Genomic DNA, 113,947 nt, shown 5'->3' with positions numbered 1-113,947 from the left:
GCCGCGCGACCCACGGCTCCGGCGTTGTCCCCGCATCCCTGATCCCCTTCGCGTGCCCGGTGGGTGCGCGCATTCACGCGTCCGACTCCTCGGACCGACAGTACGTCACCCACCGGACGCCGCCGCACGATAGCTTTTCCCCGTCGAACCAGCGGCATCACGGCCACCGCGGTTCCGGTAAATTACAACACGTCACATACTGTCCCATTTCAGGAGATTCGCTCCCGATGCTGTTTACTGTTGGCAACCTCGGGAGCCGGCCCGGTTGTGGCCTGTGGGGCAGAATGTCTGGTGCTGTCCTCACCGCGACCGGTACGGACGCGAGGCCGCTGGGGAAGGCGAACCTCGTCCCACACTGGAGGTCCCGGTGACGACACGTGGCGTTCTGTACGTTCACTCCGCGCCGCGCGCGCTGTGCCCGCATGTCGAATGGGCAGTGGCGGGCGTACTCGGTGTGCGAGTCAATCTCGACTGGATCAGGCAACCGGCCTCGCCCGGTACCTGGCGAGCCGAATTCTCCTGGCAGGCTCAGCCCGGCACCGCCTCCCAGCTCGCCTCCGCGCTGCGCGGCTGGCACCTGCTGCGCTTCGAGGTGACGGCGGAGCCGTGCCCCACGGCGGAGGGCGAGCGCTACAGTGCCACGCCCGAACTGGGCATCTTCCACGCCGTCACCGGAATCCACGGCGACATCCTGATCCCCGAGGACCGGCTGCGGGCCGCGCTCGCGAGATCGGTACAGGGCGAGACGGACCTGGAGGTGGAGATCGCCAAGCTCCTTGGCAAGCCCTGGGACGACGAGCTGGAACCTTTCCGCTACGCGGGAGAGGGCGCACCCGTCCGCTGGCTCCACCAGGTGGTGTGAGGCCCGGGCCCGCCCGCGACGCCGCGGAAAAAGCTGAGGCCCGCCTCCCCAGGTACAGGGAGGCGGGCCTCAGGGCTTCGGGTCAGACGGACCGCAGTGCGAGCACCACGTTGTGTCCACCGAATCCGAACGAGTTGTTGATCGCGGAGATCGACCCCTCGGGCAGCGCACGAGGCTCGGCCCGCACGATGTCCGCGTCGACCTCTTCGTCGAGGTTGTCGACATTGATGGTCGGCGGAGCCATCCGGTGGTGCAGCGCCAGCACCGTCGCGACGGTCTCGATGCCGCCGGCGCCACCCAGCAGGTGCCCGGTCATCGACTTCGTACCGGATACCGCGATGTGGTCGAGGTCCTCGCCCAGCACCCGGCGCAGCGCCTTGATCTCGGCGATGTCGCCCTGCGGCGTCGAGGTGGCGTGCGCGTTGAGGTGCACGATCTCGGACGGCTTGAGGTCGGTGTTGTCGAGCAGGTTCTGCATCGCCGTGGCGATGCCGCGCCCACTCGGTTCGGGCTGGGCGATGTGGTGGCTGTCCGCGGACAGCCCCTGGCCCAGCACCTCGCAGTACACCCGGGCACCCCGCGCCGCCGCGTGCTCGGCGGACTCCAGGATGACGACGCCCGCGCCCTCGCCCAGGACGAAGCCGTCCCGGGCCTTGTCGTACGGGCGCGAAGCCTTCTGGGGTTCGTCGTTGTTCTTGGACATCGCCATCATGTTGGCGAACGCCGCGATCGGCAGCGGATGGATCGCCGCTTCCGTGCCACCGGCGACGACCACATCGGCGCGGCCGGTGCGGATCATCTCGACGGCGTAGCCAATGGCCTCGGCACCGGACGCGCACGCGCTGACCGGGGTGTGCACGCCCGCCTGGGCGTTCACCTCCAGGCCGACATTGGCGGCAGGACCGTTCGGCATGAGCATCGGCACGGTGTGCGGCGAGACGCGACGCACACCCTTTTCCTTGAGTACGTCGTACTGGTCGAGCAGGGTGATCACGCCGCCGATGCCGGAGGCGATGACCGATCCGAGCCGCTCGGGGCGGACCTTCTCGTCGTCACCCGCCTTGCCGGTGAAACCGGCGTCGGCCCACGCCTCACGGGCCGCGACCAGCGCGAACTGCGCCGAGCGGTCCAGCTTGCGGGCCAGCGGCCGGGGCAGCACCTCGGAGGGATCGACGGCCGCGAGGGCCGCGATCCGGACGGGCAGTTCGGCGAAGCGCTCGCCCTCGAGGGGCTTGATGCCGGAGCGTCCCGCCATCAGGCCTTCCCAGGTCGATGCGGCGTCGCCACCCAGCGGTGTTGTTGCGCCGATACCGGTGACGACCACGGTGCGATTGGTCGGGCTCACAGGAATTCTTTCTCCACGTGTAGAGGGTGCTGAATTTTTACGGCGCCACCGCCGGGTGGCGACACACGAACAGCCTGGTCAGGCCTGGTTCTTCAGGATGTAGCCGGCAGCGTCGCCGACCGTCTTGAGGTTCTTGACGTCCTCGTCGGGGATCTTGACGTCGAAGCGCTCTTCGGCGGCGACGACAACCTCGACCATGGACAGCGAGTCGACGTCCAGGTCGTCGGTGAAGGACTTGTCCAGCTGGACGTCCTCGGTGGGGATCCCGGCGATCTCGTTGACGATCTCGGCGAGACCGACGACGATCTCTTCCTGAGTGGCGGCCATGTTGGCGCTCCTTCGGTGTTGAACACAGGGGTGTGGTGGCGACAAGCCCGGATGTTCCGGACGTGCCTAGGGGAGGGTAACGACCGTCGCGGCGTAGACGAGACCCGCCCCGAAGCCAATGACGAGAGCTGTGTCGCCGCTCTTCGCCTGCCCGGTCGCCAGAAGCCGCTCCATCGCGAGCGGAATCGAGGCTGCCGAGGTGTTGCCGGTGGTTTCGATGTCACGGGCGACCGTGACATGTTCCGGCAGTTTCAGAGTCTTCACCATCGAATCGATGATCCGCATATTTGCCTGGTGCGGAATGAAGACGTCCAGGTCGTCCGCGCTGATCCCGGCCGCGTCCAGTGCCTGCTGGGCGACCTTCGCCATCTCGAAGACGGCCCAGCGGAAAACCGCCTGGCCCTCCTGCGTGATGGCCGGGAACTTCGCGACCACACCACCGTTGCGGTAGTCCGACCACGGCACGGTCTGCTTGATGGTGTCGGACTTGTCGCCCTCGGAACCCCACACGGTCGGGCCCATGGCCGGTTCCGTGGCGGGTCCGACGACGACGGCGCCCGCGCCGTCACCGAACAGGAAGGCCGTCGCGCGGTCCTCCAGGTCGGTCAGGTCCGAGAGCCGCTCCACGCCGATGACGAGAACGTACTCGGCACTGCCTTCGACGACCATCCCCTTGGCGAGGGTCAGGCCGTAGCCGAAGCCGGCGCATCCGGCGGAAATGTCGAAGGCGGCGGGCTTGATCGCGCCGATCTTGAACGCGATTTCGGTCGCGACGGCCGGGGTCTGCTTGAAGTGCGAGACGGTGGAGACGATGACGCCGCCCACCTGCTCGGGGGTGATCCCGGCGTCGGCGATCGCCTTGCCCGCGGCCTCAATGGACATCGCCGCCACGGTCTCCTCGTCGGAGGCCCAGTGGCGGGTCGCGATGCCGGAGCGGGAGCGGATCCACTCGTCGGACGAGTCGATCGTCTCGAGGATCACCTCGTTGGGCACCACACGGGTCGGACGGTAGCCGCCGACGCCCATGATGCGCGCGTACGGGGCGCCCTTGCTGGGCTTGATCTTCGACATGCTCTCTCGGGCTCCTATCGGGCCGCGTGCTCGGCGATGAGCGCCCGGGCCGCGTCGAGGTCGTCGGGGGTCTTGAGCGCGACGGTCTTCACACCGGGCATGGCGCGCTTGGCGAGGCCGGTCAGCGTGCCGCCCGGGCAGAGCTCGATGAGCGTGGTGGCGCCCAGCTCGTTGAAGGTCTCCATGCACAGGTCCCAGCGGACCGGGTTGGAGACCTGGCTGACCAGGCGGGCGACGACCTCGGCGCCGGTGGCGACGGTCCTGCCGTCGGCGTTCGAGACATAGGTCACGCTCGGGTCGGAGACCACGAGGTCCTGTGCGGCCTTGCCGAGTTCGGCGACCGCGGGAGCCATGTGCCGGGTGTGGAAGGCTCCGGCGACCTTGAGCGGTACGACGCGGCGTACGCCCTCGGGCTTGTCCTCGGCGAGCGCGGCGAGCTGCTCCGCCGTGCCCGCGGCCACGACCTGGCCCGCGCCGTTCACATTGGCCGGGGTCAGACCCAGCCTTTCCAGATGCGCGAAGACGGTCTCGGCGTCACCGCCGAGGAGCGCGGCCATGCCGGTCTCGGTGACCGCGGCGGCCTGGGCCATGCCCAGACCACGGGTGCGTACGAAACCGAGCGCGGCCTCTTCGGTGAGCACTCCGGCGTACGCGGCGGCGGTGATCTCACCGACGCTGTGACCGGCGACCACGGACACGTCAGCGCGCACATCCAGCGCGGCGGCGGTCAGCAGCCCGGCGGCGACCAGCAGGGGCTGGGCGACCGCGGTGTCGCGGATCGCGTCCGCGTCGGCCTGGGTGCCGAAGTGGACAAGGTCGAGCCCGATGGCGTCGGACCAGTCGGCGAGCCGGTCGGCGGCGCCGGGGAGGTCGAGCCAGGGAGTCAGGAAGCCGGGCGTCTGAGCGCCTTGGCCGGGAGCGACGAGTACGAGCACCCTCACACTCTCTCTTGTGGACGGCCCCCTGTGCCCGTGGGGACAGGGACGAAGAACCGTCGGGGGAATTGTTGATGTCCGACAAAAGTCTAGGACTGCGGATCCCCTGCGGCCAGACGTCCCAGGATCAGGGCGATGCGCAATGTGAACGCGGAACGCACGTCGGAGGGAGACCAGCCGGTGACGTCCGTCACACGTCGGAGCCGGTAGCGCACGGTGTTGGGGTGCACGAAGAGCATCCGGGCCGCGCCTTCGAGGCTGCTCGCCTGCTCCAGATAGACACTCAGAGTCTCCAGGAGCGCCGAGCCCGCCTCCTCCAGCGGTCTGTAGATCTCCTCCACCAACTGATCCCTGGCGGCCGGGTCCGACGCGATGGCCCGCTCCGGCAGCAGATCGTCCGCGAGGACCGGCCGCGGGGCGTCCTGCCACGCCAGGCACGCCTTGAGTCCGGCGGCGGCGGCCTGCGCGGACCGGGTGGCGGCGAGCAGGGTGGGCACCACGGGCCCGGCGACCACGGGCCCGGCGGCGTACGGCCCGATCAGCGCCTTCGCGACCTGGAGCGGATTGTCGCTGCCGCCCGCGATGACGACGAGCCGGTTGCCGAGCACCCCGGTCAGCACCTGGAGCTTGGCGTGCCGGGCGGCCCGGCGGATCGCCTCGACCGTCAGCTCGCTGTCGCCCTCGGGGGCGGTCCCGAGGACGACACAAACGTGCTCGGGGGAGTTCCAGCCGAGGGCGGCGGCCCGGGACACGGCGCCCTCGTCGGCCTCGCCGGACAGCACGGCGTTGACCACGAGGGATTCCAGGCGGGCGTCCCAGGCGCCACGGGCCTCGGCGGCCTGGGCGTACACCTGGGCGGTCGCGAAGGCGATCTCACGGGCGTACACCAGCAGGGCTTCGCGCAGCACGCCCTGGTCGCCGGGGGCGGCGATGTCGTCGATCGCCGTCTCCATGACCTCGATGGTGGTGCGCACCATCTCGACTGTCTGGCGCAGGGTGATCGCCCGGGTCAGTTCGCGCGGCGCGGTGCCGAAGACATCGGTGGAGATGGCCTGCGGGGCCTCCGGATGCCGGAACCACTCGGTGAACGCGGCGATACCGGCCTGGGCGACCAGGCCGATCCAGGACCGGTTCTCCGGTGGCATGGCCCGGTACCAGGGCAGGGACTCGTCCATGCGGGCGATCGCGTTCGCCGCGAGCCGGCCGGCGGACTTCTCCAGCCGGCGCAGGGTCACGGCATGCAGATGGGCGGCGTTCGAGGCGGACTGCTCAGCATCGGATCGGGGCACGCGACAAGACTGCCTTATCGGGACGGCTGCGCGACGGGCCGGGCTACCGTGGGCTTCGTGATTTCCGCACGCCGCTCGGCCGACCGCTTCCGTGGCGGCGAAACTTCCTCGGGCATCGAGTCCCTCCATGCCTTTTCCTTCGGGCGCTTCTACGACCCCGACAATCTCCGCTTCGGCGCGATGCTGGCCTGCAACGAGGAGCTGCTCGACCCCCGCGCGAGCTTCGACGAGCACCCCCACAGCCACACCGAGATCATCACCTGGGTGATCGAGGGCGAGCTGACGCACCGCGACTCGGCGGGCCACGCCACGGTCGTGCGCCCCGGGGACGTGCAGCGGCTCAGCGCGGGCGCCGGAGTGCGCCACGTGGAGCGCAACGACGGCGACGCGCCGCTGCGCTTCGTCCAGATGTGGCTGGCGCCCGTGGAGCCGGGTGGAGAGCCGTCGTACGAGATCGTGCGCGGCATCGCCGACTCCACGCCGTACGCCGTCCCGGCGGCCGGCGCGATGCTGCACGTGCGCCGCCTGGCCCCGGACGAGCGCACGGCGCTGCCGGACGCGGAACGGGTCTACGTCCATGTCGTACGCGGTCGAGTGCGGTGCGGCGGCGAGGAGTTGGGCCCCGGTGACTCCCTGCGCGTGACGGACGCGAAGGACTTGGAGCTGGTCGCCACGAGCGCGGCCGAACTGCTCCTGTGGGAGCTGGCCGGCTGAGTCCTAGGCGGCGCGCAGCTCCGCGAGCACCGCGTCCGTGAAGGGCGGCCAGACCTCGGCGGCCCACGGGCCGAAGGCGCGGTCGCTCAGCGCCACGCAGGCCGCGCCGGCGTCCGGGTCGACCCACAGGAACGTGCCGGACTGGCCGAAGTGCCCGAAGGTGCGCGGTGAGGACGAACTGCCCGTCCAGTGCGGGGACTTGCCGTCGCGGATCTCGAAGCCCAGGCCCCAGTCGTTCGGGTTCTGGTGGCCGTAGCCGGGGAGTACGCCCTTGAGGCCGGGGTGGACGACCGCCGTCGCCTCGGCGACCGTACGGACGTCGAGCAGGCGGGGCGCCTGGAGTTCGGCGGCGAAGCGCGCCAGGTCGTCGACGGTCGAGACGCCGTCCTTGGCGGGGGAGCCGTCGAGTGTGGTGCCGCCCATGCCGAGCGGCTCCAGCACGGCCTGGCGCAGATACTCGGCGAAGGGGATGTCGGTGGCCTTCGCGATGTGGTCGCCGAGGACCTCGAAGCCCGCGTTGGAGTAGAGCCTGCGCTCGCCGGGCGGCGCCATCACCCGGTGCTCGTCGAAGGCGAGGCCGCTGGTGTGCGCCAGCAGATGCCGGACCGTGGAGCCCTCGGGCCCGGCCGGCTCGTCGAGCTCGACGGCGCCTTCCTCGTACGCGACGAGAGCGGCGTACGCGGCGAGCGGCTTGGTGACGGACGCGAGCGGAAAGCGGTGCGCGGTGGGTCCGTGCGCACCGGCGATGGTGCCGTCCGCGCGTACGACGGCGGTCGCCGCGGTGGGTACCGGCCAGTTCTCGATCATCCGCACGCTGTCCATGCGTACGAGCGTAAAGGCTCTAGAGGTTCAGCCGCATCGAGGGGTCGGGCTTCCTGACGAAGCCGAGCGAGGCGTACAGCGGCTCGGCCTCCGCGGAGGCGTTGAGGTCCACGCTCACCGCGCCACGCTCACGGAACCAGTCGAGCAGCGCCGCCATGCACGTACGGGCGTGGCCGCGGCGGCGCTGGTCCGGGTCGGTGGCGACGCTGAAGACGTAGCCGTTGGCGCCGTGCGGGTTGCCCGCGCGCCCGATGCGGTATTCGATCGTGCCGACGGCCAGGGCGGCCAAGCCGCCGGGCCGGTCCGGCCGGTCGACGACGAATACAGCGAAATTCCCTGCCGGGTCAGTCAGCTTCTCGCGTACGGTCGCCGTCGACTCGGCGTGCCATTCCGTGGACGTACTGGAGGCGAAAACCGAGTCGATCATGACTTGACGCAGTCGGATCACTTCGCCGGCGTCATCGGGGGTCGCGCGTCGTACGAGGCTCATGGGACGGAGGCTAACCGGCCCATCGGCAAAACTCCGCAGGTTTTTGCTTGCTTCGAGTGCACTCCAAGGTCTTAGCGTGGTGGTCATGACCGTGATGGAGACCGCCCCAGCGACCGCCGTCGCCTGCGACGCGGAACCCCCCGCGCACCCGCGCCCCGAAGGCCACGACCACTACACGATCAGCGAAGTCGCGACGCACACCGGGCTCACCGCGCACACCCTGCGCTGGTACGAGCGGATCGGCCTGGTGTCGCACGTGGACCGCTCGCACACCGGCCAGCGCCGTTTCACCAACGGGGACCTGGACTGGCTGGGCCTCGTCGGCAAGCTGCGGCTGACCGGAATGTCCGTCGCGGACATGGTGCGGTACGCCGAGATGGTGCGGGAGGGCGAGCACACGATGGCGGCGCGGCACGAGCTCCTCGAAGCGACACGGAGGGACGTGCGGGTGCGGATCGCCGAGCTTCAGGACACGCTCGCAGTACTCGACTACAAGATCGACTATTACGCGGACGCCCGGCGGGCGTCGGAGAGGGTCTGACCACCCATGAGTGACAGCAAGATCGAAAAAGTACGGCTCGGAACCGGTGGACCGCAGGTCGGCGTGCAGGGCCTCGGCTGCATGGGCATGAGTTTCGCGTACGGACCCACGGACGCCGACGAGGCGCGGGCCACCCTGGAGCGCGCCCTGGACCTCGGTGTCACCTTCTACGACACGGCGGACGCGTACGCCGCCGGCGAGAACGAGAAGTTCCTCGCGCCGTTCGTGAAGGCGCACCGCGACGAGATCGTCATCGCCACCAAGTTCGCCCTGGCGATGGACCCGAACGACCCGACGAAGCGGATCATCCGCAATGACGCGGGCTACATCCGTGAGTGCGTCGAGGGAAGCCTCCAGCGCCTCGGCGTGGACGAGATCGACCTCTACTACATGCACCGGCGCGATGTGAACGTCCCCATCGAGGAGACCGTCGGCGTGATGGCCGAGCTGGTCCGCGAGGGCAAGGTCAAGCACCTCGGCCTCAGCGAGGTCACCGGCGGCGAGCTGCGCGCCGCGCAGGCCGTGCACCCGATCGCGGCCGTCCAGTCGGAGTGGTCGCTGTTCAGCCGCGACATCGAGGCCGGGGTGGTACCCACCGCCGCCGAGCTCGGCGTCGCGCTCGTGCCGTACTCGCCGCTCGGCCGCGGCTTCCTCACCGGCGCGTTCGTCAGCGCAGACAAGGACCTCAGCGAGGCGGACTTCCGCCGCCAGCAGCCCCGCTTCACCGGCGACAACGCCACCGCCAACGCCGAACTGCTCGCCCCCGTACGCGAGCTCGCCGAGGCGCGCGGCGCGACACTCGGGCAGATCGCACTGGCCTGGGTGCAGCAGCAGGCTCAGCTGCACGACCTCGCCGTCGTCCCGATCCCCGGAACGCGCAAGCGCACCCGGGTGGAGGAGAACGCCGCCGCGACCCGGCTGACGCTCTCCGCCGAAGAGCTGGCGCTGCTCGAACCGATCGCGGGCCAGGTCGCCGGCGGCCGGTACGCGGACATGTCCTTCACGTCCGCGGGCCGCGAGTAAGGGCTCACGCCAGCCCCAGGGCGAACACCGCGAAGCCCGCCGCGAGGAGGCCCGCCGCCGCACGGCGGGCCTCCGTCCCGGACTTCCAGGGCGCGTCGAAGCGCCGTGCGTATCGCCCGATCGCGACCAGCAGCGCAGCGAACACCGGCAGCCACAGCACCCTCGCCAGGATCCAGCCGAGCGAGTCGGGGGCGCCGGTCAGCCCCGGGACCGTACCGAGGAAGGAACCGGGAACCGCGGCGGTGAGCATCGCCGTCTGATGCCAGCACAAAATGGTCATCGCGGACAGATTGACGACAACAACCGGCGCCCACACCGCGGGACGGCGCAGCAGCTTCCCGATCCGGTCGCGCAGCAGGATCGCGGCGCCGCACTGGGTGGCTGCCAGTGCGACGACGAGCAGCGACGGCGGATGCGAGTTGGTACGCGCCTCACCCGGCACACCGACCATCGAAGCCGGATAGTGAAAGACGACCAACAACACGGCGAACAGAACGGCGCCCGCCACCATCAACAGCGCACCCCCACGCCTGCCGACGCGCTTCTCGCCCCAGGAGACGCCGAGTTGGTACGCGAAGAGCCACCCGGGCAGCAGATTCAGCAGACTGATCCAGGACGGCACGGAGTCGGCGAACGGCCCGTACCGCAGAAAGTCCACCACGGCGACAGCGGCCACCAGAGGCAGCGCGGCCCACCCGCCCATGGCCCGACTCGCACGCATGCATACCGGCGTCAGGGCAGTGACCCCCACATACACCCCCACGAACCACAGCGGCTGAATGACGAGCGTCGCCCCGGTCCGCAGGGTCGCTTCGGGCACGCCCAGCGCGTACAGCACGGGAATCATCGCCGCCCAGACGGCGCTCACCCCGAGGACGGGCCGCCCCAGCCGGGTCACGCGCCCCTTGAGCCACTCACGGGTGGACTGGCCGCGCCCGGTGGAGCGCCGGTAGGAGAGCGCCGAGGCGTAGCCGCCAACCAGGAAGAAGATGCCCAGCATCTGGAGCACCCAGCTCAGCGGCGCGAAGAACTCGAACGACGCGAGCGGACTGGCGTTGCGCAGGGCGCCGTCGTCCAGCGTGAAGCCGCCGAGCATCCAGTGCCCCGTGGGCACGGCCAGCAGGGCGAGCGCCCGCAGCCCGTCGATGGCACGGTCACGGTGAGCGGGGGTCCCGGCATCAATCTTCGACGCGACGACGCGCAGTCGCTCGGCGGTCCTCACAGCTCCCCCTCGGCAATGGCGGCGAAGGTACGAAGAGACTCGGTGCCGGGCGCGAAATACCCGGTGTGGCCCTGCGCGTCCTCAGCCGGTACGCGGCGGGCGCCGAAGGAGGGCTCGGCCGGATCGGCGCCGTGCCCGAGCCCGGCGAACTCCACATGCGGGACCTTCGAGATCCAGTCGTCGGGATCCTTCGCCGCCCACACCCGAGCACGGGTGTCCAGCTCATCCACGCTGCTCACGCGCATGCCGGGGGAGCCCAGCACAACCACGTCGGAGGCGTCGAGCCGGGGAGCGGCGAGCCCGCAGACGACGGACCCGTAGCTGTGGCAGAAGACGACCGGATCCGGCGAACCGGTCGCGTCGAGCCCGTCGGCGAGCCGCCCGAGCCGCACGGCACCCGCCTCGGCGAGGGCCCCGCTCGCGGCATCGACGCCGACGCCGACGGGAGTGGTGTACCCGGCCCAGGCGATCACGGCGGCGCGGCGCCCGGTGGCCCGGTGCAACGCCCCGGCCATCCCCGCCGGAGTGCCGTACACATCGCTCTTACGGTCGAAGGTCCCCGCGTCGATGTCGGACCCCGGAACGACGACGGCCACATGCTCCGCAGCACCCAAGTCTCCGTAAACTTCGGCGATTTGACCGCGACCACGCGGATCGAAGGCAAGGATCTGTCGCCCCGGCGCGGCGAGGGCGAGCCGCCCGTCGGCCTTCAGGGAACGGGAGTTGGCCGCGTACCGCAATGCGACGGGAGCGCCGTCAAGGTTACCGACGACCGCCGGGTGCCGCCGGGCCAGGTCCGTCCGCCGCGCCTCGCTCAACCCCGCGAAGAACCTGGCCACTTGACCAGGACCGCTGGTGACCGGATCGGGCAACCCCTCGGCCCGCCAGGCGGCGGCCCCGGGCGGCGCCCCGGTGACGGCCACCTGAGCATTCCCGGTCACCCACCCGGCGGTACCCGAAACAACGGTGACTGCGACCGCGACTGCGACCAGGGTCCTCTTGAAGCGGCGCATGCTGCCCTTCTCTCTTCCTCATCCGGCGGCTGACGCAGAGGAAGGTAGAAAGACGACGCATACGGAGGCGTCACACCGGGGAGCCAGGTCGAAAGTGCTACTGGGGTACGGGGGGTAGGGGTAACCACACGCACCACGGGGCCGCACGCATCGATGGTGGGCCAGGGGTCGGGTCGGTGAGCCGCACGCATCGACGGCGGGTCGGGGACCGGCGAGGGGGTCGGGATCGGGACATGCATCGACGGCGGGAGGGGGCGGGGTCGTAGGGAGTGGTGTTCGGGACGTAAAGCGTGATTTGTGGGCCTCTTCCCCGGCCCACGACCCAACGCCCCGCAGTGCGCCTAAATCATGCAGTCCCGGACGCCGCTCCCGGAGGCCCCGGCCCCCGGCCCCAGACGCACCCCCGCACCGCACCCCCGCACCGCCCCCCCCCCGGATACTCACCGACCCCGCAACCCACCACCCCGTTCACGCCCCCGGCGTCACCACCCCCGCCTCGTAAGCGAAGATCACCACCTGCGCCCGGTCCCGCAGCCCCAGCTTCGCCAGAACCCGCCCGATATGCGTCTTCACCGTCTGCTCCGCCAGCACCAGCCGCCCCGCGATCTCCTGGTTCGACAGCCCCCGCGCGATCAGCTCCACCACTTCCGTCTCCCGCGGCGTCAGCCCGTTCAGCCGCAGCGAAGGGTCCTTCCGCGGCGCCGGCCGCTGCCGCGCGAAGTCCGCGATCAGCCGCCGCGTCACCGAAGGGGCGAGCAGCGCCTCGCCCGCAGCCACCACCCGCACCGCCGAGATCAGGTCGGCCGGCGGCGCGTCCTTCAGCAGAAACCCGGACGCCCCCGCCCGCAACGCCTCGTACACATAGTCGTCCACGTCGAAAGTGGTCAGCATCAGCACCTTCGGCCGGTGCACCACCCCCACCGGCGGATCCAACAGCTCCCGCGCCGCGGCCAGTCCGTCCATCTCCGGCATCCGCACATCCATCAGCACCACATCCGGATGGGTCGCGCGGCTGACCTCGACCCCCCGCCGCCCGTCCGGCGCCTCGCCCACCACATCGATGTCGCTCTGCGCCGAGAGCAGCGCGGCGAAGCCCGCCCGCACCATGGCCTGGTCGTCGACGATGATCACGCGGATGGTCATGAGGAGGGGGAGCCCTTCGCGGCTATGGGGATCCGGGCGGCGACCCGGAAGCCGCCGTCGGGCAGCGGCCCGGTGTCGAGAGTGCCGCCGGTCAACCGTACGCGTTCACGCATCCCGACCAGCCCGTGCCCACCCGCCCCGCCGGCCTCCACCGGAGACGCGCGGCCCGAAGTGGATTCCGCCGCAGGACCGTTGACGACCAGCACCGTCAGATCCGTACCGTCCGAGCGGACCGACACCCGTGTCGTCGCGCCGGGAGCGTGCCGCACCACATTCGCCAGCGCCTCCTGCACGATGCGGTACGCCGACAGGTCGATGGTCTGCGGCAGCGGCCCCACATCCGCGGCGAGCGACAGCTCGGCCGGCACCCCGGCCCGTACCGTCGCCTCGACGAGCTGCTGGAGGCGGTGCAGCCCGGGTTGCGGGGCCCGCTCACCTCCCGCCGAGTCCTCGCTGCGCAGCACGGACAGCAGCCGCCGCATCTCGGTCAGCGACTCCCGCGCGCTCGCCGCGATGGAGGCGAACTCCTCTTGTGCGGCGGGCGACAGATCGCCGACCCGGTACGGCGCGGAGTCGGCCTGCACCGTGATCACCGACATGTGGTGGGCGACGATGTCGTGCAGTTCACGGGCGATACGGGTCCGCTCCTCCAGAAGCGTGCTCCGCGAGCGCTCCGCCTCGCTGATGGTCTCCTGCTCGATGAGCCGCCGCTGGGCGTCGCCGCGCTCACGCACCGCGCCCCCGACCACCAGGACCACCGCGCTCAGCACGATCATCAGCAGATTCGTGCCGTCGCTCTCCGCCGGGTAGAGCTGCCCGAGCACCAGACCGGTCAGGCAGGTCACGAGCCAGACCCCGATCAGGGTCCGACGCGTCTCGCGCAGCGCGAGCGCGACCATCAGGAAGAGGTAGCCGACGATGACGGGCGGTGGCCACGGCCAGTTGCTGTGCGTGTCGGGCCCGTCGAGCAGGAACAGCGCACCGACGACACTGGCGGGGAGGATGATCCACCAGGCCTGGAGCGGCCGGTGCCCGATCAGCAGCAGGGGCACGGCCTGGGCGGTGGCGATGGCCCCGGCCAGCCCGCCCGGGACACCGTAGTCATTGTTCAGGACGGTGATCGTCACGGGCAGCAGGGTGCAGACGAGCACGAGCACGGCACCGTACGGCAGCAGCCGCTGCCAGCGTTTCGGCGCGTCGGCGAAGAGGGGGGTCGGTGAGTGGGAGGGGTGGCTGACGGCGTGGGCGAGGGTGCGCAGATGGCGGAGCCCGGCGCTGATCAGGCCGTCGGCGGGGGACGCGGGAGCGGGGGGCTGAGTCATGACCGGATCAGCGTAGGCAGCGAACCGCACTCGGGGCGTCATACCAAGGAGTGGCAAGCGGGGTCATACCCAGGTACGGGCCCGCGCTCCAGGCGAGGCACCGCACCGGGCCCGCACCTCACCGGGGCCGCACCTCACCGGGCCCGCACCGCACCCCGGCCCGCACCCCAACCAACGCACCCCACCCGGCCCGCACCTCAACCGCCAACCCACTCCGCCCAGGGCCGCCCCCCACCCCCGGACGCAGCCCGCCAAGAGGGCCCCCGCCCGCGCCCCCTCAAAGCTCCGCCAGCAACTCCGCCTTCTTCGCGCTGAACTCCTCGTCCGTAACGAGCCCCGCCTCCAGCAGATCCCCAAGGTGCCGTATCCGCTCCACGATGTCCGCGGGATCGCGCCGCCCGCCGGTGGTGACGCGGGCGAGGGAGGCGACGGGTGCCCCCGGGGCCTCGACCGGCGTCGCGGTCACCGGGTCCGACGGCACCCCGACCCCGCTGCGCGCCGCGCCGAGCACCGCCGCCGCGAACGGCAGCGACTCGTGCACCGGCCCGTAGCCGAGCCCGAAGACGACGGCCGCCGGGTCCTGATCGGCCTGGGCGGGCTGCCGCGGACCCGTGCCCCCGCCGGCAGCCGGCCCCGCCGCGGCGGGGCCGCCGAGGTCCCCACGGAGGAGCAGCCGCAGATAGCCGTCGAAGACGTCGGGCGAGCGCCACTCGACCCCGTTCAGGTCCTGGATGTGGAAGGTCTGGTCGCCCGCCTTCCACTTCGCGGAGGAGGCGCCCGTCCAGAACCATCGGAACGCCACCTGCGACCCGTCGAAGGACGCCTTGCCGTCGTAGGCCTTGAATTGCAGGGGGGCCTGGGGCGCGGCCACCAGGAATCGCTCGGTGGGGACCTTCGCCTCCGGCAGGAGCATGGCGCGCAGCTCGTCGGCGTAGTACTCGGCGAGCACCTCGCGCTCCGCGGGCAGCACCAGCCGGTAGGGGTCGCAGCCGTCCTTCAACTGCCCGGCGGCGGCCTCCATCAGCGGGTCCGCACCGGGTCTTGGCGTCGCATGCAGAACGACTGTCCCGCGCTTCCCCGGCGTCAGGGTCACCGACGCCAACGCCTCGTGGGGTATACGTCGTTCGCCGAGCGCCTGGAAGAGCTTCGGCGTGCGGATCCCCCGTTCGAAGCGGATGAGCACGGAGTCGCTTTCGAACTCCCAGGTGGCATGAATTCCGGCCAGCACATCACCCATGTGGCTCATCGTATGCGGCGTGCGCCCCCGCGTCGCCCCTGGGCGTCGGGGGCAATTTTCCCGCCGCGGCGCACATCTACGCGCGTCAGACCTCGTCCGCGCCGGAAATTCCACTCCGACAGGCCCCGTCGCCGCTCGAACAGTTCACCGTGCGGTACGAACCGACGCCTATTTCGGCGAAGTTGCTGAGGCTCTCCGTGCCGGGCGCGAAATAGCCGGTGTGCCCGACCGCGCCGGCCGCGGAGACGACCCGCGCACCGAACTCCGGCGACACCGGGTCCGCGCCGTGCCCGAGCCCTCCGACCTCCAGGTACGGCACGTCCTGGATCCAGTCGTCACCGTCCCTGGTGGCCCAGACGCGCGCCCCGGTCTTCAGCTGCTTCGCGTTCTCGACCCGCATGCCGGGGCTCCCGAAGGCCACGATGTCGGCGACCCGCGGCGGCAGCGAGGGGGCGGCGACGCCGCACACCACGGAGCCGTAGCTGTGGCAGAAGAGCGACACCTTTGAGCCACCGGGCAGCCCCGCGACGAGCGCGTTGAGCCGCTGCGAGCCGTCCATGGCGGGCTTGCCGATGGCCGCGTCCATGCCGAGTCCGGAGGGCGCGGTGTAGTCCGCCCAGGCGATGACGGCGGTACGGGCCCCGGGCGACGCGGCGCGCTCGGCGGCGTACAGCGAGGTCGCCATGCCGACGGGGGCGCTGTACTTGCGGTGGGTCCGCTCGAAGTTCACCGCAGTGGTGTCGACGCCCGGGACGACGACCGAGACCCGCCTCGCGCCTCCGAGATCACCGAAGACCTCGGCGACCCGTCCGGAGCCAGCCGGGTCGAAGGCGAGGATCTGCCGACCGTGGTCCATCAGCGACCCGAAGCGGTGCCACCGTCGCTCGGCCGTCTGACGGCCGGCCGCGGAGAGCTTCGCGTCGTGCGTCCGCGATCGCTCCACGGTGCGCGCCTGGGCCAGCGCCCGATGGTTGGCGCGGTAGCGCAGGGTGAGCGGGGCGCCGTTCATGTTGCCGACGACCAACGGGTAGCGGTCGACGAGGTGCTCGCGCTGGGACGCGCTGAGGGTGGCGAAGAAGCGGGCGAGCCGGGCCGGTGCCAAGCCGGCGTCCGGCAGCTCGCGACCGTCGACGCCTCCACGGGTCCAGGAGGCGAGGGAGGCCGCACGGGGGTCCGAATCGCTCTTGTGGTGGCGCATCGCGGTCCAGCCCGTGGTGGCCAGCATGACGAACACCACGGCGAGAGCGAGCAGCGCGCGCCATGCGTTGAGGGAGGGGGAGGAGTCGAAGGAAGTCACTGCGCGCCACCCTAGAAGATGGGTGCCGTTCTCCGCGAAACCAGTGAGGCAGCTCACGTTTCGAGCGGACGCAGTGCCTGTACCGTCACGCTGTGTGTCTGCCCCGAGTGCGCGCCGGGGCGCGCCAGTTGGTGGCGAGCGCCGGTCCGAGCTGGTCCAGGTAGAGCTCGGTCAGCGCCCTGATGGCTTCCACGCTCGCGTCCTGGCCCTGCCCCCACAGCCGGCCGGAGACGCGCATGACGCCGGTGAACGTGGCGACGGCGATGCGGGGCCGCGGGTCGGCGTCCACGTCGAGGCCCTCGCGATCGGCGATGATCCGGGCGATCCGCTCCTCCAGCTCCGTGGAGCGGCGCAGATGGGCGGCGAGCAGCACGGGCGTCGACTCGATCATCTGGTACGTACGCATGTGCAGCTCGACGGATACGACGGCCTGGATGGCCTCGCCGATGGAGTCCCAGGACGTGAACACGGCCCGGCGCATGGCTTCGAACGGGTTCTCCGCGGCGGGCCGCTCGCGCAGCTCGGCGACGAAGCGCGACTCCACGATCTCCTGGAGGGCGAAGGTCGCTTCCTCCTTGTTGGCGAAGTAGCGGAAGAAGGTGCGCTGGGAGACCTCGACGGCCTCGGTGATCTCGTCGACGGTCGTGTGCTCGTACCCCTGCGTGGTGAACAGTTCGAGCGCGACGCGCAACAAGGCGTCGCGGGTGCGCTGCTTCTTCCGCTCGCGCAGCCCGGTCGGCTCCGTGGCCGCTCGCTGCTCGGTCATTGCCGCTGGTTCCTCTTTCTGCCTTTTGTCCAGCTCAGCTTACCTGTGAGCTACATGACAATTACTGACTTGTGAATTTATTTGTCAACTGTCAGCGACTGACATTAGCCTCGACCGTATGACTAGTCAGACCACCATCGACAAGGCGCCGCCGCCGCAGGATCCTGCGTCCGCGCCCGCCAAGGGGCTTCGCGGCCATCCCTGGCTGACGCTCTTCTCCGTGGCGATCGGCGTGATGATGGTCGCGCTCGACGGCACGATCGTCGCGATCGCCAACCCCGCCATCCAGAAGGACCTCGGTGCCTCGCTGGCCGACGTCCAGTGGATCACCAACGGCTACCTTCTCGCGCTCGCCGTCGCACTGATCACGGCGGGCAAGCTCGGTGACCGCTTCGGCCACCGCCAGACCTTCCTCATAGGCATCGCGGGCTTCGCTCTCGCCTCCGGTGCGATCGGCCTCTCCAGCAGCGTCACGCTGGTGATCGTCTTCCGCGTGCTCCAGGGCGTCTTCGGCGCCCTGCTGATGCCCGCCGCGCTCGGCCTGCTGCGCGCCACCTTCCCCGCCGAGAAGCTGAACATGGCCATCGGCATCTGGGGCATGGTCATCGGCGCCTCCACGGCGGCCGGCCCGATCGTCGGCGGTCTGCTCGTCGAGCACGTCAGCTGGCAGTCGGTGTTCTTCATCAACGTGCCGGTCGGCGTCATCGCGCTGATCCTCGGCCTGGTCATCCTCAAGGACCACCGCGCGGCGAACGCGCCGAAGTCCTTCGACATCCTGGGCATCCTGCTGCTCTCCGGCGCGATGTTCTCGCTCATCTGGGGGATCATCAAGGCCGGTGAGTGGACCTGGGGCGACGGCAGGACCTGGGCCTGGCTCGGCGCCGCCGTACTGCTCTTCTTGTTCTTCGCCATCTGGGAGACCAAGGTCAAGGAGCCGCTGGTCCCCCTCGCGATGTTCCGCTCGGTGGCGCTCAGCGCGGGCGTCGTCCTCATGGTGCTCATGGCCTTCGCCTTCATGGGCGGCCTGTTCTTCGTGACGTTCTACCTCCAGGGCGTCCACGGGATGAGCCCCGTCGAAAGCGGTCTGCATCTGCTGCCCCTGACGGCCATGATGATCGTCTCCTCGCCGGTCGCGGGCCTGCTCATTACCAAGTTCGGACCGCGGGTGCCGCTCGTCGGCGGCATGGTGGCCACCGCCGTCGCCTGCTTCGGCATGTCGACCCTGTCGTCCGGTACGGGCACGCTGACGATGTCGGTCTGGTTCGCCCTGCTCGGCCTGGGCCTCGCCCCCGTCATGGTGGGCGCGACCGAAGTCATCGTCGGCAACGCGCCGTTGGAGCTCTCCGGTGTGGCCGGTGGTCTTCAGCAGGCCGCGATGCAGGTCGGCGGAGCCCTCGGTACCGCGGTGCTGGGCGCCGTGATGTCCTCCAGGGTCAGCGCCGAGTTCGCGGGCAACTGGAAGGACGCCGGCATCCCGATGCCGCCCGACCCGAAGCTGGAGGAGGCCGCCGAGTTCGCCGCGGTCCCGCCCCAGCTGGCGGACGCGCCGGGCATGACGCCGGACATGTTCGACAAGATCACGGGTGTCATCCATGACACTTTCGTGTCGGGCATGGGCTTCGCCTTCACCGTCGCCGGTGGCGTCGCGGTGGTCGCGGCGCTGGTCGCCACCCAGACCAAGCGCGGGGAGAACGCGGAGGCGGGTGCGGGCACGGCCCACATCTGACGCCCACTGACGTCAACTTGGCACGTACGACAGCCCCGCCGGACGGTTCCGGCGGGGCTGTCGCCTATCAGGGTGGACCATGTCCCGGCCCCTTGAGGCTTCGCGTCGCAGCAGGTCAGGGTGAAGCAACTGATCACTACGACACGGGGGCCGATCCAGATGCGTACGAACACGAGCCATGCCATGCGTACGACCGCACTCGCGGCCGGAGTCCTGGCCGTTGCCGCGCTGCTGCCGCAGAGCGCCCACGCCGCGCCGCCCCGCCGAGGGGAGTGCGCGGCGGGCGAGCTCTGCCTCTGGGAGAAGCCGGACTTCAAGGGCGCCCGCCAGACCCATGAGCTGGCCGGCACCGATATCGAGAGCTGCGTCCCGCTGCCGGCCGGCACCGATGCCCAGGCCCTGGCCAACCGCACGGGGCGACCGGTCACGACGTACCAGTCCCAGGAGTGCGCGGAGACCGGGGAGTTCGAGACCTACCCGGGTGGCGGCACCTGGGTGCCCAGGACGACGTACCGGGTGCGGGCCTTCAAGATGTGGGAGAGCTGAGGCCGGTGGCTGCCGGGGCGGTCAGCGGACGGAGGACCGGTCGGTGACCGCGGGGCCGCTCTGGGCGGGCACTTCGGGGAGGGGCGGTACGTCGGAAGCGGCGGGTACTTCGGGTGCGGGCGGTACTCCAGCCACCGCCCGCTCCCCGGAACCGGCCCGCTCCCCGGAAGCCCCCGCTTCCCCGGCGGGCCGCACCGGTGAGGAGAGCCGGCCGATCTCCAGCCGCAGCTCCTTGACCTCGTGGGTCAGCGCCGCCAGGAGCGCGGTGCGGTGCCGCTCCTCGGCGTCGTCCCGCTCGAAGCGGGAGATGAACCAGGCCGCGATGTTCGCGGTGACGACACCGAGCAGCGCGATGCCCGACAGCATCAGGCCCACCGCGAGCACCCGGCCGAGACCGGTCGTGGGGGAGTGGTCGCCGTATCCGACGGTCGTCATCGTCGTGAACGACCACCACACCGCGTCACCCAGCGTCTTGATGTTCCCACCGGGTGCGGACCGTTCGACTTCGAGCACGGCCAGCGAGCCGAACATCAGCAGGCCCACCACCGCGCCCCCGACGGACGCCGTCAGCTGGATCTGGGGTGCCATACTGGCCCGCCGCCCGACCAGCAGCAGGGTGGAGACGACCCGCAGCAGTTGCAGGGGGCGCAGCAGCGGCACGAGCACCGCGATCAGGTCCAGTGGGTGGCTGCGGACGAACAGCCACTTGCCGGGCGACAGGCACAGCCGGACGAGGTAGTCCACCGCGAAGGCGCCCCACACCACCCACTCGGTGACCGTGCACACCAGGCGCACCGTGCCGCTCGCGTCGTGCACGACGATCGGCAACGCGTAGGCGACGGCGAACGCCGCCGCCAGCCCCAGCAGGGGTCCCTGTGTGCGCCGCTCCCACCGGAGCTGCGCGGTCTGCACCTTCATGCCCGCATCGTAGAGCCGCGTTTTGCGGGGGACGCCCCCCGGGCGGCCCGCACAGCGTGAAGGGCGGCGGGGCCGAAGCCCCACCGCCCTTCCTGCCGAGCGCACGTGTCACACGCTCGAAGGGGTTACGAGTCGCCGCCCGCCGCACCCGGGTCGGCCGCGGTCACGTCGAGCAGCTGGTAGCGGTCGAGCGCCTGCTTCAGCGCGGACCGGTCGATGCGGCCCTCCTTGGCGAGCTCGGTGAGCACCGCCAGGACGATCGACTGCGGGTCGATGTGGAAGAAGCGCCGGGCCGCGCCGCGGGTGTCGGCGAAGCCGAAGCCGTCCGCACCCAGCGACTGGTACGCACCGGGCACCCAGCGCGCGATCTGGTCCGGAACCGAGCGCATCCAGTCGGAGACGGCCACGAACGGACCCTGAGCCCCGGAGAGCTTCTGCGTCACATACGGAACCTGCTGCTCCTCCTCCGGGTGGAGCAGGTTGTACCGCTCCACGTCGACGGCCTCGCGGCGCAGCTCGTTCCAGGAGGTGGCGGACCAGACGTCGGCCTTGACGTTCCACTCCTCGGCGAGGATCCGCTGAGCCTCGACCGCCCACGGGACCGCGACACCGGAGGCCATGATCTGGGCCGGAATCTCGCCCTTCTCGCCCTCCTGGAAGCGGTGAATGCCCTTGAGGATGCCATCGACGTCGACGTTCTCGGGCTCGGCCGGGTGCTGGATCGGCTCGTTGTAGACGGTCAGGTAGTAGAAGACGTCCTCGCCATGGGGGAATTCGGCAGACTCGCCGTACATCCGGCGCAGGCCGTCCCGCACGATGTGCGCGATCTCGAAGCCGTAGGCCGGGTCGTAGGAGACACAGCCCGGGTTCGTCGAGGCGAGCAGCTGTGAGTGGCCGTCCGCGTGCTGGAGACCCTCACCGGTCAGCGTCGTACGACCGGCGGTCGCGCCCAGCACGAAGCCGCGCGCGAGCTGGTCGGCCATCTGCCAGAACTGGTCGCCGGTGCGCTGGAAACCGAACATCGAGTAGAAGACGTACACCGGGATCAGCGGCTCGCCATGGGTGGCGTACGCCGAGCCCGCGGCGATCAGCGAGGCGGTGCAGCCGGCCTCGGAGATGCCGTCGTGCAGCATCTGCCCGGTCGGCGACTCCTTGTACGCGAGCAGCAGATCGCGGTCAACGGCCTCGTACTGCTGACCCAGCGGGTTATAGATCTTCGCACTCGGGAAGAACGCGTCCATGCCGAAGGTGCGGTACTCGTCGGGCGCGATCAGCACGAACCGCTTGCCGATCTCCTTGTCCCGCATGAGGTCCTTCAGCACACGGACGAACGCCATGGTGGTGGCGATCGACTGCGTGCCGGAGCCCTTCTTCGCTGCCGCGTACGTCTTGTCGCCCGGCAGCGGCAGCGGCTTCGCGCGCACGACACGGGTCGGCACGTAACCGCCCAGCGCGTCGCGGCGGTCGTGCATGTACTGGATCTCGTCCGAGTCGCGGCCCGGGTGGTAGTACGGCGGGGCGCCGGACTCCAGCTCCTTGTCCGCGATCGGGATGTGCAGCCGGTCGCGGAAGCGCTTGAGGTCGTCCGCCGTCAGCTTCTTCATCTGGTGGGTCGCGTTGCGGCCCTCGAAGTTCGGGCCGAGGGTCCAGCCCTTGACCGTCTGCGCGAGGATCACGGTCGGCTGGCCCTTGTGGGCCTTGGCCGCCGCGTAGGCCGCGTAGACCTTCTTGTGGTCGTGACCGCCGCGACCGAGGTGCAGGATCTGCTCGTCGCTCATGCCGTCGACCATCGCGCGCAGGCGGTGGTCGTCACCGAAGAAGTGGTCCCGGATGTACTCGCCGGTCTCCGTCGCGTACGTCTGGAACTGGCCGTCCGGCGTGGTGTTCAGCCGGTTCACTAGGACGCCGTCGCGGTCCTGCGCGAGCAGCGGGTCCCAGGAGCGGTCCCAGACCAGCTTGATGACGTTCCAGCCGGCGCCGCGGAACTGCGACTCCAGCTCCTGGATGATCTTGCCGTTGCCGCGCACCGGGCCGTCGAGGCGCTGCAGGTTGCAGTTGACGACGAAGGTCAGGTTGTCCAGGCCCTCACGGGCGGCGATCGACAGCTGGCCCAGCGACTCGGGCTCGTCCATCTCGCCGTCGCCGAGGTACGCCCAGACATGCGACTTGGAGGTGTCGGCGATGCCGCGCGCCTCCATGTAGCGGTTCATCCGGGCCTGGTAGATCGCGCCGAGGGGGCCGAGGCCCATCGAGACGGTCGGGAACTCCCAGAAGTCCGGCATCAGCCGCGGGTGCGGGTAGCTGGACAGACCGTTCGGGAACTTCGACTTCTCCTGGCGGAAGCCGTCGAGCTGGGCCTCGCTCAGACGGTCCAGCAGGAAGGCGCGGGCGTAGATACCGGGGGAGGCGTGGCCCTGGAAGAAGATCTGGTCGCCGCCGTCACCCTCGTCCTTGCCGCGGAAGAAGTGGTTGAAGCCCACGTCGTACAGCGAGGCGGAAGAGGCGAAGGTGGCGATGTGGCCGCCGACTCCGATGCCGGGGCGCTGCGCACGGGACACCATCACGGCCGCGTTCCAGCGGGTCGCGTTGAGGACCTTGCGCTCGATCTCCTCGTTGCCGGGGAAGAACGGCTCGTCCTTGGTGGCGATGGTGTTGACGTAGTCCGTGCTGCGCATCTCGGGCACGGCCACGCGCTTCTCGCGGGCACGCTCGATCAGGCGGAGCATCAGGTAGCGGGCGCGCTCACGGCCCCGCTCGTCGACGGCGGCGTCGAGGGAGTCGAGCCATTCCTGGGTTTCTTCGGGATCGAAGTCCGGGACCTGGCTCGGAAGGCCGCCAATGATGATCGGGTTGCGATCGGATCCGGAAGCCACGCTGTTCCTTCGCTGGTTGGGTTCTGAGGGGGTGTCGCGCCGCCTCCATCGTGTACCCCGGGAACGCAAACGTCATCTCTACTGAGGGGTAACCACCGCTCGGCGAGAGGGCTCGTCGTCGGTCCGCACGCGGGGTCGAGGATGGGTCCGGCCAAATCGCAACCTTACGCCCAACGCGTTTATCTGTTCCGTAAGGCTGTTCGGACCCCGATTGGCGTACTGATGCCGCGGAACCCGTCAAACCAGGTCGAATGGTGTGGGATGAATCACGGCGGGGGGTCCGGGGGTGCCCGTATACCCATCCTTTGGGCGGGATCGGGGGCGGGGTACTTGCGAGATTCGTCCTGCACGTGTGGACTACCGCCAATGCCCCGCGCACGCGCGGGTCCCAAGCATTTTCCAAAACATGATCAGGAGGCAACCCGTGAGCGCGACCGCGGACCACGCGGAGGAGCGGACCAACCTTGCCGCGAGGCTGGGTTTCCAGCCCGAGCAGGTGGTCCAGGAGATCGGCTTCGACGACGATGTCGATCAGGAGCTCCGCGAGGCCATCGAGGAACTCATTGGCAGCGATCTCGTTGACGAGGACTACGACGATGTGGCAGATGCCGTCGTGCTGTGGTTCCGCGACGAGGACGGTGACCTGACGGACGCGCTGGTCGATGCCACGCAGCTGATCGACGAAGGCGCACCCGTCTGGCTGATGACGCCGAAGACCGGCCGCGACAACTACGTCGAGCCGAGCGACATCAACGAAGCCGCGACGACGGCGGGTCTCTCGCACACCAAGAGCGTCAATGCGGGCAAGGACTGGACCGGCAGCAGGCTGGTTACCCCGAAGGCGGCTAAGCCAACCAAGCGCTGACCAGCACGGACACAGAAACCGGCCACCTTCACCGATGCAATACGGGCCCCCGCCGACCTCGTCGGCGGGGGCCCTCTGCGCAGGGTTGGCGCCGGCGGGTCCCTCGGTGCCTCCGACGGCATCGACGACCTGATGACACCGAGGAAGGGATGACGCTCCATGGCGGTTTCCACGACGATCGAGGTCGGCGCCCTCGCCCCGGACTTCGAGCTGAAGGACAACCACGGGCGGACCGTACGGCTCTCCGACTTCCGGACCCAGCGCGCCTCCGGCGGGGCCGAGGGCGCCGACGACAACGCCAGGAACGTCGTGCTGCTCTTCTACCCCTTCGCCTTCACCGGCGTTTGTACCGGTGAGCTGCACGCGCTGCGCGACCAGGCGGAGAAGTTCGTCAACGACGACGTGCAGCTGCTCGCCGTCTCCAACGACTCCATCCACACCCTGCGGGTGTTCGGCGAGCAGGAGGGCCTTGAATACCCCCTGCTCTCGGACTTCTGGCCGCACGGCGAGGTCTCGCGGGCGTACGGCGTCTTCGCCGAGGACAAGGGCTGCGCCGTGCGCGGCACCTTCGTCATCGACAAGGAGGGCGTGGTGCGGTGGTCCGTGGTGAACGCCCTGCCCGACGCGCGGGACCTCAACGACTACCTGAAGGCCCTCGGTGACCTTTCCGATGAGTGACCTTTCGGGTCGATAAATTTCGGGACTTCAGTCCTGCTGTGACCGGGAACCGGTCACTAGGATCGGATGGTTGATCCGATACAGCTCGACATCATTGGAGGACTCGTGGGAGTCAGCCTCAGCAAGGGCGGCAACGTCTCGCTGACCAAGGCCGCCCCCAATCTGACCGCGGTCATCGTCGGTCTGGGCTGGGACGCGCGTACCACCACCGGGGGTGACTTCGACCTCGACGCCAGCGCCCTGCTGACCAACGGCCAGGGCAAGGTCACCAACGACTCGAACTTCGTCTTCTTCAACAACCTCAAGAGCCCCGACGGCTCGGTCGAGCACACCGGTGACAACACCACGGGTGAGGGCGAGGGCGACGACGAGGTCATCAAGGTGAACCTGGCCGGTGTACCGGCCGATGTCGCCAAGATCGTGTTCCCGGTCTCGATCTACGAGGCCGAGGCCCGTCAGCAGAGCTTCGGGCAGGTGCGCAACGCGTACATCCGCGTGGTGAACCAGGCCGACAACGCGGAGCTGGCGCGCTACGACCTCAGCGAGGACGCCTCGACGGAGACCGCCATGGTCTTCGGCGAGCTCTACCGCAATGGTGCGGAGTGGAAGTTCCGGGCCATTGGCCAGGGTTACGCCTCGGGCCTGCGCGGTATCGCGCAGGACTTCGGCGTCAACGTCTGAGCGAGGCCCGCTTTTCCGTCCGGCGCCGCACTGAAGTGCGGCGCCGGACGCGCCTGGTCACTGATGCACTTCACTGCGGGGAGGAAGCAACAACATGGGTGTCACACTCGCCAAGGGAGGCAACGTCTCCCTCTCCAAGGCCGCACCGAACCTCACTCAGGTACTGGTCGGACTCGGCTGGGACGCGCGTTCCAGCACAGGGGCCCCCTTTGACCTCGATGCCAGCGCGCTGCTCTGCCAGAACGGCCGCGTGCTCGGCGACGAGTACTTCATCTTCTACAACAACTTGAAGAGCCCCGAGGGCTCCGTCGAGCACACCGGCGACAACCTCACCGGTGAGGGTGAGGGCGACGACGAGTCACTGGTGATCGACCTGTCCGCGGTGCCCGAGCACTGCGACAAGATCGTTTTCCCGGTCTCGATCCATGACGCGGACAACCGCGGGCAGACCTTCGGTCAGGTGAGCAATGCCTTCATCCGAGTGGCAAATCAGGCTGACGGACAGGAACTTGCTCGCTACGACCTCTCCGAGGACGCCTCCACCGAGACGGCGATGATCTTCGGTGAGGTGTACCGGTACGGGGGCGAATGGAAATTCCGTGCCGTTGGGCAGGGGTACGCGTCGGGACTGCGGGGCATCGCTCTAGACTTCGGGGTCAACGTTTCGTAAAGCCGCGCACGGCGCGGGGGAGACCCGTACTCATACGATGGGGTAACCAGTGGTTCTGAAAACCTTCGGCTGGTCGTTTGCCATCACGGCAATCGGACTGGCCTTCGCCGCCTGGCAGTGGGGGTGGGAGGCATTCGGGATCGTACTGATCCTGTCGATCCTCGAAATCTCGCTGTCCTTCGACAACGCGGTGGTCAACGCCGGAATCCTGAAGAAGATGAATGCCTTCTGGCAGAAGATCTTCCTCACCGTCGGCATCCTGATCGCCGTGTTCGGTATGCGGTTGGTCTTTCCTGTCGCCATCGTCGCGATCAGCGCCAAGGTCGGCCCGATCGAGGCCGTCCAGCTCGCGATGGACGAGCCGCAGCGGTACGAGGCCCTGGTCACGGACGCCCACCCGGCCATCGCGGCCTTCGGCGGCATGTTCCTGATGATGATTTTCCTGGACTTCATTTTCACCGACCGGGACATCAAGTGGCTCGGCTGGATCGAGCGCCCGCTGGCCAAGATCGGCAAGGTCGACATGCTGTCGGTCTGCGTCGCGCTGATCATGCTGCTCGGCACCGCCATGACGTTCGCGACCCACGCCCACACCAGCACGGGCCACGCGGACAAGACGGCCACGGTGCTGCTCGCCGGCGTCGCCGGTCTGATCACGTACCTCGTCGTCGGCGGTCTCTCCGGACACTTCGAGAACAAGATCGAAGAGGAAGAGGAGCGCGAGCACGAAGAGGAGGAGAAGGCCAAGGCCGAAGGCAAGGAGCCCACGGTCATCGGCCTCGCGGGCAAGGCCGCGTTCTTCCTCTTCCTCTACCTGGAAGTCCTGGACGCGTCCTTCTCGTTCGACGGTGTCATCGGCGCCTTCGCCATCACGAACCACATCTTCTGGATGTCGCTCGGCCTCGGCATCGGCGCGATGTACGTCCGTTCGTTGACGGTCTACCTGGTCCGCCAGGGAACGCTGGACGACTACGTCTACCTGGAGCACGGCGCGCACTACGCGATCGGCGCACTCGCGGCCATCCTGCTCGTCACCATCCAGCACGAGATCAACGAGATCATCACCGGTCTTGTCGGTGTCATCCTGATCGCCGCCTCCTTCTGGTCCTCGGTCCGCCGCAACAAGCGGGTCGCGGCCGAGGGCGGCGAGAGCTCCGCCGAGAAGTCGGAGGTCCCATCCGGGGTGTGACCCGGCTGGTATTGAGGAACGCTCTCTGCGGGGCGGTCTCGAGGCTTCGGCTCTCGGGGCCGCCCCGCGGCTTTCCGGACGACTGAGGGGTGGGGCGCGATGGCCATCTGGGACAGCCTGCGGCGGGACAGGTCGGCGCAGTACGCGTCGGGCAGCGCGGCGACCAACGCGATCGAACTGACCAAGCGACGCCCTTCGGTGTCGCTCACCAAGCAGGGCGCGGACACCGGCAACCTGCGGGTGAACCTCTCCTGGCGGATGAGGACTTCCGACATCGGCGGCAGGGCGCGACAGGGCGGCGGACTCCTGCGGCACCCCTTCAGGTTCTTCCAGCCGGACGTGGTCCAGGCGCACACCCAGGGCGTGGTCAACGTCGACCTCGACCTGGGCTGCCTCTACGAACTGGAGGACGGCAGCAAGGGCGTCGTGCAGCCACTGGGCAGCTTCTTCGGGAGCCTCAATGAGGCGCCGTACATCAAGCTGAGCGGCGACGACCGGTTCGGCGCCCCGTCGGGCGAGACGATCTATGTGAACCTCGACCACCGTGAGTCGATCAAGCGGCTGCTGGTGTTCGTCTACATCTACGACCAGACGCCGGCCTTCGACCGTACGCACGCCATCGTGACGCTCTTCCCGAGCAACGGCCCGCGAATAGAGATCGAGCTGGACGAGCGCGCCCCGCAGGCCCGTTCGTGCGCGGTCTTCACCGTGGAGAACGTCAAGGGCGACCTGGTCGTGCACCGCGAAGTGAAGTTCGTGTACGGATTTCAGGCCGAGCTCGACCGGCTGTACGGCTGGGGCCTGCAGTGGGGGCGCGGCTACAAGACCAAGACCTGACGGCCTCGGACCTCGGGCGGGTGCGTCCGGGGCCCCGGACGCACCCGGAGTCCCTTGTGCGTCAGCTGCGGAGGAACTGGGGGCCCTGCGGCGGCAGCCTGAAGTTCGGGTCCGGTGCGGGCGCGGCGGCCGCGGCGGGCTGCGGATAGCCGTAGGCGGGCTGCGTCGACGCCGACTGCGGGTAGCCGTACGCGGGCTGGGACGGGCCGGGCTGCGGGTAGCCGTACGCGGGCTGCGGCGGCTGGGCCGAAGGCCGGGGCGGGGCGGGGGGCGCAGAGGGCTCCGCGGCCCCTCCGGGCTCCGCGGCGGCCTCGCTCTCGTCCACCGAGATGCCGTGGTCGGTGGCCAGACCGATCAGCCCGTTGGAGTAGCCCTCGCCGAGCGCCCGGAACTTCCAGGCGTCCCCGCGCCGGTACAGCTCGCCGCAGATCAGCGCGGTCTCCGCCCCGGTTTCCGGCTTGACCTCGAAGTACACGAGGGGCTCGCTGCTCCCCGTCGCGGTGGCGTCGTACACCTCGATGCGCAGGTCCCGCACCTGCTCGAACGGAATGTGGTCCGTCGAGGCCACGATCAGCACCCGGTCCACGGCGGATTCGAGCGAGGAGAGATCCGTCTGCACCGAATCGGTGACACGGTCGGGGAAACGCTTCTTTCCCAGGCTCCGCACCAGCCCCGAGGGGTGGCGGGGCTGGTTGTAGAAGACGAAGTCCTCGTCGGAGCGCACGCGCCGGTCGACACCGAGCAGCAGAGCCGAGGCGTCCACCTCGGGAACGTCCGGGCCCGGGGTCCAGCGCAGTACCGCCCGTACGGCCATGGCATCGAGCGGAACGTTCGAGCCCTTCAGCATCGCGTGCGTCATGCCCGTCATCCTGCCTCCCCGGTGCCTCCCTGGACAACGCGGGGCCGGTTTCCCTACCGCCGGGACGGGTGGGCGCCGCTGCGCGTCACCTGAAGTTCATACACAGGGGAACTCTGGGCACCCATCCCTACGTACTATTACCGGCCACACATCGCCAGGCCTTTACGGCAGTACGGGAGACCCTCATGCGTCATTTCGGGCATATCCCGCCCTCTGTCCGGGAGAGTCTGTTCCATCAGGAGCCCGGTGAGTTCACGTCCGAATCGCCGATCCGGACGCTTTCCGCCGCCCTCGGAGCCACGCTCTACAGCCCGGCCACGCGGCCACGGCTCGCCGACGACGTGGTCAAGCAGGCCGGCCACGGCATCATCTCCATGGTGCTCTGCCTGGAGGACTCCATCGACGACGCGGAAGTCGCCGATGCCGAGGAGAATCTGGTCCGGCAGTTCGCCGAGCTCGACGCGCGGGGCGGGGAGCCGCCGTTGCTGTTCGTCCGGGTCCGCGAGCCCGAGCAGATCCCCGACCTGGTGGACCGCCTCGGACCGGCCGCGCGGCTGCTGTCCGGATTCGTACTGCCGAAGTTCACCCAGGAGCGCGGGCTTCCGTTCCTGGAGGCGCTCACGGCGGCGGAGGCCGCGAGCGGGCAGCGGCTCTTCGCGATGCCGGTGCTCGAATCGCCCCAGCTCCTGCACCTGGAAACGCGCGCCGAGACCCTCGGCGGTATCGCCCGCACCGTCGACAAATACCGGGAGCGGGTACTCGCGCTGCGGCTGGGCGTCACCGACTTCTGCTCCGCGTACGGGCTGCGCAGAGCGCCCGACATGACGGCGTACGACGTGCAGATCGTCGCTGGGGTCATCGCCGACGTGGTGAATGTGCTGGGACGCTCCGACGGCACGGGCTTCACGATCACCGGCCCGGTGTGGGAGTACTTCAGGGTCCAGGAGCGGATGTTCAAGCCGCAGCTGCGCCGGAGCCCGTTCGTGGGGCAGGCGCAGGCGCTGCGGACCGCGCTCATCGAGCACGACATGGACGGGCTGCTGCGGGAGATCGGTCTCGACCGCGCCAACGGGTTGCTCGGCAAGACCTGCATCCACCCCTCGCACGTTCCGCCCGTGCACGCGCTGTCGGTGGTGAGCCACGAGGAGTTCACCGACGCGCAGGACATCCTGTGCCCCGAGCGCGGCGGCGGCGGTGTGCTGCGGTCCGCCTACACGAACAAGATGAACGAGGTGAAGCCCCACCGCGCGTGGGCCGAGCGCACGCTGCAGCGGGCCGAGGTCTTCGGCGTGGCGCGGGAGGACATCGGCTTCGTGGAGCTGCTGACCGCCGGAATCCCCGGCTGAGATGGCACACCGGAGCAGTGACCGAGCCGGTCACGCGGGCCCCACCGGTTCCGCCGAGCGCATGGACCAGACGGGTCACACAGGTCACACAGGGCGCACCGGGCACATCGGTGACACGGGCGACACTGGCTACAACAGACGGTCCGACGAACGTAAGGCAGCGGAAAACAACGTGGTGTGGTCGGGAACATGGGTCGCTGAGCGGCTGGGCGTCGAACTGGTCGACGAGGGAGCCGGTGAGCGCGGCGCGCTGACCGACCTGCTGGGTCTGGCTCTGCGCCGCAACCCGAAGCGGGCGCATCTGCTCGTGTCGAACGTGCTCGGCAAGCACGTGCCGCAGCGGCCCTCCCGGGTGTACGGAGCCGGGTTCGCCCTCGGCCAGGAGGTGCGCGGGCTACTGGGCGACGAGACGGCCGCGCGGGCGGTGGTCCTCGGGTACGCGGAGACGGCGACCGGGCTCGGCCACTCCGTCGCGGACGGCGTGGCGCTCGCCCCGTACCTCCACTCGACGCGTCGACCGGTCGACGGCGTGGCGACGGCGGGCGGCTTCGAGGAGTCGCACTCGCACGCCACCTCGCACCTGCTGCTGCCGCAGGACCCCGGGCTGCTGGCCGGCTCGGGGCCACTGGTCCTCGTCGACGACGAGTTCTCCACGGGCAATACGGTGCTGAACACGATCCGCGACCTGCACGCGCGCTACCCGCGCGGCTGGTACGTGATTGTCGCCCTGGTCGACATGCGCTCCGCCGAGGACCGGGGCCGGCTGGAGGAGTTCGCGCGGGAGATCGGCGCCAGGGTCGACCTGATCGCGATGGCCTCGGGGACGGTCAGGCTGCCGGAGGGCGTACTGCGCAAGGGCATGGAGCTGGTGGCCCGGTACGAGGGGGAGGAGGCGTCGGTTTCCGCAGGGGCGCCGGTGGCCGTGCCGGTCGCCGCAGCCTCGTCGGCCGGGGCCCCGCCCGCGCGTGAACCGGCCACCGCGCCCGACAGCTGTGTCCGCGTGGAGCTGGGCTGGCCCGCGGGCGTGCCCGACGGCGGGCGGCACGGCTTTCAGCCCGCGCACCGGGTGGCCCTGGAGAGCGCGCTGCCGGGCATGGCGGCCCGTACGGCCGAGGCGCTGCCCGCCGGGGCCCGCCGTGTGCTGGTCCTCGGCTTCGAGGAGCTGATGTACGCCCCGCTCCGGCTGGCCGAAGCACTCGACGCGCTCGTCGATGCCGAGGTGCGGTCCTCGACCACCACCCGCTCGCCGGTGCTCGCCGTCGACGACCCGGGCTACGCGATCCGCACCCGCATCACCTTCCCCGCGCACGACAGCCCGGCCGACGGACCTGGCCCGCGCTACGCGTACAACGTCGCGGGTGCCGGCTTCGACGCCGTGGTCGTGGTCGTCGACTCCACCGCCGACACCGCCGAACTGCACGCCCCCGACGGCCTGTTGGCGGAGCTCGCCCCGCACACCGACCGCGTGGTACTCGCGGTCGTCCCCTCCCGGGTGCCCGAGCCGTCCACGCGGCCCGCACACCCCCCACGCGCCTCCGAACGGCAGGAACCGCCCATGCCCGAGCCCCTCCGCGGCCCCGCCTTCTCCTCGTACGCGCCGGAGGACTGCGGCTGGCTGCTCCAGGACCTGTCGGACGTCGAGCTCGAAGCCCCCACCGAGGAGCGCGAGGAGGCGATCCAGAGCGGCGGCGCGCACTACGCGGAGTCGCTGCCCGTGGAATACCAGCCGAACGCCCACTACCAGGAGCTGTTCAAGTCGGCCCTGGACACGTCGGCCGCCCGGATCGCCAGGGCCGTCGGCACCGTGACCGAGACCGTCCTCGCCGAACGCTCCCCGCGCCCCGTGCTGGTCTCGCTCGCCCGCGCGGGAACGCCCGTCGGCGTCCTGATGCGCCGCTGGGCCCAGCACCGGCACGGCCTCGACCTGCCGCACTACGCCGTCTCCATCGTCCGTGGCCGCGGCATCGACGAGACCGCCCTGCGCTGGCTGGCCGCCCACCACGACCCGGCCGACGTCGTCTTCGTCGACGGCTGGACGGGCAAGGGCGCGATCACCCGCGAGCTGGCGCAGGCCCTGGAGGCCTTTGATGGCTTCAACGCGGAGATCGCGGTCCTCGCCGACCCCGGCGGCTGCGTCCGGACGTACGGCACCCGCGAGGACTTCCTCATCCCTTCCGCCTGCCTCAACTCGACGGTTTCCGGGCTGATTTCGCGTACGGTGCTGCGAGCCGACCTGGTCGGCCCCGACGACTTCCACGGCGCGAAGTTCTACCGGGAACTCGCCGGGGACGATGTGTCCGGTCACTTCCTCGACACGGTCGCCGCGCGCTTCGACGAGGTCGTGGACGAGGTGGACGCCGAGGTCAAGGAACTGCTGGCGGCCGACCGGGCCCCCACCTGGGAGGGCTGGGCGGCCGTCGAGCGGATCAGCGAGGAGTACGGCATCCACGACGTGAACCTGGTCAAGCCGGGCGTCGGCGAGACCACCCGCGTCCTGCTGCGCCGCGTCCCCTGGAAGATCCTCGCCAAGCGCGGCGCCGGACCGGACCTCGACCACGTACGGCTGCTCGCCGAGCAGCGCGGCGTACCGGTCGAGGAGGTCGACGGGCTCCCGTACACCTGCGTCGGACTGATCCACCCCCAGTACACGCGCGGCGCTACGGGCGCCAACGGCACGGCGGTATCGGCGAAGTGACCACCTCTCCCGCGTCTGCTGTTCTGGTCGCGAGCGATCTCGACCGCACCCTGATCTACTCGTCGGCCGCGCTCGGCCTGCGCATGCCCGACGCCGAGGCGCCGCGCCTGCTCTGCGTCGAGGTGTACGAGAGCAAGCCGCTCTCGTACCTGACGGAGACCGCCGCCGGGCTGATGGCCCAACTCGCGGCCGAGACCTGCTTCGTACCGACGACCACCCGTACCCGCGAGCAGTACCACCGCATCAAACTGCCCTGCCCCACACCGCGGTTCGCGATCTGCGCCAACGGCGGTCACCTCCTCGTCGACGGGGTGTCCGACCCGGACTGGCAGGCCCAGGTCGCCAGGACCCTCGCCGACGAATGCGCCTCCCTGGCCGAGGTACGCGCCCACCTGCTCGACGCGGCCGACCCCGCCTGGCTGCTCAAGGAGCGGGTCGCCGAGGACCTCTTCGCCTACCTCGTGGTGGAGCGCGCGCTGCTGCCCGGCGAGTGGGTCAAGGAACTCGGCGAATGGGCGGAGGGCAGGGGCTGGACGGTCTCGCTCCAGGGCCGGAAGATCTACGCCGTACCCAAGCCGCTCACCAAGAGCGCGGCCATGCGCGAGGTCGCGCGCCGCACCGGCGCCACCCTCACACTCGCGGCCGGCGACTCGATCCTCGACGCGGACCTGCTGCTGGCCGCGGACCAGGGCTGGCGGCCGGGCCACGGGGAGCTGGCGGACACCGGCTGGACCGGCCCACAGGTCACCGTCCTCCCCGAGGCGGGCGTCGCCGCGGGCGAGGAGATCCTGCGGTCCTTCATCCGCGCTGCCGGTCGGCACGGGGCCGCTTGAGCACCCGTACGCCCGCGAAGAGCAGCACGGCAAGCACGGCGGCCACCAGCACGACCTTGGAGTACGTGGAGACGTAGCCCGTCACGTCCGCCCAGTTCTCGCCGAGCGTGTAGCCGGCGAGAACGAAGAGGGTGTTCCAGAGCGCGCTGCCGAGTGTGGTGAGGCCGAGGAAGACGGGCAGCGGCATGCGCTCGATGCCCGCCGGGATCGAGATCAGGCTGCGGAACACGGGGATCATCCGCCCGAAGAACACCGCCTTGGTGCCGTGCCGTTGGAACCAGGCCTCCGTCCGCTCGATGTCGGAGACCTTCACGAGCGGCAGCTTCACGGCGATGGCGACGGTACGGTCGCGCCCGAGCAGTGCCCCCACCCCGTACAGCGCGAGCGCGCCGACCACGGAGCCCGCGGTGGTCCACAGCAGGGCGGCGATCAGGCTCATCTGCCCGGCGCCGGCGGCGAACCCCGCCAGCGGCAGGATCACCTCACTGGGCAGCGGCGGGAAGAGATTCTCCAGCGCGATGGCGATGCCCGCGCCCGGCGCCCCCAGGGTGTCCATGAGGGAGGTGATCCACTGTGGTGCGCTGCTTTCGACCATGCCGCCCAGCCTAGGAAAGCGCAGCTGAAGCCGAGCTGAAGAAGGTCGACGGGCGGGCCGGGATGCCCGGGGCGGCTCTCCCGGGGCGAGGGGGCGCGGCTCCGATATGGTGCGGATCCGGGGATCTGACGGCCTGACAGGGAGCGCGATGAGCAAGGGAAACAGCACCAGGATCACCGATGAGCTGCACGACTACATCCTGGCGCACAACGCGCCGCTGGACGCCGTACAGCGTGAGCTCGTCGAGACCACCTACGCCCGGCTGCCCGACCAGGCGGTCATGCAGTCCGCCGAGGAGCAGGGACCGCTGCTCGCCTTCCTGGTCAGGCTGATCGGCGCGCGGCACATCGTCGAAGTCGGCACTTTCACCGGATTCTCCGCGCTGGCGATGGCCCAGGCGCTGCCCGAGGACGGCCGGCTGATCGCGTGCGACGTGTCGGAGGAGTGGACGGCGTACGGGCGCGAGGCATGGGCGAAGGCGGGCGTCGCCGACCGTGTCGAGCTGCGCATCGGCCCCGCCCTGGACACGCTGCGCGCCATGCCCGCGGAGCCGCACATCGACTTCGCCTACCTCGACGCGGACAAGGTCAACTACGTGCCCTACTGGGAGGAGCTGGTCCCCAGGATGCGGCAGGGCGGGGTGATCGCGGCCGACAACGTGCTCTACGGCGGTGGCGTCGTCGACCCGGACGCGACGGGCGGGGCGGCGGCGATCCGGAAGTTCAACGACCGGGTGACGGCCGACGAGCGGATGGAGAGCGTGATGCTCCCCGTCGCGGACGGCCTGACGCTGTCGCGCAGGCGCTGAGGCGCCGCCGCGTCGGTTGTGCGCGAGCCGAGCTGTCGGACGACCGGGCCGAAGGGCGCCGGCCGTCCGGCGGGGGCCAGTAGGGGGCCGGGAACTAGCCGCAGCACCCGCCGCCGCAGCAGCCTCCACCCCCGCCGGAGGGCGCGGGACCGCCGGACTGGGCCGTTCCGCCCACCGCGACGGCGGACAGCAGCTTGACGGTGTCGTCGTGCCCGTCGGGGCAGGCGGCGGGCGCGGAGGATTCGGCCATCGGCCGGTTCAGCTCAAAGGTGGTGCCGCAGGAGCGGCAGCGGTACTCGTAGCGAGGCATGCGCACAGGCTACTGAGTCGGCGCCGCGGGTAGGAGCCGGCCGGCCACCTGGGTTCCGGGGGCGGGCGCCACCCGGGTCCTGGGGGCGGCTGCCGGTGGCGTGGGCTCGTGCCGGGCCGGGCGTTGACCGGAGGTGTGCCCGGCGCGGGCCTCGGCGGACGTGCGCCCGTGCCGGGTGGGCGCGGGCAGGCGTGCTTGGGCCGGGTCGGGGGCGGGCCGATCTGGGCCTGGCCGCGTCGGGAGCGGACGGATCCGCCCGTGCTGCGTCAGGGGCCGGGTCGGCGCATCCGTGCGAGTAAGGGGCCCTCCGCGGGTCAGGCGCCCGGGTGGGCGCCCAGCTCCTCTCGGATCAGCTCGACCACCCGCGCCACCGTGCGGCGCACCGCCTCCGTCTCGGTGAGGAAGTGCCAGTAGTCGGGGTGGCGGCCCTCCAGGCCTGCGACGGCGCGGTCCAGCCGGGCCACCGAGTCGTCCAGTGGGCGGGCGTGCCGGGGGTCGGGCGTATTGCGCCCGGCCATGGCCAGCCGCTGGGCGTCCCTGATCGCGAACCGGGTCCGCTCGATCTCCTGCTGCGGGTCCTTCGACACGGCATTGAGCCGCTGCAGGCGGTCACCGGCGGCGGACACGGCCTCGTCGGTGGTGTTCAGCAGGGCCCTGACCGTGCTGAGCAGCGCGGTGGCATCCGGCCAGCGCTGCTCCTCGCGCGCCCTCGCCGCCTCTTTGATCTTCTCCTCGGCCTGCCGGACCGTGGACTCCGTCTGGGCGGGAACGGCCTGCAGATCCTGCCAGCAGGCCGCCGTGAACCGGCGCCGCAGCTCGCTCAGGATCGGCTCGACCTTGCCCGCCCGGGTCGTCAGCGCCTGCGCCCGGGTCCGCAGCGACACCAGTCGCCGGTCGATGTCGGCGGCCCGCTCGGGCAGCCGCTCGGCCTCGGCGCGCACGGTCTCCGCGTCGCGCAGCACTTGGTCGGCGCGTTGCAGAGTCTCCGCGACGCCGTGCCGGCCGGCCCCCTGGTTCAGCTTGGTCAGCTCGGGTGCGAGGGCCGCGAGCCGCGAGGCGAGATCGTCGGCCTTGAGCCCGGACGTACGTACCGCGTCGAGCGCGTTACTGGCGGCCAGCAGTGTCTGCCGGGCCCGCTCGACGGCAGGTGCGAGGCGGGCGAGTTGCGTCTCCGCGGTGTCGAGCAGCGGCCCGAGCCCCTGCCCGAACCGGTCGAGCTCGCCCTTGACCCGTACGAGCTCGTCCTTGGCCTTGCTCAGCTCGCCGCGCGCCTTGGCGGCGGTCGATGCGTCCAAGTCGTCCCGGTCGAGGTCGTGTGCGTCGACCGCGGTGATGTAGACGTGGCTGGCCTCGTCGATACGCCGTCCGAGCGCGGCGAAGTCCTCCGCGGCCTTGCGGGCGGCGGGTGAACTGTCCACCGCGGTGATGGTCTCGATGGAGATCCGCAGATCGCGCTGGGCCGTATCCAGCTCGTAGAAGGCCGCGGCTGCCGCGTCCTTCGCGGCCTGCGCATCGGCCCGCACGCTCTCACCGCGCCCGCCGAACCAACGTCTCGTACCGCCGCCCGCGAAGGCGAGGGGAAGTACGGCGATCAGCGGTACGGGCAGGAGCACGAGCATGAGAACGTCCCCGACGGCACCCGCTTTCGTACGGCGGCGTACTCGCTGCGGGTACGGCTGCGCGTGTGTCGCCGTCACATCCCTCTCCCGTGCTGTGTCCGCCCTGCCCAGTTACAGTCTCCCACCAGGTAAGGACGAACACACGGGCCCGTTAGTTCGCACTTCGCACGGTGACTTCCCCATTGTCGCTGCGGGCCTTCACCACATGCGTGCTGTTGTCGTCCCGCGGGACGTCCACATGGACGTCCCCGTTGTCGCTGCGAGTCGTCACGTCGTACTCCGTCCTGGGCAGGTCGATGACGATCTCGCCGTTGTTGCTGAGGGTCTCCACCAGGTCCGGCACGGCGCTGAAACTCAGCCGCACCGCCCCGTTCTCGGAGTCCGCGGTCACCTTCTTGGCCGCGATCCCGTTCCCGATGACCCGGCCGTTGTCGCTGTCCAGGTCGAGTGCGCCACTGGAGTCCTCGACCCGTACTTCGCCATTGGCGGACCGCACCTTCAACGGGGTGTCGAACCCGGTCGCCTCGACGCTCCCGTTGTCGCTCAGGACGGTCACGGCGACCCCGCGCGGCACCTTGATCCGATGCCAGGCGTCGCAGTCGCTGGCGAGCGCGTCGCACTTCTGCCGCAGGACGAGCTTCCCGTCCTTCAGCTCCCAGCTGTTCTTGGGCCCCGTCCCGAGAAACACCCATCCGTCGGCGCGCCGGGTGACCTCCACGTCCTTCACGTCGGCGGGCACCAGCTCCAAGGCGGAGTTGTCGGCGTCGACGGTCAGGGTGTCCCCGCTGAAGGAGAACGACCGGTTCTCGGCGGGCGCGTCCTTGGCGCTGTCCCCACCGCAGCCGCTGAGGGCGACCAGGGCAACGACGACTCCGCCGACGGCGGTGAGAGTGCGAGTACGAAGTGCCACGGTGACTGATCCCCCAGGTAGTTCCTGCTGACTGGACTCCACGGTACGAAGCCGGAGCCCCGGGGACGATGCGGGGTGCCACCGGATCGGGGGTGGGGTTATCCCCCGGACGACCCGCCACCGGCCGGCTCGGGCGGGCTGGGGCCGGCTCGGGCGGCCAACAGGTTTGCGATGTCGCCCCGTGAGCCATGTAATCTGTTCACTCGTCCACGGGTGCGTAGCTCAGGGGTAGAGCGTCGCTCTTACAAAGCGAATGTCGGCGGTTCGAAACCGTCCGCGCCCACCGAGGATAAAGCGCAGGTCGCGACAGGCATTTGGCCCCTCAGCCGTATTCGGCTGAGGGGCCTTCTGCGTCACAACGTAAACCGCCCCCATGCGGGTAAGGGGCGGGACTTGACTACGTCGTGGCGTCCAACGGCGCAAGTAGGTGGACGCGCGTATACCTGGCGCCGCTTCTTTGCCGCGGTTGCCCTGCGCGGCGCTTTGGGGTGGCGAAGTGTGTGCCCTGCCCACCCAACACGATCATCTGGGAATGTACGGTTCCGTGTACGGTTGATCTTGGCGGCAGCAGCGCGGGCGGGTGCTCTCCGAACCGTCGTCGCCCGCCTGGGTACTCACCCGCCGCCGCGCCGTCGTAGACCATATTCGTGAGGCGCGGACGTGCGCGAAGCTCACGCAGGAGCAGCTCGGCGAAGCCTCCGGTAATCGACCGGCAGGCCATCAACCGCATCGAGCAAGGTCATGCACCGCCGCGGCTCGACTCCCTCATCCGCATCGCCGCAGCGCTCAACGTCCCAGTCGCGGACTTCGTCCGGCAGTGAAACCCCGGCCGTCCGCCTCGGGGGAAGCGGCCGGCCGGGGCGGTTTCAGCGGCCGAGCGTGTACGAGGTCCGGTTCGCCGGGTGCACGAACACCACGAACGGATCGCCGTAGTACGTCCTGGCCCAGCCTCGGTTTCGCTGTGGCTGCGGCCCTGCCGTCGCCTTCGACGCCCGGTACTTGTCCACCACTTCCGCGTAACGCGGATCAATCCACTCGCGCATATCGACCTTCTTTCCCTCTCCGATCCTCACCGACGCTACGGCCGCTGCGGATTGGAGACGAGAGCTTCGGTCAGTTCCCACCCGTATTGGAGCAGTCACCGCTACACGACCCCTCCGGGCCAGGCGGGGAGTGCTCACACGACGCCGCCACGGGGATGCTGGTGTCGGTGGGCCCGCCCCACATCGTGGGCTCGGGGGCGTACCCGGCGGCCGTGATCGCTGCCTGGCTGCGGGCCAGTGCATCCGGGTCGTGGCGTCCGGTGTCCGGGGCCTCGGGGACGTGGTGCACGAATAGGCCGAGCCGACCGGCGAGGCTCGCTTTGACGCGCGTGTGCAGGATCAGCGCGTGCCATCCCTCGTCCACCACGCGGGAGGGCTTGAGGCGGGCATCAGGGTGCGCGGCGCAGGCCGCTTCGAACTTGATCGCTTCGAGCGTGATCAGCTCGGCGAGCGCGATGTCCATGCCGAGGTTGTTCCGCTGGACGGTCGCGGTCACCGCGGCAAGGTCCTCGGGGTGGATGAGGTCGCGGACGTCCCGTGTCACAGCTGACTCGATGGTGGTAGTCATGGTGGTGTTCTCCCGTTCTCAGGATGGGATGGACATCCGCCTCGGCCGGGGTTTCCTGCCCGGATGCATCGGCCGAGGCGGGGTTCAGTGGGGCAGGCGCCTGTGGCAGTCGCACGCGCAGCGCAGCTTGAGTGCGATGGAGCCGCCGACCTTGATGTCCTAGTTGCCGTGGCACTCGCCGCACTCGCCGATGCGACACACCCCGGTGACGCCGTCCCAGACCTCCGGCGGTGTGGCGGCCGGGCTCACTGCGTGCCACCTGCGGTCTGGGGCCAGGACGCACTGGAGTACTCGTGATAGTGGTAACCGCGGTGCCCCGGCTTGAGGGTGCAGCAGCGGTTGGGGGCGCCCGGTTTCGCTGCCCAGCAGATTCGGAGTCCCGTCGGCCGCAGTGCGGCCGTGGCTCCGGGGCTGCTCATGACCCGCCCTCGGCGCGCGAACGAGTGCTGGTCACCGATTTAGCTGTGCGTCCCGTGGTCATGTGGCGATGATGGGCGGGCACGGTATCGGGGTAATAGGCCATGGCGTGGCCGCGCGTGGCCACGTAGCGGCCACGGCCGGGAGCGCCGGTGATGACACCGCAGACTGAAGCCATGGGTCGCAACGACGCGCTGCGAGCCGCCCGCCTCCGTCGCGGGTGGCGCACCATCGAGGCCGCCGCAGCGGGGCTCCAAGCGCAGGGGCAACACCTGCTCGACGACCCGCACTTCACGGTGTCCGCCAGGACGTGGCGCCGGTGGGAAGGCGGGCGCCCAGGGTGGCCGTCGGAAGAGACCGCGATCGTCATTCACGACGCGCTCGGACGATGGCCCGAAGATCTCGGATTCAGCTCGCCGCCGGGGTGGATTCGGCCCGAGCATCATGACGCGGCCGATGTGAACCGCAGGGCATTCGTGTCCGTCACTGCCGCTGCGCTCGTCGCCGGCCCCATCGCGACGCAGCACGTGGACCCCGCGCTGATCGGGTATTTCCAGCAGCAGTTGGAGGGGCACTACCGGGCGGACATGTTCCTCGGTCCGCACGATCTGATCGGCACGGTCTCCGCGCAGTACCAGCTGATCGACAAACTGATCCGCAGCGCGCAAGGAGAAACCCGCTGCGGCCTGCTCTGTGTCGGCGCGGCCTACGCCGCCCTGGTGGGGTGGCTCTACCAGGACGCGGGCGACGTGGACGGCGCGAGCTTCTGGCGCGGGGTGACGCAGGAGATAGCGATGCGGTCGCGCGACCCGCACCTCATCGGATACTCCCTCGTCAATCAGGCGCAGGTCCGGACTGATCTCGGTGACGGGCACGCGGTCATCGACCTGTGCGAGGCCGCGCTCGACGACGCGCGCCGACTGCTGCCGAAGGTGCAGATCATGGCCATGCAGCAGCAGGCCCACGGTGCGAGTCTCACCGGAGACCGGAGCGCCGTAGATCAGCTGATCGACCAGGCCGATGGGCTGCTCGCCCGCGTCGATGACGACCTGCCGTGGGGCAACGCGTGCCGCAGGACACCCGGTTACCTGGAGGTCCAGCGCGCCACCTGCTACGGACGTCCTGGCCTCGGCGCGGAGGCGGGCGCACTGTGGGATCAGGTGCTCCAGACCGTGCCAGAGACCGCGCGCCGTGACCGCGGGGTGTACCTCGCACGCCACGCGACCGCAGCAGCGACGGCGCGCGAACCCGACCAGGCAGTAGAGATCGTGCGACAGGTCGCACAGATCGCGGTCGAGACCCGGTCCGCGCGGATGCGCAGGGAGCTGGTCACTCTGGAGCGGGCCATGCGCCCGTGGCAGGATGCCCCGATCGGCCTGGAGCTCGGCGAGCTGCTGGCCCCATTGACCGGGAGGGGATGACGTGGCGCAGGGACTGGTACCGCTGACTGACCAGGAGATCGCGGAGCGCCTGGAGCAGCTGCCCAACTGGCAGCAGGTCGGGAACGAGATCACGCGGACGGTCGACATGCGGTACCACGGTGGTGTCGCACTGATCGTGCACGTCGCCGACGTGGAGCGGCTGATCGGCCATCACGCGGACATGGATCTGCGGTGGGATCACGTGCGCTTCGCCATCACGACGCACGACGCGGGCCACGTGCTGACGGCGGCGGACTTCGACCTCGCGGCTCGGATCGACACGCTCGCCGGTCTCCACCAGGCGACACCGATTGGCTGAAGGCTGGACGCACGAAAGCACCCCCTGACCTCCCCGAAGGGAGAACAAGGGTCGTCGTGCTGCGTGGAGAGAACGCGCGCTGCACATGCCGACGCCCCGCCCGGTCGCTGTACGGGGCAGGGCGCTGGCAGCAGCAACCCTCTGGTAAGGGGGAGTTGGTCCCGCCGGCGCAACGGCGGGGGCTGGCAGCAGCCGCGAGGCGCGGCCCCAAGACGGCCGGGGCGGCCCGCGCATGCGCGCCGTAGGGTTCAGGCCTCACAGCCGGGAGGATCTCCGGGATGTCGCCTCTCGCGATGACGCGGGCGTTGCGGTATCACGGCTGAGCGTGTCTGAAAGTGGCCGACGCTCAGGGGGAGTCGACGGTCATCGCCTCGTACGTCACCGACGTCCCCGAGCAGTTCTTGTACGCGATCGGCCGACTGGTCGGGGGCGACCGGGACACCCGGGCCGAGCTTGAGGGGGAACCTCAGGTCTTCCGATGGTTCTTCCACCGGGACGGAGCCGACGTGGACATCCGTCTCCTGGAGGCCGGGAACCGCCGGGTGCCCGACAGTTCCGCGGCCCCATTGTGGTCCGGGCGCCACACGGTCACGGCACTGGCGCGGTCCGCGATGCGCGCTTTCGGCCAGGGCGCCCACGATCTGGGGGACGAGGGCGCCAGGGCGCCCACGATCTGGAGGACGAGGGCTACGCGGCCCAGTGGGGCCGTCCGTTCCCCCGGCTCGAACTCGAAGCTCTGCGGGCCGCCATGCGGGCGCACGTCAAGGATGCGCGGAAGCCTGAAGTCTGTTACTGATAACGGCAGTTGGGGACCGTGCGTGGGTTTTCTCGGAGCGTGCCAGGTCTGCGCCTGCCCGCAGTGCCCCCGCCGCCTCCCCGTCGAGATCGACTGCGAGGTTATTGCGCTCAGAGTCAATAGCGCGGGCGCAAGTTACTTCGAGGTATGTAGTGACTTCACAGGCAAGCGACAGTAGAACCTGTTCTCATTCCTTCGAGAGTGAGGAACATCACATGAGTGATCCTACCAGGCGCGGTAATGGTTTCAAGAGTGTCTCACGCCGCAGATTCATCGCTGGAACAGGTTCTATTCTGGGGGCCGCAGCCCTCGCCGGGCAAGTAGGCGCCAATCAGGCCATGGCGGACCCCGCCGCCGCCCCGATCGACAACGGGGCCCAAGTCCCCGTCCTGGTGATCGGTACCGGATACGGCGGCTCCGTCGCCGCTCTGCGGCTCGCTCAGGCCGGGGTCGACGTGCACATGATCGAGATGGGCATGGCCTGGGACACCCCGGGCGCCGACGGCAAGATCTTCTCGCACACGACCAACGCGGACCAGCGGTCCTACTGGCTCCGCACCAAGACCAAGCAGCCCCTCAGCGACTTCCTCGGCTTCCCGATCGACAAGGCCATCCCGCGCTACACCGGAATCCTGGACGCCGAGGAATTCAGCGGCATCACCGTCTATCAGGGGCGCGGCGTCGGCGGCGGCTCGCTCGTCAATGGCGGCATGGCCGTCACCCCCGGACGGGAGAGGTTCAGCGCCGTCCTCCCGTCCGTGAACGTCGACGAGATGTACGGCGTCTACTACCCCCGCGCCAACACCGGGCTCGGCGTCAACCACATCGACCCGGCCTGGTTCGACACCGTCCCGTGCTACCAGTACGCCAGGGTCGGCCGTAAGCAGGCCCAGCGCTCCGGCTTCCCGTTCGTCTTCGTGCCCAATGTGTACGACTTCGAGTACATGAAGCAGGAGGCCGTCGGGGCCGTGCCCAAGTCGGCGGTCGACGGCGAGATCCTCTACGGCAACAACTACGGCAAGAAGTCGCTGCAGAAGACATACATCGCCCAGGCCAAGGCCACCGGCAAGGTCAGCATCTCGCCGCTGCACAAGGTCACTTCGGTCGCCCCGGCGTCCGGCGGCGGCTACACCGTCACCATCGAGCAGATCAACACCAACGGCGACACCACGGCCACCAAGACCGTGACCGCGGTCAAGGTGTTCTTCGCGGCGGGCAGCGTCGGCACCAGCAAGCTGCTGACCAAGCTGAAGGCCACCGGTGTGCTGCCCAACCTGAACAACGAGATCGGCAAGGGCTGGGGCGACAACGGCAACGTCATGTGCGGGCGTGCCAACCATCTGTGGGACCCGACCGGCAAGGTCCAGTGCTCCATGCCGTCGGCGGGCATCGACAACTGGGACGCCGGCGGCGCCTTCGCCGAAGTGGCGCCGCTGCCCACCGGGATCGAGACGTACGCCTCGTTCTATCTGTCGATCACCAAGAACCCGAACCGCGCCCAGTTCAGCTGGAACGCCGCCACCGGCAAGGTGGACCTGAACTGGCAGACCGCGTGGAAGCAGCCGTCCATCGACGCGGCCAAGACGATCTTCGACAAGATCAATGCGAAGGAGGGGACGATCTACCGGACCGACCTCTTCGGCACGTACAAGATCTGGGGCGACCACCTCACGTACCACCCCCTCGGCGGTGCGGTCCTGAACAAGGCCACCGACAACTACGGTCGCCTGCACGGCTATACCGGCCTGTACGTCATCGACGGCGCGCTGATCCCCGGCAACACCAGCGTCAATCCGTTCGTCACCATCACCGCTCTCGCCGAGCGGAACATCGAGAAGATCATCGCTACGGATCTGTAGCGTCCGAAGAAGCGTCCGAAAAAGCCTCCGAAGCACTGTCCGAAGCCGGGGCCGGCCGGTTCGCCGAGCGGTCCCGGGCCTGGCCTCAGTGGCCGGGCAGTACGCACACGGCGTCGAGGCCCAGCACATGGTTGAGCCGGCCGAACGCCAGCCAGGAACCGATGCTCATGCTCAGCTCCACGATCTCGACCTGGCTGTAGTGCGCGGTCATCCGGGTCCAGAACTCCTCGCCGATGGCGTGGTGATCCAGCGCGTACCGCTCGGCGTACTCGACGGCCAGCCGGGTGCGGTCGTCGAACGCGTCCGTGGCGCGCCACTGGGTCACCGCCTCGGGGAAGTCGTCCTCGACCTTCTCGCCATCCCGGTCGGTCCGCCAATCGAGGCAGAAGAGGCACCCGTTGATCTGCGCGATCCGCAGCCGCGCCGCCTCGAACTCGCGCAGCCCCAGGGTCGTATGGGCGTACACCGACAGGGAGAAGTTCGCGGCAGCCATACCGATGCCGGGGACCATGTCGCCCCATACGTATCCGATCGGCTCCTGGCCCTCGGGGATGTCGATCCTCATCGTTTGCTCCTTCCGAGCTTGCCCACTGCGGGGCGCAGCGGCACGTCGAGCGCGTCGTAGAGTCCGGGTTCCGCGTCCACGAGCCAGTCGACCGCGCTCACCAACCGGCCCACGGCGGTGGCGTTTCCGCCCGCCGACCGGTTGTCGCCCTCGTCGGTGGCCTCGATGGTGACCTCGATGCGCGGGCGGCCCTCGATGACCACGCGGTGTGCTCCCGCGCCGTCGGGCGGCGTCGGCCAGTCCGGTGCGCAGGACGGGTGGATGCGGGTGACGTGCTCGATGACGATGCGTGGCTCGCCCTCGACGATGCCCTGTACTTCGAACCGCACGGCGCCCTGGGTGCCCGCTTCGAACTCGCCCATCGTCCTTGTGCGCACGGTGGTTTCGAGGGCGCGGCGGTCCAAGGTCTCGCGTATGTCGTCGAGTTCGACGCCGAGCGCTCTGGCCATCAGGCGTATCTGTCCGCCCCACACCATGGTCGGGACGGTCGGTGCGAGCATCAGCGGCTCGTAGTCCATCGGTTGGCCCATGCCGACCAGGTAGCGGACGGAGTCGGGCTGGTCGTAGGTGGAGTAGTCGAAGATCTCCTGGCAGCGGATCACGTCGACGGTGGTGCCGAGTCCGCTGATGAGCAGCGGCAGTACGTCGTTTCCCCAGCCGGGGTCGACGCCGGAGACGAACAGCGTGCCGCCACCGTCCGCGATGGCCGCCCGTATCGGATCGCGCAGCTCCGGCGGGGCGTTGCGCTGGTCGTAGAGCGCGTACAGCGCGGGAGTGACGACGACCGCTCCGGTCCGGATCGCCCGGACGATGTCGGCCAGCGCGTCGTCGGGGCGGATGTCGCCGGACGCGGCGTACACCACGGCTTGGGGACCGGCGGCGAGGACCGCCCCGATGTCGTTGGTCGCGGCGACCCCCAGTTCATGTCCGAGCCCACCGAGGTCGCCCGCGTCGCGGCCGACCTTCTCCGGGTTGTTGACGAGTACGTTCGCGAGTTTCAGGGCCGGATGGGCCTCGACGGCACGGATGGCCGCACGGCCGACATTTCCGGTTCCCCAGACAACCGTGGAAATCATGCGGCGGAGGGTAGCGCGCAGGTCCAACGGTTCCCAGGCATGCGACCGGAGCAATCGGCGGGTTGGCCGGCCCCCGCTCCAGCGGCTGAGCCCGGTACGGGTCAAAGCTTCGGGGCTCGCGGTCATGGCCCTGCACCCGGCCCGCCGGTCGTGGCACCGGCCCGGCGCGGAGTTGGTGTGTACCTGACGCTAGAGTGCGGTCTTTGTGCCGGGTGGCGGAGGGGGATTCGCATGAGCGGGCAACTGAGGGAAAAAGCGGATGAGTTGGGCGGGATGCTGTGGCGTGAGCACACGGTGTACCGGGATCGCTCCGGGGGTGTGGTCATACGGGGCGAGCACGTCCAGCGCTGGATCAGCCTGGCCCCCGCGGGTGGCCGGGGGGAGATTCTGGTGCGGGCGGGCCGCATCCTCGACGGCGGCACCACCGCGCCGGCCCGCTCCGAGGCGATCGTGCCCCTCGCGGCCGGGACGGGCGAACTGGCCGCGGCCTGTCGCCGTCTGCTCGCCGAGACCGCTGCCGCCGACACGGCGCGCGAGCCGGGGCGGGCGCGTTCCGGCGGAGCCGGTGGGTCGGACGACGCCCGCCGCTCCCGCCGCTTCGGCCGGTCCCGGCGCCCCCGTAAGGCCCGCCGCAGTGGACGCCACACGAGCTTCGGCTCCTGGGTGGCGCTCGTGTGTGTGGTCGGGGTCATCGCCCTGTACGTCTACAGCACGCCTGGGGTCTACCGGTAGCCGCCGTGGGGTCGCCGCCTGCCCCGCCCCGCGTCCGCTCCGGGGGCCGGACCGCGTCGCGACCGCTCCGGGACCGGTCGGCGTACCGTCGGAGTATGTGCCGCAGCATCAAAACACTCCGACCGCCCGTTCTGCCGGAGGAGGCCACCGACGAGGAGATCGCCGCGGCCGCCCTGCAGTACGTACGTAAAGTCTCCGGATTCCGGGCCCCGGCGGCCCACAATCGTGAGGTCTTCGAGCAGGCCGTCGCCGAAGTGACCGAGGCGACCAGGAAGCTGCTCGCCGGGATCGAAGTGCGTGGGGCCGCCGCCCGCAAGGCGTAGCGCGGAATTCAGGGACTGTTAGGGCGCCGCCGGAGCCGCGGCGTGTGCCGGGCGGCGTACCACCAGGGCCGCCAGCGCGCCCGCCCCGAACAGGGCGAGTACCGAGACCGCCACACCGAGCCAGGTCGCGCCCAGCCACTGCGCGCCGAAATAGCCCAGGCCCACGCCGTAGCCCGCCCAGGCCAGGGCCGCCAGCACCGACCAGGGCAGGAACTCCTTCACCTTGCGGTGCGCCGCTCCCGCGCCCAGCGAGACGACCGAGCGGCCGGCCGGGGCGAAGCGGGCAACCACGACCAGGGCGCCACCGCCGCGGGACAGCGCCGTGCCGAGACGTTCCTGCGCGGTGGTCAGGCGGCGTGAGCGGGCGATCGCCCGGTCCAGGCGCGCGCCCCCGCGCCACGCCAGCCGGTACGCGGCGTAGTCGCCGAGCACCGAGGCCGTGGTCGCGCACGCCATCAGGATCAGGATGTCGGGTACCTGCGTGGCCACCTGGCCCGTGGCGCTCGCGACGGACGCCGTGGTGGACCCCGCCGCCGCCGCGGTGGCGGCCGTGATCACCAGTACCCCGCTGGGAAGCACAGGCACGAAGACGTCCAGGACGACGGAGAGCGCCACGACCGCGTAGATCCATGGGCTGCCGGTCAGCGCCCCCACACTTTCGAACAACGTGACTCCCCGATTCGTCAGCAACGCCGCGACGTCGCAGGGGAGCGGCAGGGGCGGCTTTACAGCCCTTCAGCGTACGCCTGTGCTCTCAGTGGTCGACGGCCAGGTCATGTTCACCCGGCTGCCCTCCTGGACGCGACGTCGGCCGCGCGACGCGCGGAAGCTGGGTCCCAGACGGGCTGGGGGGCGAGCGCGAGGAGCGGGCGGATGGTGGCAGGAATAGTGGCAGGTGCGGCTATAGCGGCGCTGGTGGCGAGCAGTGGGGGCGTCGGCGGCGGCGCCGGTGAGTGCGTCCGGCTGCGGGCCGAAGGGCGGTTCGCGCCGCCGAGCGCGCTGATCCCTTCCGACGCCGTGACGTACGACATGGATCTTGTACCGGCCGCCGCGTTCATCGAGGTCGAACAGAAGTTGGACGCGAACGGCACGCGCGTGCGCATGCGAGGCGTCCGGCCCGGCCACGCCTACGGCGCGCATGTGCACACCGCTCCGTGCGGTACTCGCCCCGACGACGCGGGGCCGCACTACCAGCACGTTCTCGACCCGGACCGGGTCGACCCGGCGAACGAGGTGTGGCTCGACTTCACGGCCGACGCGCGCGGTGAAGGCACGGCGAGCGCCCGGCACGGCTGGGGATTCCGGCCCGGCGAGGCGCGTTCGGTGGTCGTCCACCGGGCGCCGGGCGGGGCGGGCGAGCGCGTGGCCTGCTTCAGTGTGCCGTTCGGTCCACAGCCGCGGGGCTGACGGCGCCAACGGGGTTGACGGAGCTGAGGAGCGCCCTGGTGCGCACCGTAGTGGCCGCCCGCAGCGCGGCCCGCGCCACCGCGTCCGCGTCCGCCAGCGTCACCGAGTCCACCCCGGGCCTGGCGCCCGCCGCCGTCACCCAGTGCACGCCCTCCGTGGGCACTCCGAACGCGAACCGCGCGGGGTGCGCCTGACCCTGGCCGTTGATCAGGCGGTACGGGCGGCGGGTCACGTCGAGGCCGCCCGTCTCGTATCCGTCGACGGTGTGGGGGCGGCACTGGCCGGTCTTGAGCAGCCGCGCCAGCAGCGCGTCGGCGGTGGAGCGCAGGTCCGGTTCCGGCAGCCGCGCCTCGACGAGTACCGAGGCCCGGATCTCGGATCCCGGCACATCGGGGGAGGACGCGACGAAGGCCCCGTCCCGCGTCCGCACGGTCGTCCGCGGGCCGATCACATCGAGTACGCCCGCCTCGATCAGGGCCGTCATCTCCTCGATCCTGCGGCGCGGCGGCCCGATGGAGAGGAAGGCGTTGAGCGGCGTGTACCAGCGGTCGAGGTGATCGCGCCGGGAGGCGCCGGGCAGTCCGGCGTGGTCGACGATCTGGCGCAGCTCGTTGCGCAGATCGCGCAGGACGTCCAGGGCCGCCTTGCGGGGGCCCGCCACATTGCCGAGCGCCGCGTGTGCCGCGTCCCGCCGCAGGTGGTGCAGGAGCCAGTCGCGGTGGTCGGCCGGGTCGTGGAAGGTGCGGCCGGTGTACGGGCGCGCGATCAGGTCCCAGCACCACCGCTCGTGTGCCGGTATCCCGAACTCGCCCAGCACGGCGGCCTCCTGAGCGCTGCGGTGCGGCGCGGCCAGGAAACGTGCCCGGAAGCCCGAGGTCCCGGCGGCGCCCCCGTCGCGCGACGGCCCCGTGTCCCCGAGCAGCGTCTCGTAGTAGACCGTCTCCACCTCCTTGGCGACCAACGGCCATATCTCGCCGAGGAAGTCCGGCGGATCGCCCGCGTCCGCCCGGACCCGGAGGGCGGCTGTCACCTCGGGGGTGAGGAGCAGCGGCTCGTGCCGGCCGTACGGGCCCTTCGCGTTGTCGCCGCGCGCCTGGTGCGGCACGCCGCGCCGGGACCCGGCGTACAGGCGTGGTTCTCGGCCGCTGGGGCGGTAGTCGAGGCTGCCGTCGGCGCACCGGGTGAAGGTGCCGCCCCGGCCGGCCGTCAACAGCGCCATGTGGTCGAAGAAGTTGAGACCCAGGCCGCGCAGCAGGACCGGTTCGCCCGGTGCGACGACCGACAGGTCGAGGTCGGCGGGGTTGGCGGGCGGCAGATGACGCAGACCGTGCCGGGCGGCGTACGCGGTGAGGGCGGCCTGGGAGGTGTCCGGGAACACCGGCAGGTGCCCTTGGGCGAGGACCACCGCGCTGAGGCCGGTGAGCGTGACACCGTTGTCGAGGGTGAGGGTCTGGGTGGCGTCGGAGGCGTCCTGGAGGCCGACGGCCCGCGCCGGGTGCACCCGTACCGTCACCGTCCCGGGTGCGGCGCGCACCACCCGGCCGAAGACCCACTCCAGGTAGCGGCCGTAGCAGGCACGCGTCGGATAGTCGTCGGGGCCGAGCGCCTCGTCGCCGCGGTCGGCGGCCCACTCGTACAGGCTCGGCCCCGTACGGACCGGGCCCGCGCAGATGACGCTCTCGTCGGTGAACAGGGTGACCTGCGAGGCGACGGTGTTCATCAGCAGATCGGCCGGCTGGCCGGTCCGCCAGACCCTGCCGGGGCCGGGCGGCGCGGGGTCCACGACATGGACCGTCAGCCGTGCGTCCGGCGCGAGCGCGGGCACGGAGGCGCAGAGCCGTTCGAGGACGCTGGTGCCCCGGGGGCCGGCGCCGACGACAGCGAGGGCGTGATGCGCTGCGGACAAACCGGTGACTCCCGGGGCGTTGAGGCATGAGGACTACTGGAAGCTGAGGGTCCGGTTCATCATGCCGGGGGAGCACCGGAAGTCGTAGTCATCCTGTCGAGGATCCCCCTCCGCTGTGGGAAGGATCACGGCAGTAGATCAACACTTCGCCGTACTTCTCAATACTTCATTCTGATTCGGTCAAATTCCTCTCCAGTACGGTCGCGAGACGGACACCGCCACCTCGTTTGGCGCGTGCCTGATCCAGGCTCAGCGTCGACGCCCGCCCGCGCAGCGTCAGCGTCATCAGCTGGTTGCCGAACCACGGCCCGGACGTCTTGCGCCACTTGACCTGCGGCTCGGCCACCCGCCCGTGCCGCGCCAGGAAGCGGCCCAGGCTCCGGCCGGCCCTGCTCCAGCCGAAGCGGAAGCCCACCCGCATGGATCGGGGAATGCCGTTGTGCACGGGGGAGCAGGTCAGTTGCAGCACATGTGCGTCGGGACCGTCCGTGCGCCATCGCGGCTCCGCGATGTACGCGTGGTGCACGTCGCCGGACAGCACGCACACCGTCGCCGGGGCGTCGGGCCCCGAGCCCGCCTCCGCGATCAGCGTCGCGAGCCGCTCGAAGGAGTCCGGGAAGGCCGCCCAGTGCTCCAGATCCGCCCGTCTGCGCAGACTCTCGCCGAAGCGCGCCCAGCGCTCGCCCCGCTCGCCCCGGCACAGCGCGGCGTTCCAGCTCTCCGCGTCATGGACCAGCGGCGGCAGCAGCCAGGGCAGCGAGGTCCCGATCAGGAGGTGGTCGTACGAACTCGGGTCCTCCAACGCCTGGTCACGAACCCACCGCTCCTCCCCGGCGTCGAGCATCGCGCGCCGCTGCTCCTCCAGGACACGGGCCGCCCTGGTGTCCACCATCAGCAGCCGCACCCGGCCGAAGTCGCGCCGGTAGCTCCAGCGCACGGACGCCGGCTCGGCGTCCGCCCGCGTCGCGAACTCCCGCAGCAGGTCCGTCCCGTCGGGCGTCCGGCGTACCGCGGCGAACAGCTCGTCCGCGGCGAGCTCCGCGGGTGAGAGATTGCCCAGGTGCTGGTAGACCCAGTACGACATCAGGCCGCTGACCACCCGCTCCTGCCACCAGGGGGTGTCGCGCATCTCGGCCAGCCAGGGCGCGCTGGTGTTCCAGTCGTCGATCACGTCGTGGTCGTCGAAGATCATGCAGCTGGGGACGGTGGAGAGCAGCCAGCGCACCTCGGGGTCCAGCCAGGACTCGTAGTAGAGCCGGGTGTACTCCTCGTAGTCCGCGACCTCCGCCCCGGGCGGCTCGCGCAGATCGCGCCGCGCGGCCAGCCAGCGCCGCGTCGCCTTCGACGTCTCGTCCGCGTACACCTGGTCGCCCAGGAGCAGCAGTACGTCGGGGCGCGCGGCCTTCGGGTCGGCGGCCAGGCTCGCGGCGAGCGTGTCCAGGGCGTCGGGACCCACCGGGTCCTTCTCGCCCCCGGGCGCCGAGGCCCACCGGCAGGAGCCGAAGGCGATCCGCACCGGCTGGTCGGACCGGCCCGGTGCCGTGTGCGGCGTGCGGATGATGCTCGGGGGGAAGCGGGAGCCCGCCAGTGGCCAGACGAGGCGCTCGTCGAGCAGCACCTCGTACGCCGTCTCCGCGCCCGGCGGCAGCCCGGTCACGGTCACCAGCGCGTAGTGGTGCCCGGCGACCTGGAACGTACGCGCCGAGCCGCCCGCCCCGGCGTCACCGACGCACCGCACCCGCGCCGTGCAGGGGCGGTCCGTCTCGACCCAGACGGTCGCGGCATCGCCGGTCTCCTGGTCGATGTGCCGCAGCAGTGGTCCCAGGCGCAGCCCGGCCATGTGTGCCCTCCTCCGTCGTGCCCCGAGCGGGACACGCCCCGTACGGTACGGAACGACGGAGGAGGGCGGGGAGGTTCCGTCCGGGAGGTTCTACGAGGTTCCGGGATATTTCACTCGGATGTTCCCGGAGGTCCCAGCCGTTCCCGGTGGGTCTCAGCAGTTGTTGAGGACGCCCTGGAGGGCGGTCTTCTCCGCGGCGTTCACCGTCAGCTTCCAGTAATGCTTCACGTCCACCCACATCCGGGCGTACACGCAGCGGTAGGCGGTGCGCGGCGGCAGCCACTCCGCCGGGTCCTGGTCGCTCTTGCTCTGATTGACGTTGTCGGTGACGGCGATGAGCTGCGGGCGGGTCAGGTCGTTGGCGAAGGACTGCCGCTGGGCGGTCGTCCAGCCGCTGGCCCCCGAGCGCCAGGCCTCGGCGAGCGGGACCATGTGATCGATGTCCACGTCGGAGGCGGCGCTCCAGGTGGCCCCGTCGTACTCGGAGTACCACTTTCCGCTGACCGCGGCGCACGCGGCATCCTGCTGGACGTTCGTGCCGTCGCGCTTGAGCACGACCTCGCGGGTGTTGCAGGCCCCGGACTGGGTGCTCCAGTGCGGGAACTGCTCCCGGCTGTAGCCGGTGGACGAGCCCTCGGCCTGCTCCGTCAGCTGGCCGAGGTAGGTACGGGCGGTGGCGGCGCTGACGGGGGTCGGCGGGGCCGCCTGGGCGGTGGGGGCGGTGAGCAGGACGCTCGTACCGGCGAGTGCGGCGGACGCGGTGAGGACGGCTATTCGACGCGCGTAGACACCTGACATGCGAACTCCCTTGATGTGGGGGGAACTTGGCCGTGCCGCCCATGGGGGCCCGGTCATCGTGTCGGCGCCAGGTTGCCTGGGGGCGGGCGCCAGGTAACAGGGTGACGACATGTGCACGTCACGACAAGTGTTCTGACGACCCGGCACCTTTCCTCCACGGCGCCGGTGTTGTCCGCGCGTTGCCCCCGGGCCGACCGCGCGTCGCCCCGGACCGACCGCGCATTGCCCCGGACCGGCCGCGCATTGCCCCGGACCGGCCGCGCGTCCACCCGGCCCCGGCCGTCACCGGCCTAAGGTTGCGCCGTGCCCGTACCGGCTGATCCCGCACCCCGTCCGCCCGATTGGGCGGTGGCCCAGACGCTGCTGCCCGCCAACGCCACGCTCGGGGCCGTCCTCGCCGTGCTGCTCGCCGTCGCGGTGACCGTCGTCTCCTGCGCGCGCCTCTCCGGGGACGGCGGGAGGGGCCAGGGCCGCGCGGTCGCCGCCGCCGGGGTGCGTGCCGCGCTCCAACTCGCCGCGGTGGCACTCCTCATCGGCTGGGTCGCGCGCTCCGGCTGGCTGCTGCTCGCCTTCCTCACGCTGATGTACGCGGTGGCCGTGCGCACCGCCGGCCGTCGCATCACCGGCAACGGGTCCTGGTGGTGGGCGGCCCTGCCGATCGGCGCGGGCGTCGCCCCCGTCGTCGCGGCGCTCCTGCTCACCGGGCTGGTCCCGGCGGTCGGCATCACGCTGGTCCCGGTCACCGGAATCCTGATCGGCGGCGCGCTCACCGCCTCGGTGCTGGGCGGCCGGCGCGCCCTCGACGAGCTGACGGTGCGGCGCGGGGAGGTGGAGGCGGGCATGGCGCTCGGGCTGCTGGACCGCGAGGCCCGGCTGGAGGTGGCCCGCCCGGTCGCGTCCGACGCGCTGCTGCCGGGGCTCGACCAGACCAGGACGGTGGGTCTGGTCACGCTGCCGGGGGCGTTCGTCGGCATGCTGCTCGGCGGCGCCTCACCGCTGCTGGCGGGGGTGGTGCAGCTCTTCGTGCTGGTGGCGTTGCTCGCGGTGCAGGCGGTGGCGGTCGCGGTGGTGCTGGAGCTGGTGGCCTGCGGACGGCTCCACCGGGACGTGGCGCCCTGACGGTCGGGCGGGGCGTCGCGCGTCGGGACCTCGGGCCCCGCCTCCGGGCAGGGGGCCGCGCGCCGGGACCTCCGGCCCTGACGGGCGGGTGCGGGAGTCGCGTATCGTGTACCGAGCAGAAGGGGAGTAGCTCTTCGCCGGACCGTCGACATACTGCTGAGCTCGCTCAGCCGGCGCCCGGAGGGGGACTGTTTTCACGGTCCTCCAGCGAGACCTTCGGCCACAGTGTTGTTCCATGAACGCTGTCGTGCCGAAGTGACCCCTGAACCACCCAGGTCCTCTCGGTACGGGCAGCCCGACCGATTGAGGAACCCCTCCCGTGATCAGCTTCACCATCATGGCGATCGTCTTCGGCACCGTCTTCCTCGCCGAACTCCCCGACAAGACCGCCCTCGCCGGCCTGATGCTCGGCACCCGCTACCGCGCCAGTTACGTGTTCGTGGGCGTCGCCGCCGCCTTCGCCGTCCACGTGGGCCTCGCCATCGCCGCGGGCAGTGTGCTGACCCTGCTGCCGCACCGGCTCGTACAGGGCGTCGTCGGTGTCCTGTTCCTCGCGGGCGCGGCCGTACTGCTGCTGAAGAAGGACGACGGCGAGGAAGACGTCAAAGCCCCCGCGGACCAGTCCTTCTGGAAGGTGTCGGGCGCGGGCTTCATGCTCATCCTGGTCGCGGAGTTCGGCGACCTCACCCAGATCATGACGGCGACCCTGGCGGCGCGGTACGACGACCCGGTCTCCGTGGGTCTCGGCGCGGTGCTCGCGCTGTGGGCGGTCGCGGGCATCGGCATCCTGGGCGGCCGCACGCTGATGAAGTACGTACCGCTGAGCCTGATCACGAAGGTGGCGGCGGCGCTGATGCTGGCGCTCGCGGCCTTCAGTCTGTTCGAGGCGATCGCGGGCTGATCCCGGGCCGGCGTCGACGGATGGCCGCGCGGCCACCCTCCGACGCCGGCCCGCGTCGGAAATCAGCCCGTGATGGTCAGCTGAACAGTGCCGTCCGCCGAGGAGGAGACCCGCACCTGAGTGAGGTCGGCCACCGCCACGGTCGGGGCGTGCGCACCCGCACGCGGGCCCACGCCCACCACGCGCATGCCGGCGGCCCGGCCTGCCGTGATGCCCGCCTCCGAGTCCTCGAAGACAATGCAGTCGGCCGGCGCGAAGCCCAGTTCGGCCGCGCCCTTGAGGAAGCCCTCCGGGTCCGGCTTGCTGGCTCCGACGAGCTCCGCGGTGACCCGGATGCCGGGCATGGGCAGGGCGGCGGCGGCCATCCGGGCCTGCGCCAGCGCCTCGTCGGCCGAGGTGACCAGGGCGTGCGGGAGGGCGGCCAGCGCGGCCAGGAACGCGGGGGCGCCGGGGATCGCGACGACGCCGTCGATGTCGGCGGTCTCCTGGGCGAGCAGCGTGCGGTTGTCGGCGTAGTTCTGCTCGACGGGGCGCTCCGGCAGTAGGACTGCCATCGTCGCGTAGCCCTGGCGGCCGTGCACGACCTTGAGCGCCTCGTCGGGGACCAGGCCGTGTTCCTCGGCCCAGCGGCGCCAGACGCGCTCGACCACGGCGTCGGAATTGACGAGCGTGCCGTCCATGTCGAGCAGGAGGGCGCGGGCGGTCAGGACGGTGGTGGCCGGCATCGGCGTACTCCAGGGCGGGGGAGAAAGAGACAAGCGGCCTCCGCCCGCCGGTCAGGGAGAACGAGCGGAAGCCACTTTGTTCCTACAGGATACAAAATAGGTCGGCGTCGCGCCACCCCGCCCCCTCAGGGCGTTGCCAGAGCCTCCGCGACAGCCGACGGGCAGGGCTTCGGGCACTGCGGCTCCCGCGTCCCCGCGGACGGCGGGCCGCCCGGCCCGGACCCGCCCGCCGTACGGCGGGCGGGGTAGCCGGAGGAGCAGCAACAGCGCAATCACCTGGGGCAGGGCCAGAAACAGCTCTTCGTCCTACGCCCACGGGCTCCGCGGGCTCCCCGCGCATCCATGGCCCGTCGGGCCGGTCCTGGCCCGCGCTCAGGACCGGCCGGGCTCCTCGGTCGACGCCTCCAGGACGCGGCGCGTGTGCGGGCCGTAGGAGCCTTCGGGGTCGCCCTCGATGGACATGTACGACTGGTACGTCCGCACAGCCTGCTCCACGTCCGCGCTGTACGAGCCGTCGTCCGGCCCGTAATACAGCCAGACCTGCCCCAGCCTGTCCTGCAGCTCCACCACCTCGGGCCCGCTGTCGCCCATGTTCAGCGCGTCGGCGGCGGGCTCCGGGGACATCTCGACCGTGCCCGTCGCCCGCGCGGTGGAAGGCGCCGGCGGCGACGGCGCAGGGAGGGCCTTCGACGCGCTCGGCGCGGGAGTCGCCGAGGAAGCGGCGAAACGGGACGGGGGCGCCGACGGCGACGCGGAGGCCGGGGCGGACGGGGGCCTGGACACGCGATCCGCCGTCGCCGACGCCGAGGCGGGCGCCACGGGGGCTTCGCTCGGGCCCGGCGCGCTCGTCACCGTGGCCGGCAGTGCGCGGTCCCGCTCGCTGTCCGTGGAGTACAGCGCACTGGCAACAGCCAGCGTCCCCACCGTCGCCGCGGCCACCGCGCCCGCCATCACCGCCCACAGCGCCGGACGCCCCGGACGGCGTACGGGCGGCTCCTCGCCTGGACCCGGAGGCCGGGGCAGGGCGGGGCACGGGGCAGGCGCGGGGCCCGCAGCGCCTGAGCCGGTCCCGGAGTCACCCGGCGGCCCCATCGGCAGCGTGGGCCCCGCGGCCGGGGCGGACCCCGCACCCGCGTCCCTGCCCCGGCCCGCATCCGGATCCGCACCCAGGTGCCCGTCCCCGGGCCGTGCCTCGTCGTCCGGCGCCTCGGGCCCGGGAAGTGTCACGTACGGCCTGATCCGCAGCGGGTCGAAGTCCTCCGCCGCCGCGACCTCGGCCGCCCGCGCGGCCCGGGTCGCCTCCACCGCACGCTCCGCGCACCCGCAGCCGGGTCTGTCACCGCCGGATGCGGCGCCCCGCTCCGTACCGCATCCGGGACATATATGTCCGCTCATCGTGGGTCCCCTCCCTCGAACTGCCAGCGATTATGCAGACCCGCCGCGGGGATGCCCAGCGCGCCCGCCCGCACTCGGCAGGCCATATCGGGCCACACCGACCAGGATGGAAGGTGCAGCCGATCCAAGGAACCCGAGGAGTGGTCATCCATGGCTCAGCAAGCGAGCGGCGCCGCGGCCGTGCTCCCCGCCGCGGAACCGGTCAACAGCCGACGGACGATCCTCGTCGCCATCGGGGCGCTTCTTCTCGGCATGCTGCTCGCGGCGCTCGACCAGACGATCGTGTCGACCGCGCTGCCGACCATCGTCAGCGAACTCGGCGGCATGGACCATCTGTCCTGGGTCGTCACGGCGTACCTGCTCGCGGCGACGGCGGCCACCCCGCTCTGGGGGAAGCTCGGCGACCAGTACGGCCGCAAGAAGCTCTTCCAGGCCGCCATCGTCATCTTCCTGATCGGCTCGGCGCTGTGCGGCATGGCGCAGAACATGCCGCAGCTCATCGGCTTCCGCGCCCTCCAGGGCCTGGGCGGCGGTGGCCTGATGGTGCTGTCGATGGCGATCGTCGGAGACCTCGTACCGCCGCGCGAACGAGGCAAGTACCAGGGCCTGTTCGGCGCGGTCTTCGGTGCGACCAGCGTCCTCGGTCCACTGCTCGGCGGGCTCTTCACCGAGCACCTGAGCTGGCGCTGGGTCTTCTACATCAACCTCCCGATCGGCGTCGTGGCGCTGCTGGTGATCGCGGCCGTGCTGCACATCCCGGTCCGTACCACCCGGCACACCATCGACTACCTCGGCACGCTCCTCATCGCCTCGGTCGCCACCTGCCTGATCCTGGTGGCCTCCCTCGGCGGCACCACCTGGGCCTGGGGTTCGGCGCAGATCATCGCTCTCGCGGTTCTCGGCGCGGTGCTGCTCGTCGCGTTCGTGGCCGTGGAGCGCAAGGCCGTCGAGCCCGTGCTGCCGCTCAAGCTCTTCGGGATCAGGACCTTCTCGCTCGTCGCGGTAATCAGCTTCATCGTCGGCTTCGCGATGTTCGGCGCGATGACGTACCTGCCGACGTTCCTCCAGGTCGTGCAGGGCGTCACGCCCACCATGTCGGGCGTCCACATGCTGCCGATGGTCCTCGGCCTGCTGATCACCTCCACCGTGTCCGGCCAGATCGTCAGCCGCACGGGCCGCTGGAAGGTGTTCCCCATCGCCGGCACGGCGATCACCGCCATCGGCCTGCTGCTGCTGCACCGGCTGACCGCGACCAGCGGGACCTGGGAAATGAGCGCCTACTTCTTCGTCTTCGGCGCCGGACTCGGCCTGGTGATGCAGGTGCTCGTGCTGGTCGTCCAGAACGCCGTCAGCTACGCGGACCTGGGTGTCGCCACCTCGGGTGCGACCTTCTTCCGCTCCATCGGCGCCTCCTTCGGCGTCGCCATCTTCGGCACGATCTTCACCAACCGCCTGGTCGACAAGCTGGACGCCACCCTGACCGGGCAGCAACTGCCGCCCGGTGTCGGCCCGGACCAGATCGCGGCGGACCCCCGCGACATCACCCAGCTCCCCGCCGCGCTGCGCCCGCGGGTGCTGGACGCGTACGCGACATCGATCACCGACGTCTTCCTGTACGCCGCCCCCGTCGTCGCGCTCGCCTTCCTCGTCGCCTGGCTCCTCAAGGAGGACAAGCTGCGCGGAGCCGTGACCGCGCCGGACGCCGGCCAGACGCTGGCGTCCAACCCCGTCGAGCGTTCCTCGTACGACGAGTGCGCCCGCGCCCTCTCGGTGCTGGCCACCCGCGAGGGGCGGCGCGACATCTACGTGAAGATCACCGCCAAGGCGGGCTACGACCTCCTTCCCGCCGCGAGTTGGCTGCTGCTGCGCATCAAGCGCGAGGGCGCGGTCGAACCGGCGGCGCTCGCCGAAGTCACCCCCGTGCCGCTCAGGTCCATCACCGACGCGTCCCGGCAGGTCGAGGGGCGCGGGCTCGCCCGGCGCGAGGGGATGTGGCTGGTGCTGTCGGAGTCGGGCGAGGAAGCCGCGGGCAGGCTCTGCCGGGCTCGCGAGGAGTCCCTCGCCGAGCTGCTCGGCGACTGGTGGGGCCCGGACCGGCCGAGGGACCTGGTCAAACTGGTCGAGGACCTGAGCGCCGAGGTGAGCGGCTCCGACAGCGACCGGCCGTACACCCCGGCGCCGCGGTGGGACCACGCGGCAGGGTCGCCCCGGCACGTCCGGCCCCCGCACCGGGACTCCTGACCGGAGGCCCCGCTCCGTCCCCAGCTACAGCTCCTTGGCGAACCAGTGCTCGGCGTACGGCCCGTTGTTGAACGCCGGGACCTCCAGGAAGCCGTGCCTGGCATACAGCGCACGCGCCTCCACGAGGTCGTTGCGGGTGTCGAGACGGATCCGCGCGACCCCGAAGTCGCGGGCCGCGGCCTCGGCGGCGTCCATCAGGAGGCCCGCGCCGCCACCGCCGCGGAACGCGGGGCGTACGTACACCCGCGTCAGCTCGGCCGTGTCCGCGTCCACCACGCGCACTCCGACACAGCCGGCCGCCACCCCGTCGGCGCGGCCGACGAGGAACCGACCGGTGGGCGGCGTGAGCAGCTCGACCCCGTCGTCGGCCAGGCCGTCATCGATCTCCTGGTCGGTCGCGAGACGCTCCCAGTACCGGCCGGCGACCTCGCCGTAGTAGTCGCGGCGCAGCGCGGTCGCCTCAGGGGTGTCGAAGCGCTCGGGGGACACGATCCAGTTCATGGTCATGTCTGTACCTGAACCACGGCTTGTTTGGCGACCGGTTTCCTGGCAACTCGAACGGTCGTAAGCCTTTGAAAAACCGACAACCGGGAAGGCAGCCATGTCCACAGTCTGGATCATCGCCCTGATCGCGGTGGTCGTCCTTGTCGTAGTCGCCGCCGTCGTCATGGTCGGACGAGGCAAGGCCGGTGCCGGTGGTGGGCGCGGGCTGAAGCGCCGGTTCGGTCCCGAGTACGACAGGGTCGTGGCCCGCCACGACGGTGACGCCAAGGCGGCGGAGCGCGAACTCGGTGAGCGCGTGAAGCGCCACGGCTCGCTCGAACTCCGGCCGCTGACCGCCGAGACGCGTGAGCAGTACGTCGCCCAGTGGGCCGGCACGCAGGAGCAGTTCGTCGACTCCCCGCAGCGCGCCGTGGCCGAGGCCGACAAGCTGCTGGCCCGGCTGGCGGCCGACCGGGGCTTCCCGGACGGCACGCAGTACGACGAGCAGTTCTCCGCGCTCTCCGTGCACCACGCGGCGCAGGTGAACGGCTACCGCAAGGTCCACCGGGCGGCGCACGGCGAGAACAGCACGGAACAGATGCGCGAAGCCATGATCGAGGCGCGTGAACTCTTCGAGGTCCTGGTCACCGCCAAGCCGGCCGACAGCGGCGCGCATCGCCCGCAGCACACCGAAGACGGCAAGGACCACAAGGGAGACACCGGTCGCAGTGGTGCCCCGTTGGCCCCCGGCCGGAGCCATCACGCGAAGGGTAGTGGTGCCTGATGAGGTACGAAGGGGAACGAGAGAACGACCCGAAGTCGCAGCCCCAGTCGCCGCCGAGGCCGGACGGGCAGGGCGCAGTGCCGCGGCCTTCCGGCCGGGGCGCCGGGACCGGACAGGAGGGCCAGGGCGCCGAGCTCAGGCCCGACGAGCCGCAGGGCGCCGGGGCGCGCGGCGACGGTCTGCGGACCGAAGGCCCGGGACGGGACGCCGGGTTGAGGCCCAAGGTCCCGGTGCCGGACGTCGGACGCGGACCGCAGGGCCAGGACGGCACGGCCTCCGCCGCGTCGGGCCGCCCGGCGGGTGAGCCCGACCGGCCGCAGCACCAGCCGTCCGAGTCCCACGAGTCGGACCGGTCGCCCGCCGCGGGCACCGAGTCCTCGACCGGCCGCCTGCTCCCGCAGGGCGAGCGCGAGAAGATCACCCTGCGCCTGCAGCAGACCGTCAACACCTTCGTGGACGGCCCGCGCCGCTCGGTCGAAGAGGCCGACAGCCTGCTGGAGGAGACCGCCCGCCAGCTCACCGACACGCTCGCCGAGCGGCGCCGCACCCTGCGCACGACCTGGGCGGACGAGGGCCGCCAGGCCGAGACGGAGGAGCTGCGCGTCGCGCTGCGCACGTACCGGGAGTTGACGGATCGACTGCTGCAGCTGTGAGTGAAGAGCTGCCGTGGTGAGGGGATGTACGGGCCTGAGCCCTCAGACATCCTTCTTCGGGGCGGCCTGCTGGACCACCTCGAAAGACCACAGCGTGGACCCGGAGGCGGCGGGCTTGGGACGCTCGCCGCCTTCTCCGCTGCCCTGACCGCCCTGGTGGGCGGTCTTCATCGAGCCCTCCGTCCACGCCTGGAAGGACGCCTCGTCCGCCCACCGGGTGTAGACGAGGTACTGCTCGGTCCCCTCGACGGGGCGCAACAGCTCGAACCACTCGAAGCCGTCGGAGTTCTCCACGGACCCGGCGCGCGAGGAGAAGCGCTTCTCCAGGATCTCGCGCTGCTCGGCGGGGACGGTCAGTACGTTGATCTTTACGACGCTCATGTCCCCATCCTGCCGTACGCACCGCGAACGAGCGTCAGGCCAGGGGCGGCGGCACGTACACCGGCGGCGGGGGAACGACCGGGCGGCGCGCGCGGGCCCGTACGAACAGCAGCGCGCCCACCGCGAGCATCAGCGGCGGACCGCCGACAGTCAGCAGCCACACCGGTACGCCACCCACCGTCCAGAGCACCGGGTCGTACACGACCCGCCGGAACGGGGTGTCGGCGGCGGCCGGGCGGAACCGGTGGTCGCCGGTGATGCGTTCGGGCCGAGGGAAGCTCTGGTCGACGGCCGTCAGGAAGGCGCCGCCGTCTCCCGTCAGGTCACCGACCGGGCCCTCGCCCTCGACCCTGCCCGCGAACACCACCTCGGGCTTGAGGCCGCCGATCGCGGTACGCGGCTCCATGCGGTGCGCGGCCAGCACGTACAGGCCCAGCGACTGCGGGGTGTTCGCGAGGCGCGACAGGCGCATCGGGTAGACGAGCTCGGCGCTGGCGAACCGCATCCGCAACGGGTCCAGGGTGCCGCGCAGGGCGGTGTCCTTGTCCTCGGGTGCGAGGCGTACGGCGACGTACTCCCACTTCTGCTCGACGTACGGCCGCAGTTCGGTCGCCAGCGCGTCCGGTAGCTCGAAGCCGTTCTTTCCCAGCCAACCGCGCAGGGCCTCCGGGTCGGTGGCGGTCAGCCGCGCCACGTCGAACGGGCCGAGGCGCTCGCGGCCGACGACACCGACACCGCCCGCATCCGCCCGTGGGGCGCCCGAGCTGTCGCTCTCACCGCCGGCGAACGGCCAGTCTTCGTCACGCGGCCACAAATAGGGGCGGTCCCGGTGCTCGGGCGCGGTGAGAGTGTCCAACTCGTCGAAGAGGGCGCGATCACCCAGGTCGACCGTGGCCCGGCCGGGCACCGGCATGATCCAGGCGGCCTCGGGGGCGTTCCCGTCGACCGTCAGGCTCATGATGATCTGCTCGGTGCGGCCGTCCCAGTGCACCACCGACCGCTCCTGGTCCACCCGCATGCTGGAGTCCCTGGACGGCACCATCGCGCCGCAGCCGCAGGCGTACGCGGGACTTACGAGCGAGCCGAGCTGCAGGGCCATGAGCAGCAGGGCGACCAGCAGCGCCCGGTGGCGCGGACTCTCCCACGTCCGTGTTCTCTTCACTGTTCCCGTCATTCCTGTCGCCCCCGTCATCGCGTGTCCTCCGCCGTGCCGCGGCGTTGTGCCGTCGGCAAGACCTCGGACGGTGTGGCCGGCTGTGCGGTTCCGGCACCCTCGCGGGGCCGGCCGGGCGCCCCCTTTGTGATCCATCTCGCGAGGCTGTGGCGGAACGGATCGCGATGCACCATCGTCCTTCGGACAAAACTGGATGACAGTCAGGCGAAGTGGGGGTTGCCTGCGTCTTATGCACAGGGCAGTGCGAGGCTCTACGCACCATTGAGTTGGTGCAGGCAAGGGTGGGAGGGGCAGCGCGACGTGGCGAATGCGGAGCAGGGTGGACCGGGCGGAATGCTCGGCATGGGGAGCAGGCTCGGGGCGGCAAGGGTCGCACTGTGGGCGGTTGTGGCGATCCTGGCGGTACGGCAGATCGCGACAGTGCTGCGGACCCCGCCCGGCGAGCGCCTCACCGACCTGGAGACCTGGATCGGGGAGCGGGGCGTGCTGCATGTGGCGGGCTCGCTCTACGACTCCGACCGCTTCACCGGTACCCCCTTCGCGGGTCTCGTCCTGAAGCCACTGGCCCGCTCCGCCGAGCAGAGCCTGGGCGTCGCCTGGACCTTCGGGACGCTGCTGCTCGTCGCCGTGCTCGGCGTCGTGGCCGCCCGCGCGCTGCCGGGGACCGTGTCGCGGCGTACGGCGCTGCTGGCGGCGCCCGTCACGATCAGCCTGCTGATGCTGTCGCTGCCCGTGCGCAACACGCTCCACCTCGGCCAGACCAGCATCATCCCGGTGCTGTTCGTCCTCCTGGGCTGTTTCCAGGCGCGCGGCGAACGCAGCTCGGGCATCCTCATCGGCATCGCCGCCGCCCTCCAGCCCACCATGCTGCTGTTCGCGCCCCTGCTGTGGCTGACCGGACGCAGACGCGCGTCCCTCACCTCGGGCCTGACGTTCGCCGCGTGCTCGGCACTGACCTGGGCCGCGCTGCCGCAGGACTCGTGGACGTACTGGGTGCACCACGTCGCTGGCGCCGGACTCGGCGCACGCCCGGACAGCCTCGCCAACCAGTCGCTGCACGGCGCGCTGCTGCGCCTCGGGCTGGAAGGGCCCCTGGAGATCGGTCTGTTCGTCCTGCTCGGCGCGGGCGTCGTCGTACTCGGCCTGCGGCGCGCCGTGCGCTACGCGAAGGACGGGCAGCTGCTGCTCGCCGTCGCGATCACCGGCTGCGTGGCGGTCGCCGTCTCGCCGACCGCCTGGCAGCACCAACTGCTGTGGGTACTGCTCGCGGTCGTCGGCCGGGTGGGCAGGCGGGCCTCGGACCGGATGGTGTGGCCCGCGGCGGTCGCCCTGGTGATGACTCTGCCGGGCGAGATGCTGCTGCCCAATATGACGGTGCTCGACCCGGTCCGGGAGAACGTCCTGCTGGTCGTGGCACTCGTGGCCGCGTGCGCGGTGCCCTTCGCGTCGCGGACCTCGCCGCACTGGCTCCAGCCCATGGCCACCGACTACGCGAAGCCGGTGGCGTCCCGCTGGAACTGGGTGCCACTGGTGCCGGCCTGGCGCCGCCTGCTCTCCCGGCCGAACCTGCTCCTCGAACTGCTGCTGATCCGCGTGGGCTACTCCGCGTACTCGCATGTGCGCCTCGCCGCGACGGCCGGGCGCCCCACCGCCGAGGAGAACGCCCGGCACATCCTGTCGGTGGAGCGGTTCCTGCACATCGACATCGAGCACTGGTTCAACCAACTGGTTGTGCGCAACGGCTGGTTGGAGAGCTTCTTCAACTTCTACTACACGTCGTTCCACTTCGTACTGCCGCTGCTCGTCCTCGGCGCGCTCTACGTCCGGCGCCCCGCGGACTACCGCTGGGCCCGCAGCTCGCTCGGCTTCGCGACGGTACTCGCGCTGGTCGGCTTCTGGTTCTACCCGCTCGCCCCGCCGCGCCTGATGGAGGGCCTCGGCTTCGTCGACACGGTGCACGGGCCGCAGGACTTCGCCAAGCCCGACTACGGGCTGATGACGGAACTCACCAACCAGTACGCCGCGATGCCCTCGCTGCACTTCGGCTGGTCCCTGTGGTGCGGCCTGACCGTACTCATGGTCGCGCCCAAGCTGTGGATGAAACTCCTGGGCCTGCTGCACCCGCTGTTCACCATCGGCGCGATCGTCGGCACGGCCAACCACTGGGTACTGGACGCGGTGGGCGGCGCGGCGGTGGTCGGAGCGGGCTTCGGCCTGACGTACGTGCTGTGCGGTCCGCGGAAGCTGATGAAGGCGCGGAAGGCGACGGATGCCCCGGGAGAGGGGACGGCGGTGGTGTCGTCCAGTGGAACCGTGCCGGCGGTGCCGGCGGTGCCGGCGGTGCCGGCGGTGCCGGCGGTGCCGGCGAGCAGGGCGGAGGCGGACGCGGGCGCGTCGGCCTCGTCGGCCGGGGGCGTGGAAAGCGTGGAAGCGGAATCCGACGCGGGCGTCAGTACGTCGAAGTAGCGGGGCCGGACGCGCCCTTGCCCGAACTCGCACCCGACTGAGGTGTGCCCGCGCCCCGAGGCGCCGGACCCGGCGACGGCGGTACGCGGTACCTGTGTCGAAGGATGAATTGGGTCGGATCACTCGTGGGCGTGGCTCCGTCCAAGGGCCGAGCGTCACTGATCTCACTGAAAGTTACGTACCGCCCGTCGCGCGTTCAGTCAGTTTTAATGTTTGCACTCGCGACAATATGAAACGTGACTGTGCGCAGGTGTGTGCGGGCCGTAGTGGCCGGTGCCTCACTCAACGGAGCTTCTGGCCAGCATGGTTGCCAGCTCAGGAGGCATCGGAGGGCCGGAAGGGAAATCGGGACTCCGGTAGGCAGTCTGGCTGCCATCGCCCTGATCCCGTTTGCAACCACCTCGCCGGTGTGTTGTGTATCACTCTTGACTGGTCTAAACCGCACCCCCATATTTGGCGAACTTGTGTAGATGTCATGTGCAGCCTGGGGTGGGGAAATGAGCGGTTGTTCAAGGCGTCGCGCACGCCACAGAGTTGGCGTGGTCGTCTTGGCGGCCGTGCTGGCAGGAGTGCTTCCCCCCGTGGCGGCCGTCCAGGCTGCGAACCCTGCTTCAGCGCGCACGGACAAGGCTCCTGCCGAGAACCGGACTGCGCTGGAGAAGGCAGCCGCCTCGGGTGAGTCGGTGGAGGTTGTCGCCGATCGCACCGCGTACTCGCAGACGCTGGCGAATCCGGACGGGACGTTCACGCTGACCCAGTCCACATCGCCGCAGCGGGTCAAGGGTGCTGACGGCGCCTGGCGTGCAGTGGACGCCACCCTTGAGCGACGTGCCGACGGCAGCGTCGGCCCGAAGGCCGCCGTGGTCGATCTGGGGTTCTCCGGAGGCGGCAGTGGCGCGGACATGATCCGGTTGGGGAGTCGCCGCGGCTCCATGACGCTGGGCTGGCCCGGACCTCTGCCGGAGCCGAAGTTGCAGGGAGCCACGGCCACCTATCCCGAGGTCCTTGCGGGGGTGGACCTCCAACTGACGGCCACCGTTGAGGGATATCGCGAAGTGCTGGTCGTCAAGACGGCCGAGGCGGCGGCGAATCCCCGGTTGGAGCAGATCCGCCTTGCTGCGGGGGGACAAGGCCTGAATCTGGTGGAGGGGGCCGGCGGCGGGCTGCGGGCGCTGGATGAGGACGGCAACGCTGTCTTCGTCGGGCCGGCCGGGCAGATGTGGGACTCCGCCGGTGGCGAGGGCCCGCAGCCGCAGCTTTCACGCTCGAGTGCTCTGGACACACCGCAGTTGGTTGACACCGCGGCTGCTGGGGGCGACTCCGCAGAGCCGGGCAAGGGGGATGCGAGCGCTGACCTCCCGGTTGCCGTGGCACCGGACGCGCTCACCATCGCGCCGGATCTGGCACTGTTGCGTGGCCAGAAGACGGTCTATCCGGTCTTCATCGACCCACCGGTCGGTTTGGGCGCCTCGGAGCGCACGGTCCTGTCTTCGGACGGCGATCGATTCTACGACTTCGACGGTGATTACGGCGTCGGCAACTGCAGTCGTAATGGTCCCTACTACTGCGGTTCCGACTACACGAACCGGATGCTCTTCGAGTTCGCGCCCACCAAGCTGTCGGGCAAGCATGTCCTGGATGCGACCTTCCGTGCCCACGAGACGTGGTCGTTCTCGTGCACCCCACAGTGGGTGAACCTCGTGCGTACCAACAACTTCTCCGAGGGGACTCGCTGGCCGGGGCCCAAGGAGCTGGATCTGTTGGGTGACCGCCATGTCTCCGCGGGCCGGGGCGACCAGTGCAGCCCTGATCAGCCCGATTCCTGGGTGGAGTTCAACGACAACCCGGCCGAGCCGGACGAGAACCTGAGATCGTCGGTGCGCTCCTTCGCGGATGGCAAGATCACGCGCTTGACCTTCATGCTCAAGGCCAAGTACGAGAATGACCCGGATGGGTGGAAGCGATTCGACGACAACGCCGAACTGCAGGTCACGTACGTGGCAAAACCCGGCGTGCCGACGAACGTGACGTTGATCCCCGGGGACGGAACCACGGGGTATTGCAAAGCGTCCTCGTCAGACCCGTTGATTGCTACTGAACTTGATTGGGTGATGTCGGGGCCATTCGCCTGACAGCGACCCGGCGGCTTCGGTAGTCCTGGGTTGTGAGGTACGCGCAGGGCGGCGGGTTGACCGACGCTGAGAGGGCCGTGCGGGAGCGGATCCGGCTGTTGGCCGTGGAACGCTTCGAGGGCGGGGAGAAGAACCGGGAGATCGCGGGCGCGCTACGGGTGTCCGAGCGGTCGGTGGAACGCTGGCGCCGGCTGTGGCGTGAGGGCGGTGGGTCCGGGGTCCTGTCGAAGGGCTCGCCGGGACGGCCGAGGCTGAGTGACAGGCAAATCGCCAGGCTGGAGGGCGAGTTGGAGCGCGGGCCGCTGGCGCATGGCTGGGATGACCAGCGATGGACACTGGCTCGGGTGAAAACGCTGATCGGCCGCCTGTTCCACGTCACCTACACCGTGGAGGGGACATGGCGGCTGCTCAAACGCCACGGCTGGTCCTGGCAGCAGCCGGCCCGCCGGGCGATCGAGCGTGACGACGCGGCCGTCGAGTTGTGGAAGAAGGAGGTCTGGCCGCGGGTAAAAGCGCCGCGGCGGCTCGCGGGGCCTGGATCGTCTTCGAGGACGAGGCCGGGCAATCGATGAGACCGTCGCGCGCCAGGACATGGGGCCGGGTGGGCCAGACCCCCGAGGTCCGCGTCCGTGGCCGGGGCTCCGGCCGAGTCTCCATGGCCGGTATGACCTGCTACAGGCAGGGCAAGCGGTCCCGGATGTTCTACAGCTTCCACGTCTACCGCGGCCGCAAGAACGAGAAGAAGGGCTTCGCCTGGGAGGACTTCCGCGACCTGATAGTCCGGGCACACATCCAGCTCGGCGGGCCGATCGTCCTGGTCTGGGACAACCTGCGCGCTCACCTCATGCCGCAGATGAGGGCGTTCATCGAAGCGAACGAGGACTGGCTGACCGTCTTCCAGCTCCCCTCATACGCTCCCGACCTCAACCCCCAGGAGGGCGTCTGGTCGCTGGTCAAACGGACCATCGGCAACCTCGCCGCCGCGAACCTCGACCAACTGGCCCGAGCCGTGAAGCGAAGCCTCAAGCAGATCCAGTACCGACCGCACCTGGTCGACGGATGCCTCGCCGGCACCGGCCTGATCATGGAAAACTGATGCCGATCAGGCCGACATCACGAGTTCAAGTTCAGTACCCGCACCGACCCGAGAGTGCTGGGGCGGGTGCAGACTCAGGTGCAGCCCAAGCCCGATGAGGAGAAGGGGTCGCTCCAGGCCGAGTTCCTGGTCGAACGCCAGCAGCCGGACAAGGCGTGGGACCACGTGTGGAGCGACTACCGGCCCCGGCCAGGATGGGACCCGGACGGCACGCTGGAAGGCACACGGATGACGGCCCGCGCCGACGGCGGGTTGTACCGGTACAAAGCCCGAACGCAGTCGCACTGGGCCTACGCCGGCAAATCGGGCAACCTGTTCTCCGCCTACTCGAAGTGGTGCTACTTCAAGATCGACTCAACGGCACCCAAAGCTCCCACCGTCACTTCAGTGCACACGTACACCGAGTGCGCCGCGGTCTGTGAGGGCCGAGGCGGCCCCGGCTCCGAGGGGAAGTTCGCCTTCAAGCCGAACCCTGCGGACAAGGACATCACTGGCTATCGGTGGTGGCTGACCTCATCGCGGACAGGGGCGAAGGAAGTTGCCGGGGAAAACGCGACGGCCTCTGTCACCCCCTCTCTCGCGGGTACGCAGGTGCTGTCCGTGGAAGCGAAAGACGTGCGCAGGCGGTGGGGCACACCGGCCGAGTTCATTTTCAAAGTGAATCCGGCTGAGGCATCTGTAGGCCGCTGGAGCTTTGATGACTACCCCGCCGGCTCGGCGGACAAGCTGGCGAAGGACTCAGCCACGGTGGGGGCACGCCACAACGCAATCATGCACACGGACGGGACGGGCTTTTCTTCGCTCGCCCGTCGTGGGGAAGACGACCAGTCGTTGTGGTTGAACAGCGCGGACCCTGCCAAGCAGCAGGGATACGCGACCCTCGCCGCACCAGGCGTGCGGACCGAGGAGTCATTCACCGTGTCCACCTGGGCATTTCTCACCGACGCCTCGGTGAACCGAGTGGTGCTCTCCCAACCCGGCACGAAATCTTCGGCCTTCGCGCTCTACTATTCCAGCGCATCCAAGAGGTGGGCATTCAATCGCGCGGACAAGGACCAGCAAACCCCGGTCCTCATCCGCTCGCAGGCTGATCAGGAGAGTCCGCCTCTGAGGGTGTGGACGCACCTCGCAGGCGTTTTCGATACGAAAGCGACGGCAAGCAAGGCGGATGACACCATTCAGCTGTTCGTCAATGGACGCCCGCAGGGTGCCCCAGTTGTCCTGTCCCAGGCTGCTGCCAGTTACGAGCCATGGATCGCTTCCGGCGGTATGCAATTCGCCCGTTCGGTGAAGAGCAATGTGGGGGGAGAGCACTTCCGTGGTCTGCTGGACGAGACCGCATTGTGGCAGCGCCCCTTGGGAGAGGGAGAGCTCGCGCTGGAAGCCGAGGCCGTCCAGGACGGTGTCGCGGCCAATGAGCTGGTGGCCGCCTGGGACGCCTCGACATCCGTCGGCACCGAGGTCAAGGAGACAACGCCATACAGCATCGGGGGCCTGAAACTTTCGGCCTCGGGCTCCGCCCTGGACGAGGTGGAAAATACTCTGACTCTGGACGGTCTATCGGGGTACGCCGCGACGACGGGCCCGTTGGCAGGGCGGCTTCAAGTTCCCGGTAGGAGCGGGCTGTCGGTGATGCCCCAGATCCAGACGGCGTGTTCGGGTGCGTCCCGGATCGCTCGGGTGGTCTTGGCGATGTTGTCCGCTCCCAGCAGTCGCAGCCTGCCGATGGCCAGGTTCCGCAGAGCGGCCATCGCCCGCGGCGCGCTGCCGGTGTGGACGGTGGAGGCGTCCTCGGCGAACACCACATCTCTGACATGGTGGCTGAAATTTTCGATTCCCCAGTGCCCGCGTACGTATCCGCCCAGGTCAGCGGGGCTGGCCTGGTGGGTATCGAGGCTGGTGACGGCGTAGACCGTCTCCCGGGTCTGCCGCTTGCCGCTCTCCTGGCGGCGCCGGTGGATGCGCAAGGCCAGCCGCGCTTCCGGGAAGGCGATCCCGCCCAGGTTCTCAGCGATGGCCATGGCCTTGACCGAGCGGGACTCCCGCCGCCCGTGCCCGGTCCCGGAGACCGTGTGCGCCACGGGCACCTGCTCCCACGGCAGAGCTTTGACCTGGGCCGACGCGGTCGGCTGGTTTCCCTTGATCACCGCGATGTAGTGGGCCTTCTTCTCCTGCACCAGCCAGCGCACCTGATCCTTGACGCTGTGCAGGGCGTCGAAGGTGACCACGGCGCCGGCCAGATCGAGTGGTTCCAGCAGCGGGCGGAAGGCGGCCGTCTCGTTGGTCTTGGCCCCCACCTCCCGCTGGGCCAGGGTGACGGTGGGGGCGTGGGTGACGGCGGACAGCAGGTGCCGGTGGCGCTGCTGCCGGTGCGCGGATCCGGACAGCGCCTTGCCGTCCACCGCGATCGCCGGCCGCGGCGACGAGACGGTGCGGCCGACATCGGTGTGGTCGCGTTCGGTCAGGTAGGCACCGATCGCAGTGTCCAGGGCATCGCCGTCGAGGGCGGCCAGGAGCCGGGTGAGGGTGGCATGGGACGGGGCTCGCCGACGTCCGGGCAGGTGGCGGCGGATGCCGAACTGTTCCAGCACCGTGGTGGTGGCGCGCTGTCCCCACTCGGTGATCTCGGTGATCGTCCGGGCGCCGGAGACGACTGCGCAGGCGCAGATCAGCAGCAAGCCGACCAGGGGATACCACCGACCGCGACGCGAACGCGGATCGGGTACGCGCCCGAAGTGGGCGCACAGGCGACCGGTGTCGTGCTCGTGGAGGGGACCCAGTTTCGCCAGAACAGCAGGCATCGGGAAGGATGGAGCGGCAGGCACGGGACCTCAAAGTGATCAGCTGGCGTAGACACCCTGATGATCACCGGTCTCGTGCCTGTGCTGTTGCCGCGTCAACTCCCGCTGGGCGCGGACGATCTACGCGATCCCGGAACTTGCAACCGCCCTGGCCCGTTGGTCGACGAGTCGGGATCGTTCACCGTGTCCGCCCAAGTCCAGTTGGACAAGGCCGAACTTGCCACGAAACCTGTCGGTTACCAGGCGCAGGTAGCCGGCCAACGTGCGGGCCACGAGTCGTCATGGGCTCTGTGGGTGACCAAACGGGGAGAAGACGCCTACCAGTGGAAGTTCACCCGCACTGCCGTTGATGCCACGGGCAAGGTTTCGCAGAGTGCGGAGGTAGCACCGCTCGGTGAACTCGCCGCAGTCGACACGTGGGTCGATGTCACAGGGGTCTTCGACGCCCAGGAAGCATGGGACTGGACCGACCCGGCGGATGAAACCAGGACCGAGACCCGCTTCGGCAAGCTACGCCTTTACACCAGCTCCAGTCCGGTCACGGACGAGGCGGGCAAGGCAGGCTTCACCGCCGGCCAACAAGGCAATGGCGAACTGTCGGTCGGCCGGGGGACTGCTGCGGGGAGCACCGCGCATTACCTGCCCGGCAGCCTGCAGAAGTTGAGGATCTGGGCAGGCGCCATGTCCGACGAACAGGTCAGTTCTCAAGTCGTGGACGCCGACGCACTCTCGAGCACTCCGTAGTAGCTGGGCTCCGGGAGCGCTGAGCGCCCGGAGCCCATCGCCCAATGCGCACACACCAACCGATACGCCCCTGCCATGAGACCGGGGCAGTGGCCGGGCGCGCCCTCACGGGGCGCGACCCACAGTAGGGGCGGGAATGATGTTGTTCGGATCGGCTCAAGCCAGGAGACCCAGTGCACGTCCGCGACGACCCTGGACACGCCGCATCGCGACGACGCTCGGTTTTGCGCTGATACCGGGGCTGCTGACACCAGTGGCCTTCGCAGTCGATCCGGACCCGTTGGGCCGCCCCAAGCTGCCCGGGCACAGCTCGGACAAGGTCGTGCCGTTCGTAGCCAAGGGTGACAAGGCGGCAGCCGCCGCCTTGAAGAGGGCCGCTGCCGCAGATCAAACCGCCGCCGAACGGGCCAAGAAAGATCAAGGCAGGCAGGTCACCTGGCCGAAGTCGGGGAAGAGCACGCTGACGTCGGCCGGCCACGGCACGGACAGCGCCGAGCCAGGCAACCTCCCGGTATCGCTGGCACCCCCGTCGGTCGGCAAGGGCGCCAAGAGGGTGCCGACTGCCGCCTCCGTCACGGTGCGGGTCCTCGATCAACGGGCTGCGCAGAAGCTCGGGGTCAAGGGCCTTGTGCTGACCGCGACGGGCCCCAAGGGCGGTGGAAGCGCCCAACTCGGCATCAAATACGCTGCGTTCGCCTCCGCCTACGGTGGCGACTGGGCCGGGCGCCTACAGGTCCTGCGCCTGCCCGACTGCGCCCTGAGCGACCCGACAAAGGCCAAGTGCCGCACCCGTGCCCCGCTTGACTTCACCAACAAACGCAGCGACCAGGAATTGCAGGCCAGACTGGCCTTCGGCTCGGCTCCACAGGCTCGGACAACCGGCCAGACGATGGTTCTTGCCCTGGCAGCAGGTGCCAAGTCTGCCGCCGGCGACTACAAGGCCACCCCGCTCGCGGCGTCCTCGACGTGGGAGGCAGGAGGGTCTTCGGGCACCTTCAACTGGTCCTATCCGTTGCGGACCCCGCCCGCCGCAGCCGGTCCGCGGCCGGATCTCTCCCTCTCCTACAACTCCGGGAGCGTGGACGGGCGCACGGCGTCGACCAACAACCAGGGCACCGCGATCGGTGAAGGCTTCGACCTCACCTCCTCGTACATCGAGCGCAAGTACGGCTCCTGTGACGACGACGGGCATGACGAGAAGAACGACCTGTGCTGGAAGTACGACAATGCTTCCCTCGTCCTGAACGGCAAGGCCACAGAGTTGGTCAAGGACGACACCAGCGGTGCGTGGCGGCTGGGGAGTGACGATGCGTCCACCGTCACCCACTCCACGAGTTCGACCAACGACAACGGTGACGACGACGGCGAGTACTGGACTGTCATCACCGGCGACGGCACCAAGTATGTGTTCGGCCAGCACAAACTTGAAGGTGCCGCGGCGAGTGACCGCACCGACTCGGTTTGGACTGTGCCGGTCTTCGGTGACGATGAGGGTGAGCCCGGCTACGAAGACGGCACTACCCTCGCCGACCGGGCCAAGACGCAGGGCTGGAGGTGGAACCTCGATTACGTCGAGGACACTCACAAGAACGCCATGTCCTACTGGTACAAAGCCGAGTCCAACTACTACGACAAGCTGAGCGACGACAACAACGGAACGGCCTACACCCGTGGCGGCTATCTGGAAGAAATCAGATACGGCCAGAACGCCGATGCCTTGTTCTCCGCAACTCCAGCAGCATCGAACAAAGTCACCTTCTACTACGACGAGCGCTGCCTGGCGTCCGGCACCGGCTGCGACGCATTGACCGAAGACACGCGCGACAACTGGCCCGATGTGCCTTACGACGCCGCGTGCAAAGCCGACGAGAAGTGCACCGGAAACGGCGGCCCCACCTTCTTCACCCGCAAGCGCATGACCAGTATCACGACCTCCGCGTGGGACGCTGCAGCAGCCACCCCGGGCTTCGCCGCCGTGGATGGGTGGTCGCTCAAGCAGAAGTACCTCGACCCCGGCGACACGGGAGACTCCAGCGATCAGTCCCTGTGGCTGGACGAGATCCGCCACACCGGAATGCGCGGCACCGACATCACCCTGGACCCGGTCAAGTTCGACCATGAATTCCGCCCCAACCGAGTCGACAGTGCCTCGGACGACATTCTTCCGTTGGAAAAGCCTCGACTGAAGGCAGTCACGTCCGAGGCGGGCGCGGCCACCATTGTCGACTACATGCCGGCCGATTGTGTCGCGGGCCAGGCCATGCCCAAGGTCGACGCCAACACTCGGCGCTGCTACCCCGTCTATTGGTCCCCCAACGGGGAGAAGGAACCGATTCTCGACTGGTTCCACAAGTACCCGGTGACGGGCGTACGTACTACGGACCCCCGCGGTGGTTCCGACACCGTGACGCACACCTACCAGTACGCGGGCGGCGGGGCCTGGCACTACAGCAACGACCCCTTGACCAAGAAGAAGGAACGCACCTGGTCGATCTGGCGTGGCTATGGCAAGGTCACCAGCCTCACAGGTGTCGCAGGAGACGCGAACAAGCCCCAGGGCAAGACCGTCACCGTCTACTTGCGCGGAATGAACGGGGATCGGGTCCTGGGCGAAGACGGCAGGACGCCTGACAAGGAAAAACGCCAGGCCGCCGCAGTCGCCGGGATCAAGGCTCCGTCCATCACCGATTCGGATCAGTACGCCGGTTTCACTCGTGAAAGCGTCACCTACAACGGTGCCTCCGAGGTGAGCGGAACCGTCAACGACCCGTGGTCCAAGCGCACCGCAACCCAACACAAGTCCTACGCGGACACCGAGGCGTACTACGTGCGCGTCGGAGCCACTCACGAGCGCACCAACATCACCAGTGGTGTCACACCGCGTGACCGGGTGCGTACCACCGACTCAAGCTATGACGACCACGGAATGGTCTCCTCTGTCGAGGACCAGGGTGACACCGCGGTGACTGGTGACGAGACTTGCACTCGCACGTGGTACGCCCGCAACAGCAAGCTCGGAATCAACAGCCTTGTTTCACGCATGCGTACGGTCGCCCGGAAGTGCTCCGTGGACGACTCGGACCTGAACCTGCCGGTCGATTCGACCCGTCCCGGCGACGTTCTCTCTGATGTCGCGAGTACGTACGACGCAACCACCTGGTCAGAGGTGCAGGAGCCGACCAAGGGTGACGTCAAGTGGGCCGGCCGCGCAAAGGGATACGACTCGGCCAATGCCCCGGTCTGGCAAAGGGTAGCCACCACTACGTACGACACGTTGGGCCGCCCGCTGGTGGTGAAGGACACCAACGATGCGGTGGGCTCCACCAATACCTACACACCGGCGTCGAGTGGTCCTCTGACTGCCACCTCGATCACGAATACGGAGGGGCACAAGTCCTCGAACAGTCTGGACTTCGCAACCGGCGTGGTGGAGAAGGGTGTAGACCCCAACGGCAAGACGACCGAGTCCGAGCATGATGCGCTCGGCCGAGTCACCAAAGTCTGGTTGCCCAACCGGCTCAAGATTCTGGGCGCGCCTCCGAACCGGGTCTTCGACTACAGCATCTCTGCTTCCGGCCTGCCGTGGGTGTCCACGGCCATCGCCAAGGGCGATGGCAATGGCTACAACACCACCTTCGAGATCTATGACTCCCTCCTGCGGTCTCGTCAGATTCAGACCCCTTCGCCGTCCGGCGGCACCGTCATCGCGCAGACCCTCTACGACGACCGAGGCCAGGCGTACTCCGCTCAGTCCGACATTTGGGATGCGGCAGCTACCCCGTCCGGCAAGATCGTTGAGACCGATGGTGGACAGGCCCCTGTCCAGACCGACACCGCCTACGACGGTGCCGGCCGCGCCGTCACGGCCGTCACGAAGACCCGCGGTACGCCTCGCTGGACGGTCGACACCAGATACACGGGCGACACCGTCGCGTCCACGGCTCCCGCCGGCGGGCAGGCCACGGCTGTCGTTACCAATGCCCTAGGCCAAACCACGGAGCGGCGTGAGTACGGCGGATCGCAGCCGACCGGAACCGACTTCACCACGACCAACTTCACGTACAACCTGGATGGCCGGCAAGCCACCGTTACAGGCCCTGATCAAACCAAGTGGTCTTACTCCTATGACTTGTTCGGACGCCAGGTCAGCTCAACCGATCCTGACAAGGGCAAGTCCGACACGGGCTACAACGCTCTGGACCAGACGATCAGCACAACCGACTCTCGTGGCCAGACGCTCCACTCCGCCTACGACCCGCTCGGCCGTAAGACCGGCCTATGGGAAGGCACGAAGAGCGACGCCACGAAGATCGCTGCGTGGACTTTCGACACCCTGGCCAAGGGGCAGCAGGACACTGCGGTGCGTTACGACGGTGGCATCACCGGCAAGGCGTACACGCAGAAGGTCACGAGCTACGACAACCTCTATCAGCCCACTGGCCACCAGCTGATCCTGCCGGACAAGACCAAGGAGCCGCTGGTCGCTGCAGGAGTACCCCAGACGCTGTCCTTCACCGCCAGCTACAACCTCGACGGAACTGTCAACTCGGCCCGCCAACCGGCTGTCGCGGTACTTCCCGCCGAAACGGTCAGCAACACGTACAACTTCAAAGGCGTGGGGCTCCAGCAGACCGCGAAGGGCACCACCGGCTACCTCCAGGACGCCGGCTACTCACCCGTCGGAGACCTTGAACGGCTCGGCCTCGGTACCGACAGTGCGACGTCCTCCAAGAAGATGTACCTCAACTTCGGATATGAAGCCGGTACCCGACGCCAGGGCGGCTTCAAGTTCCCGGTAGGAGCGGGCTGTCGGTGATGCCCCAGATCCAGACGGCGTGTTCGGGTGCGTCCCGGATCGCTCGGGTGGTCTTGGCGATGTTGTCCGCTCCCAGCAGTCGCAGCCTGCCGATGGCCAGGTTCCGCAGAGCGGCCATCGCCCGCGGCGCGCTGCCGGTGTGGACGGTGGAGGCGTCCTCGGCGAACACCACATCTCTGACATGGTGGCTGAAATTTTCGATTCCCCAGTGCCCGCGTACGTATCCGCCCAGGTCAGCGGGGCTGGCCTGGTGGGTATCGAGGCTGGTGACGGCGTAGACCGTCTCCCGGGTCTGCCGCTTGCCGCTCTCCTGGCGGCGCCGGTGGATGCGCAAGGCCAGCCGCGCTTCCGGGAAGGCGATCCCGCCCAGGTTCTCAGCGATGGCCATGGCCTTGACCGAGCGGGACTCCCGCCGCCCGTGCCCGGTCCCGGAGACCGTGTGCGCCACGGGCACCTGCTCCCACGGCAGAGCTTTGACCTGGGCCGACGCGGTCGGCTGGTTTCCCTTGATCACCGCGATGTAGTGGGCCTTCTTCTCCTGCACCAGCCAGCGCACCTGATCCTTGACGCTGTGCAGGGCGTCGAAGGTGACCACGGCGCCGGCCAGATCGAGTGGTTCCAGCAGCGGGCGGAAGGCGGCCGTCTCGTTGGTCTTGGCCCCCACCTCCCGCTGGGCCAGGGTGACGGTGGGGGCGTGGGTGACGGCGGACAGCAGGTGCCGGTGGCGCTGCTGCCGGTGCGCGGATCCGGACAGCGCCTTGCCGTCCACCGCGATCGCCGGCCGCGGCGACGAGACGGTGCGGCCGACATCGGTGTGGTCGCGTTCGGTCAGGTAGGCACCGATCGCAGTGTCCAGGGCATCGCCGTCGAGGGCGGCCAGGAGCCGGGTGAGGGTGGCATGGGACGGGGCTCGCCGACGTCCGGGCAGGTGGCGGCGGATGCCGAACTGTTCCAGCACCGTGGTGGTGGCGCGCTGTCCCCACTCGGTGATCTCGGTGATCGTCCGGGCGCCGGAGACGACTGCGCAGGCGCAGATCAGCAGCAAGCCGACCAGGGGATACCACCGACCGCGACGCGAACGCGGATCGGGTACGCGCCCGAAGTGGGCGCACAGGCGACCGGTGTCGTGCTCGTGGAGGGGACCCAGTTTCGCCAGAACAGCAGGCATCGGGAAGGATGGAGCGGCAGGCACGGGACCTCAAAGTGATCAGCTGGCGTAGACACCCTGATGATCACCGGTCTCGTGCCTGTGCTGTTGCCGCGTCAACTCCCGCTGGGCGCGGACGATCTACGCGATCCCGGAACTTGCAACCGCCCTGACCCGACGCCTCAAGAAGTCCTACGTCACTACCGACTTCCACAGTTACATGCTGCAAGACCTCGCCTTCAACCAGGACGACGCAGGCAACGTCACTTCCATTTTCGACAGTGCGACGCTCGGTGGTACCGGCAAAGCCGACAATCAATGTTTCACCTACGACGGCCATCGGCGGCTCAGCCCGGATCCACCGGCTTGATACCTGTGGATAGTTTCTCCGGAAATAAAGAAGTGCCTTGTGACCTGCGATGATGGGGTTTCTCTAGGACCACATCAGGCACGATCGGCAAGGCACTTCCGAGATGCAATCTTCCCATGCCGCGGCGGCGGTCTCATCCGTGTTCGACGATCCGAATCTGGTCGCGTACGGCGGGCTGGAGCCGGTGATCCGGCTGGCCGAGCGGTGTGGTCTGCCGACTCTGGCCGATGATCTCATCAGGCTGCCGCGCTCGAAGGACGGCACCGGCGCCTTCCCCGCGGCGAAACTGATGTCGCTGGTGGGCGGCATGGTCGCGGGCGCCGACAGCATCGATGACATGGACCGGCTGCGGCACGGTGCGATGGGCCGCCTGTTCTCCGGAGTGCGGGCCCCGTCCACGCTGGGGTCGTTTCTGCGTTCCTTCACGCACGGGCATGTGAAGCAACTGCACGCCGTGGCCCGCCGGTTGCTGCCCAAACTGGCCCGTCACGCCCCGCTGCTGCCCGGCGCGGACCAGGTCGCCTACGTGGATGTCGATGACACCATCCGCCGCACCTACGGCTACGCCAAGCAGGGCGCCGGATACGGATACAGCAAGGTCAAGGGCCTGAACGCACTGCTCGGCATTGTCTCCACACCCCTGTCCGCCCCGGTGATCGCCGCCACGAGGCTGCGCATGGGACCCTCGAACTCCGCGCGCGGGGCGGCAGCTTTCGTGGCCGAGAACATCCGTACCGCCCGCGCCTGCGGCGCGAGCGGCCTGCTGGTGGTACGGACGGACTCCGCGTTCTACGGCGCGGACGTCATCAATGCCTGCCGGACGCTGGGCGCCCGTTTCTCGGTCACGGCTCGGATGAACACCTCCGTCAAGGCCGCGATCGCCCGCATCAACGAGGACGCGTGGACGCCGATCAAATATCCCCAAGCGGTCTGGGACGAGGAGGGCCAGTGCTGGATCTCGGACGCTGAGATTGCCGAGGTCTCCTACACCGCGTTCACTTCCAAGCCGAAGAAGCAGCAGGTCGCCGCCCGTCTGATCGTGCGCCGCGTCAAGCGCCTGGGCCATGGCGCCGTCCCTGCAGGGCAGGGCACGCTCTTCGACACCTGGCGCTACCACGCCGCATTCACCGACTCCCCGCTCTCCTTGAAGGACGCCGAAGCCGATCACCGTCGGCACGCTGTCGTCGAGCAGGTGATCGCGGATGTCAAGAACAGCGCCTTCGCCCACGCGCCGTCCGGGCATTTCCAGGCCAATGCCGCGTGGCTCGCACTGGCAGCCGTGGCGCACAACCTGACCCGCGCCGCCGGCACCCTGGCCGGAACGTTCCATGCCAGAGCGACCACCGCCACCATCCGTGACCACCTGATCAGCGTGCCCGCCCGCCTGGCCCGCTCGGCCCGCCGCCTCACCCTGCACCTGCCCGAACGCTGGCCCTGGAGCGGGGACTTCACCCAGCTCTTCAGCACGGTGCATGCGCCACCAGCCCTCTGACGCTCCCTGACCGACCTGCCCGAAAGGGCCCGAGACCTGTGGACAAGTGGAAGAGCTGGACAGACCAGCGGCCACCCCATGCCCGAATCCACAGCTCAGCCTCGACGCGGCCTGCACACCCCCGAAACGATCAATCCAAAATCAAGCCGGTGGATCCGGGCTCAGTAACGCCTGGACCCCGAAAACGGCAGACTGTGGCGTCGCGGGACGCACGACGACGAACCTCGACGGCGCAGCCCCGTACTGGAACAGCTACACCTACACCGACGCCGGTCAGCGCAGAACTGAAGCTACGCACGCCCTCGCAGGCACCACCACCACTAGTTACGAATACGGCACCAAAACGGGGCAGCCTCACCCCCTTGCGAAGACCACCGGACCAAAGTCCGCCAGCTACGGTTATGACTCTGCCGGCAACACCACGAGCCGTCCCGGCACCCAGGCCACCCAGGATCTGGTGTGGAACACCGAAGGCAAACTCGTCTCCGCTGCCGAACCCGCAGCGGGAACCAAGCCCGCCACGGGCACTCGCTATCTTTACGATGCCTCAGGCGAGTTGCTCATTCGACGCTCCACCAAGAGCGACGGCGACACCGTCCTCTATCTCGGCGCGACCGAGGTCCGGCTCAGCGCCAAGGGAGCCACTAAGACCCTGACGGGTACCCGTTACTACGGAGCGGCAGCCCAGAACATAGCTGTCCGAACCGCCGTACAAGACGTCACCACCAAGACCATATCGGGCACCAAACTCAATTTCCTGGCCGGCGACCACCATGGCACGTCGGGCCTCGCAATCGACGCCACCACCTGGGCCGTCACCAGCAAGCGCTACACCATGCCCTTCGGCGCCTCTCGTGGCGCCTCGGCAACGAACTGGCCTGACGACAAGGCATTCCTCGGCAAGCCGGCCGACACGACCACCGGGCTTACCCATGTCGGCGCCCGGGAATATGATCCAGCTACCGGCCAATTCATCAGCGTCGACCCGTTGTTGCAGGCTGACATCGCGCAGACGCTCAACGGATACAGCTACGGCGCTCAGAACCCTCTCTCCAATACTGACCCCAGCGGTCTCGGCCTGCCTTGTGGTGGCAATGGGGCGCCTGAACCCTGCCCTATGACGCCGGATGGTAAGCGAGGTACCGGGCGGCCAAATGAGGGCACTGGCGGCGGCCTGCCATCGCAGCCACACGAATGCAATAGCAGCTGTGGCGGTGGTTGGCAGGTTGAGGGCGTCACGGGTACGGACAATGACGGCAATGGCAAGATTGCTGTATATCCGGGTGTCGATATCCCTGTCAGGTGGAAGAAGACCCAACAGTTCATCGACTTTTTCTACGCGAAAATACGTGAATTCTGTGGCCCCGCCGCGACGCTGGATTGCTATGCGGATCCTGCCTTCAGTACGGATATCGCGGTCGCATCAGCCGGTGCCTGTCATGCTGCTAGCTGTCCCGCAATGGGTGAAATGTGGGGGCTGTATGCCGGGTCCGTTGCAGCTTTCGGGGTGCTCGGAGGAGTAGGCGGTCGTGGCGGGGCGCGAGGAGGGAATCGAAAGGGATCGGACTGCAACAAGTGCTTCCTGGCCGGCACTGATGTGCTGATGGCTGATGGGAAGACGAAGGACATTGAAGATGTCGAGGTCGGTGACAAGGTCCTGGCGAGGGATCCTGAAACAGGTGAGTCAGGGCCGCGGGAAGTGACGCGTCTCATCGTTACCGAGGATGACAAGCACTTCAATAAGTTGTCGATAGCCACCGACGACGGTGTCCGGCCACTGACGGCGACCCACGAGCACCCCTTCTGGTCTCCTTCCGAGGGGCAGTGGGTCGAGGCGGCGGATCTCGCGCCAGGGATGACGCTCCTCACCGACACCGGCGACACCGTAATCGTGACGGCGAACCGCTCCTTCACGAGGCATGCCAGGACCTACAACCTCACCGTCGACGACCTGCACACGTACTATGTGCTGGCGGGGGCTACGCCGGTCCTGGTACATAATTCCGGCGGATGTGGCTTCGGCCTGGATGAGGCTTCTGCGTCTGGGCGGAAACTTGACCCGAAGGACAAGAGGGGGGAATTTGAACTTGCAGGAAATGCGCTATCGAAGCATGCGGGACGTGCTTCAAATAGCGGGCGCTGGCCCGTACCTTCGGGGAAGCGGAATCCGGGTTCTTGGAACGCCCTGGGTCGAGATCAACTTGACGACATTTTGACCCACCCCGGAGGCGTCGCATCACAGGGGCGGGGGCGCATTAACGGTCAGTGGCAGGACGTCACTGACATCCGCCTCCCAGACGGTCGAGGGGCTCGGTTCTCGCAGTCCGGCGGCTTCTCAGGGTTCTTGGACTGAAGTGGAGTGTCCGGACGTGTCTAGTGAAGAATTCGAAGGAAGAGATATTGAGGTCATCGACTTCGACGACGTCTCCTCCGGAGAGCATGTAATTGAATTTCGCGACCCGCAGGTGAATCGAAATGATTCAATCCTGGCCATCTCGATTCCTGAAGATGGTGCGTGGGGAGGTGCGGTTGTTAGCGTCGATCCTCGAGTCGGGGACATCCCCGTAGCGTTCATGATCTGGGCAATTAAAATTGCTCAGGCAAGAATGAGATGAAGCTCCAGAAGGCCCCTCCGGAACGCTCCGGGGGGGCCTTCTGGGTCTTGACGGCAACGCTGACGGCAACGTCAGTGGACGGCTGCCGCTGACGGTGGATTGTCAGGCTTCTCCGGCTCTTGCAGAGCGATGTTCATGGCGTCGATGGCCTGGCGCTGGAGGCGCAGCCGTACGTGGGCGTAGACGCCGGCGGTGACGCCGATGTGGGCGTGGCCGAGCAGCTCTTTGATCACGACGAGGTCGACGCCCTGCTCTAGGGCCTGTGTCATGTCGTGATCAGTTACCGTGTTTCGCCTCTTTGTGGGAGCGGGATCCGGTAGGACCTTGGTCGTGACGCGTAGGCAACTCACCCATGATCAGTGGAAGTTCATCGAGCCGTATCTGCCGATCGGTAGGTACGGTCCGTATCCGGAGCGGTTGCGGGAGCAGTTCGAGGGTGTGATCTGGCGGTTTAGGTCCAGCGGTCAGTGGCGGGAGATGCCTGCAGAGTTCGGCCCCTGGGCCACCGTCTACGGACGCTTCCGCGTCTGGCGGAACGCCGGCGTGTTCTCCGCCCTGCTGGAAGGCCTGATCGCCGAAGGCGCCCGCGCCGGACGAACAGACTTGTCGCTGGTCAGCGTGGATTCCACAACGGTCCGCGCCCACCACGACGCCGCAGGCATGCGTGTCAGCAAGCACCTCATGGACGCCCTGGAAGAAGCCGCGCAGGAGCAGGAGACCGCACGGCAAAAAGGGGGGGACCGGAGGAACAGAACGGACAGGACGAGCGCCGGCGGACCCGGCGCAGGCGCAAGCTCCGCCTGAAAGAAGCTGTGCTCGGCAGGTCCCGGGGCGGGCTGACCAGCAAACTTCATCTCGCCGCAGACCGCAGGTGCCGTCCGCTCGCGCTGGTCCTGACCGCCGGGCAGGCCGGGGACAGCCCCCAGTTCATCCCCGTACTCGCGCGGGTCCGAGTCCGCCTGCCCGTCGGCCGCCCTCGCAGCAGACCCGGCGCGGTCGCCGCGGACAAGGCCTACTCATCCCGCGGCAACCGCTCCTACCTGCGCAAACGCGGCATCAAAGCGGTCATCCCCGAGAAGAAGGACCAGGCCGCCCACCGGAAGAAGAAGGGCGCACGAGGTGGCCGACCCGTCACCTATGACGCGGACCTTTACAAGGAGCGGAACACCGTCGAGCGCCTGATCAACAAGCTGAAGGCCTGGCGAGGAATCGCCACCCGATATGACAAATCGCCCGAGAGCTACCTCGCCGGCGTCCACCTCCGCGCCGCGATGATCTGGATCGACGACCTATCAAAGACCGCCGACTGATCACGACATCACACAGGCCCTAGGACGTGTTTGAGATGTTGATCAAGGTTATGAAATGATCTTGGGATGTCTCGTGGTGACCTGACGGACGCGCAGTGGGATCGGCTGGAGCCGCTGTTGCCTCCGATACCGAAGATGGGCCGGCCTCCGAGGGATCGGCGGCAGGTGTTCGACGGGATCTGGTGGCGGGCCCGGACCGGCTCGCCCTGGCGGGATCTGCCCGAGCGGTACGGGCCCTGGGAGACGGCATATGCGGTGTTCCGGCGCTGGCAGGTCGACGCGACCTGGACCCGGATCCTGACGAAGTTGCAGGTCAAAGCGGATGCCGACGGGATCATCGAGTGGGAGGTCTCGGTCGACTCCACCGTGTGCCGCGCACATCAGCATGCCGCCGGGGCCCGCAAAAAGGGGCTGACGATCCGGGCCGGCCGCGCGAGGACGGCCTGGCGGCCGAGCCGGACGACCACGGTCTCGGACGTTCGCGCGGCGGGTTGACCACCAAGATTCACCTCGCCGTCGACGCTTCCTTCCACGTCCTGGCCGCTGTCATCACCGCCGGACAGAAGGGTGACGCACCGGCCTTCGAGCAGGTGATGGCCCGGATCCGTGTCCCCCGGACCGGTGGTGGGCGCCCACGGACCCGGCCCGTCCACGTGCTTGCCGACCGGGCCTACTCCTCCCGCGCCATCCGCTCCTACCTGCGCAAACGCCAGATCCCGCACACCATCCCGGAGAAGCGTGACCAGGCAGGACACCGCCTCCGACGAGGTTCGGCAGGCGGACGCCCACCTGCCTTCGACCGCGAGATGTACAAACGCAGGCACAAAGTCGAGTGCCGATTCGCCCTGCTGAAGCAAGCCCGTGGCGTCGCCACGAGATACGACAAACTCGCCGTCCGCTACGAAGCCACCGTCCAACTCGCCTTGATACGACAGTCGCTATGACCACATCTCAAACACGTCGGGAGTGTCATGAATCAGGTGTGGGTCTCCCCGAAGGAGTGAGCCTGATGAGTACGACGACTGATCACCTGATCGAGGGCGTCGACGGCGTGTCACTTGCCGAGGTCGGCGATGGCGCTCAGGGTGCCGACGTGAAGTCGATGCCGGTATCGCACAACGGTCTGTCCAGCGAGCTGCTGGAGGAGCTGGCCGCGCTCGCGGCCGAGAAGGTCCGCGGCGGGGGACTGCGGCTGATGGGCGAGGGCGGCCTGTTGCCGGAGCTGGCCCAGCACCTGATGCAGTCCGCTCTGGAAGCCGAGATGGACGAGCATCTGGCCGTGGAGGCCGGCCGGGTCGGTGGACGCGGGTCGCGCTCGGGTGGCAACACCCGTAACGGGTACCGGGCCAAGAAGGTGATGACGGAGGTCGGTGCTGTCACGGTGCAGGTCCCCAGAGACCGGCTGGGTACCTTCCAGCCCCGGATGCTGCCCAAGTACGCCCGCCGCACCGGCGCGTTGGACGACCTGGTGCTCTCGCTGACCGCGAAGGGACTGACCTCCGGTGAAATCGTCTCCCATCTCGCCCAGACGTACGGGATGACGACGACAAAGGAGACCATCTCCACGATCACCGACAAGGCCCTGGAATCGATGGCAGAGTGGCGCACGAGGCCGCTGGACTCGGTCTACCCGGTCATCTTCATCGACGCCGTGCACGTGAAGATCCGGGACGGCTCTGTCGCCAACCGGCCCATCTACGTGGCCGTCGCGGTCACCGCCGACGGCTATCGCGAGATCCTCGGGCTGTGGGCCGGGGACGGCGGCGAGGGCGCCAAATACTGGCAGACGGTGCTGACCGAGATCAAGAACAGAGGCGTCCGTGACGTGCTGATGCTGGTCTGCGACGGGCTCAGCGCCCTGCCTGACGCAGTGAACGCAGTCTGGCCCCAGACCGTGGTCCAGACCTGCGTGGTGCACCTCCTGCGTGCCAGCCTGCGTTATGCCTCGCGCCGCGACTGGGCCGAAGTCGCCCGCGACCTCAAGCCCGTCTACACCGCCGTCAACGAGGACGAGGCCCGGACACGGCTGACGGACTTCGACGACAAGTGGGGCAAGCGCTACCCCTCGATCGCCGGGACCTGGGAGCGGGCCTGGAGCGAGTTCGTGCCCTTCCTCGGCCTTCCCGACGCCATCCGGCAGGTCGTCTACACCACCAACGCGATCGAGTCCCTCAACGCCCGCTACCGGCGCGCGGCCCAGGCCTGCGGACACTTCCCCAACGAGACCGCCGCCCTCAAGCGCCTCTACCTCGCCACCCTCGCCCTGGACCCCACCGGCCGCGGCCGCCAGCGCTGGAACAACCGCTGGAAGTCGGCGTTGAACGAGTTCGACGTCCTCTTCGACGGCCGCCTCACCGCCGGACGGGTGTAGACCGAACAGCCCACCGAAAAACCTGTAGGCCAAACAGACGAACCACACCTGAATCCTGATAGACCCAACACGTCCTAGGAGCAGGGTGGCGGTGGAGTGGCGTAGGTCGTGGAAGCGGATGCGGCGTAGCCCCGCACGGTCGAGGAGTCGGCGAAAGCGCCGGGTGAGGTTGGCAGGATCGAGCGGGCCGCCAGTCGGGGTGGTGAAGACGAGACCGCTGTCCGTCCAGCCCGTTCCGGCAGCTTGGCGTTCTTTCTGCTCTTGCTCCCGGTGGAGTTTGAGGGAGTTGATGCATTCGGTGGGGAGGGCGATGCGGCGTTCGGAGGCACGGGTCTTGGTGTGCAGGATGGTCAGGCCGCCGGTGCGGGTGCGCTGGAGGGAGCGGTGGATGCTGGCGGTGCCGCCGTCGAGGTCGAGGTCTTCCCAGTGGAGGCCGAGGAGTTCGCCTTTGCGGAGGCCGGTGCGCAGGGCGAGTTCGTACAGGGCGTGCAGTCGGTCCAGTCTGGCTGCCTGGAGGAACTGACGGGCCTCAGCGGCCGTGAGCGGGTTGAAGCGGCGTGGGCGCGGCTGTGGGGACTTGACGTTCCGGGCGATATTGCGCGGGAGTTCGTCCTCACGGACGCCGTGCTCCAGGGCGGACTTGAGGACCGAGTGCACGTACGCAACGGTCAGCGGTGAGAGCCGCTTGCCGCAGCATTCGCCGATGGCGCAGCAGCGTCTCAAAGTGACATCGAGGTCGCGGGTGCAGCACTGGCAGGCGGTGCGGAGCCGGTCGAGGAACGTGCGTACGTCTTTGGCGGTGAGCCGGGAGAGCTTCTTGGTGCCGAGGCCGGGCTGGAGGTAGAGGCGGATGCAGGTGGCGTAGCGGGTGTGGGTGTTCTCCCGCAGCCGGTGGACGGCGACGCTGTTGAGCCAGTATGCGAGGTACACGCCCACGGTGCTGTCCGCCGTTGCGACGGGGAGGCCGCGGTTGCTGTCGGTGATCTTCTCGGCGAGTTTGTCGGCGGCGTCCTTGCGGGTGGTGCCGTAGACGCGGACGCGCCTGCGGCTGCCGTCGGCGACGAGGACGCAGCCGGCGGCTTCCCAACGGCCATCCTTGCGCTGGTAGATGGTGCCCTCGCCGTTCGCGCGGGTCTTCTTGCGGGGAGCGGTCATCGGGCGGCCTCTTCCAGGTGGCGCTGGATGTAGTCGTCGAGCGCGTGGGCGGGGATGCGGCGGGCGCGGCCGATGGTCAGCGAGGCCAGGCGCCGGGTGCGCAGAAGGGCGTAGAGGGCGGAGCGTCCGATCTTGAGGCGAGCCATGGCCTCGGGGACGGTGAGGAGCTCGTCGCTACGCACGGGCCGTCACCGCCTCGGGGCGGGTCCGACCGCCGACGAGCGTGGCAAGGCGTTCGAGGTCGGGGGGGAGCCCCACCCCGTCGTACGCCCAGTGGGCGATCACGAGTGTGGTCGGCTCGGGTGCGGGGATGTGGCGGCGGTGCCAGGCGGCGCGGGCGTCGCGGAGCGCGCCGAGGGTGGTGGAGTAGGCGCGGGTCTTGGTGGAGAAGTGGCCGCGGAAGCCGAGCATGTGGGCCCAGGCCCGCAGTTTCAGGTGTTCGAGGTCGCGGCGGGCGCCGAGGGCCCAGGCGGTGCGGATCATGCGGGCGGCGTGGTCGGGAATGGTTTCCTGGCCGAGTTCGGCGATCAGCTTCAGTCGGCGGTCGAGGGTGCCGGTCGCGCTCTCGGCGCCCTTGGTGGCGTACTTCGCGACGTACCCGGCGACCTTGCCCTCGGTGATGGTGGTCCCGTCATGGAAGGCAGCGGACCGGATGGCCTTGACATCCAGCTCTTTACCGAAGACGAAGGAGTGGGCGGGGCCGTCGATCTCGGGCCCGTCGACGTGGGCGCTGGCGGCGGCAGTGCGGACGGCGTCGGCGAGCAGTTCCGGGGTGGCGCAGGCGGGCGGCGGAGTGTAGCCGCCTGCGGGGCCGTCGAGGCGGATCACGGCGTGGAAGTGGATCAGCCCGCGTCGCTGGTACTCGGCGACCTTGGCGTACGAGATCTGGGCGATATCCGGGAGGGAACGCTGGGGGATTCCGGCTGCGGCGGCGATGGTGCGGCGCAGGTGGAGCATGAAGCGGGCCCACAGCGTGGGAGCGTGGGCGTTCCACAGGACGGCGCCGGTGTAGTCGTATCGGTCGGCGTTGAGCGGGGTGCCGAGAGCTGGGTCGTCCCTGGTGTGGGTGCGTCCGCACCCGCAGCGCGTGGAGGTTGCGGAGCGTCGGCCGTGGACCGGGCCGAAGGACGGGGCGGTGAGGGTGGCGAACACCCGTGGGTGGGTGGCGACTTGCTTGGGGATGGTTTTGCCGCCGCGTAGTCCGGCGGCCATGAGGTGGAAGGTGTCCTGGCGGTAGAGCTCGGCGCAGGAGGGGCAGCGGGTGGTGCGGCGGTTGCCGCAGCGCACCAGGAGGTGCCCGGCGGGCATCTTCGTGGACTTGAGTTCCCGCAGGATTTCGCCGGTGGTGGTGTTGATCTCGGTGCGGTGTCCTTCGAGCCGGATCGGCTGCGCGCAGCCGCCGAGGGAAGACAACTGTCGGACCAGGCCCGGAAGATCCCGGTAGGTGGCGAAGGCGGCCAGGTCGGAGCTGGTCAGTTTCGGGCGGGGGATTGTGGTGGTGCGGTTGTGCGGTGGCATGCTGGCAGGACCTCTCGCGTTTCGGCACCTACGTGCCGTGGATGGGGAGGGAGGCCCCGGCAGGGGCGAGGGTTTGGCGACTACACGCCTCTGCCGGGGATCACTGCGGTACGGACTCGGGCCGGTGTGGGACTGGCCCGCTCGGGCGGGTGGCCGGCGAGGTTCACGCGGCCTTGTCCAGGTCGAGGCGGGCGGGGAGCTCGCGCACCTTCAGACCGGAGGCGCACATCAGGTCGTTGATCTTCCAGCAGGCTTCAGTGGTCAGGTACACCGAGCGCAGCCGGACCGGGGTGCGCATGTCGCCGATGGAGGCGATCGATACGCCTTGGGGCATGGTGCGGTCGGCGGCGGTGATGTCCAGTTCCCGGCCGTCGGGGAACAGGTGAAGGAAGTCCTCGATCGTGTCGACGCGGTGGCAGATGCGGGCCGACAGGTTGGTGCGTACGGCGGTGGTCAGCACGTCGGCGGAGGGCTTCTGGGTGAGTAGCCACAGCCGGACCCCGAACTTGGCGCCCTGGCTGGCGATGGCCAGCAGTTCGGCTTCGAACCGTTCGCGGGCCTTGCGGTCCGGGTGCCGGGTGTAGTTCGCCACCTCGTCGATCACCACCAGCAACAGCGGCAGCTCCTCACTGAAGGCGGTGATGCGGTCCGTGCGCCCGGACCAGAACAGCCGCTCCCGTCGCTGCATTTCCTCGCGTACCCAGCGCAGGATCTCCGTCGGCTCATCGGGATGGGTGGCGTCGGAGACCTTGTACGCGGTGCGCCACCAGGGGGCGACGGCCCCGAGGTTGGGGTCGATCACGATCAGGCGCACGTCCCGCATTAGCGACGCCGAGGCGAGCAGGGTGTTCACCGTGATCGACTTGCCCGACCGGGTGGTCCCGGCGACGAGGGCGTGCGCGGAGTAGGCGAGGTTGAGCACGATCGGGGTGCCGTCCTCGTCCCAGCCCAGCAGCACCTCATCCGTGGAGATGAACTGCCCCGGGCGGCAGGCCGGGGACCCGTCCGGGCCGAGCAGCGGTGAGCGGATCACGGCCTCCAGCGGTTCGCGCCGGAACCCGCGCGCTACGATCACACCGGGCTTGGGCTGGGAGATGCGAATGCGCCGCATACCCCACGCGTCGCGCAGTCCTTCGGCGGCGTCCTGCCAGGCGCTCAAGCCCGCCTGCGGCAGCGCATCCGCGGTGACAGTGACGCCGAAGGGGTCAGCTCGGGTGTGCAGGCGCGGTGTCAGCACTCGTGGCTTGGCGGGCGTCTCGTCCGGGCTGAACTGCTGGAGCACGGTGGGGGTGGCGTCCTTGACCGCCAGGCCGAGCATCGGGGCCAGCCGCTTCCAGCCCCACCGCATCTGCCGCGCCTGCCGAAGGCTGGCACGGGTCTCCGTATCCGCCCGGTACCAGCGGATGAAGCAAAACCCGCCCCAGCCAAGCAGGCCGAATACTCCAAGGCCGAAGAGCCACAGCGCCCACAAGCCCAGGGCGCCCGGGGTGGCGGGCATCAGGCGCTCGCCTTGACGGTGACGGCGTCGGCGCGCAGCGAGATGCCGTGCCGGTCCTTGCCATTGATCTCGTTCTCCCAGGCCGAGGCCACCAGCCCGGTGAAGACGACCGGCATGCCGACTTTCAGGCCCTTGCCCAGGCCGGGCTCCGGGACGTTCACAGTGATCACTTCGGCCCGGCCGTTGAAGGCGAACATCACGTCCACCTGGTGCAGCTGGGCCCCGGTGGCCCGGTCGATCGCGCGCTCCCGGCCCTCCCGGTCCTTGAACCGCGCCCGGGGTTCGGCGGCCAGGATCTCCAGTGCCTGGGACTGGTCGATGGGCATGGTCTTCACGGCAAACCTCCAGGTGGGAAGGGCGTGCGTCACTCGTATGGGTGATCGTGTGCCGCAACCATACATCCAGTCCATCCGCATTCCATCCCTATCTAGTTCCATTCGTTGTTGGGGTGGTCCATCCGTCGGGCGGCTACCCTGGCACCGTGGATGGCTGAGCTGGTGAAAGAAGGGGCAGCGGTCCGCGTGAGACCTGTGAGATTCGAACCCGGACCAGGGATGGACATGCCTGCTGCTGACGGCGCGCGCTTGACGTTCGAACGCATCGCGGACGACCTGCGGCAGCAGATCCGGGACGAGGAGCTGCGGCCGGGCCAGCTGCTGCCGACGCAGAGCCAGCTCATGGAGACCTACAAGGCGTCGAGCCTGACCGTGCAGAAGGCCATCCGGCGCCTGCGCAACGAGGGTTGGGTCATCGCCCGCCAGGGTCGCGGCACGTTCGTCACCCGCTCGGCCGACTTCGAGGAAGCCTTCGAGACCGTTGCCAGTGATCTCCAGCAGCAGATCTACTCCGGCACCCTGGCGCCAGGGAACAAGCTCCCCGCCCGGGAGGTCTTGGCCGACCACTACTCGGTGCCGCTGAACGTGGTCAGCAACGCCATCGCCCTGCTGGCCAGTAACTTCCTCCTGCGCTACCCGGGCGAGGTGCCCGGCGACGACGTCTACGTACGCGACTGGGACGACCACGGCTTCGCCACGCAGCTCATCCACGGCCGGCTGGTCGGGAAGATCAGGGACGGATCACTGCCACGGGGCTCCACGGTGACCGTGGATGAAGTGATCGACATGATTGGCGGCGACGCGGATGCGGCGGAGCAGGCCCTGACCTTCCTCGCCCTGGAGGGCCGGATCAAGAAGGTCCACCGAACGAGCGGGCTGCATCAGGGGACCGCGTACGCCGTCGTGGGCGGCGGGTTCGGCACCGGATTGCCCGTCACCGTGGAACCGGTGGACGCGTCGCCCAAGGCGCCTGATGTCCCCAACCGGGCGTTCCCGTCGGCGGCCGGACCCGGGGACTTGGCCCACAATCTCGAACGCGCCCTGGAACAGATCGAAGACCTTCAAGAGCGCGTCGAGCGGCTGGAACGCGGCAACGCCGACTGAGGTACCCAGAGGTGCCGGAGCGCCCCCGGAGACCGTGGCGTCTCGCCTCCGGCGACGCTCTGCGTGCATGGGTCAGGACTGGTACTCGTAGCCGATGGTGAACCGGGGTGGCAGGCACCACTCCCCGTACTCGATGATCCCTTCCGAGTCCGACCACCGATGAGCACCGGCCAGGATCGGGGAACCGACGGGAAGACCCAGCGCACTCGCCTCGCGTGCGTCGGCGGGACGGGCGTGCATGTCATCACGGGCATGGGTGATCGTGCGCCCGGTGGCTTCTAGGACCCGCGCGGACAGCCCGTGATTGCGGCCCGGAGCGGTATTCAGCAGATCAGGGACCAGGGCGGCGAACGGCGCCGAATACCAGGTCACCGCGAACACCGTCCGCGTCTTGCCCCGCCCGGCCAGCCACTCACGCCGGACCACCTGATCCCCGGGCTCCAGATCGAAGATCTCGGCCACGTACAGCGGCGGAGCGATCAGCTCAGCAGCCGTCACCCGGCTGGTCTCTCCCTCGGCCAGGAACGACTTCACCCGCTGGACCCTGGCCAGCCGGTCCCGCGCCGACAGGGTCCACTTCGGGTCATCGGCGACGAAGGTGCCTCTCGGAGTGGTGCGGAGGTAGTTCTCGACCTGGAGGGCTTGCAGGGCCCTCGATACCGTGGCGGCGGCAGCCTGCCACTGTCCGGCGATTTCGCGGTTGGTCGGCAGCTTGGCGCCCGGCTCAAGCTCCCCGGCAAGGATGCGCTCCCGGAAGTGATCTGCGATCTTCGTGAACGTCTTGGGACTGGGCATACGGCTTGCCCCTCACATGAGTTGACGAGCTGTCAGTGACGGCACACTAGTGCACTACGAACCGTAGTGGGAGTGCTTCGGTCACTCGAATACTGAACTAGAGCACCGACCTGTCAACAGGTCAGCCATGTGACGTCCGAAGGGTGACCGCCTGCCATGAGCGAGCCAACGAGGTATTCGACCGCGCCTGTCGATCTGCCGTTGCGCCTGGAGTTGGAGCCGACGCCCGTCGAGGGGTGCGCTGGCTGCGCCGAACTCGCCAACGTGCGCGACCGGGCGCGCATGGTCGGCGACATGACGACCGTGACTGACTGCAATGTCTACATGCGACGCCATCCCGAGGGGCACCAGTGACACCCCGCGCCGTGTACCGCTACGTACCCCACACCGTCCGGCACGTCCCCGAAGGCGGTGTCACCTACGAAGCGTTCTGCGTCACGGTTGGATGCGAGGTCGAGTCCGGTCCCCACGATGAGCAGGAGGCCGCGCAGGACTGGGCACTTCAGCACACCGGAGGCACTGGCCACGATCTGTTCCGTCGTGTCGTGACCGACCACGCGATGGTCACCCGCACCGAGTAGGCGTCATCGCGGAAGCCAGACCCGAACTCTCACTCCGTCGAGATGAGCACCAGACCGCAGCCCCAGCCACAGGTCTCCGCCAGCGGTCACGGCGTAGCGCCGAAGTGGCATGCGTCCAAAGTTTCTATACGTCTTCAAGGCGACCCGCTGGCGCGGGTCGCGCGCGGCACGGCCGCTCATCCGGCCCGCTCTCGGCTCCGCCACCGCGGGCCGGCCAGCGACCAGGCCGCGCAGACAACACAGCGGACGACTGGAAGCCCGAAGAAGCCGGGACGCGCCCGCACGACGAGCACCAGGCCGACCGTGAGGCAGCGGTGGGGAGTTGGCCGATGCGCAGCTGGCGGGTGGGTCGGTCGGCTCCATGGGCTTTACCCACCTCCCCGAGTCGGGGCCCGCGTCGGGCAAGGCCAGGGGGCCACTCGTTCACATTCCGGGCAGGGGTAAAGCCTGCCCGAGTTGCCGGGCCAGCGTACGGCCCCCTGACCATGCCCGACCCCAACCCGGGCAGGACACCGGCCAAAGCCCACTCCACCGCCCTCACGCGCGTGATCGGCTGACGGCAACGCGACGGCAACAGGGGCGCACAGCAAGGCACTTCCACGCACACCCACGGACCGGCAAATTCCTGCTGACCTGCGAAAACGCAGGCAGAAAGGGGGCGCCCAGCACACGTACTATGTGCTGGCGGGCGAGACACCGGTACTCGTGCACAATTCAGGCTGCGGGATCGCCGACCCGTATTCGCTGAGTCGCACTGAGGGTCTGTCGGGAAATGCTTCGATCAAGAATGTCGACAAGCTGGCAAAGGACATGAAGGAGAACGGGTGGCAAGGAGACCCGATCGAGGTGTTCGGGCATGGTGGATCGCGATATGTAATCAACGGCCATCATCGAGTAGCTGCCGCCAAGCGCGCTGGAATAGAAGTTCCCTACACGAATATTTCCTTGGAACGGCTCCAAGGGTACGGATATAAAGGTGCAGACGACGTCGTTGCCGCATGGGCGAATGTCAGACCGGATAGCCTGACAAACAAGTACAAGCGGAGATGACTATGGTGAATGTATCCGCACGTGAATACGTGCTCGACTTCGTCTCAGCACTGACGTCGGTGAGGCAGTCGATGGTCACCAGTTATCCAGCACTGAGAACGCTTTCTGACATGATTCCGCTGGTCAGGCGCGGCGGTATGGATCGACGTGGTATCTCGCGTGACGGCGTGGGTTACGCGGTTCATGGAATCGGTTGCAGAATGGCCGATCAGAGGGGCAGGGAAGTAGATGTCGACTTCCTGCCGGACGGGTCGGAAGTCTTCGACGATTGGCGAGTGATTCGCTTCATTGAGAGCTTGGATGACGGACTTGATATTTCTCGCGAGGATGTCTTGTCATCTTGTCGCGAACTGGTTCGTGGTGGAGTTCTCAGAGAGGTTAGAACGGGCTGGTTCAGCGCTGTCGTTCTGCGGTGAGTAGCGCTGAAAGTTGAGGTGTCACCTGGTCAAGTGACGGGTCCCGCTCGTGGGCCCCGGTAGCGTTTGATAGTTGGACGCGAAATCCATGTACTGAGCACAGAGATTCTCCGCCTTCCACCTTGGCTTCTCCGAAAAATGCAAGGCGATGCCCCGCCGGGTTTGGCTCCGGCGGGGCATCTGGCCGTCTTGACGGCAACGGTGACGGCAACGTCAACGGACGGTTGCCGCGGAGGGCGGGTCTTCTCGGTCGTCGTTGCCCGTGCCGAGTACGTCGTTGAGGGTGTCGATGGCCTGGCGTTGGAGGCGGAGTCGGACGTGGGCGTAGACGCCGGCGGTGACGCCGATGTGGGCGTGACCGAGGAGCTCTTTGATGACGACGAGATCGACGCCTTGCTCCAGGAGCAGGGTGGCGGTCGAGTAACGGAGATCGTGGAAGCGGATCGTCCGGAGTCCGGAGCTGTGGAGGATGCGACGGAAGCGGCGGGTGAGGTTGCCGGGGTCGAGCGGTCTGCCCGTCGGGGTGGTGAAGACGAGGCCGTTGTCTGCCCAGCCAGTTCCGGCCGCCTGGCGCTCTTCCTGCTGCCGCTCCTGATGGGCCTTGAGGGAGCTGATGCATTCGGTGGGGAGGGCGATGCGGCGCTCGGAGGCCAGGGTCTTGGTGTTCAGGACGGTCAGACCCTGACTGCGGGTGCGCTGGAGCGAGCGGCGGATGCTGGCGGTGCCGCCGTCCAGGTCGAGGTCTTCCCAGTGGAGGCCGAGGAGTTCGCCCTTGCGGAGTCCGGTGCGTAGGGCGAGTTCGTACAGAGCGTGAAGCCGGTTGTCGCCGGCCGACTGGAGGAACTGGCGGGCTTCGGCGGCGGTTAGGGGCTGGAAGCGCCGGGGGCGGGGCGTGGTGGTCTTGACGTTGCGGGCGACGTTGCGCGGCAGTTCGTCCTCGCGGACGGCGTGTTCCAGGGCGGGCTTGAGGACTGCGTGGACGTACGTCACAGTCAGCGGTGAGAGCCGCTTCTCGCAGCACTGGCCGATGGCGCAGCAGGACCTCCGAACAGCGTCCTGTTCCTGCGCGCAGCACTGGCAGGTGGTGCGGAGTTCGTCGAGGAAGGTGCGGACGTCGCGGGTGGTGAGCCGGGCGAGCTTCTTGGCGCCGAGGCCGGGGGGTGAGGCGGAGGCGGATGGAGGCGGCGTAGCGGGTGTGGGTGTTCTCTCGCAGGTGGTGAACGGCGACGCCGTCCAGCCAGTACGCGAGGTAGGTGCTCACGGTGCTGTCGGCCGTCGCGATGGGGAGCCGCGGTTGCTGGCGGCGATCTTCTCGATGAGCTTGGCCAGCGCGTCTTTGCGGGTTGCGCCGTAGACGCGGACGCGCTTGCGGGTGTTGCCGGGGGGGCGAGGACGTATCCGGCGGCTTCCCATCGTCCGTCCTTGCGCTGGTAGACGGTCCCGTCGCCGTTCGCAGGATGGTGCGTGCTGGGGGCGAGTGGCAGGGGCGGGCGGCGGCGTGGAGTGGCCCCTGCCACTCGGGTCTGGTCCGGGTTACCTCAGTCGCGGCTGACCTGGAGCTCCTTGATGCCGTTCAGCCACGCCGAGCGCAGGCGCCGTGGGTCGCCCACCAGCCTGAGGTCGGGCAGGGCGTCCGCGATCGCGTTGAAGATCAAGTTGATCTCCAGTACGGCCAGTGACTTGCCCAGGCAGAAGTGCGGGCCTCCGCCGCCGAATCCCAGATGCGGGTTGGGGTCACGGGTGATGTCGAAGGCCTCCGGGTTCTCGAAGACCTCGGGGTCGTTGTTGGCCGAGGAGTAGAAGATGCCGACCCGGTCGCCCTTCTTGACCGCCTGGCCGCCCAGTTCGAGGTCCTCGGTGGCGGTCCGCTGGAAGGAGACGACGGGCGTCGCCCAGCGCACGATCTCCTCGGCTGTGGTCTCCGGGCGCTCGCGCTTGTAGAGCTCCCACTGCTCGGGGTGGGTGAGGAAGGCGTGCATGCCATGGCTGATCGCGTTGCGGGTGGTCTCGTTGCCGGCCACCGCCAGCAGAATGACGAAGAAGCCGAACTCGTCCGACTGCAGGTTTCCTTCGCCCTCCGCCGCGACCAGCGTGGACACGATGTCCTTCGCCGGGCACTCCTTGCGGGCGGCGGCGAGGTTCATCGCGTACGAGACGATCTCCATGGCCGCCTCGGTGCCGACCTCCTCGGTGATGGCGTACTCCGGATCGTCGTACGCCGCCATCTTGTTGGACCAGTCGAAGATCTTGGTCCGGTCCTCCTGCGGTACGCCGATGAGCTCGGCGATGGCCTGCAGGGGCAGTTCGACGGCGATGTTGGTGACGAAGTCGAAGGTGCCGTCGTCCTTGGCGTTCGCGAGCGCGGCATCGACGATCGAGTGGGCCCGGTCGCGCAGGGCGCCCTGCAGCGACCGGATGGCGCGGGGGGTGAAGCCGCGCTGCACGATCTGGCGGACCCTGGTGTGCTCGGGCGGGTCCATGTTGAGCATGATCAGCCGCTGTGCGTCGATCTGATCGCGGCTGATCGACTCGTTGAAGCGGATGACCGCGGTGTTTGTGTGGGAGGAGAAGAGTTCCGGGTGCGTGGAGACATATTTGACGTCCGCATGACGGGTAACCACCCAGTAGCCCGCGTCGTCGAAGCCGGAGATGCCGTGCGGCTGTGCGCACCACCACACCGGAGAGGTCTGCCGCATCTGTGCGAACTCCGGGTGAGGGACCCGGGATTGGAGCAGGTCGGGGTCGGTGAAGTCGAACCCGTCGGGCAGCGCGGGGCAGTGCATCGGCAACTCCATGTCTGACGGACCATCAGAAGTTGCCCGGAATGTAGTAACGAGTTCTACAAGTGGCAAGGGATTTGGCGCCAACTGTTGCGTGCGCGGCAGGCGCGTACCGCGTGCAGGGCCCTTGCGCTACAGGGGTGCCACTCATAAGACTGAGGCAAGAACTAGAACGCGTACTAGTTCCAAGCCTGCCGTGGGCGCCGGGACGTCCTACGGGTAAGGAGAGGACGAGCTCATGGCCGCGGAACCCGTCATCGTCGAAGCTGTACGCAGCCCCATCGGCAAGCGCGGAGGCGCGCTCGCCAACCTGCACCCCGCCTATCTGCTGGGTGAGACCTACCGTGAGCTCCTCGGCCGCACCGGAATCCAGGCCGACTGCGTCGAGCAGATCGTCGGCGGTACGGTCACGCACGCCGGCGAGCAGTCCATGAACCCGGCGCGCAACGCGTGGCTCGCCATGGGACTGCCGTACGAGACCGCCGCCACCACCGTGGACTGCCAGTGCGGGTCTTCGCAGCAGGCCAGTCACATGGTCGCCAACATGATCGCCGCCGGGGCGATCGACGTCGGCATCAGCTGTGGCGTCGAAGCGATGTCACGGGTGCCGCTGGGGAGCGGGTCGAAGCACGGCCCCGGCAAGCCGTTCCCCGAGGAGTGGAACGTCGATCTGCCCAATCAGTTCGAGGCGGCCGAGCGGATCGCGCGCAATCGCGGGCTGACGCGTGAACGTGTCGACTCGCTGGGGCTGTTGTCGCAGGAGCGGGCCGCGGTGGCGTGGGGCGAGGAGCGCTTCAAGCGTGAGACCTTCGCCGTGCAGGTGCCGACCACCGAGGAGGAGCAGGCGGCCGGGCAGGGCATGTGGCGGCTCGTCGACCGTGACGAGGGGCTGCGTGACACGTCCATGGAGGCGCTGGGCCGGCTGAAGCCCGTCATGCCGACGGCCGTGCACACCGCGGGCAACTCCTCGCAGATATCGGACGGTTCGAGCGCGATCCTGTGGGCGTCGAAGCGGATGGCGCGGGCGCTCAAACTCAAGCCGCGGGCGCGGATCGTGGCGCAGGCGCTGGTCGGGTCGGACCCGCACTTCCATCTGGACGGGCCGATCGACGCGACCCGGGCGGTGCTCGGGAAGGCGGGGATGTCGCTCAGGGACATCGATCTGGTCGAGATCAACGAGGCGTTCGCGTCCGTGGTGCTGAGCTGGGGGCAGGTCTTCGAGCAGGACCTGGAGAAGGTGAATGTGAACGGCGGGGCGATCGCGCTGGGGCATCCCGTGGGGGCGACCGGGGCGCGGCTGATCACTACGGCATTGCATGAACTGGAGCGGCGGGACAAGGAGTTCGCGCTCATCACGATGTGTGCGGGTGGGGCGTTGGCCACGGGGACGATTATTCAGCGGCTGTAGGGGGCGGGTGCGGGGCGCGGCTCCGGGTGTGGGTTGCCTGCGGCGCTGTTCCCCTCCCCGCCCCTTCCCGAAGCCGGGGCTCCGCCCCAGGCCCCGGTCCTCAAGCGCCGGACGGGCTGGAATGGGCGGGGTGGGTGTGGTGCGGCGGGTTTCGCCCCAGGCCCCGGTCCTCAAGCACCGGACGGGCTGGAATGGGCGGGGTGGGTGTGGCGCGGCGGGCTCCGCCCCAGGCCCCGGTCCTCAAGCGCCGGACGGGCTGGAATGGGCGGGGTGGGCGTGCTGCGGCGGGCTCCGCCCAGGCCCGGTCGTCAAACACCGGACGGGCTGGATGTGGCTGAGCTGGATGGATGTGGCCGGGCCGGGTGTGGACCCGCCGGGTCGAGCGGGCCGGGTGGGCGCAGGCGAAGGCCCCGCTGCGATCGGCCGGGAGAGGTCGATCTCAGCGGGGCCTTTGTGAGCCGGGTGGTGGTGTGGCTGGTCAGTACCAGCCGTTGGCCTGCCAGTGGCTCCACGCGCCGCACGGGTTGCCGTAGCGGTCGTTCATGTAGTCCACGCCCCACTTGATCTGGGTGGCCGGGTTGGTCTTCCAGTCGGCGCCCGCGGACGACATCTTGGAGCCCGGCAGGGCCTGGACCAGGCCGTACGCGCCGGACGATGCGTTGTTGGCCTGGTGGTCCCAGCCGCTCTCGTGCTCGACGATGTTGTCGAAGCACTGGAACTGGGCGTCGTCCGCGATGATCTTCTTCGCGACCGACTGCGGCGTCGCCGCCGCGGCCTCGGAGGCGCCGCCGCCCATCACCACGCCCACGGAGCCGAGCAGCACGGCAGCGCCGGCGGCCACGGACTTCGAGCGGGTGGCGAGGCGGCGAGTGATCACAGAGGACACGGAGGAACCTAACGTTGGGAACGGGGGGTGTCGCGGGGGTGGGCCGATTGCGGCGGCCTGCTTCACCCGGCGACTGCTCCAGTGGAGCAGAGCGGGCATCTCGTCGCAATTACCCCTCTTACTAGTCGAACCGGTAATTCAGGCAGAAAGTACCTGAAGTGGTATTGCTGCCGTCTGTGCAGGTCGTGGCCTCGCGGAAAGATCCCGGAGGGGGTGTCCGTGAGTACTATCCAGGCTCGTTGGGGACCAAGGTCCTGTGGGCCGCCTCACCGATCCGGCGCGCTTCCGTCACGGAAAGCGACGTACTGCCTACGGCTTCTGGGCCTCGAATGTGACCGCCGCCTCGAAGGCGGCCCGGCGGGTGGCCCGGCGCAGCGCCTTCAGGACCGTCGCGCCGATGGTGAGGGTCAGGGCGACGGTGAGGACGGCCCGGCCCAGGTCCCAGCCCAGCGAGGTGGCCGCGCAGTACGTGAGGAAGCGGACCAGGTTCTCGTGCACCGGGTCGCCGGGGTGGAAGGAGACACCGGTGGAGAGCCCGCCGATGTACGTCCACCCCTGGAGGTTCATGATCGTGCCGTAGAGGAAGGCCGCGACGCAGCCGTACGCCGCCAGCATCAGCAGCTCGGCGCGGCCACGCAGCCGCTCCGCGCCCGGCAGCAGGCCCGCGCCCATCGTGAACCAGCCCATGGCCAGCATCTGGAACGGCATCCACGGCCCGACACCGCCGGTGAGCAGCGCGGAGGCGAACATCGTCACCGAGCCCAGCACGAAGCCGAAGCCGGGGCCAAGCACCCGCCCGCTCAGCACCATCAGGAAGAACATCGGCTCCAGCCCGGCGGTGCCCGCCCCGAGCGGGCGCAGCGCCGCCCCCACGGCCGCCAGCACACCCAGCATCGCGACGGCCTTCGCGTCGAGCCCCGAGTCGGCGATGGTCGCCACGACGACCGCGACCAGGAGTGGGAGCAGCGCGGCGAACAGCCACGGCGCGTCCTTCGAGTGGGCGAGCCCGGACGCGGAGTCGGCGAGCAGCGGCCAGCCGAAGGCGATCACCCCGATCACGCTGATAAGCAGCAGCGCGACGACGGCCCGCGGGCCCAGCCGCACCACCCGCGGGCGGCGGCCCGACACCTTCTGTCCGCTCATACGGCGGCCTCGGGGCCCGCCGACGCGTCCCGTACCTGCGAGACGGTCAGCCACTTCTGCGGCGCGAGGATCTTCGCGACCTGCGGGGCGAACGCGGGCGAGGACACCACCACTTCGGGCGTCGGCCCGTCGGCGACCACCTCGCCGTCGGCGAGGATCACCACCCGGTGCGCCAGCTCCGCCACCAGCTCCACATCGTGGGTGGCGAGCACGATCGCGTGCCCGTCCGCCGCGAGCCCGCGCAGGATCGTGACCAGGCGGGCCTTGGCCGCGTAGTCCAGACCGCGGGTCGGTTCGTCGAGCAGCAGCAGCGGGGGCCGCCCGGTCAGTACGACGGCGAGGGCCAGCGCGAGGCGCTGCCCCTCCGACAGGTCCCGCGGGTGGGTGCTGTCCGGTACGTCCGGGAGCACCGCGGTCACCAGGGCCCGGCAGCTGCCCGCCTCGGCGCCGGTGTCCCGGTCGGCGGCCGTGCACTCGGCGGCGACGGTGTCGGCGTACAGCAGATCGCGCGGCTCCTGCGGTACGAGCCCGACGCGGCGGATCATCTCGCGCGGCGGGGTGCGGTGCGGGACCTTCCCGCCGACGCGCACCGAGCCCGACGTCGGCTCGTGCATGCCGACGAGCGCGCCCAGGAGCGTCGACTTGCCCGCGCCGTTGCGGCCCATCAGCGCGACCGTCTCGCCCGGCCGCACCGACAGCGTCACCCGGCGCAGCGCTTCGGTCCGCCCGCGGCGCAGCGTCAGGGCCCGGGTCTCGGCGACGGGCGGGGCGGGCGGCGGGTCGGGTGTGGCGGCGGGCGTACGGTCCGCGAGGCGCTCCCGCAGTCCGGCGGCCCGGCGGCGGGCGTCCCGTACGGACAGCGGCAGCGGGTCCCAGCCGGCGAGCCGCCCCAGCGCCACCACCGGCGGATGCACCGGTGACACGGCCATCACGGCGGCGGGCGCACCGAGGACGGGGGCCTCGCTGGGGCCGGGCAGCAGCACGACCTGGTCGGCGTACTGCACCACCCGCTCCAGGCGGTGCTCGGCCATCAGCACCGTCGTCCCCAGGTCGTGCACGAGGCGCTGCAGCACGGCCAGCACTTCCTCGGCGGCGGCCGGGTCCAGGGCGGACGTGGGCTCGTCGAGTACCAGCACCTTCGGGTGCGGGGTGAGGACCGAGCCGATCGCGACGCGCTGCTGCTGGCCGCCGGAGAGGGTGGCGATCGGGCGGTCGCGCAGCTCGGCGAGACCGAGCAGGTCCAGGGTCTCCTCGACCCGGCGCCGCATCACGTCCGGCGCGATGCCCAGGGACTCCATGCCGTACGCCAGCTCGTCCTCGACGGTGTCGGTGACGAAGTGGGCCAGCGGGTCCTGGCCGACGGTGCCGACGAGGTCGGCCAGTTCGCGCGGCTTATGGGTGCGGGTGTCGCGGCCGTCGACGGTGACCCGGCCGCGCAGGGTGCCGCCGGTGAAGTGCGGGACGAGCCCGGAGACCGCGCCCAGCAAAGTCGATTTGCCGACTCCGGACGGCCCGACGAGCAGGACCAGCTCGCCCTCGGGCACGGTGAGATCGACGCCCCGGATCGCGGGCGCGGCGGCGTCGGCGTAACTGACCGACACATTCTCGAACCGGATCACTGGCCTGTCTCTTTCTCTGTGGCTGGTGCCTTCGCTGAGTTCGTGGGCGCCGGCGTCCCTGCCGCTGCCGGCGCCCTGTCTGCCGCCGGTTCCCGGTGCGCCGGGGCCACGAAGGCCGGCAGCAGGCCGATCAGTACGGACGCGGCGGGCCACAGCGGGAACTCCGGTGCGACCAGCGGCACCACACCCGGGTGCAGGGCCACCGGGTCATGGCTGCCGGCCCAGATCATCAACCCCCCGACCGCCGCCCCCGATCCGGCCACCAGCCACGCGCGCGTGCCCCACAGATCGGGCCGGTAGCGGGTACGGATGCTGCGCCGGCCGCCGAGCCGCAGGCCCGCCATCGCGGCGAGCAGCCCCACGGCGAGTACCGGCAGCCCGAACCCGGCCCCGTCGGCGGCCAGCAGCCCGTACGACCCGGCGCACACGCCGAGCAGTCCGCCGATGGTCAGCACGGTCGTGGTGTGCCGCACGGCGGGCGGGACATGGGCGCTGCGGCCGTAGCCGCGTGCGTCCATCGAAGCGGCCACCGCGACCGACCGCTCCAGCGCGCCCTCCAGGACCGGCAGCCCGATCTGGAGAACGGCCTTGATGCCGCTGGTGGGGCGCCCGCGCAGTCGGCGCGCGGTCCGCAGACGCAGCACGTCCGCGACCATGTTCGGCGCGAAGGTCATCGCGACGACAACGGCGACGCCCACCTCGTACAGCGCTCCGGGCAGCGACTTGAGCAGCCTGGCCGGGTTGGCGAGCGCGTTGGCGGCGCCCACGCAGATGAGGAGCGTGGCGAGCTTCGCGCCGTCGTACAGGGCGAAAACCAGCTGCTCGGCCGTCACCCGGCCGCCGATCCGCACCCCCCTCGCCCAGTCGGGCATCGGTAATTCGGGCAGCGTGAACAGGGTGTGGGTGCCGGGGACCGGTGAGCCGAGGAACACCGAGAACAGCAGCCGGATCCCGATGACCACCAGGCCGAGCTTGACGAACGCGCCGTACGAACGGGCCCACGGCGCGGCGGTGCGGCGCGCGGCGACGACATAGCCGGCGACGCCCACCAGCAGCCCGAGCAGTAGCGGATTGGTGGTGCGCGACGCCGCGGTGGCGAGCCCGAGTGCCCACAGCCACCAGGCCCCCGCGTGCAGGGCGTTGCTGCGGTTCGCCTCGGGCGCGCGCAGGGTCACGGTCGTCCGCGGCGGCGCCGGCCCTGCCACACACCGGCCGCGCCGAGCGCGAGGACGGCGGCGAGGCCGACCAGGATCCCGGCGGAGGGGCCGCCCTCGTCGGGTGTGTTCTCCGTCGCCGGGGCCGTCTTCCTGCCGTCGGCGGCGGCGACCTGGTCCCCGCAGCCCGCCTTCGGGTAGCCGGAGATCGCACACAGCAGCGCGTCACTGTTGTACCGCAGCGGCTTCGCCACCGCGGCGAGCGCCTCCGCGCTGGTCGCGTCCTGGCGGATCCGGGCACAGGCGGTGCGCGGGGCGGGCGGGCGTTCCCCGTCGGGAGCGTCGGCCGCGGTGCCGAAGTCGATGACCAGGGCGACCCGCTTCGCGTCGCCCTGGGCGGGGGTGGCCCCGCAGATGGCCCGGAAGTCCCCGGCGCCGCGCGGCTTGGCGGCGTCCTGCGAGTCCTGGCTCACGGCGAACCGGAAGCCCTGGACGTCACCGTCGGCGGGCCTCGCGGTGGAAGGACCCTGGGTGGCGTACGCCCACTTCCCGCCGCCGTCCTGGTCCCAGAACGACCAGTAGCGGTAGCCGGTCGCCGCCTGCGCGGACCCCGCCCCGCCCAGCACCACGAGCGCGGCGCACAGGGCGAGGAGGAGCGCGACCGGACGCGTACGCGTCCTCACCGCTGCTGGTTCTTCTTCTTGCGGCCGCTGAACAGGATGCCCGCGCCCGCACTGGCGACGAAGACGATGCCGACGATCCACCAGGCGCCGAAGCCGCCGCCGTCGTCCTTCTTCTCGTCCTTGTCACCGGCCGGCCGCACGGACTCGGGCGTCGGCCCGGTCGCGTTGAGCGCCTTGACCAGGTCGGCGCCGCCGAAGGACTTCGGGTCGGTGCCGGTCGCGTGCGCGGCGAAGATCAGCTGCGCGTACGCGGCGGGCCCGCTCTGCTTCGCCCAGCCGGCCGAGTTCTTCTCCAGCCAGGTCAGCGGCTTCCGCGCCTGCTCGGCCCCGCCCTGCGCGGCCAGCGCGACCACGGCGTCGGCGGTGTTGCCGAAGTCCGGCAGCGGCTTCGTGTCCTCGGCGCCGGGCATGGGGGGAGTGTCGAGGTGGCCGGTCTTGGCGAGGGTGGTGGCCAGGTACGCGGCGCCGTTGCCGGACGTCATGTCCGGGGTCGGCTTGCCGCCCTGCGTGCACGAGGCCTTCTTGCCGCCGTCCTTGCCCTCGGCGACCAGGCCCTTGCCGAGCGCGCCCAGCACGGCCGCGGCCGTCGCGTCACCGTTGGGCGCGAGCTTCCCGGCCTTGTCCGGCTGGTACGCGAACGCGCCGCCGCCCGTCTTCGCGTCGCACGGGATGGCGAACGTGCCGAGCGCGTCGTAAGGCGACCTGCTCTTCTGCGACTTGACCTCGCCCGGCTTCTCGCCCGCCGCGGCCAGCGCGCCGATCACTATCGACGTGGAGTTGGAGTCGGTCGCGGTGCCGGGGCTGTAGCTCCAGCCGCCGTCCTGGTTCTGCGTGGACTTCAACCAGTCGACGCTCTTCTTCACGACGGCGTCCTGCCCGCCGAGCGCGACGAGCGCCTGCACGGCGGCGGCGGTGGCGTTGCTGTCCACCATGGTCTTCGCGTTGCATGGCTCGGTGGCGTCGGCGCGGAACGCAGGGAAGCCGCCGGAGTCGCACTGCTGCCCGACCAGCCAGCTCACGGCCTTCGCCGCGGGCTTGACGCCCACGGTGTCCTGGGCGAGCAGGGCCAGCGACTGCCGGAAGACACCGTCGTACATGGGGTCCGTCGTGCCGTACAGCCCGGAGGGGATCACGGGCTTGGGGGACGGCGTGGGCGCCGCGACCGCCACCGGGCCGGCGGCTGCGCAGAGAACGGCGGAAGCGGCGAGCACGGTGGCTGCGCTGCGGCGAAAGGTCATGACGGGCGGGGGCCTCTCCTGCTGGCGGAGCCGGGCACGAGCACGCGGGACCACGCACCGGGCGCCGGCCCCGTATACCTCGACGGTGCCGAGCCAGTCATGCCGAGCAGGGTGTTGCGACTCGTCGTCCCTCGGGGACGACATACGGCTGCGGGTCAGTGCCGGATTCGCACCGGCTTCCCCCTGTACGGGCATGATGACGACTCGCACACTCTACCGGCCCGTAACGCCCTCGCTCGGTCCCCGGACCCTTACACCGCCTGGTAGGTGACCGGGTCGCTGCCCATCACCGGCTCCGCCATACCCAGCTTCACCAGGCGGCGCAGATGCGCCTCCGCCTCCGAGACCGCGATGTTCCTCGACCCGTACGGGATCTGCTCCCACGGGCGGTTCCACTCCATCCGCTCCGCGATCTGCCACGGGGTGAGCGGGGTGGCGAGGAGGGTGCGCAGGCCGGTCAGTCGGTCCTCGTGGTGGGCCAGCAGTTCGGCCACGCGCGCGGGAGCGTCGGTGAACGCGTGCTGATGGGCGGGCAGGACCTCGGCGGGAGCCAGCCGTCCGATGCGCTCCAGGGAGTCGAGGTAGTCGCCGAGGGGGTCGGTGACCGTGGCGTCGTCCGGGTCCTCGTACAGGCCGATGTGCGGGGTGATCCCGGGCAGGAGGTGGTCGCCGGAGAACAGGCGGCCGTTGCCGGGGAGGTTCGCCGGATGGGCCTCGTCGAGATGCAGACAGACATGGCCCGGGGTGTGGCCCGGCGTCCAGATCGCGCGCAGCCGGCGCCCCGCCAGCGGGAGCAGGTCGCCGGGGACGATCTCGCGGTCCGGGAGGGCGGCGCTCAGGCCCGGCAGGGTGCGGGTGCGGCCCGACTCGCGGGCGGCGCGCAGCGGCGCGAGGTGCTCCTCGGGGGCGCCCGCGGTGGTGAGTTTGGCGGTGATGAAGTCCAGCCAGGTGCTGGGCTTCGCGCCGCGGGTGCGGCGTACGACGTCGGTGTCGGCGGCGTGCATGGCGATCCACGCACCCGAGACGTCCCGCACCTGGCCGGACAGGCCGTGGTGGTCGGGGTGGTGGTGGGTGACGAGCACGCCGTGGATGTCGGCGACGGCCACATCGAGCGCCGCGAGGCCCGCGACCAGGGTGTCCCAGGACGTCGGGTCGTCCCAGCCGGTGTCGATCAGGACCGGGCCCTCGTCGGTGTCGAGCAGGTGGACCAGTGTGTGACCGAGCGGGTTGTCCGGGATGGGCACCTTGAGGGACCAGACGCCTCCGCCGTGTGCGGTCACCTGGTCGGTCACCTGCTTCATGGGGCCTCGTCTCGGTCGCGTAGGGGCGCGGCGCCGGTCGCGCGGCGTCCGGCAGCCGTCAGGCTTCGCCCACTATAACTAGAACTCGTTCCAATCGATGCCCAAGTCAATTGTCTCTACCGGGTAGTTGAACGGCTCATCGGGTCTGCAAGTGGCCGGCCGGGGCGCGGAGTCAGATGTGTTCGGCGTGCCACTGGCCGACCAGGTCCCGGTAGAGCGGCGAACGCTCGATCAGCTCGTGATGGGATCCGTGCGCGGCGTGGGCGCCGTCCAGCACCAGGATCCGGTCCGCGCGCTCGGCGGAGCTGATGCGGTGGGCCACCACGATCAAGGTGCCGGGCCGTTCGGCGAAGGCCGCCTCCGCCTGCTCCTCGGCCGCCGGATCCAGGTGGCAGGTGGCCTCGTCGAGCAGGATCAGAGCCGCGGGCGATACGTGCGCCCTCGCCAGGGCGACGAGTTGACGCTCGCCGTGCGACAGGGCGGCGGGGTCGAGCGGGGAGTCGTACCCTCCCAGGCGTTGGACCAGCGGGCCCAGGCCGACCGCTTCGGCGGAGTGACGCACGGCCGTGGCCGACGCTCCGTCCGGACACAGGTAGAGCAGGTTCTCGCGCAGGGTGCCGGTGAAGACGTAGGCCTGCTGCGGAATGAGGACGCGGACCCCGGACGGACCGCCCGCGACCGCCGGGCGCCCCTGCACCCTTATCCGTCCCCGGTCCGGAGTGAGCAGACCGGCGATGAGGGCGGTCAGGGTGGATTTGCCGATGCCGCTGGGGCCCACGACGGTGAGATGTTCACCGGCCGCGACCGTCAACGTGAGCCTGTCCAGCACCGGTTGGGCATCGGGGCGGTAGGCGAACGTCACCGCGCTCAGTTCGACGGCGGGCGCCCGAGGGTCGCCGGCGGACCGGGTGCCTGCGGATTCGGCCGTGGTCACCGCTGTGAGGGGATCCGGATACGTCCCGGCCGTCAGCCGGTCCAGGACGACCAGCAGCCTGGTGCCTGCGGCTCCCAGGGCATGCATCAGGGTGTGCAGCGCCGGCAGGAGCGACTGCATGAGATAGGTCAGGGCGCCGACCAGGGTGCCGGCGGTCAGCCCCTGGCGCAGCAGCCAGGGGGTCGCGGCGAGGAGCAGCACCACCGGGAGCTGGCCCGACACGGCGAGGGCCAGCGTGCGGGCGGCGGCCCACCTGGCGAGGGTCCGGGCCGTGCGCGCCTCGTTCTCGATCAGCTCGTACGTGTGGTCCGCCACCTGCGCCCGTGCGCCGCAGGCCACCACGTCCCGCAGACCTTCCGCCAGCGCCCCCGCCTGCGTGGCGAGCGCCTCGTCGGCGCGCAGGAAGTTCCGCTGGCATGCCGCCATCGGGATGAGCGTGGCGGTGAACAGGAGCAGGCCGAGCAGCAGGGGCGGCACGACGATCAGCAGCAACTGCGGTGCCAGCGAGGCGAGACCGGCCAGGGCGCCCACTGTGGTGAACACGAACGACCGGGCCACCAGCACCAGTCCGGCGAAACTGTCGCGGGCGATCTCCGTCTGGTGCGTCAGCCGGGAGACCACGGCGCTGTCCGCGGTGGTGGCGCGTCCGCTCACCGCGTCGGCCAGGGATTTCGATGTGATCCTGCGGACCAGGCCGTCCCGCAGCGGTTCGACCAGGTCGGCGAGGCCGCGGAAGACCCCTCGGGTGGCCAGGCCGCCGGCGAGGGCGGCGACAGCGGCCAGCGACAGCCACAGAAGCCCGAGGCCGGTGCGGCCCGCGAGGAATCCCTGGTCGAGCGACTTGGCGACGCTGTAGCCGCCGACGAAGGTCTGCAAGGACTCCAGCAGCGACCAGCTGCCCAGCTTCAGCAGTACGCGCTTGCGCCGGCCCAAAAAACGCCTGGCCTGCGGCAGGATCGGGCTGTCCTTCATGAACCCGGCCCCTTCCCCGGGCCCCGGTCGGCCGAGCCGTCGGGGTCGGCGAATATCGCCCGGTACTCGGCGTTCTCCCACAGGGTCGGATGCGGTCCCACCGCGCGGATCCGGCCGTCCTCGACCCACGCGACCAGGTCGGCGCGGGCCGCGGTGGAGACCCGATGGGCTATCAGTACGCGGGTGCCGGCCCGTACGTCGCTCACCAGGGCCCGCCCGACATGCAGCTCGGTGACGCTGTCGAGGCTGGAGGTGGCGTCGTCCAGGATCAGCAGGCGCCCCGCGTGGGCGAACGCCCTTGCCAGCCCCAACCGTTGTAGTTCGCCGCCCGACAAGGGGACCCCGGCCACCGGCGCCGCGTACCGGCCGGGCAGGCGCTCCACGAAGGCGTGGGCCCCGGCGGCGCGGGCCGCGTCCTCGATCTGCCGGACGGTGAGCTCGGCCGGGCCGAAGCCGATGGCGGCGCCGACCGTGTCGCCGAAGAGGACCGGGCGCTCGAAGGCGTAGCCGACCTCCCGGCGGAGCTGGTCCGGGTCGGCTTCGGCCAGGGGCACGCCATCGAGCCGTACCTCCCCGGTGTCGGGGTCGGTCAGACGGCCGATGACGGCGGCGAGCGTCGACTTGCCGGACCCCGAGCGGCCGACGACGGCCAGCACCGCCCCGCCGGGAATGGTCAGATCCACATCGCGCAACACGAGGGCGCCGTTGCGGACGACGGTGACGGACCGCAGCTCGACCTGGCCAAGTCCGCTCGCGGGCAGCGGGGTTGAACCGTGCCGGGTGGCGGGGACCGCGAGGAGTTCGGCGGTGCGGCGGGCGGCGGAGCGGCTGCGCAACAGCGCGTTGAGCTGTCCCGTTACGGCGCCCAGGCCGGCGGCGAGGCTGGTGTAGGCGGTGGCGGACAGGAGTTGGCCGACGCTCAGGTCCCCGGCGACCAGGCGGATTCCGCCGACGGCGACGACGAGCGCGATCAGCATCGGCACCAGGATGCCGCTGCCGGCGACGGCTCTCCCGTACACCTGCCACATACGCCGTCCCTGTGCGCTCAGCTCCGTGAGGGGCGCCAGGACGCGGGCACGCTCCCGCTCGGCCGTCCCCGCTGCGGCGATGGTGCGTGCGCCACCGAGGGCCTCCACGAGACGGGAGGCGAGGGCGGCCTGCACGCGCTGGTACCGCGTGACGCTGTCGGAGGCGCTCCGGGTGAAGGTGCGCAGCAGGAGCAGCAGCAGCGGCGCCCCGGCCAGGAAGGCCGCGGCCAGCCAGAGGTCGGTGAGCGCCAGTGCGACCAGGCCGCCGAGCGGGGTGAGCAGCGAGGCGGCGCCCGCGGCCACGGTCACCGGCGCCGTGCCGGCCTCGGCGGCGTTGCTGGTCAGCCGGGTGACGAGATCTCCCACGGTGAAGTGGTCGGCCGCCCGGCGGGGTTCGAGGTTCAATAGGTGCGCGACGCCGCGCCGCCGGATCCGCGCGGTACTGCGAGCGTTGGTGACGCCGCTGAGAAACGCCACCAGCGCGTCGGAGACGACCTCCACGACGATCAGGAGTGCGCACAGGGTCACGGCGCGGTGCAGGCCGTCCGAGGCGCCGAGCGCGCGGTCCAGGGTGACGCCGAGCACGCCGGGAAGCGCGACCGCCGCGGTGGCGGAGATCGCGCTCAGGATCAGGACGGCCGAGGTGTGCGCGGGACTGTGGCGGGCCGCGTCCACCAGGACCGGCCTGGCCCGCGCGGGAGGTGACGCTGCGCCGGCGGGGGACTGCGTGCGGGCCATACGGGTGCGGTCCTCGCCTCCGTGGCAGGGGTGGGACGCGCGGTGGCCCCGGTTTGCGTCCACCGGGGCCACCGCGGTCGGTCTTACGGGGCGGTCAGGCCCCGCAGGCGCTGATTCAGTTACAGGTGGTGACGCTCAGGCTGCTGTCGCCACACAGCAGCAGGCTCGCGCGGCTGCCGCCGCCCGTGCCGATCTCGCCGGTGATCTCGGCGGCGGGGGTCTCAAGCATCTGAAGGTCGAGAAGGGTCATGATGGTTCCTCTCATCGTGGGGACGGGTTTTTTTGTTCTCGACTCCCGTCAGGGAGTCGGCTCAGGGGGCCGCCGTAGCGGCGGGAGGAAGGGCAGGTGCACGGGGGGCTCGTGCAGGGCGCTGCCCAGAGCGAGCAAGCAGCCGGCGGTGCCGGTGCTCAAGTCCATGGAAAGACGCATCATCTGCTCACCGGCGAAGGCCAGATGGCCCCGGTAGGGGACGGCGCCCCAGGAGAGCGAGTCGATCTGGCGGCGCACATCGGCTGCGTGCGTACCGGGTCCCGGCGTGCTGGTGCGGCTCAGATGCAGCACCATGCCCGCGGCTCCGCGGAACAGGCCGGGCTGGGCGTAGAACTTGGCCTGCGCGGCCCGCACGATCTCTTCCCTGGCCTGCTCGAACCGTTCGTCGCTCCGATGTGCCAGGTAGTCGTCGATGACCATGCCGATGCCGACACTGCCGGCTCCCAGGTAGGGCATGGTGCGCCAGCCCTCGTTGACCTGGAGGGTGCCACCGACGCTGCGTGTGCAGCGGTCCAGGTCGCGCCGCAGGGCATCGGCCGCGAGGTCCAACAGGGCCTGCTCACCGGTGCGTTCGTACAGGCGGATGAAGAGCAGGGCGGTTCCGCTGGCCCCGTGCAGCAGTCCGGCGCGGGCGGTGGAGGGGCCGGCCGGGGCGGCTTTGTCGGCGATCAGCTGCGCGCATCGCATCGCCGTGTCGTGCAGGGCGCTCTCACCGGTGGAGGTGGCCATTGCGTCCAGGGCGAGGGCGAGGCCCGCCAGGCCGCTGTGCAGGTCCGGCGCGATGTCGTGCCGGGGCTGGGAGGTGAGTGTGTCGGCCAGGTCGAGCGCCGCTTCGCGGTGCCCCAGCCGGTCGAGCACCCACGCGATGCCGGACAGGCCGTCGTAGAAGCCCATGGGCGTGCCGGAGGCGGGAGCCTTGCTCGACCGCAGCAGCCAGTCCTCGGCCTCCGGACATCGCTCGGCGCCGGTCTCGGCCAGGGCGTAGAGGACTCCGGCCGCTCCGTAGGAGAAGCAGGCGCCCCCGGCGGAGTTGGCGAACTGCGCTATGTCGCCGGGGAAGAAGCGGTCCTCACGTTCGGGCGTGGCGGAGGCGATGATGGCCCGCGCCATCGAGTCCCGGCTGTCCGGCCAGTCGGCCAGTGCCACGGGAAGATAGCCGGCCGATGCGGGGGGTGCGCCCGCGTCCGGTCGTACGGCCTCGGTCCGCTGCCCCCGCTGGATCTCATCGACCGCTTCCTGGAGGAAGGCGGGAGGTACGGGGAACTGTTCGCAGGCGATCCGGGCCAGGTGCCCGGCCTTGGCACGGTCCACCGCGAAGAGGCTGGTCAGCGGAAGGAACAGGGCCAGGCGCAGGCAGGCCAGGGCGTACAGGTCGACGTCGAAGCCCCTGCGGTCGGCGGGTGCGACGAACCCCGGATTGGCCACGACCTGGCGGCGCGTCATGTCGTCGACGGCTGCCGCCTCGAAGTCCAGCAGCGTCACGGAGGTCTCGTCCTCCGACAGCATGATGTTGAACAGGTGCAGATCGTTGAAGGCCACACCCCGGGCATGGATCGCCTCGATGGCCTCTTCGACGAGCCGGTGGATCCGTATCGCCCACTGGGTGTACTCGGTGAGCTTCTCCGCACTGGGATCGGCGTCGATCAGCGGGTGCCGGTGGGCGAAGAAGCTGTTCAGGGGCCGGCCCTCGATGTACTCCATGACGAGGAAGGAGTGATCGCCGAGGGTGAACCAGTCCAGGACCTCGGGGGTGTGCCCCAGTCCCGTGAGCCGCCGCAGCGCGTCGCACTCACGTTCCAGGCGGGTGACCGCGTCGGCGCCGTCGGCGGCCAGGCCCGCATGGGGGCGGCCCTCCTTCAGGACCACCTGCCGGTCGGTGCGCAGGTCCCTGCCGACGTACACGCCGCCTCCGTTGGAGAAGTGCAGCGCCCGCTCGAAGCGGTAGGGGACCTCGGCGACCGGGTTCGCGGAGCGGGCCGCGACATGCGGTTCGAGGAAGTCCGGGAGGGTGATCCACGCGGGGACGTGGAAGGTCGGCTCCCTGCGGTCGGGCACCAACTCCCCTTGCGCGTCGGCGATCGCGGGGACCAGCTCACCCTTGTCGTCGTAGCAGTACCGCTCGGTGAAGCTGCCGTAGCGCACGTAGACCGGGCCGGTGCCCCAGCGCAGGTCGCTGAGGATCACGGGGCCGGGCTCGCCGGTGAGGAGCTCGTCGAGTTCCTTCGCGAGGGTGTGGAACTGCGCTTCGTCGGTCGGGTAGACCGTGATGAACTTCCCGCTGGCGGCGCGGTCCGCGTACTTCGCGTTGCGGGAATGGAGCAGATACCGGCTCGGCATGCACTTGAAGGCCACCGACCGCGGGACGCAGTAGTCCCACACCGTGCTGAGAACCTTCTCCGCGTTGTCCAGACACGCGGATATATGGATCTTCCAGCCCTGACTGGGGAGTTGATTGTCCAGGGGGCGGAATGCCAGCCAGTCACCCGAGGTGTGGCGTTGCCATCCCTGCGGCAGTTCCCGTGCGAGGACCGAGTACGGGGCTGCGCTGCTCGCACGGTCCGACGCCCGACGGTACGGGGCGTCGTAGAAATGACGGCCGGCGTCGCAGAATGCGGCATACCCCTTGTTCATTGGACCCCTTCGGCTGGTTGACACCCAGACGCTGTCATCCGGCCGT

At 69.7% G+C, this 113,947-nt stretch carries 98 protein-coding genes, 1 tRNA gene, 6 pseudogenes and 1 riboswitch (1 of these 106 running past the window's edge); of the genes and pseudogenes, 48 read left to right on the top strand and 57 right to left on the bottom strand.

The window, feature by feature from the left end:
* On the bottom strand, positions 1-36 hold the 5' end (the start) of the coding sequence (locus ACLLJJ_RS09985) for an SGNH/GDSL hydrolase family protein (protein ID WP_434589074.1). It extends 882 nt beyond the left edge of the window; only the first 36 of its 918 coding nucleotides appear in the window; the start codon lies at positions 34-36; the stop codon falls past the left edge of the window.
* Between the two features lie 331 nt (positions 37-367).
* Between ACLLJJ_RS09985 and ACLLJJ_RS09980 the strand changes: the two genes are divergently transcribed.
* On the top strand, positions 368-862 hold the full coding sequence (locus ACLLJJ_RS09980) for a DUF3145 domain-containing protein (RefSeq protein ID WP_434589072.1): 495 nt from the start codon (positions 368-370) through the stop codon (positions 860-862).
* A gap of 82 nt (positions 863-944) precedes the next feature.
* Here ACLLJJ_RS09980 and fabF read toward each other — a convergent pair whose 3' ends face one another.
* The 5 genes from fabF to ACLLJJ_RS09955 all read right to left on the bottom strand — a co-directional run bounded on the left by fabF (position 945) and on the right by ACLLJJ_RS09955 (position 5,829).
* Positions 945-2,207 (bottom strand): beta-ketoacyl-ACP synthase II, encoded by a 1,263-nt coding sequence (gene fabF, locus ACLLJJ_RS09975; protein WP_434589070.1) that lies wholly within the window; start codon positions 2,205-2,207, stop codon positions 945-947.
* A 78-nt stretch (positions 2,208-2,285) separates the two neighbouring features.
* Positions 2,286-2,534 (bottom strand): acyl carrier protein, encoded by a 249-nt coding sequence (locus tag ACLLJJ_RS09970; RefSeq protein WP_283518432.1) that lies wholly within the window; start codon positions 2,532-2,534, stop codon positions 2,286-2,288.
* Positions 2,535-2,600: 66 nt separating this feature from the next.
* On the bottom strand, positions 2,601-3,605 hold the full coding sequence (locus tag ACLLJJ_RS09965) for a ketoacyl-ACP synthase III (protein WP_434589068.1): 1,005 nt from the start codon (positions 3,603-3,605) through the stop codon (positions 2,601-2,603).
* A 14-nt stretch (positions 3,606-3,619) separates the two neighbouring features.
* Positions 3,620-4,540 (bottom strand): ACP S-malonyltransferase, encoded by a 921-nt coding sequence (locus ACLLJJ_RS09960; protein ID WP_434589066.1) that lies wholly within the window; start codon positions 4,538-4,540, stop codon positions 3,620-3,622.
* Between the two features lie 89 nt (positions 4,541-4,629).
* Entirely contained in the window at positions 4,630-5,829 is a 1,200-nt protein-coding gene (locus ACLLJJ_RS09955) for a PucR family transcriptional regulator (RefSeq protein WP_434589064.1), read from the bottom strand.
* Between the two features lie 57 nt (positions 5,830-5,886).
* Between ACLLJJ_RS09955 and ACLLJJ_RS09950 the strand changes: the two genes are divergently transcribed.
* A complete protein-coding gene (locus ACLLJJ_RS09950) occupies positions 5,887-6,543 on the top strand; it encodes a pirin family protein (protein ID WP_434589063.1) in 657 nt (218 codons plus the stop codon).
* 3 nt (positions 6,544-6,546) lie between these two features.
* On the opposite strand, the gene ACLLJJ_RS09945 is transcribed toward ACLLJJ_RS09950, so the two are convergent.
* Positions 6,547-7,365, bottom strand: coding sequence for a serine hydrolase domain-containing protein (locus ACLLJJ_RS09945; protein WP_434589061.1), 819 nt, complete (start codon positions 7,363-7,365; stop codon positions 6,547-6,549).
* 19 nt (positions 7,366-7,384) lie between these two features.
* Positions 7,385-7,855: a GNAT family N-acetyltransferase gene (locus ACLLJJ_RS09940; RefSeq protein ID WP_434589059.1), complete on the bottom strand. Its 471-nt coding sequence runs from the start codon at positions 7,853-7,855 to the stop codon at positions 7,385-7,387.
* Positions 7,856-7,940: 85 nt separating this feature from the next.
* On the opposite strand from ACLLJJ_RS09940, the gene ACLLJJ_RS09935 reads away from it, so the two are divergent.
* Entirely contained in the window at positions 7,941-8,396 is a 456-nt protein-coding gene (locus ACLLJJ_RS09935; RefSeq protein ID WP_434589057.1) for a MerR family transcriptional regulator, read from the top strand.
* 6 nt (positions 8,397-8,402) lie between these two features.
* On the top strand, positions 8,403-9,419 hold the full coding sequence (locus ACLLJJ_RS09930) for an aldo/keto reductase (protein ID WP_434589055.1): 1,017 nt from the start codon (positions 8,403-8,405) through the stop codon (positions 9,417-9,419).
* Positions 9,420-9,423: 4 nt separating this feature from the next.
* Here ACLLJJ_RS09930 and ACLLJJ_RS09925 read toward each other — a convergent pair whose 3' ends face one another.
* From ACLLJJ_RS09925 to ACLLJJ_RS09895, 7 genes are all read right to left on the bottom strand, one after another.
* Positions 9,424-10,641: an acyltransferase family protein gene (locus tag ACLLJJ_RS09925; protein WP_434589053.1), complete on the bottom strand. Its 1,218-nt coding sequence runs from the start codon at positions 10,639-10,641 to the stop codon at positions 9,424-9,426.
* Complete coding sequence (locus tag ACLLJJ_RS09920; RefSeq protein ID WP_434589051.1) at positions 10,638-11,654, bottom strand: alpha/beta hydrolase; 1,017 nt, start codon at positions 11,652-11,654, stop codon at positions 10,638-10,640. Before ACLLJJ_RS09920 ends, ACLLJJ_RS09925 begins: the two co-directional genes overlap by 4 nt.
* Positions 11,655-12,122: 468 nt before the next feature.
* Positions 12,123-12,797 (bottom strand): response regulator, encoded by a 675-nt coding sequence (locus ACLLJJ_RS09915; RefSeq protein WP_434589049.1) that lies wholly within the window; start codon positions 12,795-12,797, stop codon positions 12,123-12,125.
* On the bottom strand, positions 12,794-14,119 hold the full coding sequence (locus ACLLJJ_RS09910; protein ID WP_434589047.1) for a sensor histidine kinase: 1,326 nt from the start codon (positions 14,117-14,119) through the stop codon (positions 12,794-12,796). The genes ACLLJJ_RS09915 and ACLLJJ_RS09910 overlap by 4 nt, the downstream gene beginning before the upstream one ends.
* Positions 14,120-14,396: 277 nt before the next feature.
* Complete coding sequence (locus ACLLJJ_RS09905; RefSeq protein WP_434589045.1) at positions 14,397-15,356, bottom strand: DUF4429 domain-containing protein; 960 nt, start codon at positions 15,354-15,356, stop codon at positions 14,397-14,399.
* 85 nt (positions 15,357-15,441) lie between these two features.
* On the bottom strand, positions 15,442-16,653 hold the full coding sequence (locus ACLLJJ_RS09900; protein WP_434589043.1) for an alpha/beta hydrolase: 1,212 nt from the start codon (positions 16,651-16,653) through the stop codon (positions 15,442-15,444).
* Between the two features lie 85 nt (positions 16,654-16,738).
* Entirely contained in the window at positions 16,739-17,419 is a 681-nt protein-coding gene (locus ACLLJJ_RS09895; protein WP_434589041.1) for a TetR/AcrR family transcriptional regulator, read from the bottom strand.
* A gap of 118 nt (positions 17,420-17,537) precedes the next feature.
* Between ACLLJJ_RS09895 and ACLLJJ_RS09890 the strand changes: the two genes are divergently transcribed.
* Positions 17,538-19,145 carry an MFS transporter gene (locus tag ACLLJJ_RS09890; protein WP_434589039.1) on the top strand — a complete coding sequence of 536 codons (1,608 nt, stop codon included), beginning with the start codon at positions 17,538-17,540 and terminating at the stop codon, positions 19,143-19,145.
* A 183-nt stretch (positions 19,146-19,328) separates the two neighbouring features.
* The gene (locus tag ACLLJJ_RS09885; RefSeq protein ID WP_434600364.1) at positions 19,329-19,691 is read left to right on the top strand and encodes a peptidase inhibitor family I36 protein; all 363 of its coding nucleotides are present in this window, start codon (positions 19,329-19,331) and stop codon (positions 19,689-19,691) included.
* A 21-nt stretch (positions 19,692-19,712) separates the two neighbouring features.
* On the opposite strand, the gene ACLLJJ_RS09880 is transcribed toward ACLLJJ_RS09885, so the two are convergent.
* Both ACLLJJ_RS09880 and aceE read right to left on the bottom strand, forming a co-directional pair.
* A complete protein-coding gene (locus tag ACLLJJ_RS09880; protein WP_434589037.1) occupies positions 19,713-20,609 on the bottom strand; it encodes a potassium channel family protein in 897 nt (298 codons plus the stop codon).
* A gap of 125 nt (positions 20,610-20,734) precedes the next feature.
* A complete protein-coding gene (gene aceE, locus ACLLJJ_RS09875) occupies positions 20,735-23,482 on the bottom strand; it encodes a pyruvate dehydrogenase (acetyl-transferring), homodimeric type (RefSeq protein WP_434589035.1) in 2,748 nt (915 codons plus the stop codon).
* A 424-nt stretch (positions 23,483-23,906) separates the two neighbouring features.
* On the opposite strand from aceE, the gene ACLLJJ_RS09870 reads away from it, so the two are divergent.
* From ACLLJJ_RS09870 to ACLLJJ_RS09845, 6 genes are all read left to right on the top strand, one after another.
* The gene (locus ACLLJJ_RS09870) at positions 23,907-24,347 is read left to right on the top strand and encodes a DUF3052 domain-containing protein (RefSeq protein ID WP_434589033.1); all 441 of its coding nucleotides are present in this window, start codon (positions 23,907-23,909) and stop codon (positions 24,345-24,347) included.
* Positions 24,348-24,506: 159 nt separating this feature from the next.
* The gene (locus tag ACLLJJ_RS09865; protein ID WP_434589031.1) at positions 24,507-25,025 is read left to right on the top strand and encodes a peroxiredoxin; all 519 of its coding nucleotides are present in this window, start codon (positions 24,507-24,509) and stop codon (positions 25,023-25,025) included.
* Positions 25,026-25,130: 105 nt separating this feature from the next.
* Positions 25,131-25,706, top strand: coding sequence for a TerD family protein (locus ACLLJJ_RS09860; protein ID WP_434600363.1), 576 nt, complete (start codon positions 25,131-25,133; stop codon positions 25,704-25,706).
* A 94-nt stretch (positions 25,707-25,800) separates the two neighbouring features.
* Positions 25,801-26,376, top strand: coding sequence for a TerD family protein (locus tag ACLLJJ_RS09855; protein WP_434589029.1), 576 nt, complete (start codon positions 25,801-25,803; stop codon positions 26,374-26,376).
* 49 nt (positions 26,377-26,425) lie between these two features.
* Positions 26,426-27,565, top strand: a complete 1,140-nt coding sequence (locus ACLLJJ_RS09850; protein WP_434589027.1) for a DUF475 domain-containing protein — start codon at positions 26,426-26,428, stop codon at positions 27,563-27,565.
* A gap of 99 nt (positions 27,566-27,664) precedes the next feature.
* Positions 27,665-28,402, top strand: coding sequence for a TerD family protein (locus ACLLJJ_RS09845; RefSeq protein WP_434589025.1), 738 nt, complete (start codon positions 27,665-27,667; stop codon positions 28,400-28,402).
* Between the two features lie 61 nt (positions 28,403-28,463).
* On the opposite strand, the gene ACLLJJ_RS09840 is transcribed toward ACLLJJ_RS09845, so the two are convergent.
* A complete protein-coding gene (locus ACLLJJ_RS09840; protein ID WP_434600362.1) occupies positions 28,464-29,261 on the bottom strand; it encodes a TerD family protein in 798 nt (265 codons plus the stop codon).
* Between the two features lie 185 nt (positions 29,262-29,446).
* Between ACLLJJ_RS09840 and ACLLJJ_RS09835 the strand changes: the two genes are divergently transcribed.
* From ACLLJJ_RS09835 to ACLLJJ_RS09825, 3 genes are all read left to right on the top strand, one after another.
* Positions 29,447-30,607 (top strand): HpcH/HpaI aldolase/citrate lyase family protein, encoded by a 1,161-nt coding sequence (locus ACLLJJ_RS09835; RefSeq protein ID WP_434589023.1) that lies wholly within the window; start codon positions 29,447-29,449, stop codon positions 30,605-30,607.
* Positions 30,608-30,779: 172 nt separating this feature from the next.
* On the top strand, positions 30,780-33,302 hold the full coding sequence (locus tag ACLLJJ_RS09830; protein WP_434589021.1) for a phosphoribosyltransferase: 2,523 nt from the start codon (positions 30,780-30,782) through the stop codon (positions 33,300-33,302).
* Positions 33,299-34,135 (top strand): HAD family hydrolase, encoded by an 837-nt coding sequence (locus ACLLJJ_RS09825; protein ID WP_434589019.1) that lies wholly within the window; start codon positions 33,299-33,301, stop codon positions 34,133-34,135. The genes ACLLJJ_RS09830 and ACLLJJ_RS09825 overlap by 4 nt, the downstream gene beginning before the upstream one ends.
* Here ACLLJJ_RS09825 and ACLLJJ_RS09820 read toward each other — a convergent pair.
* Complete coding sequence (locus tag ACLLJJ_RS09820; protein ID WP_434589017.1) at positions 34,101-34,730, bottom strand: DedA family protein; 630 nt, start codon at positions 34,728-34,730, stop codon at positions 34,101-34,103. The genes ACLLJJ_RS09825 and ACLLJJ_RS09820 overlap by 35 nt on opposite strands.
* 148 nt (positions 34,731-34,878) lie before the next feature.
* Here ACLLJJ_RS09820 and ACLLJJ_RS09815 point away from each other — a divergent pair, with 148 nt between their 5' ends.
* A complete protein-coding gene (locus ACLLJJ_RS09815) occupies positions 34,879-35,538 on the top strand; it encodes an O-methyltransferase (RefSeq protein WP_434589015.1) in 660 nt (219 codons plus the stop codon).
* A gap of 94 nt (positions 35,539-35,632) precedes the next feature.
* Here ACLLJJ_RS09815 and ACLLJJ_RS09810 read toward each other — a convergent pair whose 3' ends face one another.
* The 3 genes from ACLLJJ_RS09810 to ACLLJJ_RS09800 form a co-directional block, all read right to left on the bottom strand.
* Positions 35,633-35,848 carry an FmdB family zinc ribbon protein gene (locus ACLLJJ_RS09810; protein ID WP_434589014.1) on the bottom strand — a complete coding sequence of 72 codons (216 nt, stop codon included), beginning with the start codon at positions 35,846-35,848 and terminating at the stop codon, positions 35,633-35,635.
* A gap of 314 nt (positions 35,849-36,162) precedes the next feature.
* Entirely contained in the window at positions 36,163-37,545 is a 1,383-nt protein-coding gene (locus ACLLJJ_RS09805; protein ID WP_434589012.1) for a hypothetical protein, read from the bottom strand.
* A gap of 73 nt (positions 37,546-37,618) precedes the next feature.
* Positions 37,619-38,377 (bottom strand): DUF4097 family beta strand repeat-containing protein, encoded by a 759-nt coding sequence (locus tag ACLLJJ_RS09800; protein WP_434589010.1) that lies wholly within the window; start codon positions 38,375-38,377, stop codon positions 37,619-37,621.
* A 211-nt stretch (positions 38,378-38,588) separates the two neighbouring features.
* Between ACLLJJ_RS09800 and ACLLJJ_RS09795 the strand changes: the two genes are divergently transcribed.
* Together ACLLJJ_RS09795 and ACLLJJ_RS09790 are read left to right on the top strand one after the other, a co-directional pair.
* Positions 38,589-38,660, top strand: a tRNA-Val gene (locus ACLLJJ_RS09795).
* 364 nt (positions 38,661-39,024) lie between these two features.
* Positions 39,025-39,198 carry a helix-turn-helix domain-containing protein gene (locus ACLLJJ_RS09790; protein WP_434589008.1) on the top strand — a complete coding sequence of 58 codons (174 nt, stop codon included), beginning with the start codon at positions 39,025-39,027 and terminating at the stop codon, positions 39,196-39,198.
* A 45-nt stretch (positions 39,199-39,243) separates the two neighbouring features.
* Here the strand turns inward: ACLLJJ_RS09790 and ACLLJJ_RS09785 are convergent, their stop codons facing one another.
* Positions 39,244-39,420: a hypothetical protein gene (locus tag ACLLJJ_RS09785; RefSeq protein ID WP_434589006.1), complete on the bottom strand. Its 177-nt coding sequence runs from the start codon at positions 39,418-39,420 to the stop codon at positions 39,244-39,246.
* A 70-nt stretch (positions 39,421-39,490) separates the two neighbouring features.
* Entirely contained in the window at positions 39,491-39,988 is a 498-nt protein-coding gene (locus ACLLJJ_RS09780; RefSeq protein WP_434589004.1) for a hypothetical protein, read from the bottom strand.
* 572 nt (positions 39,989-40,560) lie between these two features.
* On the opposite strand from ACLLJJ_RS09780, the gene ACLLJJ_RS09775 reads away from it, so the two are divergent.
* The 3 genes from ACLLJJ_RS09775 (at position 40,561) to ACLLJJ_RS09765 (ending at position 44,800) form a co-directional block, all read left to right on the top strand.
* Complete coding sequence (locus tag ACLLJJ_RS09775) at positions 40,561-41,826, top strand: Twin-arginine translocation pathway signal (RefSeq protein WP_434589002.1); 1,266 nt, start codon at positions 40,561-40,563, stop codon at positions 41,824-41,826.
* Position 41,827: 1 nt separating this feature from the next.
* The gene (locus ACLLJJ_RS09770) at positions 41,828-42,145 is read left to right on the top strand and encodes a 4a-hydroxytetrahydrobiopterin dehydratase (protein WP_434589000.1); all 318 of its coding nucleotides are present in this window, start codon (positions 41,828-41,830) and stop codon (positions 42,143-42,145) included.
* A 1,011-nt stretch (positions 42,146-43,156) separates the two neighbouring features.
* Positions 43,157-44,800 carry a GMC oxidoreductase gene (locus ACLLJJ_RS09765; protein WP_434588998.1) on the top strand — a complete coding sequence of 548 codons (1,644 nt, stop codon included), beginning with the start codon at positions 43,157-43,159 and terminating at the stop codon, positions 44,798-44,800.
* Between the two features lie 85 nt (positions 44,801-44,885).
* On the opposite strand, the gene ACLLJJ_RS09760 is transcribed toward ACLLJJ_RS09765, so the two are convergent.
* Entirely contained in the window at positions 44,886-45,365 is a 480-nt protein-coding gene (locus ACLLJJ_RS09760) for a carboxymuconolactone decarboxylase family protein (protein WP_434588996.1), read from the bottom strand.
* Positions 45,362-46,441, bottom strand: a complete 1,080-nt coding sequence (locus ACLLJJ_RS09755) for an NAD(P)H-dependent amine dehydrogenase family protein (RefSeq protein ID WP_434588994.1) — start codon at positions 46,439-46,441, stop codon at positions 45,362-45,364. Before ACLLJJ_RS09755 ends, ACLLJJ_RS09760 begins: the two co-directional genes overlap by 4 nt.
* A gap of 231 nt (positions 46,442-46,672) precedes the next feature.
* Between ACLLJJ_RS09755 and ACLLJJ_RS09750 the strand changes: the two genes are divergently transcribed.
* Positions 46,673-47,173 (top strand): hypothetical protein, encoded by a 501-nt coding sequence (locus tag ACLLJJ_RS09750; protein WP_434588992.1) that lies wholly within the window; start codon positions 46,673-46,675, stop codon positions 47,171-47,173.
* A gap of 95 nt (positions 47,174-47,268) precedes the next feature.
* Positions 47,269-47,496: a DUF2277 domain-containing protein gene (locus ACLLJJ_RS09745; protein WP_434588990.1), complete on the top strand. Its 228-nt coding sequence runs from the start codon at positions 47,269-47,271 to the stop codon at positions 47,494-47,496.
* An 18-nt stretch (positions 47,497-47,514) separates the two neighbouring features.
* Here the strand turns inward: ACLLJJ_RS09745 and ACLLJJ_RS09740 are convergent, their stop codons facing one another.
* Positions 47,515-48,162, bottom strand: a complete 648-nt coding sequence (locus ACLLJJ_RS09740) for a DedA family protein (protein WP_434588988.1) — start codon at positions 48,160-48,162, stop codon at positions 47,515-47,517.
* A 207-nt stretch (positions 48,163-48,369) separates the two neighbouring features.
* Here ACLLJJ_RS09740 and ACLLJJ_RS09735 point away from each other — a divergent pair, with 207 nt between their 5' ends.
* Positions 48,370-48,903: a superoxide dismutase family protein gene (locus tag ACLLJJ_RS09735; protein ID WP_434588986.1), complete on the top strand. Its 534-nt coding sequence runs from the start codon at positions 48,370-48,372 to the stop codon at positions 48,901-48,903.
* Here the strand turns inward: ACLLJJ_RS09735 and ACLLJJ_RS09730 are convergent.
* The 3 genes from ACLLJJ_RS09730 to ACLLJJ_RS09720 form a co-directional block, all read right to left on the bottom strand.
* Positions 48,869-50,809: an FAD/NAD(P)-binding protein gene (locus ACLLJJ_RS09730; RefSeq protein WP_434588984.1), complete on the bottom strand. Its 1,941-nt coding sequence runs from the start codon at positions 50,807-50,809 to the stop codon at positions 48,869-48,871. The two genes, ACLLJJ_RS09735 and ACLLJJ_RS09730, sit on opposite strands and share 35 nt — an antisense overlap.
* A 166-nt stretch (positions 50,810-50,975) precedes the next feature.
* Entirely contained in the window at positions 50,976-52,649 is a 1,674-nt protein-coding gene (locus ACLLJJ_RS09725; RefSeq protein WP_434588982.1) for an alkaline phosphatase D family protein, read from the bottom strand.
* Positions 52,650-52,802: 153 nt separating this feature from the next.
* Entirely contained in the window at positions 52,803-53,447 is a 645-nt protein-coding gene (locus tag ACLLJJ_RS09720) for an HNH endonuclease family protein (RefSeq protein WP_434588980.1), read from the bottom strand.
* A gap of 348 nt (positions 53,448-53,795) precedes the next feature.
* Between ACLLJJ_RS09720 and ACLLJJ_RS09715 the strand changes: the two genes are divergently transcribed.
* Together ACLLJJ_RS09715 and ACLLJJ_RS09710 are read left to right on the top strand one after the other, a co-directional pair.
* Positions 53,796-54,566, top strand: a complete 771-nt coding sequence (locus ACLLJJ_RS09715; protein ID WP_434588979.1) for an ABC transporter permease — start codon at positions 53,796-53,798, stop codon at positions 54,564-54,566.
* 319 nt (positions 54,567-54,885) lie between these two features.
* Positions 54,886-55,467 (top strand): TMEM165/GDT1 family protein, encoded by a 582-nt coding sequence (locus ACLLJJ_RS09710; RefSeq protein WP_434588977.1) that lies wholly within the window; start codon positions 54,886-54,888, stop codon positions 55,465-55,467.
* A 62-nt stretch (positions 55,468-55,529) separates the two neighbouring features.
* Here the strand turns inward: ACLLJJ_RS09710 and ACLLJJ_RS09705 are convergent, their stop codons facing one another.
* Together ACLLJJ_RS09705 and ACLLJJ_RS09700 are read right to left on the bottom strand one after the other, a co-directional pair.
* Entirely contained in the window at positions 55,530-56,192 is a 663-nt protein-coding gene (locus ACLLJJ_RS09705; protein WP_434588976.1) for an HAD-IA family hydrolase, read from the bottom strand.
* A 372-nt stretch (positions 56,193-56,564) separates the two neighbouring features.
* Entirely contained in the window at positions 56,565-57,497 is a 933-nt protein-coding gene (locus tag ACLLJJ_RS09700; protein ID WP_434588974.1) for a peptidoglycan-binding domain-containing protein, read from the bottom strand.
* Positions 57,498-57,737: 240 nt separating this feature from the next.
* Here ACLLJJ_RS09700 and ACLLJJ_RS09695 point away from each other — a divergent pair, with 240 nt between their 5' ends.
* Positions 57,738-59,828: a DHA2 family efflux MFS transporter permease subunit gene (locus ACLLJJ_RS09695; RefSeq protein WP_434588972.1), complete on the top strand. Its 2,091-nt coding sequence runs from the start codon at positions 57,738-57,740 to the stop codon at positions 59,826-59,828.
* 24 nt (positions 59,829-59,852) lie between these two features.
* Here ACLLJJ_RS09695 and ACLLJJ_RS09690 read toward each other — a convergent pair whose 3' ends face one another.
* On the bottom strand, positions 59,853-60,329 hold the full coding sequence (locus tag ACLLJJ_RS09690; RefSeq protein ID WP_434588970.1) for a GNAT family N-acetyltransferase: 477 nt from the start codon (positions 60,327-60,329) through the stop codon (positions 59,853-59,855).
* Positions 60,330-60,429: 100 nt separating this feature from the next.
* Here ACLLJJ_RS09690 and ACLLJJ_RS09685 point away from each other — a divergent pair, with 100 nt between their 5' ends.
* Both ACLLJJ_RS09685 and ACLLJJ_RS09680 read left to right on the top strand, forming a co-directional pair.
* A complete protein-coding gene (locus ACLLJJ_RS09685; protein ID WP_434588968.1) occupies positions 60,430-61,095 on the top strand; it encodes a hypothetical protein in 666 nt (221 codons plus the stop codon).
* Positions 61,095-61,748: a hypothetical protein gene (locus ACLLJJ_RS09680; protein WP_434588966.1), complete on the top strand. Its 654-nt coding sequence runs from the start codon at positions 61,095-61,097 to the stop codon at positions 61,746-61,748. The genes ACLLJJ_RS09685 and ACLLJJ_RS09680 overlap by 1 nt, the downstream gene beginning before the upstream one ends.
* Before the next feature lie 42 nt (positions 61,749-61,790).
* Here the strand turns inward: ACLLJJ_RS09680 and ACLLJJ_RS09675 are convergent, their stop codons facing one another.
* Entirely contained in the window at positions 61,791-62,129 is a 339-nt protein-coding gene (locus ACLLJJ_RS09675) for an antibiotic biosynthesis monooxygenase family protein (RefSeq protein ID WP_434588965.1), read from the bottom strand.
* Between the two features lie 34 nt (positions 62,130-62,163).
* Positions 62,164-63,228 carry a DUF2330 domain-containing protein gene (locus tag ACLLJJ_RS09670; protein ID WP_434600361.1) on the bottom strand — a complete coding sequence of 355 codons (1,065 nt, stop codon included), beginning with the start codon at positions 63,226-63,228 and terminating at the stop codon, positions 62,164-62,166.
* A gap of 408 nt (positions 63,229-63,636) precedes the next feature.
* On the opposite strand from ACLLJJ_RS09670, the gene ACLLJJ_RS09665 reads away from it, so the two are divergent.
* The 4 genes and pseudogenes from ACLLJJ_RS09665 to ACLLJJ_RS09650 all read left to right on the top strand — a co-directional run.
* Positions 63,637-65,769, top strand: coding sequence for a bifunctional glycosyltransferase 87/phosphatase PAP2 family protein (locus ACLLJJ_RS09665; protein WP_434600360.1), 2,133 nt, complete (start codon positions 63,637-63,639; stop codon positions 65,767-65,769).
* A gap of 497 nt (positions 65,770-66,266) precedes the next feature.
* Positions 66,267-67,901 carry a hypothetical protein gene (locus ACLLJJ_RS09660; RefSeq protein ID WP_434588963.1) on the top strand — a complete coding sequence of 545 codons (1,635 nt, stop codon included), beginning with the start codon at positions 66,267-66,269 and terminating at the stop codon, positions 67,899-67,901.
* Positions 67,902-67,933: 32 nt separating this feature from the next.
* Positions 67,934-68,997, top strand: a protein-coding gene (locus ACLLJJ_RS09655) for an IS630 family transposase (RefSeq protein ID WP_434588961.1) whose coding sequence is annotated in 2 segments (ribosomal slippage) — positions 67,934-68,381 and positions 68,381-68,997 — 1,065 coding nt in all. Because the reading frame shifts where the segments join, the coding sequence is not laid out codon by codon here.
* Positions 68,998-69,225: 228 nt separating this feature from the next.
* A pseudogene (locus tag ACLLJJ_RS09650) lies at positions 69,226-70,359 on the top strand (LamG-like jellyroll fold domain-containing protein); the annotation flags it as partial.
* Positions 70,360-70,598: 239 nt separating this feature from the next.
* Here ACLLJJ_RS09650 and ACLLJJ_RS09645 read toward each other — a convergent pair.
* On the bottom strand, positions 70,599-71,798 hold the full coding sequence (locus ACLLJJ_RS09645) for an ISAs1 family transposase (RefSeq protein ID WP_434588956.1): 1,200 nt from the start codon (positions 71,796-71,798) through the stop codon (positions 70,599-70,601).
* Between the two features lie 60 nt (positions 71,799-71,858).
* Here ACLLJJ_RS09645 and ACLLJJ_RS09640 point away from each other — a divergent pair, with 60 nt between their 5' ends.
* Together ACLLJJ_RS09640 and ACLLJJ_RS09635 are read left to right on the top strand one after the other, a co-directional pair.
* On the top strand, positions 71,859-72,542 hold the full coding sequence (locus ACLLJJ_RS09640) for a LamG-like jellyroll fold domain-containing protein (RefSeq protein WP_434588960.1): 684 nt from the start codon (positions 71,859-71,861) through the stop codon (positions 72,540-72,542).
* A gap of 139 nt (positions 72,543-72,681) precedes the next feature.
* Complete coding sequence (locus tag ACLLJJ_RS09635; protein WP_434588958.1) at positions 72,682-77,358, top strand: RHS repeat-associated core domain-containing protein; 4,677 nt, start codon at positions 72,682-72,684, stop codon at positions 77,356-77,358.
* Here ACLLJJ_RS09635 and ACLLJJ_RS09630 read toward each other — a convergent pair.
* A complete protein-coding gene (locus ACLLJJ_RS09630; protein WP_434588956.1) occupies positions 77,327-78,526 on the bottom strand; it encodes an ISAs1 family transposase in 1,200 nt (399 codons plus the stop codon). The genes ACLLJJ_RS09635 and ACLLJJ_RS09630 overlap by 32 nt on opposite strands.
* A 151-nt stretch (positions 78,527-78,677) precedes the next feature.
* Between ACLLJJ_RS09630 and ACLLJJ_RS09625 the strand changes: the two are divergent.
* The 4 genes and pseudogenes from ACLLJJ_RS09625 to ACLLJJ_RS09610 form a co-directional block, all read left to right on the top strand.
* A pseudogene (locus ACLLJJ_RS09625) lies at positions 78,678-78,857 on the top strand (hypothetical protein); the annotation flags it as partial.
* 121 nt (positions 78,858-78,978) lie between these two features.
* The gene (locus ACLLJJ_RS09620) at positions 78,979-80,367 is read left to right on the top strand and encodes an IS1380 family transposase (protein WP_434588954.1); all 1,389 of its coding nucleotides are present in this window, start codon (positions 78,979-78,981) and stop codon (positions 80,365-80,367) included.
* Positions 80,368-80,413: 46 nt separating this feature from the next.
* Complete coding sequence (locus tag ACLLJJ_RS09615) at positions 80,414-82,720, top strand: polymorphic toxin-type HINT domain-containing protein (protein ID WP_434588952.1); 2,307 nt, start codon at positions 80,414-80,416, stop codon at positions 82,718-82,720.
* A 16-nt stretch (positions 82,721-82,736) separates the two neighbouring features.
* A complete protein-coding gene (locus ACLLJJ_RS09610) occupies positions 82,737-82,982 on the top strand; it encodes a hypothetical protein (RefSeq protein WP_434588950.1) in 246 nt (81 codons plus the stop codon).
* 71 nt (positions 82,983-83,053) lie between these two features.
* Here ACLLJJ_RS09610 and ACLLJJ_RS09605 read toward each other — a convergent pair.
* Positions 83,054-83,248 (bottom strand): annotated as a pseudogene (locus ACLLJJ_RS09605) (site-specific integrase); the annotation flags it as partial.
* A gap of 64 nt (positions 83,249-83,312) precedes the next feature.
* On the opposite strand from ACLLJJ_RS09605, the pseudogene ACLLJJ_RS09600 reads away from it, so the two are divergent.
* From ACLLJJ_RS09600 to ACLLJJ_RS09590, 3 genes and pseudogenes are all read left to right on the top strand, one after another.
* Positions 83,313-84,292, top strand: a pseudogene (locus tag ACLLJJ_RS09600) (IS5 family transposase).
* Between the two features lie 66 nt (positions 84,293-84,358).
* Positions 84,359-85,236, top strand: a protein-coding gene (locus ACLLJJ_RS09595; protein ID WP_434588948.1) for an IS5 family transposase whose coding sequence is annotated in 2 segments (ribosomal slippage) — positions 84,359-84,709 and positions 84,712-85,236 — 876 coding nt in all. Because the reading frame shifts where the segments join, the coding sequence is not laid out codon by codon here.
* 158 nt (positions 85,237-85,394) lie between these two features.
* On the top strand, positions 85,395-86,663 hold the full coding sequence (locus tag ACLLJJ_RS09590; RefSeq protein ID WP_434600248.1) for an IS256 family transposase: 1,269 nt from the start codon (positions 85,395-85,397) through the stop codon (positions 86,661-86,663).
* Positions 86,664-86,738: 75 nt separating this feature from the next.
* Here the strand turns inward: ACLLJJ_RS09590 and ACLLJJ_RS09585 are convergent.
* From ACLLJJ_RS09585 to ACLLJJ_RS09565, 5 genes and pseudogenes are all read right to left on the bottom strand, one after another.
* Positions 86,739-87,818, bottom strand: a pseudogene (locus tag ACLLJJ_RS09585) (tyrosine-type recombinase/integrase); the annotation flags it as partial.
* Positions 87,815-88,000 (bottom strand): helix-turn-helix domain-containing protein, encoded by a 186-nt coding sequence (locus ACLLJJ_RS09580; RefSeq protein ID WP_434588946.1) that lies wholly within the window; start codon positions 87,998-88,000, stop codon positions 87,815-87,817. The gene ACLLJJ_RS09580 and the pseudogene ACLLJJ_RS09585, both read right to left, overlap by 4 nt.
* Positions 87,993-89,336, bottom strand: a complete 1,344-nt coding sequence (locus tag ACLLJJ_RS09575; protein ID WP_434588944.1) for a replication initiator — start codon at positions 89,334-89,336, stop codon at positions 87,993-87,995. Before ACLLJJ_RS09575 ends, ACLLJJ_RS09580 begins: the two co-directional genes overlap by 8 nt.
* Before the next feature lie 163 nt (positions 89,337-89,499).
* Positions 89,500-90,834: an FtsK/SpoIIIE domain-containing protein gene (locus ACLLJJ_RS09570; protein ID WP_434588942.1), complete on the bottom strand. Its 1,335-nt coding sequence runs from the start codon at positions 90,832-90,834 to the stop codon at positions 89,500-89,502.
* Entirely contained in the window at positions 90,834-91,160 is a 327-nt protein-coding gene (locus ACLLJJ_RS09565; RefSeq protein WP_434600359.1) for a hypothetical protein, read from the bottom strand. Before ACLLJJ_RS09565 ends, ACLLJJ_RS09570 begins: the two co-directional genes overlap by 1 nt.
* Positions 91,161-91,418: 258 nt before the next feature.
* Between ACLLJJ_RS09565 and ACLLJJ_RS09560 the strand changes: the two genes are divergently transcribed.
* Positions 91,419-92,273, top strand: a complete 855-nt coding sequence (locus tag ACLLJJ_RS09560) for a GntR family transcriptional regulator (RefSeq protein WP_434588940.1) — start codon at positions 91,419-91,421, stop codon at positions 92,271-92,273.
* Positions 92,274-92,345: 72 nt separating this feature from the next.
* Here the strand turns inward: ACLLJJ_RS09560 and ACLLJJ_RS09555 are convergent, their stop codons facing one another.
* The gene (locus ACLLJJ_RS09555; protein WP_434588938.1) at positions 92,346-93,068 is read right to left on the bottom strand and encodes a GntR family transcriptional regulator; all 723 of its coding nucleotides are present in this window, start codon (positions 93,066-93,068) and stop codon (positions 92,346-92,348) included.
* A gap of 156 nt (positions 93,069-93,224) precedes the next feature.
* Between ACLLJJ_RS09555 and ACLLJJ_RS09550 the strand changes: the two genes are divergently transcribed.
* The 4 genes from ACLLJJ_RS09550 to ACLLJJ_RS09535 all read left to right on the top strand — a co-directional run bounded on the left by ACLLJJ_RS09550 (position 93,225) and on the right by ACLLJJ_RS09535 (position 95,115).
* Positions 93,225-93,422 carry a hypothetical protein gene (locus ACLLJJ_RS09550; protein WP_434588936.1) on the top strand — a complete coding sequence of 66 codons (198 nt, stop codon included), beginning with the start codon at positions 93,225-93,227 and terminating at the stop codon, positions 93,420-93,422.
* Positions 93,419-93,649, top strand: coding sequence for a hypothetical protein (locus ACLLJJ_RS09545; RefSeq protein WP_434588935.1), 231 nt, complete (start codon positions 93,419-93,421; stop codon positions 93,647-93,649). The genes ACLLJJ_RS09550 and ACLLJJ_RS09545 overlap by 4 nt, the downstream gene beginning before the upstream one ends.
* 678 nt (positions 93,650-94,327) lie before the next feature.
* Positions 94,328-94,699 (top strand): ParB N-terminal domain-containing protein, encoded by a 372-nt coding sequence (locus tag ACLLJJ_RS09540; RefSeq protein ID WP_434588933.1) that lies wholly within the window; start codon positions 94,328-94,330, stop codon positions 94,697-94,699.
* Between the two features lie 2 nt (positions 94,700-94,701).
* Complete coding sequence (locus ACLLJJ_RS09535; RefSeq protein WP_434588931.1) at positions 94,702-95,115, top strand: DUF6896 domain-containing protein; 414 nt, start codon at positions 94,702-94,704, stop codon at positions 95,113-95,115.
* Between the two features lie 213 nt (positions 95,116-95,328).
* Here the strand turns inward: ACLLJJ_RS09535 and ACLLJJ_RS09530 are convergent.
* Both ACLLJJ_RS09530 and ACLLJJ_RS09525 read right to left on the bottom strand, forming a co-directional pair.
* Positions 95,329-96,599, bottom strand: a pseudogene (locus ACLLJJ_RS09530) (tyrosine-type recombinase/integrase).
* Between the two features lie 54 nt (positions 96,600-96,653).
* The gene (locus ACLLJJ_RS09525) at positions 96,654-97,898 is read right to left on the bottom strand and encodes a cytochrome P450 (RefSeq protein ID WP_434588929.1); all 1,245 of its coding nucleotides are present in this window, start codon (positions 97,896-97,898) and stop codon (positions 96,654-96,656) included.
* A gap of 235 nt (positions 97,899-98,133) precedes the next feature.
* Between ACLLJJ_RS09525 and ACLLJJ_RS09520 the strand changes: the two genes are divergently transcribed.
* On the top strand, positions 98,134-99,303 hold the full coding sequence (locus ACLLJJ_RS09520) for a steroid 3-ketoacyl-CoA thiolase (RefSeq protein WP_434588927.1): 1,170 nt from the start codon (positions 98,134-98,136) through the stop codon (positions 99,301-99,303).
* A 478-nt stretch (positions 99,304-99,781) separates the two neighbouring features.
* Here the strand turns inward: ACLLJJ_RS09520 and ACLLJJ_RS09515 are convergent, their stop codons facing one another.
* The 11 genes from ACLLJJ_RS09515 to lanKC form a co-directional block, all read right to left on the bottom strand.
* A complete protein-coding gene (locus ACLLJJ_RS09515) occupies positions 99,782-100,189 on the bottom strand; it encodes a transglycosylase SLT domain-containing protein (RefSeq protein ID WP_434588925.1) in 408 nt (135 codons plus the stop codon).
* 309 nt (positions 100,190-100,498) lie between these two features.
* Entirely contained in the window at positions 100,499-101,332 is an 834-nt protein-coding gene (locus ACLLJJ_RS09510) for an ECF transporter S component (protein ID WP_434588923.1), read from the bottom strand.
* Positions 101,329-102,951, bottom strand: coding sequence for an ABC transporter ATP-binding protein (locus ACLLJJ_RS09505; protein ID WP_434588922.1), 1,623 nt, complete (start codon positions 102,949-102,951; stop codon positions 101,329-101,331). Before ACLLJJ_RS09505 ends, ACLLJJ_RS09510 begins: the two co-directional genes overlap by 4 nt.
* The gene (locus ACLLJJ_RS09500; protein ID WP_434600358.1) at positions 102,948-104,120 is read right to left on the bottom strand and encodes an energy-coupling factor transporter transmembrane protein EcfT; all 1,173 of its coding nucleotides are present in this window, start codon (positions 104,118-104,120) and stop codon (positions 102,948-102,950) included. The genes ACLLJJ_RS09505 and ACLLJJ_RS09500 overlap by 4 nt, the downstream gene beginning before the upstream one ends.
* A gap of 2 nt (positions 104,121-104,122) precedes the next feature.
* Positions 104,123-104,788 (bottom strand): SCO2322 family protein, encoded by a 666-nt coding sequence (locus ACLLJJ_RS09495; RefSeq protein WP_434588920.1) that lies wholly within the window; start codon positions 104,786-104,788, stop codon positions 104,123-104,125.
* Positions 104,785-106,026: a prenyltransferase/squalene oxidase repeat-containing protein gene (locus ACLLJJ_RS09490; protein WP_434588918.1), complete on the bottom strand. Its 1,242-nt coding sequence runs from the start codon at positions 106,024-106,026 to the stop codon at positions 104,785-104,787. Before ACLLJJ_RS09490 ends, ACLLJJ_RS09495 begins: the two co-directional genes overlap by 4 nt.
* Positions 106,027-106,114: 88 nt before the next feature.
* A riboswitch (cobalamin riboswitch) is annotated at positions 106,115-106,257 on the bottom strand.
* Positions 106,258-106,277: 20 nt separating this feature from the next.
* On the bottom strand, positions 106,278-107,327 hold the full coding sequence (locus ACLLJJ_RS09485) for an MBL fold metallo-hydrolase (protein ID WP_434588916.1): 1,050 nt from the start codon (positions 107,325-107,327) through the stop codon (positions 106,278-106,280).
* A 172-nt stretch (positions 107,328-107,499) separates the two neighbouring features.
* Positions 107,500-109,233 carry an ATP-binding cassette domain-containing protein gene (locus ACLLJJ_RS09480; protein ID WP_434588914.1) on the bottom strand — a complete coding sequence of 578 codons (1,734 nt, stop codon included), beginning with the start codon at positions 109,231-109,233 and terminating at the stop codon, positions 107,500-107,502.
* Positions 109,230-110,999, bottom strand: a complete 1,770-nt coding sequence (locus ACLLJJ_RS09475) for an ABC transporter ATP-binding protein (RefSeq protein WP_434588912.1) — start codon at positions 110,997-110,999, stop codon at positions 109,230-109,232. Before ACLLJJ_RS09475 ends, ACLLJJ_RS09480 begins: the two co-directional genes overlap by 4 nt.
* Before the next feature lie 115 nt (positions 111,000-111,114).
* Positions 111,115-111,249, bottom strand: a complete 135-nt coding sequence (locus ACLLJJ_RS09470) for a SapB/AmfS family lanthipeptide (protein WP_283518345.1) — start codon at positions 111,247-111,249, stop codon at positions 111,115-111,117.
* 48 nt (positions 111,250-111,297) lie between these two features.
* On the bottom strand, positions 111,298-113,901 hold the full coding sequence (gene lanKC / locus ACLLJJ_RS09465) for a class III lanthionine synthetase LanKC (RefSeq protein WP_434588909.1): 2,604 nt from the start codon (positions 113,899-113,901) through the stop codon (positions 111,298-111,300).
* Positions 113,902-113,947: the final 46 nt, after the last annotated feature.

The organism is Streptomyces sp. A5-4, assembly GCF_051131715.1.
GTDB lineage: Bacteria > Actinomycetota > Actinomycetes > Streptomycetales > Streptomycetaceae > Streptomyces.
Note: the sequence above shows the minus strand (reverse complement) of the source record. Positions and strands in the feature narration are given on the sequence as shown.

Coding starts and splice junctions, on each gene's coding strand:
- ACLLJJ_RS09590 (WP_434600248.1), top strand. CDS start 85,395: ATGCCGGTATCGCACAACGGTCTGTCCAGCGAGCTGCTGGAGGAGCTG.
- ACLLJJ_RS09780 (WP_434589004.1), bottom strand. CDS start 39,988: ATGACTACCACCATCGAGTCAGCTGTGACACGGGACGTCCGCGACCTC.
- ACLLJJ_RS09820 (WP_434589017.1), bottom strand. CDS start 34,730: ATGGTCGAAAGCAGCGCACCACAGTGGATCACCTCCCTCATGGACACC.
- ACLLJJ_RS09630 (WP_434588956.1), bottom strand. CDS start 78,526: ATGCCTGCTGTTCTGGCGAAACTGGGTCCCCTCCACGAGCACGACACC.
- ACLLJJ_RS09520 (WP_434588927.1), top strand. CDS start 98,134: ATGGCCGCGGAACCCGTCATCGTCGAAGCTGTACGCAGCCCCATCGGC.
- ACLLJJ_RS09785 (WP_434589006.1), bottom strand. CDS start 39,420: ATGCGCGAGTGGATTGATCCGCGTTACGCGGAAGTGGTGGACAAGTAC.
- ACLLJJ_RS09645 (WP_434588956.1), bottom strand. CDS start 71,798: ATGCCTGCTGTTCTGGCGAAACTGGGTCCCCTCCACGAGCACGACACC.
- ACLLJJ_RS09760 (WP_434588996.1), bottom strand. CDS start 45,365: ATGAGGATCGACATCCCCGAGGGCCAGGAGCCGATCGGATACGTATGG.
- ACLLJJ_RS09890 (WP_434589039.1), top strand. CDS start 17,538: ATGACTAGTCAGACCACCATCGACAAGGCGCCGCCGCCGCAGGATCCT.
- ACLLJJ_RS09690 (WP_434588970.1), bottom strand. CDS start 60,329: ATGAACTGGATCGTGTCCCCCGAGCGCTTCGACACCCCTGAGGCGACC.
- ACLLJJ_RS09685 (WP_434588968.1), top strand. CDS start 60,430: ATGTCCACAGTCTGGATCATCGCCCTGATCGCGGTGGTCGTCCTTGTC.
- ACLLJJ_RS09835 (WP_434589023.1), top strand. CDS start 29,447: ATGCGTCATTTCGGGCATATCCCGCCCTCTGTCCGGGAGAGTCTGTTC.
- ACLLJJ_RS09670 (WP_434600361.1), bottom strand. CDS start 63,228: ATGGCCCTGCAGCTCGGCTCGCTCGTAAGTCCCGCGTACGCCTGCGGC.
- ACLLJJ_RS09675 (WP_434588965.1), bottom strand. CDS start 62,129: ATGAGCGTCGTAAAGATCAACGTACTGACCGTCCCCGCCGAGCAGCGC.
- ACLLJJ_RS09815 (WP_434589015.1), top strand. CDS start 34,879: ATGAGCAAGGGAAACAGCACCAGGATCACCGATGAGCTGCACGACTAC.
- ACLLJJ_RS09910 (WP_434589047.1), bottom strand. CDS start 14,119: ATGACTCAGCCCCCCGCTCCCGCGTCCCCCGCCGACGGCCTGATCAGC.
- ACLLJJ_RS09725 (WP_434588982.1), bottom strand. CDS start 52,649: ATGGCCGGGCTGCGCCTGGGACCACTGCTGCGGCACATCGACCAGGAG.
- ACLLJJ_RS09895 (WP_434589041.1), bottom strand. CDS start 17,419: ATGACCGAGCAGCGAGCGGCCACGGAGCCGACCGGGCTGCGCGAGCGG.
- ACLLJJ_RS09735 (WP_434588986.1), top strand. CDS start 48,370: ATGGTGGCAGGAATAGTGGCAGGTGCGGCTATAGCGGCGCTGGTGGCG.
- ACLLJJ_RS09885 (WP_434600364.1), top strand. CDS start 19,329: ATGCGTACGACCGCACTCGCGGCCGGAGTCCTGGCCGTTGCCGCGCTG.
- ACLLJJ_RS09480 (WP_434588914.1), bottom strand. CDS start 109,233: ATGAAGGACAGCCCGATCCTGCCGCAGGCCAGGCGTTTTTTGGGCCGG.
- ACLLJJ_RS09810 (WP_434589014.1), bottom strand. CDS start 35,848: ATGCCTCGCTACGAGTACCGCTGCCGCTCCTGCGGCACCACCTTTGAG.
- ACLLJJ_RS09930 (WP_434589055.1), top strand. CDS start 8,403: ATGAGTGACAGCAAGATCGAAAAAGTACGGCTCGGAACCGGTGGACCG.
- ACLLJJ_RS09840 (WP_434600362.1), bottom strand. CDS start 29,261: ATGACGCACGCGATGCTGAAGGGCTCGAACGTTCCGCTCGATGCCATG.
- ACLLJJ_RS09640 (WP_434588960.1), top strand. CDS start 71,859: ATGATCACCGGTCTCGTGCCTGTGCTGTTGCCGCGTCAACTCCCGCTG.
- lanKC (WP_434588909.1), bottom strand. CDS start 113,901: ATGAACAAGGGGTATGCCGCATTCTGCGACGCCGGCCGTCATTTCTAC.
- ACLLJJ_RS09550 (WP_434588936.1), top strand. CDS start 93,225: ATGAGCGAGCCAACGAGGTATTCGACCGCGCCTGTCGATCTGCCGTTG.
- ACLLJJ_RS09765 (WP_434588998.1), top strand. CDS start 43,157: ATGAGTGATCCTACCAGGCGCGGTAATGGTTTCAAGAGTGTCTCACGC.
- ACLLJJ_RS09720 (WP_434588980.1), bottom strand. CDS start 53,447: ATGTCAGGTGTCTACGCGCGTCGAATAGCCGTCCTCACCGCGTCCGCC.
- ACLLJJ_RS09490 (WP_434588918.1), bottom strand. CDS start 106,026: ATGACCTTTCGCCGCAGCGCAGCCACCGTGCTCGCCGCTTCCGCCGTT.
- ACLLJJ_RS09660 (WP_434588963.1), top strand. CDS start 66,267: ATGAGCGGTTGTTCAAGGCGTCGCGCACGCCACAGAGTTGGCGTGGTC.
- ACLLJJ_RS09565 (WP_434600359.1), bottom strand. CDS start 91,160: ATGCCCATCGACCAGTCCCAGGCACTGGAGATCCTGGCCGCCGAACCC.
- ACLLJJ_RS09905 (WP_434589045.1), bottom strand. CDS start 15,356: ATGGGTGATGTGCTGGCCGGAATTCATGCCACCTGGGAGTTCGAAAGC.
- ACLLJJ_RS09470 (WP_283518345.1), bottom strand. CDS start 111,249: ATGACCCTTCTCGACCTTCAGATGCTTGAGACCCCCGCCGCCGAGATC.
- ACLLJJ_RS09945 (WP_434589061.1), bottom strand. CDS start 7,365: ATGGACAGCGTGCGGATGATCGAGAACTGGCCGGTACCCACCGCGGCG.
- ACLLJJ_RS09535 (WP_434588931.1), top strand. CDS start 94,702: ATGGTGAATGTATCCGCACGTGAATACGTGCTCGACTTCGTCTCAGCA.
- ACLLJJ_RS09965 (WP_434589068.1), bottom strand. CDS start 3,605: ATGTCGAAGATCAAGCCCAGCAAGGGCGCCCCGTACGCGCGCATCATG.
- ACLLJJ_RS09970 (WP_283518432.1), bottom strand. CDS start 2,534: ATGGCCGCCACTCAGGAAGAGATCGTCGTCGGTCTCGCCGAGATCGTC.
- ACLLJJ_RS09755 (WP_434588994.1), bottom strand. CDS start 46,441: ATGATTTCCACGGTTGTCTGGGGAACCGGAAATGTCGGCCGTGCGGCC.
- ACLLJJ_RS09855 (WP_434589029.1), top strand. CDS start 25,801: ATGGGTGTCACACTCGCCAAGGGAGGCAACGTCTCCCTCTCCAAGGCC.
- ACLLJJ_RS09940 (WP_434589059.1), bottom strand. CDS start 7,855: ATGAGCCTCGTACGACGCGCGACCCCCGATGACGCCGGCGAAGTGATC.
- ACLLJJ_RS09775 (WP_434589002.1), top strand. CDS start 40,561: ATGACACCGCAGACTGAAGCCATGGGTCGCAACGACGCGCTGCGAGCC.
- ACLLJJ_RS09880 (WP_434589037.1), bottom strand. CDS start 20,609: ATGAAGGTGCAGACCGCGCAGCTCCGGTGGGAGCGGCGCACACAGGGA.
- ACLLJJ_RS09705 (WP_434588976.1), bottom strand. CDS start 56,192: ATGCCGGCCACCACCGTCCTGACCGCCCGCGCCCTCCTGCTCGACATG.
- ACLLJJ_RS09555 (WP_434588938.1), bottom strand. CDS start 93,068: ATGCCCAGTCCCAAGACGTTCACGAAGATCGCAGATCACTTCCGGGAG.
- ACLLJJ_RS09575 (WP_434588944.1), bottom strand. CDS start 89,336: ATGCCACCGCACAACCGCACCACCACAATCCCCCGCCCGAAACTGACC.
- ACLLJJ_RS09745 (WP_434588990.1), top strand. CDS start 47,269: ATGTGCCGCAGCATCAAAACACTCCGACCGCCCGTTCTGCCGGAGGAG.
- ACLLJJ_RS09695 (WP_434588972.1), top strand. CDS start 57,738: ATGGCTCAGCAAGCGAGCGGCGCCGCGGCCGTGCTCCCCGCCGCGGAA.
- ACLLJJ_RS09475 (WP_434588912.1), bottom strand. CDS start 110,999: ATGGCCCGCACGCAGTCCCCCGCCGGCGCAGCGTCACCTCCCGCGCGG.
- ACLLJJ_RS09865 (WP_434589031.1), top strand. CDS start 24,507: ATGGCGGTTTCCACGACGATCGAGGTCGGCGCCCTCGCCCCGGACTTC.
- ACLLJJ_RS09525 (WP_434588929.1), bottom strand. CDS start 97,898: ATGCACTGCCCCGCGCTGCCCGACGGGTTCGACTTCACCGACCCCGAC.
- ACLLJJ_RS09635 (WP_434588958.1), top strand. CDS start 72,682: ATGTTGTTCGGATCGGCTCAAGCCAGGAGACCCAGTGCACGTCCGCGA.
- ACLLJJ_RS09665 (WP_434600360.1), top strand. CDS start 63,637: ATGCTCGGCATGGGGAGCAGGCTCGGGGCGGCAAGGGTCGCACTGTGG.
- ACLLJJ_RS09750 (WP_434588992.1), top strand. CDS start 46,673: ATGAGCGGGCAACTGAGGGAAAAAGCGGATGAGTTGGGCGGGATGCTG.
- ACLLJJ_RS09485 (WP_434588916.1), bottom strand. CDS start 107,327: ATGAAGCAGGTGACCGACCAGGTGACCGCACACGGCGGAGGCGTCTGG.
- ACLLJJ_RS09510 (WP_434588923.1), bottom strand. CDS start 101,332: ATGAGCGGACAGAAGGTGTCGGGCCGCCGCCCGCGGGTGGTGCGGCTG.
- ACLLJJ_RS09920 (WP_434589051.1), bottom strand. CDS start 11,654: ATGCGCCGCTTCAAGAGGACCCTGGTCGCAGTCGCGGTCGCAGTCACC.
- ACLLJJ_RS09570 (WP_434588942.1), bottom strand. CDS start 90,834: ATGCCCGCCACCCCGGGCGCCCTGGGCTTGTGGGCGCTGTGGCTCTTC.
- ACLLJJ_RS09845 (WP_434589025.1), top strand. CDS start 27,665: ATGGCCATCTGGGACAGCCTGCGGCGGGACAGGTCGGCGCAGTACGCG.
- ACLLJJ_RS09915 (WP_434589049.1), bottom strand. CDS start 12,797: ATGACCATCCGCGTGATCATCGTCGACGACCAGGCCATGGTGCGGGCG.
- ACLLJJ_RS09620 (WP_434588954.1), top strand. CDS start 78,979: ATGCAATCTTCCCATGCCGCGGCGGCGGTCTCATCCGTGTTCGACGAT.
- ACLLJJ_RS09680 (WP_434588966.1), top strand. CDS start 61,095: ATGAGGTACGAAGGGGAACGAGAGAACGACCCGAAGTCGCAGCCCCAG.
- ACLLJJ_RS09935 (WP_434589057.1), top strand. CDS start 7,941: ATGACCGTGATGGAGACCGCCCCAGCGACCGCCGTCGCCTGCGACGCG.